At 40.3% G+C, this 111,815-nt stretch carries 88 protein-coding genes; 44 read left to right on the top strand and 44 right to left on the bottom strand.

Annotation, left to right across the window (positions count from 1 at the left end; genetic code table 11):
* A partial coding sequence (gene gtfA / locus AADY36_RS20805; RefSeq protein ID WP_342409648.1) for a sucrose phosphorylase occupies positions 1–1,258 on the top strand: 1,258 nt, incomplete at its 5' end.
* On the opposite strand, the gene AADY36_RS20800 is transcribed toward gtfA, so the two are convergent.
* Positions 1,255–2,286 (bottom strand): LacI family DNA-binding transcriptional regulator, encoded by a 1,032-nt coding sequence (locus AADY36_RS20800; protein ID WP_055021617.1) that lies wholly within the window; start codon positions 2,284–2,286, stop codon positions 1,255–1,257. The two genes, gtfA and AADY36_RS20800, sit on opposite strands and share 4 nt — an antisense overlap.
* Positions 2,287–2,415: 129 nt before the next feature.
* Between AADY36_RS20800 and AADY36_RS20795 the strand changes: the two genes are divergently transcribed.
* Positions 2,416–3,087: a YoaK family protein gene (locus tag AADY36_RS20795; protein ID WP_054562518.1), complete on the top strand. Its 672-nt coding sequence runs from the start codon at positions 2,416–2,418 to the stop codon at positions 3,085–3,087.
* Here the strand turns inward: AADY36_RS20795 and AADY36_RS20790 are convergent.
* Positions 3,077–3,985 (bottom strand): AraC family transcriptional regulator, encoded by a 909-nt coding sequence (locus AADY36_RS20790; protein ID WP_285221001.1) that lies wholly within the window; start codon positions 3,983–3,985, stop codon positions 3,077–3,079. The genes AADY36_RS20795 and AADY36_RS20790 overlap by 11 nt on opposite strands.
* Positions 3,986–4,162: 177 nt before the next feature.
* Here AADY36_RS20790 and exaC point away from each other — a divergent pair, with 177 nt between their 5' ends.
* The 3 genes from exaC (at position 4,163) to AADY36_RS20775 (ending at position 8,383) form a co-directional block, all read left to right on the top strand.
* Positions 4,163–5,683 (top strand): acetaldehyde dehydrogenase ExaC, encoded by a 1,521-nt coding sequence (gene exaC, locus AADY36_RS20785; protein WP_054554003.1) that lies wholly within the window; start codon positions 4,163–4,165, stop codon positions 5,681–5,683.
* A gap of 138 nt (positions 5,684–5,821) precedes the next feature.
* Positions 5,822–6,307 (top strand): arsinothricin resistance N-acetyltransferase ArsN1 family B, encoded by a 486-nt coding sequence (locus AADY36_RS20780; RefSeq protein WP_342409647.1) that lies wholly within the window; start codon positions 5,822–5,824, stop codon positions 6,305–6,307.
* Positions 6,308–6,898: 591 nt separating this feature from the next.
* The gene (locus tag AADY36_RS20775) at positions 6,899–8,383 is read left to right on the top strand and encodes a S41 family peptidase (RefSeq protein WP_342409646.1); all 1,485 of its coding nucleotides are present in this window, start codon (positions 6,899–6,901) and stop codon (positions 8,381–8,383) included.
* Positions 8,384–8,483: 100 nt separating this feature from the next.
* Here the strand turns inward: AADY36_RS20775 and AADY36_RS20770 are convergent, their stop codons facing one another.
* The 4 genes from AADY36_RS20770 to AADY36_RS20755 form a co-directional block, all read right to left on the bottom strand.
* A complete protein-coding gene (locus AADY36_RS20770; protein ID WP_054562515.1) occupies positions 8,484–8,945 on the bottom strand; it encodes a hypothetical protein in 462 nt (153 codons plus the stop codon).
* A 142-nt stretch (positions 8,946–9,087) separates the two neighbouring features.
* Complete coding sequence (locus tag AADY36_RS20765; protein ID WP_239963724.1) at positions 9,088–11,055, bottom strand: alkyl/aryl-sulfatase; 1,968 nt, start codon at positions 11,053–11,055, stop codon at positions 9,088–9,090.
* A gap of 87 nt (positions 11,056–11,142) precedes the next feature.
* The gene (locus AADY36_RS20760; protein WP_235575485.1) at positions 11,143–12,312 is read right to left on the bottom strand and encodes a BamA/TamA family outer membrane protein; all 1,170 of its coding nucleotides are present in this window, start codon (positions 12,310–12,312) and stop codon (positions 11,143–11,145) included.
* A 38-nt stretch (positions 12,313–12,350) separates the two neighbouring features.
* Positions 12,351–13,142 carry a hypothetical protein gene (locus AADY36_RS20755; protein WP_095209692.1) on the bottom strand — a complete coding sequence of 264 codons (792 nt, stop codon included), beginning with the start codon at positions 13,140–13,142 and terminating at the stop codon, positions 12,351–12,353.
* A gap of 386 nt (positions 13,143–13,528) precedes the next feature.
* Between AADY36_RS20755 and AADY36_RS20750 the strand changes: the two genes are divergently transcribed.
* Positions 13,529–15,025 carry an arylsulfatase gene (locus AADY36_RS20750; RefSeq protein WP_054562514.1) on the top strand — a complete coding sequence of 499 codons (1,497 nt, stop codon included), beginning with the start codon at positions 13,529–13,531 and terminating at the stop codon, positions 15,023–15,025.
* A 52-nt stretch (positions 15,026–15,077) separates the two neighbouring features.
* On the opposite strand, the gene AADY36_RS20745 is transcribed toward AADY36_RS20750, so the two are convergent.
* The 4 genes from AADY36_RS20745 to AADY36_RS20730 all read right to left on the bottom strand — a co-directional run bounded on the left by AADY36_RS20745 (position 15,078) and on the right by AADY36_RS20730 (position 21,073).
* Complete coding sequence (locus tag AADY36_RS20745) at positions 15,078–17,318, bottom strand: tetratricopeptide repeat protein (protein ID WP_342409662.1); 2,241 nt, start codon at positions 17,316–17,318, stop codon at positions 15,078–15,080.
* A 154-nt stretch (positions 17,319–17,472) separates the two neighbouring features.
* Complete coding sequence (locus tag AADY36_RS20740) at positions 17,473–18,699, bottom strand: threonine/serine ThrE exporter family protein (RefSeq protein WP_082401625.1); 1,227 nt, start codon at positions 18,697–18,699, stop codon at positions 17,473–17,475.
* 149 nt (positions 18,700–18,848) lie between these two features.
* A complete protein-coding gene (locus tag AADY36_RS20735) occupies positions 18,849–20,069 on the bottom strand; it encodes a glycosyltransferase (protein WP_054562512.1) in 1,221 nt (406 codons plus the stop codon).
* Positions 20,066–21,073 carry a LacI family DNA-binding transcriptional regulator gene (locus tag AADY36_RS20730; protein WP_342409645.1) on the bottom strand — a complete coding sequence of 336 codons (1,008 nt, stop codon included), beginning with the start codon at positions 21,071–21,073 and terminating at the stop codon, positions 20,066–20,068. Before AADY36_RS20730 ends, AADY36_RS20735 begins: the two co-directional genes overlap by 4 nt.
* 162 nt (positions 21,074–21,235) lie before the next feature.
* Between AADY36_RS20730 and AADY36_RS20725 the strand changes: the two genes are divergently transcribed.
* Positions 21,236–23,689 (top strand): S9 family peptidase, encoded by a 2,454-nt coding sequence (locus AADY36_RS20725; protein WP_342409644.1) that lies wholly within the window; start codon positions 21,236–21,238, stop codon positions 23,687–23,689.
* A gap of 142 nt (positions 23,690–23,831) precedes the next feature.
* Positions 23,832–24,929, top strand: a complete 1,098-nt coding sequence (locus AADY36_RS20720; protein WP_342409643.1) for a serine hydrolase domain-containing protein — start codon at positions 23,832–23,834, stop codon at positions 24,927–24,929.
* A gap of 24 nt (positions 24,930–24,953) precedes the next feature.
* Here the strand turns inward: AADY36_RS20720 and AADY36_RS20715 are convergent, their stop codons facing one another.
* A complete protein-coding gene (locus tag AADY36_RS20715) occupies positions 24,954–25,859 on the bottom strand; it encodes a LysR family transcriptional regulator (RefSeq protein WP_095209691.1) in 906 nt (301 codons plus the stop codon).
* 110 nt (positions 25,860–25,969) lie between these two features.
* On the opposite strand from AADY36_RS20715, the gene AADY36_RS20710 reads away from it, so the two are divergent.
* Together AADY36_RS20710 and AADY36_RS20705 are read left to right on the top strand one after the other, a co-directional pair.
* Positions 25,970–26,728: an SDR family NAD(P)-dependent oxidoreductase gene (locus AADY36_RS20710; RefSeq protein WP_342409642.1), complete on the top strand. Its 759-nt coding sequence runs from the start codon at positions 25,970–25,972 to the stop codon at positions 26,726–26,728.
* A 91-nt stretch (positions 26,729–26,819) separates the two neighbouring features.
* A complete protein-coding gene (locus AADY36_RS20705; protein WP_054562642.1) occupies positions 26,820–27,437 on the top strand; it encodes a LysE family translocator in 618 nt (205 codons plus the stop codon).
* A 58-nt stretch (positions 27,438–27,495) separates the two neighbouring features.
* Here the strand turns inward: AADY36_RS20705 and AADY36_RS20700 are convergent, their stop codons facing one another.
* Entirely contained in the window at positions 27,496–28,404 is a 909-nt protein-coding gene (locus tag AADY36_RS20700) for a LysR family transcriptional regulator (RefSeq protein ID WP_342409641.1), read from the bottom strand.
* A gap of 118 nt (positions 28,405–28,522) precedes the next feature.
* Between AADY36_RS20700 and AADY36_RS20695 the strand changes: the two genes are divergently transcribed.
* Positions 28,523–30,499, top strand: coding sequence for a ligand-gated channel protein (locus tag AADY36_RS20695; protein ID WP_342409640.1), 1,977 nt, complete (start codon positions 28,523–28,525; stop codon positions 30,497–30,499).
* Positions 30,500–30,574: 75 nt separating this feature from the next.
* Here the strand turns inward: AADY36_RS20695 and AADY36_RS20690 are convergent, their stop codons facing one another.
* The 3 genes from AADY36_RS20690 to AADY36_RS20680 are packed head-to-tail and all read right to left on the bottom strand — an operon-like array spanning position 30,575 to position 34,442.
* Positions 30,575–31,495: a sugar kinase gene (locus AADY36_RS20690; RefSeq protein WP_054562504.1), complete on the bottom strand. Its 921-nt coding sequence runs from the start codon at positions 31,493–31,495 to the stop codon at positions 30,575–30,577.
* The gene (locus tag AADY36_RS20685) at positions 31,495–32,982 is read right to left on the bottom strand and encodes a UxaA family hydrolase (RefSeq protein WP_342409639.1); all 1,488 of its coding nucleotides are present in this window, start codon (positions 32,980–32,982) and stop codon (positions 31,495–31,497) included. The genes AADY36_RS20690 and AADY36_RS20685 overlap by 1 nt, the downstream gene beginning before the upstream one ends.
* A 2-nt stretch (positions 32,983–32,984) precedes the next feature.
* Complete coding sequence (locus AADY36_RS20680; RefSeq protein ID WP_342409638.1) at positions 32,985–34,442, bottom strand: tagaturonate reductase; 1,458 nt, start codon at positions 34,440–34,442, stop codon at positions 32,985–32,987.
* A gap of 379 nt (positions 34,443–34,821) precedes the next feature.
* On the opposite strand from AADY36_RS20680, the gene AADY36_RS20675 reads away from it, so the two are divergent.
* From AADY36_RS20675 to AADY36_RS20660, 4 genes are all read left to right on the top strand, one after another.
* Positions 34,822–35,718, top strand: coding sequence for a TRAP transporter substrate-binding protein (locus AADY36_RS20675; RefSeq protein ID WP_095209690.1), 897 nt, complete (start codon positions 34,822–34,824; stop codon positions 35,716–35,718).
* Positions 35,715–36,200, top strand: coding sequence for a TRAP transporter small permease (locus AADY36_RS20670; protein WP_342409637.1), 486 nt, complete (start codon positions 35,715–35,717; stop codon positions 36,198–36,200). Before AADY36_RS20675 ends, AADY36_RS20670 begins: the two co-directional genes overlap by 4 nt.
* Positions 36,200–37,501 (top strand): TRAP transporter large permease, encoded by a 1,302-nt coding sequence (locus tag AADY36_RS20665; RefSeq protein ID WP_054562499.1) that lies wholly within the window; start codon positions 36,200–36,202, stop codon positions 37,499–37,501. The genes AADY36_RS20670 and AADY36_RS20665 overlap by 1 nt, the downstream gene beginning before the upstream one ends.
* An 88-nt stretch (positions 37,502–37,589) precedes the next feature.
* Complete coding sequence (locus tag AADY36_RS20660; RefSeq protein ID WP_054562498.1) at positions 37,590–38,606, top strand: LacI family DNA-binding transcriptional regulator; 1,017 nt, start codon at positions 37,590–37,592, stop codon at positions 38,604–38,606.
* Between the two features lie 35 nt (positions 38,607–38,641).
* Here the strand turns inward: AADY36_RS20660 and uxaC are convergent, their stop codons facing one another.
* A complete protein-coding gene (gene uxaC / locus AADY36_RS20655) occupies positions 38,642–40,084 on the bottom strand; it encodes a glucuronate isomerase (protein ID WP_342409636.1) in 1,443 nt (480 codons plus the stop codon).
* Between the two features lie 288 nt (positions 40,085–40,372).
* Positions 40,373–43,153 (bottom strand): TonB-dependent receptor, encoded by a 2,781-nt coding sequence (locus tag AADY36_RS20650; protein ID WP_342409635.1) that lies wholly within the window; start codon positions 43,151–43,153, stop codon positions 40,373–40,375.
* Between the two features lie 707 nt (positions 43,154–43,860).
* On the opposite strand from AADY36_RS20650, the gene AADY36_RS20645 reads away from it, so the two are divergent.
* Positions 43,861–46,815, top strand: coding sequence for a glycoside hydrolase family 2 protein (locus AADY36_RS20645; RefSeq protein WP_054562495.1), 2,955 nt, complete (start codon positions 43,861–43,863; stop codon positions 46,813–46,815).
* A gap of 218 nt (positions 46,816–47,033) precedes the next feature.
* Positions 47,034–49,214 (top strand): extracellular catalytic domain type 1 short-chain-length polyhydroxyalkanoate depolymerase, encoded by a 2,181-nt coding sequence (locus tag AADY36_RS20640; protein ID WP_342409634.1) that lies wholly within the window; start codon positions 47,034–47,036, stop codon positions 49,212–49,214.
* 46 nt (positions 49,215–49,260) lie between these two features.
* Here the strand turns inward: AADY36_RS20640 and AADY36_RS20635 are convergent, their stop codons facing one another.
* From AADY36_RS20635 to AADY36_RS20615, 5 genes are all read right to left on the bottom strand, one after another.
* Positions 49,261–51,339, bottom strand: a complete 2,079-nt coding sequence (locus tag AADY36_RS20635) for a TonB-dependent siderophore receptor (protein WP_342409633.1) — start codon at positions 51,337–51,339, stop codon at positions 49,261–49,263.
* A 236-nt stretch (positions 51,340–51,575) separates the two neighbouring features.
* A complete protein-coding gene (locus AADY36_RS20630) occupies positions 51,576–53,228 on the bottom strand; it encodes a hypothetical protein (protein WP_342409632.1) in 1,653 nt (550 codons plus the stop codon).
* A gap of 166 nt (positions 53,229–53,394) precedes the next feature.
* Positions 53,395–54,276, bottom strand: coding sequence for a DMT family transporter (locus AADY36_RS20625; protein WP_342409631.1), 882 nt, complete (start codon positions 54,274–54,276; stop codon positions 53,395–53,397).
* A gap of 150 nt (positions 54,277–54,426) precedes the next feature.
* Entirely contained in the window at positions 54,427–55,998 is a 1,572-nt protein-coding gene (locus tag AADY36_RS20620) for a PepSY-associated TM helix domain-containing protein (RefSeq protein WP_342409630.1), read from the bottom strand.
* The gene (locus AADY36_RS20615) at positions 55,995–56,285 is read right to left on the bottom strand and encodes a hypothetical protein (RefSeq protein WP_054562490.1); all 291 of its coding nucleotides are present in this window, start codon (positions 56,283–56,285) and stop codon (positions 55,995–55,997) included. The genes AADY36_RS20620 and AADY36_RS20615 overlap by 4 nt, the downstream gene beginning before the upstream one ends.
* A 444-nt stretch (positions 56,286–56,729) precedes the next feature.
* Between AADY36_RS20615 and AADY36_RS20610 the strand changes: the two genes are divergently transcribed.
* Positions 56,730–58,745 carry a TonB-dependent receptor gene (locus AADY36_RS20610; RefSeq protein WP_342409661.1) on the top strand — a complete coding sequence of 672 codons (2,016 nt, stop codon included), beginning with the start codon at positions 56,730–56,732 and terminating at the stop codon, positions 58,743–58,745.
* A gap of 32 nt (positions 58,746–58,777) precedes the next feature.
* On the opposite strand, the gene AADY36_RS20605 is transcribed toward AADY36_RS20610, so the two are convergent.
* The 8 genes from AADY36_RS20605 to AADY36_RS20570 all read right to left on the bottom strand — a co-directional run bounded on the left by AADY36_RS20605 (position 58,778) and on the right by AADY36_RS20570 (position 66,960).
* Positions 58,778–60,454, bottom strand: coding sequence for a methyl-accepting chemotaxis protein (locus AADY36_RS20605; protein WP_342409629.1), 1,677 nt, complete (start codon positions 60,452–60,454; stop codon positions 58,778–58,780).
* 160 nt (positions 60,455–60,614) lie between these two features.
* The gene (locus AADY36_RS20600; protein WP_054562488.1) at positions 60,615–61,601 is read right to left on the bottom strand and encodes a Gfo/Idh/MocA family protein; all 987 of its coding nucleotides are present in this window, start codon (positions 61,599–61,601) and stop codon (positions 60,615–60,617) included.
* Positions 61,602–61,603: 2 nt separating this feature from the next.
* On the bottom strand, positions 61,604–62,404 hold the full coding sequence (locus tag AADY36_RS20595; protein WP_054562487.1) for a class I SAM-dependent methyltransferase: 801 nt from the start codon (positions 62,402–62,404) through the stop codon (positions 61,604–61,606).
* A 4-nt stretch (positions 62,405–62,408) separates the two neighbouring features.
* On the bottom strand, positions 62,409–62,780 hold the full coding sequence (locus tag AADY36_RS20590) for a hypothetical protein (protein WP_054562486.1): 372 nt from the start codon (positions 62,778–62,780) through the stop codon (positions 62,409–62,411).
* Positions 62,781–62,834: 54 nt separating this feature from the next.
* Positions 62,835–63,254 (bottom strand): DUF3429 domain-containing protein, encoded by a 420-nt coding sequence (locus AADY36_RS20585; protein WP_054562485.1) that lies wholly within the window; start codon positions 63,252–63,254, stop codon positions 62,835–62,837.
* A gap of 363 nt (positions 63,255–63,617) precedes the next feature.
* A complete protein-coding gene (locus tag AADY36_RS20580) occupies positions 63,618–65,153 on the bottom strand; it encodes an AMP-binding protein (protein ID WP_342409628.1) in 1,536 nt (511 codons plus the stop codon).
* 9 nt (positions 65,154–65,162) lie between these two features.
* The gene (locus tag AADY36_RS20575) at positions 65,163–65,843 is read right to left on the bottom strand and encodes an SDR family NAD(P)-dependent oxidoreductase (RefSeq protein WP_342409627.1); all 681 of its coding nucleotides are present in this window, start codon (positions 65,841–65,843) and stop codon (positions 65,163–65,165) included.
* Positions 65,844–65,940: 97 nt separating this feature from the next.
* Positions 65,941–66,960 (bottom strand): AraC family transcriptional regulator, encoded by a 1,020-nt coding sequence (locus tag AADY36_RS20570; protein WP_054562482.1) that lies wholly within the window; start codon positions 66,958–66,960, stop codon positions 65,941–65,943.
* Between the two features lie 142 nt (positions 66,961–67,102).
* Here AADY36_RS20570 and AADY36_RS20565 point away from each other — a divergent pair, with 142 nt between their 5' ends.
* The 3 genes from AADY36_RS20565 to ahpF all read left to right on the top strand — a co-directional run bounded on the left by AADY36_RS20565 (position 67,103) and on the right by ahpF (position 70,120).
* A complete protein-coding gene (locus AADY36_RS20565) occupies positions 67,103–67,606 on the top strand; it encodes a 2,4'-dihydroxyacetophenone dioxygenase family protein (protein ID WP_054562481.1) in 504 nt (167 codons plus the stop codon).
* Positions 67,607–67,814: 208 nt separating this feature from the next.
* A complete protein-coding gene (gene ahpC / locus AADY36_RS20560) occupies positions 67,815–68,384 on the top strand; it encodes an alkyl hydroperoxide reductase subunit C (protein WP_054553958.1) in 570 nt (189 codons plus the stop codon).
* Between the two features lie 155 nt (positions 68,385–68,539).
* Entirely contained in the window at positions 68,540–70,120 is a 1,581-nt protein-coding gene (gene ahpF / locus AADY36_RS20555) for an alkyl hydroperoxide reductase subunit F (RefSeq protein WP_342409626.1), read from the top strand.
* Between the two features lie 84 nt (positions 70,121–70,204).
* Here ahpF and AADY36_RS20550 read toward each other — a convergent pair whose 3' ends face one another.
* The 11 genes from AADY36_RS20550 to AADY36_RS20500 all read right to left on the bottom strand — a co-directional run bounded on the left by AADY36_RS20550 (position 70,205) and on the right by AADY36_RS20500 (position 81,238).
* Positions 70,205–70,675, bottom strand: coding sequence for a DM13 domain-containing protein (locus tag AADY36_RS20550; protein ID WP_058584713.1), 471 nt, complete (start codon positions 70,673–70,675; stop codon positions 70,205–70,207).
* 2 nt (positions 70,676–70,677) lie between these two features.
* Positions 70,678–71,484, bottom strand: coding sequence for a substrate-binding periplasmic protein (locus AADY36_RS20545; protein ID WP_342409625.1), 807 nt, complete (start codon positions 71,482–71,484; stop codon positions 70,678–70,680).
* A 39-nt stretch (positions 71,485–71,523) separates the two neighbouring features.
* Positions 71,524–73,149, bottom strand: coding sequence for a methyl-accepting chemotaxis protein (locus AADY36_RS20540; RefSeq protein WP_055021433.1), 1,626 nt, complete (start codon positions 73,147–73,149; stop codon positions 71,524–71,526).
* Positions 73,150–73,348: 199 nt separating this feature from the next.
* On the bottom strand, positions 73,349–75,433 hold the full coding sequence (locus AADY36_RS20535; RefSeq protein ID WP_342409624.1) for a carbohydrate-binding family V/XII: 2,085 nt from the start codon (positions 75,431–75,433) through the stop codon (positions 73,349–73,351).
* A gap of 189 nt (positions 75,434–75,622) precedes the next feature.
* Positions 75,623–76,459, bottom strand: coding sequence for a patatin-like phospholipase family protein (locus AADY36_RS20530; RefSeq protein WP_054562475.1), 837 nt, complete (start codon positions 76,457–76,459; stop codon positions 75,623–75,625).
* 103 nt (positions 76,460–76,562) lie between these two features.
* Complete coding sequence (locus AADY36_RS20525) at positions 76,563–77,015, bottom strand: NfeD family protein (RefSeq protein WP_342409623.1); 453 nt, start codon at positions 77,013–77,015, stop codon at positions 76,563–76,565.
* An 8-nt stretch (positions 77,016–77,023) separates the two neighbouring features.
* Positions 77,024–77,977 carry an SPFH domain-containing protein gene (locus AADY36_RS20520; RefSeq protein ID WP_054562473.1) on the bottom strand — a complete coding sequence of 318 codons (954 nt, stop codon included), beginning with the start codon at positions 77,975–77,977 and terminating at the stop codon, positions 77,024–77,026.
* Between the two features lie 122 nt (positions 77,978–78,099).
* A complete protein-coding gene (locus AADY36_RS20515) occupies positions 78,100–79,005 on the bottom strand; it encodes a sensor domain-containing diguanylate cyclase (RefSeq protein ID WP_342409622.1) in 906 nt (301 codons plus the stop codon).
* 256 nt (positions 79,006–79,261) lie between these two features.
* On the bottom strand, positions 79,262–80,149 hold the full coding sequence (locus AADY36_RS20510) for a bile acid:sodium symporter family protein (RefSeq protein ID WP_082401604.1): 888 nt from the start codon (positions 80,147–80,149) through the stop codon (positions 79,262–79,264).
* A 9-nt stretch (positions 80,150–80,158) separates the two neighbouring features.
* A complete protein-coding gene (locus tag AADY36_RS20505) occupies positions 80,159–80,908 on the bottom strand; it encodes a class II aldolase/adducin family protein (RefSeq protein WP_251601646.1) in 750 nt (249 codons plus the stop codon).
* Between the two features lie 9 nt (positions 80,909–80,917).
* Complete coding sequence (locus AADY36_RS20500; protein WP_054562470.1) at positions 80,918–81,238, bottom strand: DUF962 domain-containing protein; 321 nt, start codon at positions 81,236–81,238, stop codon at positions 80,918–80,920.
* A 97-nt stretch (positions 81,239–81,335) separates the two neighbouring features.
* On the opposite strand from AADY36_RS20500, the gene AADY36_RS20495 reads away from it, so the two are divergent.
* From AADY36_RS20495 to AADY36_RS20480, 4 genes are all read left to right on the top strand, one after another.
* Positions 81,336–82,301, top strand: coding sequence for an AraC family transcriptional regulator (locus AADY36_RS20495; RefSeq protein WP_342409621.1), 966 nt, complete (start codon positions 81,336–81,338; stop codon positions 82,299–82,301).
* Between the two features lie 229 nt (positions 82,302–82,530).
* Positions 82,531–84,465: a methyl-accepting chemotaxis protein gene (locus tag AADY36_RS20490; RefSeq protein WP_285220971.1), complete on the top strand. Its 1,935-nt coding sequence runs from the start codon at positions 82,531–82,533 to the stop codon at positions 84,463–84,465.
* A 260-nt stretch (positions 84,466–84,725) separates the two neighbouring features.
* Entirely contained in the window at positions 84,726–85,619 is an 894-nt protein-coding gene (locus AADY36_RS20485; RefSeq protein ID WP_054562467.1) for a cation diffusion facilitator family transporter, read from the top strand.
* 63 nt (positions 85,620–85,682) lie between these two features.
* Positions 85,683–88,469: a response regulator gene (locus AADY36_RS20480; RefSeq protein ID WP_342409620.1), complete on the top strand. Its 2,787-nt coding sequence runs from the start codon at positions 85,683–85,685 to the stop codon at positions 88,467–88,469.
* Here AADY36_RS20480 and AADY36_RS20475 read toward each other — a convergent pair.
* Positions 88,444–92,895, bottom strand: a complete 4,452-nt coding sequence (locus tag AADY36_RS20475) for an EAL domain-containing protein (protein ID WP_342409619.1) — start codon at positions 92,893–92,895, stop codon at positions 88,444–88,446. The two genes, AADY36_RS20480 and AADY36_RS20475, sit on opposite strands and share 26 nt — an antisense overlap.
* Positions 92,896–93,148: 253 nt before the next feature.
* Here AADY36_RS20475 and AADY36_RS20470 point away from each other — a divergent pair, with 253 nt between their 5' ends.
* The 3 genes from AADY36_RS20470 to AADY36_RS20460 all read left to right on the top strand — a co-directional run bounded on the left by AADY36_RS20470 (position 93,149) and on the right by AADY36_RS20460 (position 95,745).
* Complete coding sequence (locus AADY36_RS20470) at positions 93,149–93,703, top strand: isochorismatase family protein (protein ID WP_342409618.1); 555 nt, start codon at positions 93,149–93,151, stop codon at positions 93,701–93,703.
* A 76-nt stretch (positions 93,704–93,779) separates the two neighbouring features.
* Positions 93,780–95,246, top strand: a complete 1,467-nt coding sequence (locus AADY36_RS20465) for a methyl-accepting chemotaxis protein (protein WP_055198787.1) — start codon at positions 93,780–93,782, stop codon at positions 95,244–95,246.
* A 13-nt stretch (positions 95,247–95,259) separates the two neighbouring features.
* Complete coding sequence (locus tag AADY36_RS20460) at positions 95,260–95,745, top strand: DUF6436 domain-containing protein (protein WP_055021445.1); 486 nt, start codon at positions 95,260–95,262, stop codon at positions 95,743–95,745.
* 53 nt (positions 95,746–95,798) lie between these two features.
* Here AADY36_RS20460 and AADY36_RS20455 read toward each other — a convergent pair whose 3' ends face one another.
* Positions 95,799–98,072, bottom strand: coding sequence for a CHRD domain-containing protein (locus tag AADY36_RS20455; protein WP_342409617.1), 2,274 nt, complete (start codon positions 98,070–98,072; stop codon positions 95,799–95,801).
* A 298-nt stretch (positions 98,073–98,370) separates the two neighbouring features.
* Here AADY36_RS20455 and AADY36_RS20450 point away from each other — a divergent pair, with 298 nt between their 5' ends.
* A complete protein-coding gene (locus AADY36_RS20450) occupies positions 98,371–98,787 on the top strand; it encodes a hypothetical protein (protein ID WP_058584730.1) in 417 nt (138 codons plus the stop codon).
* Positions 98,788–98,844: 57 nt separating this feature from the next.
* Here the strand turns inward: AADY36_RS20450 and AADY36_RS20445 are convergent, their stop codons facing one another.
* Positions 98,845–99,543: a hypothetical protein gene (locus AADY36_RS20445; protein WP_342409616.1), complete on the bottom strand. Its 699-nt coding sequence runs from the start codon at positions 99,541–99,543 to the stop codon at positions 98,845–98,847.
* A gap of 558 nt (positions 99,544–100,101) precedes the next feature.
* Between AADY36_RS20445 and AADY36_RS20440 the strand changes: the two genes are divergently transcribed.
* The 15 genes from AADY36_RS20440 (at position 100,102) to AADY36_RS20370 (ending at position 111,796) form a co-directional block, all read left to right on the top strand.
* Positions 100,102–100,698, top strand: coding sequence for a hypothetical protein (locus AADY36_RS20440; RefSeq protein WP_342409615.1), 597 nt, complete (start codon positions 100,102–100,104; stop codon positions 100,696–100,698).
* Positions 100,699–100,878: 180 nt separating this feature from the next.
* On the top strand, positions 100,879–101,304 hold the full coding sequence (locus tag AADY36_RS20435) for a hypothetical protein (protein WP_342409614.1): 426 nt from the start codon (positions 100,879–100,881) through the stop codon (positions 101,302–101,304).
* A gap of 195 nt (positions 101,305–101,499) precedes the next feature.
* Positions 101,500–101,838, top strand: coding sequence for a hypothetical protein (locus AADY36_RS20430; RefSeq protein WP_054562455.1), 339 nt, complete (start codon positions 101,500–101,502; stop codon positions 101,836–101,838).
* A 614-nt stretch (positions 101,839–102,452) separates the two neighbouring features.
* Positions 102,453–102,821, top strand: a complete 369-nt coding sequence (locus AADY36_RS20425) for a hypothetical protein (RefSeq protein WP_342409613.1) — start codon at positions 102,453–102,455, stop codon at positions 102,819–102,821.
* 403 nt (positions 102,822–103,224) lie between these two features.
* Positions 103,225–103,821 carry a hypothetical protein gene (locus AADY36_RS20420; RefSeq protein ID WP_342409612.1) on the top strand — a complete coding sequence of 199 codons (597 nt, stop codon included), beginning with the start codon at positions 103,225–103,227 and terminating at the stop codon, positions 103,819–103,821.
* Between the two features lie 207 nt (positions 103,822–104,028).
* Complete coding sequence (locus AADY36_RS20415) at positions 104,029–104,511, top strand: hypothetical protein (RefSeq protein WP_342409611.1); 483 nt, start codon at positions 104,029–104,031, stop codon at positions 104,509–104,511.
* A 366-nt stretch (positions 104,512–104,877) separates the two neighbouring features.
* Complete coding sequence (locus AADY36_RS20410; protein ID WP_342409610.1) at positions 104,878–105,783, top strand: hypothetical protein; 906 nt, start codon at positions 104,878–104,880, stop codon at positions 105,781–105,783.
* Positions 105,784–106,164: 381 nt separating this feature from the next.
* On the top strand, positions 106,165–107,085 hold the full coding sequence (locus AADY36_RS20405) for a hypothetical protein (RefSeq protein ID WP_342409609.1): 921 nt from the start codon (positions 106,165–106,167) through the stop codon (positions 107,083–107,085).
* Positions 107,086–107,428: 343 nt separating this feature from the next.
* Positions 107,429–107,767 carry a hypothetical protein gene (locus tag AADY36_RS20400; protein ID WP_054562455.1) on the top strand — a complete coding sequence of 113 codons (339 nt, stop codon included), beginning with the start codon at positions 107,429–107,431 and terminating at the stop codon, positions 107,765–107,767.
* A 613-nt stretch (positions 107,768–108,380) separates the two neighbouring features.
* Entirely contained in the window at positions 108,381–108,734 is a 354-nt protein-coding gene (locus AADY36_RS20395) for a hypothetical protein (RefSeq protein WP_342409608.1), read from the top strand.
* 376 nt (positions 108,735–109,110) lie between these two features.
* Positions 109,111–109,614, top strand: a complete 504-nt coding sequence (locus AADY36_RS20390) for a hypothetical protein (protein ID WP_342409607.1) — start codon at positions 109,111–109,113, stop codon at positions 109,612–109,614.
* A gap of 343 nt (positions 109,615–109,957) precedes the next feature.
* On the top strand, positions 109,958–110,203 hold the full coding sequence (locus AADY36_RS20385; protein ID WP_055021112.1) for a hypothetical protein: 246 nt from the start codon (positions 109,958–109,960) through the stop codon (positions 110,201–110,203).
* On the top strand, positions 110,200–111,039 hold the full coding sequence (locus tag AADY36_RS20380) for a hypothetical protein (RefSeq protein WP_342409606.1): 840 nt from the start codon (positions 110,200–110,202) through the stop codon (positions 111,037–111,039). Before AADY36_RS20385 ends, AADY36_RS20380 begins: the two co-directional genes overlap by 4 nt.
* A 70-nt stretch (positions 111,040–111,109) precedes the next feature.
* Positions 111,110–111,607: a CC0125/CC1285 family lipoprotein gene (locus AADY36_RS20375; protein ID WP_342409605.1), complete on the top strand. Its 498-nt coding sequence runs from the start codon at positions 111,110–111,112 to the stop codon at positions 111,605–111,607.
* Between the two features lie 27 nt (positions 111,608–111,634).
* Positions 111,635–111,796 carry a hypothetical protein gene (locus AADY36_RS20370; RefSeq protein WP_342409604.1) on the top strand — a complete coding sequence of 54 codons (162 nt, stop codon included), beginning with the start codon at positions 111,635–111,637 and terminating at the stop codon, positions 111,794–111,796.
* Positions 111,797–111,815: the final 19 nt, after the last annotated feature.

Here is a 111,815-nt window from a genome sequence, read left to right as displayed (position 1 = left end):
TAACGTGCTTGGTGCAAACTATGACCTTATGGCTGACTTAATTGTTAACCACGTTTCAGCACAATCTTTCCAATTTAAAGATGTACTCGCTAAAGGCAAGCAATCTGAATTTTGGGATTTATTTTTAACTAAAGACGATGTATTCCCAAATGGCATGTCTGAGGTTGAGCAACAAGCGATTTACCGTCCGCGTCCGGGTAGCTGCTTTACACCTATTGCGTGTGGTGATGGCCAAACCTATGATTTTTGGACCACATTTACCGATAACCAAATTGATATTAATGTGAAATCAACGGCGGGTATCGAGTATTTAAATACGGTGCTTGGCAAGTTTGCTGATAATAATGTCAATATTATTCGTTTAGATGCGGCAGGCTATGCGATTAAAGAAGCTGGCACAAACTGCTTTATGTTGGATGAAACTTTTGAGTATTTAAATAAGCTTTCGGCACAAGCTAATGAAGCGGGTATGGAAACCATTGCCGAGATCCACAGCCATTTCCAGACTCAGGTTGAAGTCGCAAAGCGTGTAAATATGGTTTATGACTTTGCTTTACCACCCCTTATTTTACACAGCTTGTTTAGCAATGATGCGCAAGCTTTACTGAATTGGCTAACCATTTCGCCGCGAAACTGTTTAACGGTACTTGATACCCATGATGGCATTGGCATCATTGACGCAGGCCCAATGGGTGATAAACCGGGTCTATTAAATGCAGCAGAAATTGATAACTTGGTTGAAACCATTCATGAAAAGAGTGAAGGGCAAAGCCGCCTAGCAACTGGTGCAGCAGCAAGTAATGTCGATTTATATCAAGTTAACTGCACATATTACAATGCATTGGGTGCAGATGACTTTGATTACTTATTAGCGCGTGCGATTCAGTTCTTCGCGCCAGGTATTCCACAAGTTTATTATGGTGGCCTATTCGCTTGTGAAAACGATATGGAATTATTGGCCCGCACCAATGTAGGTCGTGATATCAATCGCCCTTACTTAAATGCGCAAGACATTGATGCTGCGCTTGCTAAACCTGTGGTGAAAGGGTTGATTAAGCTGATTCAATTACGTAATGAGCATCCAGCATTTAACGGTGAGTTTATTGCGAAAGGTGAAGGCAGTGTGTGTCGTTTAAGCTGGCATGATGATACCAGCTCAATCGAGTTAAAAGTTGACTTCGCTAGCCGCGAAGTGATCATTGTTGATCACCGAGACGGCGAACAGAACATTGTTGATTTGGCTGACTTTTTAGCTTAACTACTTTGACCCAATTGCAGTTGATAGTCGATTTCGGCTGTTTGCTGCTCTTTCGATAGAAACAAGGTCGCAGCAATGCGGCCTTTTTCTTCGCTATTTTGATGGACAGTTGTGAGTTTTGGCACAAATCGTTGGCCTTCATCTATGCCATCAAAACCAACAATTCTGACATCTTCAGGAATTGATAAGCCCATTTTTAATGCTTCGCGCATGGCGGCAAGGGCGATTAAATCACTCATGCACAACAACACATTTGGTCTTGGTGTGCTGCTAAGCGCTTCTTTGGCGGCAATGCTGGCAAAGCGTTCACTGCTTTCTGGAATATTCCATGTTCTATCATCACCGAGGGTGATGCCAGCATCGCTGATTGCTTGGTGATAACCGCGCAGTCGTTGATGAGCAATCGACTGACCTGCTTCAAATTCATGATGTTCGTATACTCGGCATAATACGTCGTTATCGAGTAAGCGCAGGCCTAAAATAGCAACCCGATCATCATTTTTGTGCAGTGCATGTTTGGCAATATCAAAGCTGGCTTGTTGGTTGTTTACGTTTACTGAGGCATCGCGACCGATGTTAAAGTCAACCGTCACCACATGCTTAGCAACCTGTTTTAACTGTTCTACAAGTTGTTTATTACGAGGACGACCATAACAAATAAAGCCATCAACAAAATCGACCACGCTATTAAGGTTATCGTTGTTACCTGAAAATAATAAAAGATTAATGCCATTTTTTTCGAGCACCGCCGATACACCGCGCATAAAGCTGCTAGCAACCGGATCTGATACCATATATTCAACGCTGTCTGGCAATACTAAAGCAACAATATTAAAGGTGCCTCGGCGTAATGACTGCGCCGCCTTGTTTGGGCCAAAATAGCCGAGCTTTTTACAGGCCGCCAAAATTTCTTCGCGGCGTGCTTTCGATAATTGATCAGGACGATTAAAGGCATTTGATACGGTGGCATTTGAAACGCCTAACTCTTTGGCAATACTTTTTAGCGTCCAAGTTTTTGGCTTTGTCATTGTAGGTTCTTAATCGATTTACTTAATGGTAAATTACCATATAAAGAGTCGAAAAAAAGTGTTTTTAGTCATAAAAATAGGCGTACCATAAAAGAATGAGTACGAGTGTGAGAATAAGGCGAATAGTGAGTGATTTCTAAGTTACCAAAATGGGTTGAGATTGGCGCATTTATTTTGGCGCTGGTGGCTGGGTGTGTGAATGCGGTTGGTTTACTTAGCTTTGAACATCAAGCGGTATCGCATTTATCAGGAACTGCAACCTTGCTTGGCGCAGATCTCATGCATGGCAATAGCCTTGATGCTTTACATTTATTAGGTGTATTACTGTCATTTTTAGTTGGGTCTGGTATTGCTGGGTTCTTGCTGCATAGTTCAGCACTTAAACTAGGTCGTCATTACGACACGGCATTATTGATTGAAGCAGGGCTTTTACTGGGCGCACTTTGGTTATTGTTTAATGGCTCGGGTTACGGGCACTTTTTAGCCTCTGCGGCATGTGGTTTACAAAACGCCTTAGCAACAACTTACAGTGGTGCAATTGTTCGTACCACTCATGTAACGGGGATCTTCACTGATTTAGGTATTATGTTTGGTCGCGTTTTACGTGGCGAGGCACTTGATAAACGTAAGGCTAAACTGTTTGGCCTAATCATTTTAGGGTTTATTTTTGGCGGCTTAGCAGGGGCATGGTTATTTGCAAAAATGAGCTTTGCGGCGCTTTATGTGCCAAGTGCTATTTGTATTTTACTTGCCTTGACCTATCGTGTTTATTCTCATCGCAATCCAGAACTTAATGGTTAGCGATACTTTTAGGTGTTGCGCCAAAGGTTTGTTTAAACACTCGGCTAAAATGGCTTGGGTTATTAAAGCCTAATTGGTAACAAACTTGGCTAATCGCCTCCCCTTTTTCGAGCAGTTTATACGCTTTTTGTAAGCGTAATTGTTGTTGCCAAAGAGCGGGCGTAACACCAAAGGCTAACTTAAATTGCTGATAAAATTTACTGCGGCTCATACAGGCTATCTTACATAACACATCGATATCAATATTCTCAGCAAGATGCTGTTCTATATAACTTACTACATGGCTTAATGGGGTTGCGAGCTTGCCTTGCTTACAACTTGCTATCATTAAATCTCGGCTTTGCTGCTGTAACAGACGGGTTATGAGTTCATTGAGCGATAAATCAATTAAATAATCGCGGTGTTGCTCATTTTCACTAAATAGGGTGATCATGCGCTCAAGCAGTTGTTGAGTTTGCGGATTATGCTGGGCGTGCACTAACTTGGCTTGATATTGGAAAAAGTCATCCTGGGTAATTTGCTGGTTAAAATTTAGAGCATCAACTACTTGGCTTATTTTATCGGTACTGATTTCAATCGCTAAACAGGTTGTTGGTTGATTGAGAGATGCATTGGGAAAGTCGATTAGCACCCCTTGTTCTGGGGCAAGTACAAATGATTGGTTTGGTAAAAACTCTTCATGATAATCACTGTCGGCAACATGCATGATTTTTTTACCGCTGATCATGCCACAAAATAATAATTCAGTGGAATGTAAGGCCACTTTTTGGGCATCTAAATAGGTGTCGTAAATACTTAATTCGGCATGTTCGCCCGCAAAACTGACTTTATTTTCAATAAGCACATCAATACGTTGTCGTTTTTTATCTAAACTTCTGTTACTAACTGATGTGTTCATTGTTGCCTCGCTGTCGTCCTAAATTCTGGACAAATAGTCAAAAAGTCTGGACTAGGAATCAAGTGTGTTTTCAGTAACTGAGCTAACTTCAATTGTTAGCGGTTCATTAAACAATAACCTACCGCATAATTTAGTCAATGCTAAATAAAACACAACAATTTGAAGAGAGAACACATTATGATTTATGCAAATCCAGGTAGTGAAGGCGCAAAAGTTAACTTTAAAGCGCAGTATGAGAATTATATTGGTGGCCAATGGGTTGCCCCTGTAAAAGGAGAATACTTTGAAAACATTAGCCCAGTAAACGGTAAAGTGTTTTGTAAAGTACCTCGTTCATCAAAAGAAGATATCGAACTGGCACTTGATAAAGCCCACGATGCAAAAGCGGCATGGGGAACAACGTCAGTCACCGAGCGTAGCAATATCTTATTAAAAATTGCCGATCGTATTGAACAAAATCTAGAAATGCTGGCAGTGGCCGAAACCTGGGATAACGGTAAAGCAATTCGTGAAACACTTGCAGCAGACGTGCCATTAGCGGCTGATCATTTTCGCTATTTTGCAGGCTGTGTGCGCGCGCAAGAAGGCTCAATCGGTGAGATAGACGAAACCACCGTTGCTTATCATTTTCATGAGCCACTAGGTGTAGTAGGGCAAATTATTCCTTGGAACTTTCCATTGTTGATGGCTGCGTGGAAACTTGCGCCAGCCCTTGCTGCCGGTAACTGTATTGTTTTAAAACCAGCTGAACAAACGCCTACGTCTATATTAGTGCTGCTTGAGGTGATTGGTGACTTATTGCCTGCAGGTGTTCTAAATGTGGTAAACGGCTATGGTAAAGAAGCGGGCGAAGCGCTGGCAACCAGTACTCGAATTGCGAAGATTGCCTTTACAGGTTCAACGCCAGTGGGTTCACATATCTTAAAATGTGCTGCTGATAATATTATTCCTTCGACGGTCGAGCTAGGTGGTAAATCGCCAAATATCTTCTTCAACGATGTAATGGAAAAAGACGATGAATTTTTGAGTAAAGCGATTGAAGGAGCCGTACTTGCGTACTTCAACCAAGGTGAAGTGTGTACATGTCCATCGCGTTTATTTATTCAAGAAGATATTTACGAGCAATTTATTGAGCGTGTTCTTGCCCGAACTCTACAAATTAAACGGGGTAACCCACTTGATACTGAAACCATGGTGGGTGCTCAAGCATCACAAGCTCAGTTTGATAAGATCCTAAGCTACATCGAAATTGGTAAACAAGAAGGGGCCGAAGTGCTTGCGGGCGGCGAAGTCGAACAACTGTCTGATGAGTTTAACGGCGGTTACTACATTCAACCAACACTGTTAAAAGGCACTAACGACATGCGTGTGTTCCAAGAAGAGATTTTTGGGCCGGTAATTTCAATGTCGACTTTTAAAGATGAAGACGAAGCGTTAGCACTTGCTAATAGCTCTGAGTTTGGCTTAGGGGCAGGTGTGTGGAGTCGAAACATGAACCGTGCTTATCACTTTGGTCGTAAGATTGAAGCGGGCCGTGTTTGGACCAACTGCTATCATATGTACCCAGCACACGCTGCGTTTGGCGGTTATAAAAAGTCAGGCATAGGCCGCGAAACACATAAACTCGCCCTTGATCATTACCAACAAACTAAAAACCTATTAGTAAGTTACAGTGAGAATCCACTGGGCTTCTTTTAAAAGCAATTTCTTATTGTTGTCGAAACTACCCAAACGCCACATCTAGTGGCGTTTTTATTTTGCGTATATGTATTTCCAAACTTGCTTTTCTGTTATTAATTAACCAATTAATTAATGTTGAGTAAGGAATTTTCAATCATGATCAGAAATGTAAGGATTGAAGATAGTGATGCCATTGCTGCAATTTACAATCACTATGTTGTTAATAGTACGGTGACATTTGAAGTTGAGGCAATCACAGGTACTGAAATAGCCAAGCGAATACAGGCTAATCTTGATGCTGACTTACCTTGGTTGATTGCTGAAGCTGAAGGTAATGTCATTGGATATTGTTATGCAACACCTTGGAAAGCACGAAAAGCTTACCAACACTCAGTGGAAATCTCGGTTTATTTAGATGCTGATAGTCATACAAAGGGGATTGGCACCCAACTTTACGCCACTCTATTTACTCAGTTAAAAACGCAAAATGTACATGCTGTTATGGCAGGCATTGCATTACCTAATGAAGCAAGTATCGCCTTGCATGAGAAGCATAATATGCAAAAAGTCGCGCATTTTAAGCAAGTTGGTAAAAAGTTCGGGCAGTGGATTGATGTAGCGTATTGGCAAGTCATTTTATAACGGGCATAAAAAAGCCCGGCGAACACACAAGCCAGGCTTTTCGACAACAATTTGGTTGAGTCACCGCAAGTGCAGTGACTCGGAATAAAAAAGCTTAGAGAACACACAAACTAAGCTTTTGACAACAATGTGGTTGAGTTACCGCAAGTGCAGTAACTCGGAATAAAAAAGCTTAGAGAACACACAAACTAAGCTTTTGACAACAATGTGGTTGAGTTACCGCGTGTGCAGTAACTCAGAATAAAAAAGCTTAGAGAACACACAAGCTAAGCTTTTGACAACAATTTGGTTGAGTTACCGCGTGCGCAGTAACTCGGTATATAAAAAGCCCAGAGAACACACAAACTAGACTTTTTGTGACAACAATTCGGTTAGCGCAAACACTATCAATGGTGTGAAGCTGTTTAGCTTAAAAGCGCTGATGAGTTAACTTTAGAGTAATCCCTCTAAATCGACAAACGATTAAAATAAACCTGATAGATGAATTTTTTTAATCTATTCACATGTGAAGTCCTTTTTATTGCCATAACAATGCCTTAGTGATTAAATAGGGTGTTTTTTAAACATAATAATTATTTAAAATGGATTTTTATGAAACGCTTGACGCTTTACTTATCACTCACCTTTACAGCTCTAAACTTTAGCCCTTTTGGTGTGAATCTATGTCGCGCCGATGAGGGTCGTACAGTCACTCATTCTGAAATTAATTGGTCTGAACTTGCTATAAAAGATGTTGAAGCGGCTTATCGGTTATCGCTTATCAATCACCCTGGTATGCATGATGTACGTAATCCAGGCTTTGCTAAACAGCTTGAAAAAGCAAAGCAAGAAGGCTTAAAGCTGGCTGTAAAAGCGCATAGTTCACAAGGTTTTGCTGCGGCTATTGCACGTTTTAGAACTGTTCTACAAGATGGTCATGCAGGAGCGGTTGATACCCTACCTAGAGAACTAAAGCCACAAAGAAGTTGGCCGGGCTTTTCAACAGTTTGGCGGGGGGATGCGTTGCAAGTGTATTACAGTGAATTAGATACGGTTGCCAAAGGCGATAAGCTCGTAAGCTGTGATAATACAGCAATTAATACTTTGCTAGTTGAGCGTGTTTTTCGCTATTACGGCGAAGTAGAACAACCCGGTAGTTGGTGGAACCATGGCTGGCGACTAACGGTTGATGATGGAAACCCGTTTTTGTCGCCACTTGAAAGCTGCACGTTTGAAAAAGCTGACGGCTCTACTTACAGCTTAAAGTTAAACTGGCGTATTAGGCCTGATAGTGTCAAAGAAAAACTTAAAAATGCTTACAACGGCGATAAGTTACCAATCGAACTTAATTGGCCTTTAAAGGATATTGCTTGGATCAGTATGCCAACGTATGCACCCAATGAGCAGCAACAAGCAGATTACCAAACGATGCTGAGCGCCATTGAACAGCAACATGATAAGTTAATGCAAGCTAAAGCTGTGGTACTTGATCTTCGCCATAATCAAGGTGGCTCATCGATGTGGAGTGAGCAAATAGCCTCAGCACTTTGGGGCAGTGAACAATTTAAATATGGCCGCTATAAGTTACACAAAAATACCCAAGTGTGGTGGCGAACTTCTAAAGGTAATACTGACTATTTTGGCGATGTAGTCGCAAGCTATGATACGGCTAGCCCTTGGTATCAATGGTTAAAGACAACCCACGAAAGTATGCTGGCGGCTTATGATAAGGGTGAACAATTTTATGTCGAGGTAGCCTCAGCAGAGCAACAAGCAATGCCAAAAAACGCCAGTCAGTTTACTACACCCGTTTATGTGATTGTGCCAGGGCAATGTGCCAGCGCTTGTCTAGATGCACTGGATAGTTTTAAGCTGTTTGCAAACACACAATTAGTTGGTGCACCAAGTAGTACAGACTCTACCTACATGGAAGTGAGGCTCGAAACCTTACCTTCAGGCTTTGCTAAAGTGATTCTGCCGATAAAGGTCTATGTAAATAGACCACGTGAAAAAGGCTTTTATTATCAACCTGATATTAAATTCAATGAACTTGAATGGACAACTCAAGCGCTTGTTAAAATGATAGCTGAGTTGTAATTAAGCTGTATCTTTAGCTAAGCGTTTGGGAGACCCAGAGGGGAGTTGAAGTGTTGACCTTGCGGGAAGAAGAGCAACACTTTTTAAATTAAATAGTGTGTTAACAGGCTAATTCAGTCACAGGCTCTTCTGCTAACCAGTTAAGGGCCGCTGTTTTTGACTTAAATACATTCATTACCATGCCTGCTCGTTTATATAAATTGCAGTAGGTATCGCTAAGCAAACTACCGCCTTCAAGCCCTTCTTTTATCACTAAAGCTGTTTTGGCCGGTGCGATGCCTTTTCGTCGAAGCTCAACAAAATACACCATTAGTTTTTCAAGCGCCCCTGGTGTTGCCATGCATGAGTTTTCAAACTCAACCAATTCAAACCATTGACCATAATCAGCGCTGAGCTTGTTGATGTAATCTTTTTGCATAAAAGAGTGCGCGTCAATAATCTCTTCGTTGAAAGGCCCAGTAGCAGTCGTTAAAAGCACATGTTCACGTTGATAAAACTCGACAAGCCCATGGGGTTTAAAATCTTTGAATGGATAATGGTTGGTTGATACTTTTTTATGCATCCGTTCAATCCCTGAATATTTATTGAGCTATTGATAATAGCAGTGAAATAAATTAATTCAATCTTTAGGGTTTGGTTTTGATTTTATTCTAATTGTATTTCATTATAAAGAGGCACGGTCACGTGCCTTTTTATTGCATTTGCTAGGGGGTAACGATATTGAACCAGAAATTAAAATTGTCGAGCATGCCAAGAAAATCATCTAAAACTTTCTTGTCGCCAGATATTTCTAATTGACCAGAACTTAAAGCATCATCATAACTTATCTCTTTTAACTGAATGTTATTCATCGTTTTCATAGAGAGCGTGAGTGTGACATCTGCTGACTCTGCTTGTTTAGTCGTATAGTTTAAAACAGCATTTTCTACTGTAATGGTGTAATGTTTATTAATATCAGTAAAGTCAATATTGATACTTAATACTTTACCAGCCGCTTTATCAGCAATAAGTCTTACGGCTAGATAATCAAATAGCATATCTGGAGTCATCGCACGAATTGTATCAGGAGTTGCTGTTTGTGTGCCTCCAGTACTTGGCACTCCATTTCTAAGTTCGTACGCTCCTTGTAAATAGACTGAACGCCATGGCCCAGACTCTGCTTGATAACCTAATTGTTCGAGAGTATCAGCAAGTAACTCTTTAGATGCTTTGCTACTTGGGTTAGCGAATACTGCATGCTTCATAACTTCTGCAACCCAGCGGTAATCACCTTTATCAAATGACTTTTGAGCTTTTTTGAGAACAGCTTGCTCTCCACCCATAAACTCCATGTATTTTTGAGCAACAGCTTCTTGAGGAAGATTGTTGAGATCAGATGGATTGCCGTTATACCAGCCCATGTAGCGCTGATAAACAGCTCGACTATTATGGCGTAATGTGCCGTAGTAACCTCGAGTAGCCCAGTTATTTTCAAGCTCTGGAGGTAAAGTGATCATCTCAGAAATTTCCTCACCATTGTAACCTTGATTCATTAACCGTACGGATTGATCATGTGTGAACTTGTATATATCTCGTTGTTTCTTGAAGTAAGGCAGGATCCTTCCATTATCCCATAAAGGCCAATGGTGTGATTGAAATTTAACTGTTACTTTATCACCATAACGCTCAATAGTTTCATTTAAAAAACTTGACCACTTCAGAGCATCACGAACTTGAGCCCCCCGTAGTGTTAAAATGTTATGCATCGTATTTGTGGTATTTTCAGCCATCCATAAAGCGTTCCATTGAGGAAACCATGTATTCATTTCGGCTGGTGCTTCAGTTCCGGGCGTCATTTGGAATTCCATTTTCACACCATCAACAGTAACAACGTCACCTGTTTTACTAATTTCTTTGGTAGGTAATAGCAAGCCTGCAAGCCCTGTTGAAGTAGTCATTCCAAGACCTCCACTTAGGCCACCTCTGGGATCTCTTGGCAATAATGCGCCATACATAAATACAGCTCTACGACTCATTGCGTTACCTGCAATTACGTTCTCAGACACAGCATGTTCTGTAAAATGCTCTGGTGCAAGAATCTCGACCTTACCTTGTGCCACATCCTCCCGAGTTACAAGCCCTGGTGCTCCACCATAGTGGTCTATGTGACTATGACTATAGACGATGCCTGTTACAGGTCTTTTTCCTAATTCTTTATTAATTAGATCCAGTGCTGCTTTAGCTGTTTCAGGGGAGATTAGCGGATCAAAAACGATCCAGCCCTTTTTACCTTTAACAAAAGTGATATTTGAAAGGTCGTATCCTCGTACTTGGTAAATGTTTTTGGTTACTTCAAATAAACCATACTGCATCAAGAGTTGAGAGTTTCGCCATAGACTTGGGTTAACAGTATCTGGTGCTGCTTTATCAAGTTGTACAAATTTTTTATACTGCTCTAGATCCCAAACTACAGTGCCATCATCTGATTTTATAGTTAAGGTGTCGGGCTTTGTTATAAAGCCTCTTTGTGCATCTTTGAAGTCTTGAGTGTCATTAAAAGGCAGGCTTTTTAATACGTTAGCATTAGCTTGTTTAGTATATTCTGTGGCCGGTTTTGAGGCCGTATTAGCACTTAACTGCGATACAAAAACTAGTGTCAATACAGCAAAACCAAATTTTGCTATATTATTCATGATTATCCTTATAAAGTTATCGGCACTCTTAACACTAGAATAAAATGGGAACAAATCAAGGTGAGCTATTAAAAAAGTATTATAATCTTACCAAGTAGAACCCGCCTGAATGTAAATTGCGTTTTGTTCAGGGCCATGGGCTACATCTAAGCCAATACTAATTCCGTAATGTTCATCAATTAAATAGCGAAAGCCTGCACCTACAGTATCAATGGTTTCAGCTTTCGATAAGTCAGAAAAGTTATCGGCTGCCCAGCCCATACCAGTAAACACATTGAGCTTTATTTTGTGAGTGATTTTATAGCTCGCTTCTGCTTCGGTAACAAATACATCGAGACCTTGATAGCGAGTTGCAGACACACCGCGAAGGCTAATACTTGGCGGAATATAAACCGGTAAGCGCTTTTCACCACGGTTGTTAACTGAGTCATACTGCATGCGCAGGGCAAAGTTGAATTTATCGGTGTAACGCCAGTAATTTAAGGCGGTAAGCTTTAGACTGGTGTAATCAACCTTACTGCCAATAGCTTCATCATAATATAAATACTCAGCCTTGTAGTTAAAGCCTCGCTCAGGGTTTAGGGGGTTATCTCGGCTATCGTATTCTATTAATGGGCCAATACCTGACGTATTTACATCAAGTGAAAGGTGGTCTTTGATAATATCGTTTTCGAGCAGAAAATCTTCGATAGGGTTTTCGGCTAAGCTTATTTCTACCTTACGATAAATCTGTTTAAAGCCGTAAAAGAAGTTACTGTCGTCATAGCGCAACTTAAGGTTTTGAAACACCGCTGGGCCTTCAATATTCAACGACAATGGTGTGAGTAGCTTGATCTCGTCGAAGGTATAAAAATCAAGGTTTATACTCGCCCAGCCAACAATCCCTTGATAGCGAATACGGTCTTCATCCCAAAAGGTAATGTGGCCAACAGCACCGCCTTTGGTGCCATTTTTAGTGCCCATTAGGCCCACTAAACTAATGCTTTGTGGTAGGGTAGAGCCTTCTTTTTTCTTCTTTTTGGCCTTCTTTTCGTTGTCATGAAAAAAAAGGCCAACAACACCAAGCCCAGGCCCTACAGCTGGCTCTGTAATAAAAGTCGGTATGGGTAAAAATGAAATCGGTTCATCAACTTTTTGTTGTTGATTACTTAATTGCTGTTCTGCAGGTTTTATTGCATATTCATCGTAACTTGATGCAAAGCTTTGTGTGCTTAGCAAACTTGCTGTAAGCATATTTATTAGTACAACTTTTTTCACTTAATCCCTTACCTTGTTGTTTCTTGTTACTTCAAATTTTATAGCTGATAATTAAATTCGAGACGATGATCGCCATCCATAAAGTCAACGTTTTCATTCCAGTTTGCGAAATAGCGTAGATTCATACGCGGGTTAATTTGGTAACTTGCTGCAAATTCATGAGTCAAAATATGGCTTTGGTTTAGACCGTAGTAGTGATCTTTATAGTTATCGCTACCGCCGATAGTTGTTAGCCAAAATGGATTGTAGTTAAGCCAAATTTTATCGTTAATGGTTATTTTTGCGTACATACCGACTAAACCATAAGCACCCATAATGGAATAACCGCTGTCACGACTGCCGTCATCTTCTAGGGTATTTTCACCGAGTGATGCACCCACCCCAGCTAACGGGTAAAACGTAAAGCGCCCCATAGGTTTTAAAGCTTTTATAAAGCTATAAGAAACATCCATACTTTCGTCAGCGACAAGGTTGGCATTAAGGTTATAGTTAGCATCAATTTGCGTTGCGATTGTAGTGGTTAGGTCAACTGAGAAATTACGAAAGCGAAAAGAATCAATAGAATCTGTCGTTTTGCTGTCGCTTTCCCAGCCTAGCGCATCGCCATATATGCCTTTTACTTCAAAAACATTCATACCAGCAGTGGTTGCGATACCTGTATCGTATGCTTGGCCAACTTTAAAGTTGAGCCCTTTGTTTGTAACACCGACTCCTGCTTGTGTATAAACAGCCAGAGGATCTGACATATCCTGTACTTCTTTTTGCTCAGCCGCATGGCTTGAAGCAGCAATCATAAGTGCTAGTAAAGAGGGTAACCGAAGAGAAGTCATGTGTTTTCCTTACACAAAAGGTTGAATAATAAATGTTTAGTTTATTTAAGTTGAATTTAGATACTTTTGGCTTAATAAATATTCGACTTCAGCCTCTAAAGAGGCATCAATTTATTCCTTCCTAAAATAAAAATAGCATAAAAATAGTGACAAAGGCGAGCATAAAAAGCGAACAGGCCTCAGTAAATAAAACGTTGCTATCAAAAAGCACTTAAGTATTGTTTTACTATTGTTTTTCAGTTGTTTAATACAATTGTGTGATTTTTGTGTAAATTTGATTTAAATCGTTTTTGCCGTTTTTAGAGACTAGACTGGGTTGTTTTTTAATCTATACTAAAAGGTGCTTATCAAGAGCAAATGGTACTATTAATGAAAAGGGATGATTTATGAAAAAACTAATAGCGGCGGCTATTTGTGGTTTAGTTTCAACGGTAAGCTTAGCTGCAGATAAACCAAACGTATTAGCCATAATGGTTGATGACGTTGCGCCAATCTCACTCAGTGCATATTCGCATGGTATGACCTACCCAACCCCTAATATTGATCGCATTGCTAACGAAGGTGCATTGTTTACAGACCACTATGCACAACCTAGTTGTACAGCGGGTCGTGCTGCGTTTTTAATGGGGCAATTACCAATTCGAACAGGCCTAACAACGGTAGGCCAACCGGGTAACCCACTAGGTATTAAAGAAGCCGATCCTACCTTAGCTGAATTTTTAAAAGATCGCGGTTATATGACTGCGCAATTTGGTAAAAACCACTTAGGTGATTTAGATGAGCACTTACCAACAAAGCATGGCTTTGACGAATTTTACGGTAACTTGTACCACCTCAATGTATCTGAAGAGCCAGAACAAGCGGATTACCCAAAAGATCCTGAGTTTGTGAAAAAATTTGGCCCACGTGGTGTTATTGAATCTTACGCCAATGGAAAAATCATCGATACTGGCCCGCTTACTCGCAAACGTATGGAAACCTTTGACGAAGAAGTGTTAGAGCGCTCACTTAATTTTATGGAACGTGCAGTTAAAGCCAAAAAGCCATTCTTTATTTGGCATGCAACGAGCCGTATGCATGTTTACACTCACTTAAAACCAGAAAGCCGTCATTTAGCGACGGGCATTAGCTCTGAAGAAGACGTATTTGGTAGTGGTTTAATGGAGCATGATGGCCACGTAGGCAAATTGCTTGATAAACTTGATGAGCTAAAAATTGCTGATAACACCATAGTTATTTACACCAGTGATAATGGCCCTGAGCAATCAAGCTGGCCTGATGCGGGTACAACTGAGTTCCGCGGTGAAAAAATGACAACCTGGGAAGGGGGCGTGCGTGTGCCTTTCTTAGTTCGTTGGCCAAACAAAATACCTAAAGGCTTAAAGCTAAATGGTATTTCTTCACATGAAGATGTTTTCCCAACTGTTGCTGCTGCTCTAGGTGAAAAGAACTTACGAGAAAAACTTAAAAAGTCAGACAAAGTTTATATTGATGGTGAAAACAACCTAGCTTATTGGACAGGTAAGGCGGATAAGTCTGCACGTAATTATTTCTTCTATTACTATGAGTCTCAGCTTACAGCAGTTCGTTTTGGCCCATGGAAAATGCACTTTGCGACTAAACCAAATGGTTTATATTACGAAGACATGGTAACTCACAGCATGCCTAAACTATTTAACTTACGTAAAGATCCATTAGAGCACTATGATGGAGTAACAGGTTTCCACCAAATCATGCGTAAGAGCTGGTTGTTACAGCCAATCATTGCTAAGTTAAACGAACATGTACAATCTTTTGTAGAGTTCCCACCGCGTCAAGAGTCTGCATCTCTTAACGTGAATGAAGCAATCGAAAAAGCAAAATCACTAAACTATGGTCATTAATTATTAACCATAAGTTAAGTTGAAAAGGGCCTACTTGGCCCTTTTTTAATGATTAATGATTAATGCTATTCATCATTTCCAGCTGTTTCACAAACTGCTCAATTTGCTGGTTACCCGGTACCAGGCGGGCTAGGTTTCTGGCATAAAACAGCGCTTGGCTGTAATTCTCTTCTGCTACATACCACTGCGCCAAACTGTAGCTGATATCTGGGTTATTCGGTGTTAGGTTAAAAGCACGCTCAAGGGCTAATATTGCAGCTGGCATATTGCCTAAATCTTGTAATAGCAGGGCGTAGGTAAACTGATAGTTTGCATTTTCTTGTGCGAACTGCGCGGCTTTTTGTAAATGTGTAAGGGCTGTGTCTTTTTGTTTTGTGCGAATAAGGCTCATTGCCAGGGCATAATGAATATCGCCGCTTTGGGCGTTAACGTCTAAGCCTTGTTTTAAAATAGCTTGTGCTGCTTTTTCATCGCCTTGATTTCGGTATAAATCAGCCAAATTGACATAAGCGGGAGCAAAAATAGGCTCAATACTGATTGCTTGTAGGTAATGTGCTTTAGCTTGCGCGGGCTTTTGTAGTGTGAGCGCCAGATTACCTAAATTGGTATGGGAATAGCCACGCTCTGCTTGGTACTCTTGAATGCCTTTATACTCATCAAGGGCTGAATTTAAACGTTTGCTGTCTTGCTCGTTGAGCCCCGTAGGGAACGGTTGAATTAACATACCTGCAAGTGCTCTTGCTGCTTCGGCTCTGATAGGTAAATGCTCATCATCTAAAAGCGGGTTTAATAAGCGCCAGCGCTGGTTAATATCAAAAGGCATGGCCGCTTCAATGGCTGCTTGGCGTTTTAATGGCTCGCTGTCTTTTACTGAGCGAGCAATCGCAACGACAGCGTTGTTATCTGGGCTTGCAGCTAAACGGCTTAATGCTGAAGCGCGAATAATGTCAGGAAAGCCTTTATCTTGCACGATCTTGGTCAGCATGGTTGAGGCATTAGGTAAACGGTTATCGGCGGCATAAAACGCCTCAGAAAAATGCGCAGTGCCAAGGTGTTTTGAATTTGGATGCCAGTCTTTTATTTTGCTAACCGCCCACTGCGGCGTCTTGTCTTCATGGCAGCTATTACAGGCATTTGGAGCATTTGTTTTTAATGTTAAATCTGGGCGTGGTACCCGAAAGCTGTGGTCGCGCCTTGCATCAACTTGCATATAGGTGGTGGCAGGCATATGACAATCAACACATTGGCTACCAGTACTTGCCACTTTATGACCGTGATGTTTCGGCGTATCGAACACCTCTTGGCTGTGACATTGCGTACAAGTTTGATTCCCTGGAAGCTTTAATTTACCCGAATGAGGATTATGGCAGTTACTACAGGTAACCCCCGCGTTGTACATTTTACTTTGTAAAAATGAGCCCCATACATAGTCTTCATCCCACACTTGACCATCAACGTGATAAAGCTCAGGAGTGAGTAAAGAGCCTTGAAAGCGTTGTAAAAAACTATGTGGGTCCTTGCGGTCATCAAGTTGTGAGCGACGAGCATGACAGGTTGCACACATTTGCACTTGCTCGCTTTTTACCAGTGGCTGCACGCTTTGCATACTGCCATCAGCGTGTTGAGTAAACAGTGGGGTTTGCTTTTTAATATTATGGGTAAAGCCCTTATCGGCAATACTGCTATCGCCATCAGCCCATTTTAAATGAGCTTGTGTATCGCCATGGCACGCTTTACAGCTCACGTTAATGCTTGAATAAGTTGAATCAAAGCTATTCGTTTTAAGGTCAAATTGCTTTTTGAAATCTGTTGAATGGCAATCGGCACACATGTGATTCCAGTTTTGGCCTTTTTGAGACCAATGAAATAGGTCGTGTTTTTTCTGCTCAGGGTGCAGTACAAACCAGCGCTGACCGCCGTCTGCTTTACTGCGTGAGTCCCATGCAAATGGAAACAGCTGAATGTGGCCTTGACCCATATCAAACATGTATTGCTGCAATGGCTCATAGCCAAATGTATATAAAACGGGGTAGTCAGTGAGCTTGCCCTCAAGGTTTGGCATGCTTATAAATAGTTGTTGGTCTTGTTGATAAAAGCGCGCTTGCTGGCCTTGATAGTCGAGGGTTTGTTCGTTGAAATTACCAAGCACCGAAGCGGGAGTGGCTTGTTCCATAGCATGAAAATGATGGGATGTTTGCCAGTCTTCAACTTGGCTTTGATGACAGTTCACACACTGAGGTTCTGCAAATGCACTAAATGCGAAAAAGCTGCATAACAGCCAAGCCAATCTCATCACTGAATAAATCCTTTTTATTTTTACCACATGCACTTAGAGTTATATCAGTTTGTTATTGATAAGCAAAGTCAGGTAGGCAAACAGCAGCAATAAAATCAGGGATGTAAGGTGAAATAAAAACAAAAAGCCCGAGAAACTCGGGCTTAGTAAGTTATAAACTTTTTTTCGGTGGCAGCGCGACGTTAGCAAAGATAAGACCCGCTACTAATGACATGAAAATCAAAAATGTTTGCTGGCCAATATGGTCTGCATAAACGAAATCTTGGCCTTCAATAAGTGAGTTCAAGCCAATATAGGTTTTACTACCAGGTACCAATACGATCAGTCCTTGCATAGCTACAATAGAGGCTGGAGCATTGACAACGCGGTTAAACAAGTTACTAAAAACGCCCACGGCTAATGCGCCAACAAATGTGCCTAATGTGTAGTCTAGGTACATGGCTGAACCAATACTTGTGCCATACGCTATAAAGCCAGATGCAATAGACCAAACAGCATGCTTTAGCTTGGTTCTAAAAATCACGATTAGGCTGCTACATAGCATGAATATAGCTAGCCAAGCCGTCCATTTAGGTAAAGGCTCGGGTTGCACAAAGTCACTTTGGCCAAAAATAGCAAAACCAATACCAATACCAATAAAGGCGCCAAAATAGAGCTTAAACAGCAGCATGAATGAGTCCATCACCCGAGCCGTACCAGATACTAAATGTCTTGCCGCTAACTCTGCCAAACCTAGGGCTAACGCTAAGCCGGGTATAAACACAATGATGGCTGAAAGTACCACTAGCCGTATGTTAATTTGGGCATCAATATAGACACTAATAGCACAGGCTATAATCGCCGATACAATGGCTACTAATGGTTCAAGCATATGTGCAACACGTTTAGAGCGTGTTGACCAAAGTACAAATAAATACACCACTAAGGTAATAAGTGCTGACCAAAATACATCATTCCAGCTAGTACCCATCAACATGGCAAATGCACCACCTGAGGTTGCAAACGCAACGCCAGTCATAAATTTATTATATGGGTTTGGCATGGTGTAAATAATATCGAGCTGTTTATCGACTTCTTGTAGCGTCAGCTCACCATTAAGCATTTTGTTTACTAAGTCATCGGTATCTGCCAGCGAGCCTAAGTCATGATCGCCCGGATCTACACGCGCAACATGGGTGTACTCTTCTTCGTGCCCATCTGTCCAAATAACAAATGTCACTGATGTTGGCGACATAACAAAAGATGATTTCAAACCGAGGTAAGTCGCAACTTCCATTAAGTGCGCTTCTAGTCGGTATGCAGGTGTACCGTATTTATGAAGCATTTTGCCAAGCTTCACGATAAATTTTCGTTTTTCAGTAAACGTTGCGGTTTTCAAAGGCGTTTTGAACCAAAGGTTAAATTGTTCAGTTAAGGATAGACCAAAATTCAATAAGATATAGTCTAATAGCTAGGCTATATCGCTTAAATTGACCAGCGCGATTTTAGCGACAAAAGCCGCTATGTCTAGTGTTATTTACGGCAAAATTACTTATTTTTTGCTTCAATCCACTGCGCCATGTATTGGGTCGAACGCATGGTGTGATGTTTAAGCATTTGGCCGGTAAAATTTTGCTGTCTATGCTGCGCTAATGACTCACTAATGGCGGTGATTTTAGCGATTAACTGCGACTGAAGTTTTGATTTATCATAATATTTTTGCAATAACTGCTGGCCATTTTGCTGTGCCTGAGTAAATAACGCTTCATCTTGATAAAGTGCCACTGCTGCGTCTGCAAATTGCTGTGCATCTTCACAGATTGCGCCTGACCAAGGCTCATCTTGATGCATGCCTTCACTGCCAATAGGAGTTGTTACGCTCGGCGTTTGCATGATCATCGCTTCGAGTAACTTACCCTTAATACCAGCCCCAAAACGCAGTGGCGATAAACATACTCGGGCATCTTCCATCACTTGATAAGCATCATCAGCCCAGCCTTTGATCAAGAAGCCGGTTTTTGGATTGTTAAGCGCTGTAGCCTTAGGTGGTGGGTAAGAGCCATAAATGTGGAGTTCGGCATCGGGTAATTGTTTGCGGATCAGCGGCCAAATCTGTTGTAAGTACAGCACTGCATCCCAGTTTGGCGCATGACGAAAATTACCAATGGTCATAAAGTGTTTACGTTCTGAAAATGCTTTGGTGCTGGTGGGGATATGCTGTAAATCAACCAAAAATGGTAGGTGGTGAAGTAGGGCGTTATCGACTTTGAAAACGTCATTGAGTAGCTGCATCTCGTAATGCGAGATAATTAAGCTGATGTCTGAGCGTAAAATAGCGGCGATTTCTCGCTTGGCAATATCGCTGTGTAAATCACCATAGCTGAATTCTCTACCTGCTTTATGAGCGTCGTGACGGGCATTTCTTAGACACTGTAAATCTTCTGTATCGAGAACTTTAAGTGCATTAGGGCAGTATTTGTCGACTCGCCAACCAAACTGTTCTTCCATCATAAAGCGGTCAAACATCACAATATCAGGGTTATACGCTTGTACGTACTCATCAAAGCTAGAGCAGTTCAATGCAATGACCTGCGTGGTAATGCCATCTTCGCTGAGATCCACCATGTGTTCGGTTTTTTGCGCAGGGCTTGCAAATTCAACTTGCCAGTTCTCTGCGCGAAAGGCGCGCAGGAGTGACATCATGTGGGTGCCGGCTGCCGACGAATTAGGCTCAGGCCATACATAGCCGATCACTAACACTTTTTTCATTGACTTGAATCTCGTATTTTTAAGTTAACATCCACCAAGGTGCGAACGGGTGGTGTTGATTTATCTAATAGTTCTTTTAGCACCTGACAGGTGCGTTTACCGATTTCATCGGCATTAATGGCGATGGTTGAAAGAGATGGCAGCATTAAGCGCGAATCTTCTAGGTCATCAAAGCCAATAACTTTAATGTCTTTACCCGGCTCTAGGCCGTGTTGGCGCATAGCTTCAATCGCGCCGTAAGCAATCACATCATTAAAACAGACAATGGCTTTGGTATTTGGCGCTTTTTTTATAAGGGTATTAAATGCTTCTCGGCCACCTTGGCGGTTTGTCGGCGCCTGAATAACCGGTTTTTCGTCAGTGATATTAAATTGCTCAAGCGCAGCTAAAAAACCACTTAAACGTTCATGGTAATCAGATATTTCTGCCGTGCCACCTAAAAAGGCAATTTCTTCTATGCCTTGCGATAAAATATGGCTGGTCGAAATATGCGTGCCTTTTTTGTTATCAGGCAAAATACACGGCGCTGCTGAAAACGGAATTTCACGCATGATATTAATAACCGGAAAACCACTATTTATTAAATCATCTTGCCACTGTTGCTCAGTCCCCGGTGCCGGACACATAATAAACGCCGATACGTTGTATTCTTTTAGGGTTTTCACCACTTGAGTTTGCCTTTCGACACACTCCGCAATATTCACCAGCATTGGCAGCATGCCAAGCTCAAAGATGTGTTTTTCGAGGCCAACAGCAAGCTGAGCTGAATACGGGTTGGTTAAGTCGTTTATAACCAACGCGACTAGGTTTGAGCGCTTGCTGCGTAGTGCTGCAGCATCGCGGTTATACACATAGCCAAGCTTATCAATGGCAGCCAGTACTTTTTCTTTACTTTTTTTACTGACCTTATCACTGTTGGTAAGGACCAAAGACACCGTTGATTTTGAAACCTGTGCTTGTTCAGCAACATCCCAAATTGTGACTTTGCCTGTCGATTTTTTCATTTTTATTAGCAAAAAGTGGCGAATAGAGTGCTTTTATTTTAGCGTAATTTAGCTGTTTAAGTCACTGATTGGCTGCCAAAAGGGCCTAAACTCTTTATGAAATGCTGCAAACATGTTCTACTTGTTTACAGAATCGAAAATAAAAACGAAAAAGGAACGAACATGAAAGCATTTAAACTGCTTTTTGCGCTAGTTATTGGCGCAGCTGTTTGCACACCCAGTTTTGCTAATCAAGGTTATCAAACTCCATCGCCCGCACTGGCTGCTGTGGTTGATGCTAAGCTTGCACCGAGTAGTTATTTATCGAATGATGGCCAGTGGCTGGCGTTATTTGATAGAAAACGCATCGATACCTTACAAGACTTAGCCAAAGAAGAGTTGAAACTTGCGGGTATTAAGCTTAATCCTGCTAATTTTTCGCGCTCACGAGTGCGTAATAAATTCACATCTTTAGTGCTTAAGCATGTTGAAACCGGTTCTGAAATTGTTGTATCTGGTTTGCCAAACGGCATTTTACGTTCACCAAGTTGGTCAAGCGACAGTCAATACTTGGCGTTTGTGGTTGAACAAGCATCGAGTGCTAACTTATGGGTGTATAATGTAAGTACTAAGCAAGCCCGCCAGTTAAGTGATACACCACTAAATTCAGTGCTAACGCGCACGCCTTATACTTGGTTGCCAGATAGCAGCGCCATTGTAGCTAATGCAGCAGTTAATATTGGTAAAGCACGTATCAGCAACGACAGCTCGCAGATTGTGCCAGTTATTCAGCAAAGTAGTGGTGAAAAAGCGCCTGCGCGTACTTATCAAAACTTGTTAACTAGCCCATATGATGAAGCACAATTTAAGTTTTTTGCACAAAGCCAGCTGACTTATATTCCGCTTAGTGGTCAAGGCCAACCAATTGGTCAACCGGGCTTAATTAAATCGTTTTCGGTCTCACCTGATTCAACCAATATTTTGGTTGGCATGATTGATGAGCCTTTTTCTTATCAAGTGCCTTACAGCCGATTTGCTGCGACTTGGCAAATTTGGGGAATGCGTGGCTATACGCTAGCAGAGCTTGCGAAGCAGCCTTTAGCAGATAACATTCCACAAGGTTATGACAGTGTGCGTACTGGTCGCCGCGAATTTCAATGGCGAGCAGATCAAGGCGCTGAAGTCATTTGGGCAGAAGCACAAGACGGCGGTGATATGAAAACCGACGTTCCTCATCACGATTACCTTTATAGCCTAAGAGCACCTTTTAAACGTGATGCTAAGTTATTTGCTAAAGTTGAACGCCGTTTTGACTCAATAACTTGGGGCAACGGTAATGTTGCTCTGTTATCTGAATGGCGCTTTAGCGACCGACAAGTTCGCACATTTGTTATTCAACCACGTAATGCAGATAAAAACCGTGTGCTATTTTCCGAGCGCAGTTATAACGATGCCTACAAAAATCCAGGTTACCCAATTTATGAAAAAAATGATTTGGGCGCTGATGTATTAAAAGTCGTTGGCGGGCGTTATCTTTTCTTACGCGGTAATGGTGCATCTGAAAAGGGCAATATTCCGTTTTTAGACCGTTATGATGTAAAAACCAATACCACAACACGCATTTGGCAATCAGAAGCGCCATACTATGAGCGTGTGCGTGCAATGCTTGATGATGAAGGCGAGCGTTTAATTACGATTCGCGAATCTAAAACTGAGCAACCTAACTTTTTTATTCGTGATTTAGACGATAAAACCCTGACTCAACTTACGACTTTTGAGCACCCTTACCCAGAATTTAAAGGGGTGACTAAAGAGCTAATTCGATACAAGCGTGATGATGGTGTTGAGCTTAGTGGTACGCTTTATTTACCGCCGGGTTATGATTCAACTCAAGGCCCGTTACCGGTTCTAATGTGGGCTTATCCGCTTGAATATAAAGATAAAGCCGTTGCGTCACAAATGCGTGAGTCGCCGTATGAATTTACCTATATCGGTTATTGGGGGCCAATGCCTTATCTGGCAAAAGGTATTGCCGTATTTGACGATCCGAAAATGCCAATTGTGGGTGTTGATGGTAAAGAGCCAAACGACTTATTCCGTAAGCAGCTGGTGGCAAGTGCTAAGGCTGCAGTAGATGTACTTGTTGAAAAAGGGGTGGCAGATAAAGATAACTTTGCCATTGCAGGTCACTCTTATGGTGCCTTTATGGTGGCGAATTTATTAGCGCACAGCGACTTATTTAAAACCGGTATTGCCCGCAGTGGTGCATACAACCGCACCCTAACGCCATTTGGTTTCCAAGGTGAAGAACGTGATTTTTGGCAAGCACAAGATGTGTACGCGGCAATGTCACCGTTTTTCCACGCTGAGAAAATCAATGAGCCTATGCTGATGATCCACGGTCAAGAAGATCCAAACTCGGGTACATTCCCAATGCAAAGTGAGCGTATGTATGCTGCATTAAAAGGCTTAGGTAAAGAAGCCCGTTTAGTGATGTTACCTTATGAGGCGCATGGCTATCGCGCTCGTAAGAGCTTACTGCATGTACTTTGGGAGCAAGAGCAGTGGTTAGATAAATACTTACTAAGTGACGAAAAACCCGCAGAGCCAGTTGCCGCGGAAGGCGTTACTCAGTAATTTGTGAAATGGTTATATTAGGAATCCCCGCCCTTTTAGCGGGGATTTTTATATTGCCTACTTTTATATTTTTATTAAGTGATAAGCGGTTAGTCAATTAATTTAAGCCATTAAAGTGGCAGTTATAATTACAAGGATGCTCATGAATAAGTTTATAATTCTAATATTATTTTTAATATCGTCTTGCTCATTACATGCAAAACAAACCAAAAGTTTAGAATTTTCTAAAGTGCTAGATAAGGAGATCCCTTTAATTCTTGAAAAAAGCAAAGCGCGTGGTATTGCTATATCGATTGTTCAAGGGAATGAGGTGCTTGGTTCATATTCTTATGGCTATGCTGACGCTGAAAATAGAACCCCAATCACACACAAAACTTTATTCAATGTTGGCTCCATTTCTAAAGTGATTACAGCTTGGGGCGCAATGAAACTAGTTGAACAAGGTAAAGTTGAACTTGATAAACCAATTAATGATTACTTAAAAAGTTGGAAAATACCTAATTCTCAGTTTGATGCTAACAAGGTAACTTTACGCAATATTCTCTCTCATACTGCAGGGCTTTCATTAAGTGGGTACAATGGATGGGGCGCTGAAGATCCATTACCTACTCTTGTAGAGTCATTAGAAGGCGATAACACGGGTGATGGAGCCGTTAAAATTATTCATGAACCTGATACTAAATGGTCATATTCAGGTGGTGGTTACACGATAGTTCAGCTGTTAATTGAAGACCTGACTAATCAATCTTTCAGTAATTTTATGACTGAAAACGTTCTTCTACCCCTCGGAATGACAAATTCTTCGTTTGATATCAATAGTATTTCTCCGGCAAACCTGGCTAGTCCTTACGATGAGAATGGCAACAAAACAGCTATGGTGTATTTTACAGAAACTGCTGCCGCTGGCTTTATAACAACTGCAGATGATTTAGCTAAGTTTAATAAGGCAGTGCTAAAAAATGAGCAAGGTAATTATATTGGTTCAAATATTTTATCAAATCAGCTTATTGCAAATATGATTCAAGCTCAGCCTCACACAGAAGGGCGATGGAGTATGAGTTATGTCGTAGACTCTGAGAATAACAGTCTAGGTTTTGCAGGGTTTAATAGAGGCTGGACATCATTAACTCGCTCTGTGACAGATAAAAATATTGGTTACGTAATTTTAAACAATAGTAGCGTTGGTGGAGTGAATAATGAAATTGATCAACTTCTGCTATCTGTAATTAAAGGTAGTTAAACTGAAGCGCATATAGCAAGCATCTTAGCTCTGCGTAATCGGTTTTAGTTGCTCGCTTAACCAATCAATAAACACTCGGGTGCGCCTTGGTAAATGACGTCGATTTGGGTAGACGATATTCATAGGCATGGGCGGCAAATTATAGTCAGGTAAAACTTGGATAAGTTCACCACGACTAAGCTCGTCGAGAACACCATGACGTGGCACTTGAATAAGACCAAGCCCAGCTAAGCACGCTGCTTTATAGGCATCTGTATTGTTAACTGTAAGTTGTGATTTCATGGTGAGGGTTTGCCAATCGCCTTGTGTATCTTGGTATTCAAAGCCGGGGTCAAGTTGACCGAGTGTTTGGCTATAGCGAACAATGTAGTGCTTGGCTAAATCGCTAAGTTCTGTGATGTTGCCATAGCTTTTAATATAACCTGGGCTTACACAGTTAATCATCGGGCAGTGGCCAATTTTTTTCGCAATCAGCGATGAATCTTCTAAATTACCGACCCGCACTACACAATCAAAGCCTTCTTCAATTAGGTTAACTCGTCTGTCTGAACTACTCAGCTCAATCTCTAATTGCGGGTGTGCAGATAAAAAGCTGTCTAGATTCGGCAGCACTAAACGTCTGCTAATTGGCTGTGGCATATCTACTCTAAGACGCCCTGATAACGCTTCGTCTTTTTTATGAAATAGGGTTTGTAGTTCGTCTATATCAGCAAGCATATCTTTGCAGCGCTGATAAAAAACCGTGCCTTCGTTAGTAAGCGTAACTCGTCTTGTTGTGCGGTTTAGAAGCCGAGCACCTAACGTATCTTCGAGTTGTTTGACCAACTGCGAAACAGATGATTTAGGCATGCTCAGTGCAAGTGCTGCAGCCGAAAAGCTTTTTTGCTCTGCAACCTGAACAAAGGTTTTCATGGCATTCAGTTCATTCATGATTGTTTGTTATTTGCGAACAGTTAATTCAATTTTACATGGTTTATCTGAATTTGCAGTGTAAATATACTGGTTGCTCACAATTACTTCAAAGCAAAAGGGTAAACACGATGAGCAACAAAATTGCAGTGATCACAGGTGGTAATCGCGGATTAGGTAAAAATACAGTTTTAAGTTTGGCACGTAAAAACATTGATTGTGTATTTACTTACAGAAGCCATAAAGATGAAGCGCAGCAAGTTGTAGAGGAAGTAGCCGCACTGGGGGCAAAAGCCGTCGCCATTCAACTTGATGTGAGCGATATTTTAGGTTTTGCTGAATTTAAACAAACACTTGAAAGTACCTTAGCAACACAATGGCAAACGTCTCGATTTGATTATTTAATTAATAACGCAGGCCATGGCAGTGACAGTGCATTTGCTGATACCAGCGAAGCTATGTTTGATAATTTGATGAATGTACATGTAAAAGGTGTGTTTTTCTTAACGCAAGCATTGCATGAGATGATCAATGATGGCGGGCGTATTATTAACTTATCTTCTGGGCTGACACGCTTTGCATTACCAGGAAAAGCGGCCTACGCCACCATGAAAGGGGCCGTTGAGGTATTGACCAAATACATGGCAAAAGAACTTGCTGGTCGCAGTATTGCCGTGAATGTTGTTGCGCCGGGCGCTATTGCCACTGATTTTGGTGGCGGTGCTGTTCGTGATAATGAGCATGTTGCGCAATTAGTCAGTTCATTTACAGCCATGGGACGCGTTGGCCAAGCTGATGATATTGGTCCTATGATTGCGCAGCTACTTGGTGATGAAAACCGTTGGGTGACCGGGCAGCGCATTGAAGCATCGGGCGGTATGTTTTTATAAGCCTGTTAGCAATCGCGTGTTTGTTTGCTTATTTAAGTGAATGTGATTTAATCGCTTTCTCTTTTTAAGCAATAAACATGTGATTGCATTTATGCTCGATTTAGCTGTACTCGCGGTTTTTATTCCGACCTTTTTCTTTGTTTCTATTACACCTGGTATGTGTATGACGCTCGCCATGACGTTAGGAATGAGTGTAGGCGTTAGACGTACGCTGTGGATGATGGTCGGCGAAGTGTTAGGCGTTGCTACGGTAGCCATTGCTGCGGTGATAGGGGTTGCCAGTATTATGCTTAATTACCCTGAGTTATTTGCCTTTTTAAAATACTTAGGTGGTGCGTACTTAATTTACCTAGGGGTTAATATGTGGCGCGCTAAAACCAGCTTTAAACCTAACGATGATACACAGCAACAAATTGGTCGTGGGCAATTGTTTTCGCAGGGTTATATTACTGCCATTGCAAACCCAAAAGGGTGGGCATTTATGATTTCTTTACTCCCTCCGTTTATTAATGTTGATTTAGCGGTTGCTCCTCAGCTTGCGGTATTAGTGAGCATTATTATGCTGAGCGAATTTATCTGTATGTTGATTTACGCAACAGGCGGTAAAAGCTTAAGGCTGTTTTTGGATAAAGGCGATAATGTGAAGTGGTTAAACCGTATTGCTGGCGCGTTAATGATGTGTGTGGGCGTTTGGCTGGCGCTAGGCTAATACTAATTTGGATGATACCCATCCGAATACGGCAAATGGGTATTATCCTTGTAGCGTCTTAATCAACTAACTCAACTTGCTTAGACACATGGTTAAAGCACAGTTTTAACGTATCAATGGCAGTTTTTGTTTTTGCCGCTAAGCTGTCTCTGGCAGGTGTTACGGCATAGACAGTGTAATTTGGCATTGCCCATTCGGGTGCAATTTCAACCAGCTCTTTCGATTTTAATAAATGCCTGACTTCTGGCTCTGGTAGCACGCCATAGCCAACACCATCACACACTAATTTAATTAAGCTTTGCATATTATTTACGGTGATCTTCGCTTTTGGTAATGGCTTGCTTGCCAGCGTTGACGGGTTAAACGCATTACTGTCGGCGTTGCTGTGGGCGATACGGGCAAAGTTGCCAAGGTCTTCCCAACTTGCTTTATCGAGTTTGCTAATTGCATGGTCTTTATGAGCGCATAGCTTTAACGGCCAAGTAGCTAATTTACGAGCAACGAGGTTAGAGTCAGTTAATGGGCCAATCGCAATCGCTAGGTCAGCGCCGCATTTGATCATATCAATTGGCTCATCAGTCAAAATTAACTGAATACGTAAATCATCAAACTCGTTAATTAAGCGATCTAATGGCTCGCTTAATAGGCCGCCGCCAAACCCCACAGGCGCAACTAATTTGAGCTCGCCACTGGGCTTATTTTGTAATTGTTGCAATTGCGTACTGGCCTGATCCGCCAGTGCCAGTATTTTTAAACAGCTTTGATAATACAGATGGCCCGCCTCGGTTAACGTGAGTTCGCGTGGGCTGCGGTTAAATAGGCTCAATCCGATTTCTTGTTCTAATTGCTTAATGTGTTGACTGACAGCCGATGTGGTCATCGATAACTCTGCAGCTGCACTGCTCATGTTGCCTGTTTCAACAGTACGAGAAAATACACGTAATGTTTTTATCAGCTTGGAATTCATGGTTCAGGCCTTCTTAATTCAGTTTTAAGAAATCGTAAATTGTGAAAATTGGGACTTCTCATTAGTATGCAAACGCTAATTATTATCATTTATAAACAAAAAGTCACGGAGTATTATTATGACGAGGGTTGTTTCTTCTGTTTTACCACTCACCGCTGCTGTGTTAGCAGGTCTTTCCCATTTTGCATACGCTGATGACAAAAAACAAGACATGGAAGTAATCGTTGTATCAGCTTCTGGTTACGAGCAAATGCTAAAAGAGGCGCCAGCCAGTATCAGTGTTATTGACCGTGAGCAGCTTGAAAAGCGTTTTTACCGTGATCTAACCGATGCAATGACCGATGTTCCCGGTGTGGTTGTCACAGGTGGTGGCGACAGAAAAGATATCAGTCTGCGCGGGATGGCAAGTCAATATACTTTGATTTTAATTGACGGCCAGCGCCAAACCTCACGCGAAACTCGTCCAAACAGTGATGGCCCAGGTGTTGAGGGAGCATGGACTCCACCTATTTCAGCAATTGAGCGTATCGAGGTTATTCGCGGCCCTATGTCTTCACTATATGGCTCAGATGCAATTGGTGGTGTTATCAATATTATTACCCGCAAAACACCAGAAAAATGGTACGGTGAACTGCGTTTAGACAGCACGATTCAAGAATCAAGTGACTCGGGTAATATCAACCAAGGCAGTTTCTTTACTGCGGGTGGCTTAATTCCTGAGTTATTAGGTATGCAGTTATCTGGTCAGTTTTCAAAGCGTGACGAAGACGATTTTGAAGCAGGTTTTCGTGGTAAAGAGCAAAGCAATATCAAAGCTAAGTTTATCTTAACGCCCTCTGATAGCCATGAAATTATGCTTGAAGTAGGCTCTGCAAAACAAAAACTCGACGAAACATTAGGCAAAACAGTTGCTCCTTTAGCTGAAGGTGAAAGCTGTGGTCGACGTGGTTGCCCAGAGTCATCAACCACAGAGTACGACCAAGAAAGCTACTCACTAAGTCATAATGGTTTTTATGATTTTGGTTCATCACGCAGTTACTTAAAGTACGATAAATTCGATAATACCTCTCGCGAAATGTACGTCGAAAATACTGATGCGCAAACAAGCTGGACTTTACCTTTTACCAATCATAATGCTGCATTTGGGGCGTCATATTTAAAAGAAGAGCTGGACGATTACACCAGTAACCGCATTAGTGACTTAACGCATGTTGAGAACGAGCAGTGGTCAGTATTTGCAGAAGATGAGTGGGCAGCAACCAAGCAATTTAAACTCACTACCGGTCTTCGTTATGACCATGATGGCGATTTTTCAGGCCATTTCAGCCCGCGTTTATATGGTGTGTATACAGCGACTAAATCATTGACGGTGAAAGGCGGTATCTCAACAGGCTTTAGAGCACCGAATATTCGTCAATCTACCGCAGCTTGGGGGCAAGTGAGCCGAGGTGGTAATATTTACGGTAACCCAGATTTAAGCCCTGAAAAATCAGTAAACTACGAAATGGGTATTTACTATGATGCCAGCCGTGATTTATCGCTTTCAAGCACCGTATTTTACAACGAATTTGAAGATAAAATTACCCGTATTTCGTGCCCACTCACTCAGTGTACTGATGGGCCAAACCAGTTTGGTTCAATGCCAACGACCTATGTCAATGTGGATGAAGCCGTTACGCAAGGCTTTGAGTTATCAGTATCTTACGACATTACCAGTGAGCTTGATGTCAGTGCCAACTACACCTACACCGACTCTGAGCAAAAAACCGGTGAATACAAAGGCAGCCCACTTAACCAATTACCTAAGCATATTTTACAAACTTCCGTTAATTGGCGCCCGGTTGATAAGCTAGGTACGTGGCTGCGTGTTCATTACCGCGGCGAAGAAAGCCAGCCGACAACAGGCCCGTCGCAAGACAGCTTAATTGCGCCAGATTACACCTTGGCTGATATTGGTGGTAACTACGATTTAAGCCGCAGCATTAAGTTAGGATTTGGTGTTTATAATCTGTTTGATAAAGAAATCACTGAAGATGAATACGGATATGTTGAAGATGGTCGACGTTATTGGGTTTCTCTAGGCTTTAACTTTTAAATAATTATTAAGTTATTCGTATTTGCAGGTTTAACCACTAAGTTAATTGGTGGTTAAACCTTATTTTAGTAAAACTTAGGTTGTTATCTCAACGATAGCGCCGTAGTGCTGAATGACTTGCCCTGCAATATAATTTCCTTGTTTTGCGCATTTTTCAATAGCTTGATCCTGCAGCCAAGCCGACAAAAAACCAGCATTAAATGCATCTCCTGCCGCTGTTGTATCAATGACTTTATTAATTTTATTGGTAGGATAATGCGTTGCATTTTGCTGCTCTAAAGTACTGTATTGGCAACCATTTCCACCATCTTTAATTACAAGTTCTTTAACGCCTAATTCATGAAGCCACACTTTACAAGCTGAAATATCTTTGCAACTCCAAATCATTGCTTCATCATCAAACGTTACCAAAGCCAGGTCGGCTAATTGCGCCATCCGCTTATTAATATCCTGACAGTATTGCATCGAATGCCATAACGAAGGCCTGTGATTGCTATCATAAATTATTTTTACACCTGCGCGTTTTAAGTTTGTCAGCTCGTTAAGTAATGCATAGCAATCATCTGGGGGCAAAATTGCCAAACTAATGCCTGATAAATAAATAGCATCAAACTCAGTTAATTTATTGATGATATTATAAAATTTGGGCTGCTGAACAAGGTGCTTTGCTGCAGAATTATTGCGCCAATATTGAAAAGAACGCTCGCCATGTTGGTCTGTATGAATCATATAAAGGCCAGCGTGTCTTTGCTTATCTTTGAGAACAAAGTCGCAATTTATTTGATAATCCTGCCAACGAGCTATCATAGCTTGGCTTAATGCATCTTCACCCATGGCAGTTATATAACAGACATCGACTTTTTCGCCCGCTAATTTCTTTAGGTAAATTGCGGTATTCATGGTGTCACCACCAAAGTTTTGTTGCATGGCTGTGAACAGCTCGCCAGACAATTCCACCATACACTCTCCAATAATGGCGACTTTTTTAGCCTGCATTACAGAGTGACTCCTTTTTTCCAAATGGCGACTTCACGAATATCATTAACTTCGTTACAAGTTGGCTTACCATTTACTATCTCAACTAATAAATCGACAAATTCCTGATGCACTTCAGGCATGCTTTTACCGCTGACTAGCACACCGGCATCAAAGTCTATCCAGCGCGTTTTCTTATTTGCCAGCTCTGAGTTCGTAGCAATTTTTAAAGTCGGCACAAAGCCACCATAAGGCGTACCTCGACCGGTTGTGAATAGCACAATATGACAGCCTGCGGCGGCAAGTGCGCTGGTGGCAATGGGATCATTACCCGGTGCATTAAGTAAATTTAAACCAGCGACACTTAAGCGTTCACCATACTCAAGCACAGCCTGTACTTTGCTTGTGCCAGCCTTTTGTGTACAACCCAACGACTTATCTTCTAATGTACTAATTCCGCCTTTTTTATTGCCAGGAGAAGGGTTTTCGTAAATAGGTTGATTGTGTGCTTTGTAATAACCTTTAAAGTTATTAACCATGCTGACAAGTTGATTAAAGGTTTCTTCATCTTTACAGCGAGACATGAGTAATGTCTCTGCACCAAACATCTCGGGGACTTCCGTTAGGACTGTCGTGCCTCCTTGAGCAATTAAGTAATCAGAGAAGTAGCCAAGCATGGGGTTGGCTGTGATCCCAGATAGGCCATCACTGCCTCCACACTCAAGGCCAAATTTTACTTCACTGAGCTTGCCGGTTTCTCGCTTATCGTGTTTAACGACGCTGTAGATTTCTTCTAGTAGAGCTACGCCATCTTCAACTTCATCATCAGAGTGCTGTGAAATTAAAAACTTAATTCGTGATTCGTCTATTTCACCTAAACCCGCTTTAAACGCTGCTAATTGGTTATTTTCGCAACCTAGACCAACGATTAACGCGCCACCGGCATTAGGGTGTAAGGCCATATCTTGCAATAAAACTTTTGTGGTTGCTAAATCATCGCCTAACTGAGAGCAGCCAAATTGATGTGGAAATATGTGTACGCCATCAATTTCAAGTTCAGCATGGTTACGTAAAAACTCATCTTTCATTTGTTTGATCATGCCATTCACGCAGCCAACGGTTGGGATCAACCATATCTCGTTACGAATACCAATCTCACCATTGGCACGACGATAAATATTAACCTCAGGTGATGGCTCCTCGGGGGCTTGTGCAACGAACTCTGGCTGATATTGGTATGTTAATTCATCATGCAACGTTGTTTTGATGCAATGTGTGTGTACCCATGCGCCAGGATTAATATCTTCAAGTGCAAAACCAATTGGGGCGCCATATTTAATGACTCGCTCACCCTTAGCAATCGGCTTAAGCGCAACTTTATGACCCTTATCTATATCTTCTAACGTTGTAAAAGAAAAGCCTTCAAATTCGATTCTTTCATTTGCATTGATTGGCTGTAAGGCAATGGCCACATCATCAGTATTGTGAAGTCGTAATAGTCTGCTCATGGTTATGACTCCAATAAGTTAACAAGCGTTTGTTCAACTGAGCTTGATAGCATTAGATTTAATTGCTCAGTCACTTTATCTGTAAGGCCTGCAATTTCATTTAAGTCTTTATCCCAATGCCACTTAGCAGCTAACACAGAGCTTACTAGCTCATTGGTTGTTATTGATCCTTGCTGATGTTGTTGCCATTGCTCGTTGAATAAAGCCAACCACTTTGGATTGTCGGCTAATTCAATTTTGTCGTCATTTCGCTCGCCACGATAAAACAATATTTGCCCAGCTAAAGCTGTTGCGATGAGTAGTGGTACAGTTTTGTTGTCGCTAATATATTGCTCTAACTGAGGTAACAAGCGTGTTTTAAATTTAGTCATGCTATTTAATGAAATAGACATCAGTAGGTGACATATATAAGGGTTTCTGAAGCGGTTTAATACGTCATTCGCGAAAATCTGTAACTCTTCTTTAGGTAAGGATAGAGTAGGGATGATTTCATCAAATATCAGTTTAGTAACGTATTTTTCAAGCAGAGGTGAAGCGAGAGCCTCGCCAACCGAATCAATATTTGCCATATAGGCAAGTGGAACCATAGCAGTATGCGCACCGTTCAAAATAGCCACTTTTCGTTGTTTATAAGGAGCAATATCGTCAACAACCTTAATGTTTAAGTCACTGCCTTTAAGGTGTAATACATCAGCTAAATGCTGTGGTCCTTGGATCACAAATAAATGAAAGTATTCTGCTGTTACCATGAAGTTGTCGTAATAACCGCATTGTTGCTGTAAAGCTTGATGTTCATCGCGCGGAAAGCCCGTCACAATACGGTCAACGAGAGATGAACAAAAATGATTGTGCTCGTTAAGCCAGTTCACAAACTCGCTTGGTAAATCCCATAACTGACTGTACTGCAATACAATCTCTTTAAGCTTTTCGCCATTATAATCAATAAGTTCACAAGGAATTATGATCATGCCACTACTACTTGCACCATTGAAGTGCTTGAAGCGGTGAAATAACCATTGCGTTAGTTTTGCTGGAAATGCTTTTGCAGGTGTATCAGATAACTTGTCCTCGGGAATGTATTCAATGCCGGCTTCTGTCGTATTCGAAAAAATGACTTTAAGGTCGCTGTTCTCAGCAAGCTTTAAATAGTTATCAAACTCTTTGTAAACAGGGATTTCTTCGTTAACGCAACTGATAATACGCTGCTCAGAAACAGCTTTGTTTTGCTCATTGATACCACGAATAATACAGGTATATAAGCCATCCTGTGTATTAAGAAGCGGCAGCGAGTCGTAGTCGATGGGTCTGATGATAGCAACACCGGCATTTAAACCTGTTTGTTCGTTAAGCTTATCTATTTGCCAATCGACAAATGCACGTAAAAAATTGCCTTCTCCAAACTGCATTATACTCGTTGGATATTTGTTTTTATTAAAGTTTTTACGATTTAAAGTTTGCATTTTTGTGCCCGCTCTTAGCATTGTTACAGTGTATTGCAGAACATAGTAGTTAATTTTGCCACCGGTGGCAAATAAGATTTGACAATTTGCTACCGGTAGTCAAAACTGGCCTTTAACAAATAAGTAATACAATTAACGTTTGTTTATAGCTTTCCATTTAAAACTCACAAAATTTTTTAAATGGATACGCAGGTCATAGCTTGGATTGCCGTGTACCTTAATGAAATATAAAGGATTATATAAGACAACATGAACACACAACTGAACACACAAAGAAGACACAACAATGCATAAAATTCTTCTGAGCACGCTATTTCTCTGCTGCTGTTTATTTTTTATCAGTGCTTGCAGTGACGACAACAAGGTTATTCGCCTAACAATGGCGCATACATTAGATACCCGTCATGTTACCCATCAAGCCATGGAGTATATGGCAGAGCGTTTAGCTTATTACTCTGATAATCAAATGGAAATTGTGATTTATCCCGCAGCACAATTAGGCACGGAAAGAGAGTTAATAGAGCTATTACAAATCGGTAGTTTGTCGATGACAAAAGTATCGTCAAGCCCACTTGAAGGCTTTGTGCCTCAAATGAAAGTATTTGGAGTGCCTTATTTATTTAACGATAGTGAGCACTTTTGGAAAGTACTTAATAGTCAGCTTGGGCAAAAATTGCTTGATGACCTAGCTGTAGCTCGCCTTAAAGGGCTTGGCTATTATGATGCGGGTAGTCGCAGCTTTTACACAACAGATGCAGCTATTAGAACGCCCGATGACTTAATAGGTAGCAAAATTAGAGTTGTAACTAGCCCAATGGCTATTGCTACTGTGCAGTCTTTAGGTGGCGCTGCCACTCCCATTGCGTGGGGTGAACTTTATTCTGCCCTGCAACAAGGTGTTGTCGATGGTGCAGAAAATAACCCGCCTAGCTATTACCTATCTCGTCATTATGAAATTGCGAAGTACTACACCCTAGATGAACACACTTTTGTGCCTGACATCGTAGTTGCTAGTCAAAAGGTTTGGCAGCAATTAACGACTCAGCAGCAACACTGGCTGAAGTTGGCAATGCAAGATTCTGTTACCTATCAACGTAGTTTGTGGCAATCAGCATCTGATCAGGCATTACAGGCCGTTGTTGATGCGGGTGTTGAGGTTATTTACCCAGATAAACAAGTGTTTCAAGAGAAAGTAGCCCCTTTTCATGCCTCATTTAAAGGCACGCCTATCGCCGCACAAATTGCGGCAATAAAAGCGATGCAGGAGGCGTTATGAAAGAGTTTAATGCGAAAATAAATCAGCTCATTGAATGGGTATTAATTGTTGCGATGTTTGCCATTGTTGCAGTCGTTAGTTGGCAGGTGTTCTCACGCTTTATTTTGCGGTCCCCTAACTCTTACACTGAAGAACTTGCTCGTTTTTTACTTATGTGGATTGGCGTTTTAGGTGCTTCGTATGCCTATCGTACCCGAGCACACTTAGGGCTTGATCTTTTCTATCAAAAGATGATTCCAACGATACGTCGTAAGTGTTCATTTTTAATTGAGTTTTCAGTACTGATTACCGCGCTCAGCCTATTAGTTTATGGAGGCGGTATGTTGATGAACTTAAGCTTTTCATTAGATCAACGTTCAGCTGCTCTTGGGATCAATATGGGGTTTATTTACGCTGCTTTGCCAATTAGTGGCGTACTCATCACATTCAATTGCATTGAAAATATCATTTATTTTTTTAGACAAACACAGGAGCAAGAATAATGGAAATGACAGCCATCTTGTTGCTTGTTTGTTTTTTCACACTGCTGCTAATCAATGTGCCGATATCGATTAGTATTGCTCTGTCGACGTTGTTAGCGCTGGTTTTACACATGGATTTTACCCCAGCGGCAACGACAATTGCGCAGCAAATGATAGGGGGAATAGACAGCTTTGCACTACTGGCCATTCCGTTTTTTATTTTATCGGGTCTGATCATGGGGCAGGGGGGCATAGCTAGGCGTTTAATTGAATCTGCTATGGCTATGGTCGGTTTTTTACCGGGCGGATTAGCGCTGGTCAATGTGATGTCTTGTATGATGTTTGGCGCAATTTCTGGTTCTGCAGTGGCGGCCACATCGGCGATAGGCAGCTTTATGGTGCCAGAAATGAAAAAGCACGGTTATAGTGAAAATTTCGCCGCCGCAGTTACGGCCAGCGCAGCAACCACGGGTATGCTAATACCGCCAAGTAACATCTTAATTATTTATGCTATAGCAAGTGGCGGAGTGTCGATCGCGGCACTGTTTGTTGCTGGGTATTTACCAGGTATTTTACTGGGATTAACACTGATGTTGGTTTGTGCCATCTATTCTTTAAAAAACAACTACCCCGTAGCAGCACGTTTACCACTTGCTTTGGTTTTAGAAAAAGTGATTGCAGCCATCCCTAGTTTGCTACTCATCATAATCGTTATTGGCGGTATCATAGGAGGTGTATTCACAGCCACAGAAGCAGGGGCTGTCGCTGTATTATATGCACTGGTTTTAGCTGTTTTTGTGTATAAAGAATTATCGCTAGATGAGTTACCTAAACTACTGCTAAAAGCTTGTGAAACAACGGCAATCGTGATGCTTATTATTGCCGCTTCTAGTGCGATGTCGTGGGTTTTATCTTATTCACACATTCCGCAAATAGTGAGTCAATTTTTCTTAACCTTAAGTGATAACCCATTACTGATTTTGTTATTAATCAATCTCATTTTGATATTAGTGGGTGCCTTTATCGATATGACACCTGCAGTGCTTATATTTACTCCGATCTTTTTGCCCGTTGCAGCACAGTTTGGCATGTCACCGGTGCAATTTGGGGTAATGATAGTGCTTAATTTATCAATCGGTTTGGTATCGCCGCCGGTTGGTAGTGTATTGTTTGTCAGCTGCGCAGTAGCAAAAACTTCGCTTCATAAAATCATTAAGCCAATGCTGCCTTTGTATTGTGTGATGTTTATGGTGCTTATGTTGGTGACCTATTTACCTGCCATAAGTGAGTTTTTACCTCGCTTACTAGGGTTGATTGATTAATAAAAACAATTGCTTTGCTAGAGTTAACAGCTTTTATGGATAAAAGCTTGGTGCTACTATAGCTAAGTTAGTTATTTCGGGATCTTCTATGTCAGTGACAATTAATGATATTGCCCGCTTATCGGGGGTATCAAAACGTACCGTTTCTCGTGTAATAAATAGCTCACCTGCGGTAGGTGAAGCAACACGTGAAAAAGTGCTTGAGATAATAAAGCAAACAGGCTTCTCGCCAGATAAGCAAGCCAGAGGTTTAGCCTCAAGCCGTTCGTATTTGTTAGGGCTAATTTATGATAACCCTGATGCACTCTATATTGATGAAGTGCAACGAGGTGCATTGAGTGTCTGTGCTGAATTAGGCTACGAGTTAGTAGTACACCCAGGTTCTGCAAAACGCGAAGATTTTGTTGATGACTGCTTACGTTTTATCGCTCGTTCAAAATTAGATGGCGTCATTATCTTGCCTCCGGTATCAGAAAACAAAGAGCTCGCTGCAGCTTTAAGAGATGTTGATTGTCCATACGTAAGGCTTGCATCAGTTGATTTGGATGACGCTGATAATATTGTTGTATCTGACGAGCGTGCAGCAATGCGTGATATGGCAGACCATTTAGTCGAATTAGGCCATCAGGACATTGGCTTTATTTCTGGCCCACAAAATTATCGTTCATCAATAGAGCGTTTAGCTGGCTTTTTAGCTGAATTGCAGGTTTATGATGTAAATTTACCCTCAGAATATATTGTTGAAGGCAAAAATAGTTACGACAGTGGTTTAGAGTGCGCTAGGGAGTTGTTAAGCAAACAACCTAGGCCAACAGCAATCGTTGCTAATAATGATGAGATGGCTGCAGCTGTGCTCCGTGTGGCTAACAACCAAGGTATTAAAGTGCCGGAACAGTTATCGGTCGCGGGGTTCGATGACAATATTCTTGCATCTCGGATCATTCCATCGCTGACAACAATACGCCGACCTGTATTTAATATGGCATGCTTAGCCGTACAAAAGTTGATTAATCGCTCTCGTGGTAATCAAGACAAACTACCTATGCCAAAAACAGTAACGCCACATTTGGTGACACGCGAATCAACATCTCGAGTTCCTGAATAAGCACGACATTATGTCAATAATGCCGTGCTAGATTTTTATAAGTTATACGCCTTTTTAACCAACCCATAAGTCAGTTGATAAGCAAGCTGGTGGGCTGTTTCAATCGTTATTTGATGATTTGTAACAAGCTCTGCTAAGTAGCGGCAATCAACTCGACGTGCTACATCATGCTTTGCTGGAATCGATAGAAAAGCTCGCGTGTCATCATTAAAACCGACGGTATTATAGAAACCTGCGGTTTCAGTTGTTTGCTGACGAAAACGCAGCATACCTGCAGGGCTATCATGAAACCACCATGCCGGACCTAGTTTTAAACTAGGGTAATGACCAGCAAGCGGTGCCAGCTCACGACTGTAAGTCGTTTCATCTAGGGTAAATAAAATGATTTTTAACTTTGGATGATTACCATATTTACTTAAAAGAGGCTTAAGCGCATTAACATACTCGGTTTGGCTTGGAATATCTGCGCCTTTATCACGTCCAAATTGATTGAAAATTGGCTGGTTATGATTACGATGTGCACCAGGATGAATTTGCATCACAAGGCCATCTTCAATACTCATACCTGCCAGCTCCGTTAGCATTTGGCCACGAAATAGTTCTTGCTCTTGTTCTGTTGCGTTACCTGTGCGGCATTTTTTAAATAATGCTTCACATTCAGATAGTGATAAATCAGCAGTAATCGCACTTGGGTGACCATGGTCGGTTGCAGTTGCTCGACCTTCCTTTTTAAAGTAAGCGCGACGAATGCGAACTGCTTCTAAATAACCTTGCCAAGTACTGGTATCTTGATCTGTTAACTCACCAAGCTTAGCGAGATTGTCAGTAAAGTCTTCTCGGCTCGCATCCACAACATCATCAGGCCTAAATGTGGTTATAACTCGTTTGGCCATAGCTGTATCAGCCATTTCTTTATGGTGTTCAAGTGAATCTAATGCACCTTCAGTAGTTGCTATGAGCTCAATGTTAAAGCGGTCCATTAATGCTTGCGGTTTATAAGCATCTGTTGCAAGTTCAGCGGTGATTTTATCGTAGTATTGTTGTGCGTTTTCAGAGTTAAGTTTTTCTTTAAAACCAAATACATCACAAAAAACGGCATCTAACCAGTAGCCACTTGGGGTACCTGCAAATAGGTAATAGTTATCCGCAAAAATCTGCCAAGCTTTTTTTGGATCTGCATTTTTTGATCGTGTTAAATCGCCATCGATACCATGCTCAGGAATACCAAGCTCGTTTAAATCAATACCTTGGCTGTAAAGCATTCTAAATACATAGTGATCTGGTTTTATAAAGAGTTCAGTGGCGTTACCAAAGTTAGGGTTTTTATTAAACCACTTTGGGTCTGTATGGCCATGTGGGCTGACTATTGGAAGATCTTTTATTTCTTCATAAAGTTCTCGGGCAACACTAACAATTGCCGGGTCACTCGAAAATAGCCTATCAGGGTGAAGTGAAAGCGGCTGTGATTTAATTGACATAAGGTTCCTCAAAATCTTTCGTTGCCAGCGGTGGCAAAATTTAAATATGTAATGACTAAACTTAATTAGCAGTGAGTAACTTAGGCACGTTAGTTGTTTTTTAATGGCCTAAGGCTGTTATTTATGCAATCAACTTTAGCAAACATTGCCACCGGTGGCAATGTTGTTACGCGTAGATAAATCTAGTCTATCTAAAATGAAAAAAGCACTGACCCTAAGGGTACAGTGCTTTATTTTCTAACTTGATGGGGAAATCAAATAAACCTTCCTTGGTTTTGCTAAACTTAGTTAGAAGCTATAGCGGAACCCTAAGCCGAATGTACGACTATAAATAGAGGCTGAGTCGTTTAGAACAGTTGGTAGTTCGTAGTATTGACGATAAACCTCATCTGTAAGGTTTGTCGCATCAAATGTCACAACTAAGTCTTCAGTGACATCGTAACTTACTTGGAAGTCTAAACTTTGTTCTGGTCGACGATAAACACCTCGTGGATGTGCGAAACGACCTGAGCCATAGCGATTTAAGAATGAGTCACGCCAAACGTAAGAGAGGCGAGTGCTGAAATTTTCTCGTTCATAAATTAATACACCGCTGTAAGAGGTATCTGAAACACCAAATACGCTTCTGTTTGTGTATCCTGTTAACTCACCTTCGTTGCTAAAGATTGGAATGTCTTGATCCGAATCTAAGAAGGTACCACTTGCTTGAAGGCCAATGCCATCTAACCACTGTGGAACAGATTCAGGGAAGTAAACTAAGCCAACTTCAACGCCTTTCAGAACACCATTGGAGGTGTTGCCAGGTTGAGAAAGTATATAATCTTCCATCTCACCGGTTTCTGGGTTTGGAAATTGAGCTTGGCGTAATGAATCAAAAACAAACCCTTCAATATCTCTGTAGAAGTAGGTCGCATACGCTGAGCTACCTTCATTAAAGTAGTATTCTAGTGAGAAGTCATAGTTAGTAGATTCAACTGGGCGTAGGCTTTGATTACCACCGCTTGCGTTGCCGTAGCCAACATTTGTAGTGTCTGGACGTAAATTAATAAAACTATTTAATTGGCCAAACTCTGGGCGGCGTAAGGTTTGTGTATAAGCAAAACGAGTAATTAAATTATCGCTTAAATGATAGCGTAGCGTTAAATTAGGTAAGAACTTTGCGCTACTATTTCGGCCAGTACTCTGTACTATGCCACCAACTTCTCCATCCCAGTGGTAAAAGTCCATGTCAGCGCCTGCGTAGGTATAGCGAAGACCAATATCACCGTCTAATCGATTACCAAAAAGTTGTGTTTCAAATTGGCTTTGCACATATGCAGCCCATGAAGTTTGGTCGATATCGAAGTTCTTTTGTAGCGTCATTCGACGCTCGCCATCGGCGCTATCGTAGAAATTAAACGTATCACGATACTCTGCACGGTTTTGCCATAAGTTTTTTGCATTAAAGGCAACCCATGATCTCGGCAAATCACTTTTCCCATCAAAGAAATCACTATTTACGTAGTGCGCTTCTGAGCCTAGAGATGCTAATGGAATAGGGTTAAATCGATTAGAATCACGACTACTGCTATCAGCTGTACGTTTATCATAACGAACACCTGCTTTAGCTTTTGTAAAGATACCCCAGTCAACATAGAAGTCGAGGTCAAGCGTGAATGTTAAGCCATCACCATTATCCTCACCGCCGTTATCGAACATGGTACTGGTGGTCCATAAGCTTGGATCGGTTAAATCAAGTGGGGTACCAAACTCTTCATCGTAAACAGTCCATGCCATGATGCCGTCTTCATGATTGAAGTCTGCCATGACAAATGGAAAACGAGTATTTGCCTGCATAGCAACAAACTCACGTTCATATTTACTTGTTTGATAGACCAACTCAGATTTTAGTGTCGCATCTTCAGATAGCGCCCATTTACCACCTAATGCAAACATGTAGCTATCAGTTTGGCTCTTAGAAAAGTCGCCGCTGGTAAATGCACCTGAGTCACCCCAAGCACGAGATTTGATGACATTTGTGCCTTCAAACAACACTGGTTGTGTCACGGTTTCTACCCGTGAAGAATCTGCGTATGAGAATAATAGGTGGTTATTACTTTCGTTGCGGTAGCCATTGTAAAATGCTTCGAAAATATACTCTGATGTATCATTTGGTGCCCATTGAAATGACAGGTTTACTGCTGGGCGTTCACGTTTACCAGTTAGATCTGACTGATTTAGTGCGTCACGACTTAGATAGTACTCAACCTCACTGTCAGTTGCAGGGTCATACATGGTTGCCCCTGGCGTTCTGTCCATACCGTGCTCAAGGCCAGTTGGCCATGGGTAAATACGATTTAAGTTATCAGCTCTAAATGGCACGAAACCACCTGGCGCACTATTTTCATCTCGGTAGCTGGTGCTAGCAAATGAAAGGTTAATTAATGCGCCTACATCACCAACAGATGACTCCCAACGATTGCTGGCAAGCACACTTACGATAGGATCGGTTTCTTCAGATTGGTCTTGATAAACGCCACGGGCATTGACCACAACCTTTGAGCCTTCAAAATTAAATGGACGTTGGGTGCGAACATTAAGCTGACCCGCAATACCGCTCGCTAATTGGCTGGCATTTCGTGTTTTGTAGACTTCTACACTTTCAAGAAGTGCCGCAGGTATGTCTGCAACAGCAAGTTGACGCCCTGCTGCGGTGAACATTTCTCGGCCATTAATTGTAGTTGTAACATCGGTTAAGCCACGGATTGTAACAGTATTTACTTCACCCGATGCGCGGTCTGTTACCTGTACACCTGTTACACGTTGCAGAGCCTCAACAAGGTTATTATCAGGAAACTTACCAATATCTTCGGCAACAATCGCATCAACAACCTGAATTGATTGGCGCTTGATATTAACGGCTTTATTTAAGCTGCTTCGGATCCCAACAACTTCAATTATTTCAAGGGAATCATTGTTGTCATTTGCTTGAGCGTTTTGTGTTTGCTCTGCAGCCTCATCTGCTGCATAAACACATTGCCCAAAAAGGGCCATACAAATTGTGCTGGCTAATGTCGTTTTCTTAAACATTTAAAATAACCTCCAAAATTATTTTAATGCGAATCAATAACAGAAGTTATTTGATTCAGTGTTAAATCAGCATCATTAGAAAAACCTCTAATGTTCGACAAGGTGCTGATATCGTGTGTTTTTTTATTAAGTGTATTTTTCCTGCAATTTTGCCACCGGTGGCATTTTTAGCCAAATAGTTGCACCGCAAGTAAGCATGCCAGGCTTGTTGTGTTGTCTTCATCCCCCTAACCACGCTCCTAAATTTTATAACACAGAAAATTTAGATGTTTAAGTATTATTATATTCTTTTTAATATTTTGTTACATGTTTCTGCTTATTTTCTAAAATAAGTTGTTTTTTATCAGGTGTTTATTTTTTCGGTGGAATTTCGAAAAAAGAGCATGAGAATGTAGTTACATAGCAATTCGTATTATTTTTATGCTTCATAAAGAGAGGGTTCAGTTGTAGTGCAAGGTTTGATTTCTTTTTGGTGCAAGACAAAAAACAAATGACATAATTGTTAATTTATTTATTAAAATTAATGCAGTAGGTCGTTTTTTAGCGTCAAATATGATGAGTAAAACACGCGAACAAGGTGGATGAAACCTCAAAATGCTACCGGTGGCAATTGTATTATGATATGTATATACTTAATGGTAATATTAGCTTGTGTAGACTAAAAATTTTCTAAAAACATTATAATTTCAACAGTTAGAGGAACACATATGAGGAAGGATTATTTTGGCCGGCTTGAAAAAAAGCTAAGGTTAATAAGCAAACCAGCATGGTTTGAAACCAGTATATTAAGAAATGCGTTTATCGCTTGCTTGAGCTTCTTGGTTGTAGCCTGTAATAGTCAGCAAAGTGTTGACATTCAGCCTAATGATGACGCTAAAACAGACATAATGATGTTAAGTGGGACTGGCAGTGATGATGCGGTGAAATGGGACTTTTACTGTAGTGAAGGGCAAAACTGTGGTCAATGGAGCAAAATAGATGTTCCTTCTAACTGGGAGCAACAAGGCTTCGGTAACTATGATTACGGCTACATCCCAGATAAACATAGCGAACAAGGTATTTATCGTCGTGATTTTAGCCTACCTGCTGATTGGTCTGGTCGCAAAATTGAAATTGTTTTTGATGGTGTGATGACAGATGCCACTGTGTTTGTGAACCAACAACAAGTGGGGCCAACCCACCAAGGTGGTTTTTATCGATTCAGCTATGACATAACGCCATTTTTAAAAAGTGGTGAAGCTAATGAGCTAAAGGTTGTGGTAGATAAAGTTTCGGCTAACAAAAGTATTGAAGCAGCAGAACGCGCAGCAGACTATTGGGTGTTCGGTGGTATCTATCGTCAAGTCTTTTTACAGTCTTTGCCACAATCTCATATTGACTGGGTTTCATTAGATGCAAAAGCGTCTGGTGAATTTAAAATGGATGTTTATCTCGAAGGACTTGATAAATCAAATGCTTCTGCTGTTGAAGCACAAATTTTAGATTTAGATGGCAACCCAGTAAGTGAAACGTTTAATGCCAAACTTGATGGTAACAAAGTGCATTTAGCCACTAATGTTGACTCTCCTGAGCTTTGGAGTGCCGAGACGCCTAATTTATATCAAGTACGTATTGATTTAAAAGAAGGCTCTAAAACTCTACATAGTTTCGATAAAACCTTTGGCTTTAGAACTTTTGAATTACGCCCACATGACGGCTTATATTTAAATGGCGAAAAAATTATCCTTAAAGGGGTTAACCGTCACAGCTTCCGTCCAGCAACTGGACGTACTATGACTAAACAAGCCAGCATCGATGACATTAAGACGATGAAAAGCATGAACATGAATGCTGTTAGAATGTCGCATTACCCACCCGATGTGCACTTTTTAGAAGCGGCAGATCGTCTTGGTATTTATGTTATTAATGAGTTAGGCACATGGCAAAAGCCAGTTATTGATACGCCATCAGCGAGACGCCTAGTTGCTCAGCTTGTTAAACGCGACCAAGCACACCCAAGTATTTTATTCTGGGCGAACGGTAATGAAGGCGGTTTTAATACCGATGTTGATGATGATTATCACCTTTATGACATTCAAAACCGTCCAATTCTTCATCCTTGGGAGTTGTTCCGTAATATCGATACTGATCATTACCCAACTTACTCGGAACTAGTAGCTAAAAAAGCCCGTAATGAAGTATTTTTCCCAACCGAGTTCTTACATGGCTTGTATGATGGTGGCCATGGTGCAGGTTTGAGAGATTTTTGGGACTTCATGATGTCAACTCCTGTTGGTGCCGGTGGTTTCCTATGGGTGTTTGCTGATGAGGGTGTTGAGCGTACAGATCAAAATGGCCGTGTTGATACCGACTTTAACCATGCGCCAGATGGTATTGTTGGACCTTATGGTGAAAAAGAAGCGAGCTTTTTTACAATTAAAGAAATTTGGTCACCAATCCAAGTTGAAAACTTAAAGAATGGCCAGTTACTTGCCGGTTCTTTTGACGGTCAGTTGCAAGTTAAAAACCTGTATGACTTTGTTGATCTATCAACTATGTCGCTCGAATGGCGTTTATATCAGCCAGTGACAGCGTTTTCTGATAAAAAGCAGCTTGTAGCGAGCAATAAAGCCACACTCCCTGCTATTAAGCCAGACTCGACAGGAACAGTACAATTGAACTTACCTGACAATTGGCAGCAAAATGGGTGGTTAGAGGTTGAATTTTTTGACCAGCAGCAGAATTCAATTTGGACAGATGCTTGGCCTATCCAGAGTGCGGCTAAACTTGCAAAATTAACTCAAGAGCAATTTGAAAATCAGGCATCAGCAACTAAACCAGCTCAAATTGTTAGTCAAAACGAATCTGAGTTAGCGGTTAAGGCTGCTGATAGAACAATTATTTTTGATGCAACAACAGGTCTATTAAAGTCATACAGTAAGCAAGGTCAAACTGCGGCGTTGACAAATGGTCCTAGGTTACTTCGTTCTGATAACTCACTAAATAAAGGGGTTTATAATGGTATTGGTTCATGGCTAACTCATGATCCAAATGCTGAGAAAGAAGCGCAACAAGATAAAAAACCGACAGAATTAAAGTCTGAAATTATTGCTAATGATTTAGTGATTGAAGTGATGAACCCGCCAGCAGGCATTACAAAGCTAACTTGGACTGTTCACCCTGAAGGTCATTTATCAATGGATGTTGATTACTGGCTTGACGGTGAATACATCCTTCATGGCGTTGGTTTTAATTATCCGAAAAAAGCAATTGAGCATAAACGTTGGTTAGGTGATGGCCCTTACCGTGTATGGGCTAACCGCTTAGAGGGCGTAAACTACTCTGTTTGGGAAAATGATTATAATGAAGGCGTTGCTGGCGAGCGCTGGGAATTACCTGAATTTAAAGGGTACTTCTCGGATGTTCAGTGGCTTACATTAAGCTCTCAGCAAAGTGAAATCACTTTCTCTACTGCAACTCCGGAACTATATGCGCGAATTATGCAGCCTGATGATGGTGAGCGTCCTGATAATACATTAGCACTTAAATATGATGAAGAAATTAGCTTCTTACACAGAATTAGTGCAATAGGGTCTAAGTTCCACGCTGCTCATCACCTTGGCCCACAAGGTCGACCTGTGGCAGAAAGAGGAATAAACAATATCAAGCTAACGATATACTAATTTACAAAGAGTTACTCGTTTTAGTAAAAGCGCTGCAGAAACCTGCAGCGCTTTTTTGTTTTAATCCACTAAAGTGCATTAATAAAAAGTGATTGTTTAGGGTTAAGGTTTCTTATGGATGTAGCACTATAGTTATAGGTCGCTTTTTAAATAGTTCTACTACATTGAGTTAGTCATCAACTGACAGACAACAATGATAACGACTATAAAGGCGATATATGCAAAAAGTAACACAATTATGTAAACGAAAATCAGCGTCGTTTACTCCGCTCGCAGTGCTCTGTGCTGCTATTTTCTCGCAGCCAAGTTTTGCAGGGAGTTGGCAGCAAAATGTCAGCATTGGCGGTTTTAATAATGTTCATATTTACACTCCTGATACGCAATCAAGCATAGGCAATGGCCATTCTTTGATGCTGGTACTGCATGGCTGCGTGCAACCCATTAATAACTACTTAACTGCTAACCTTGAAGATGCAGCCGAAGCCCATGGCATGGTAATAGCCGTTCCTGATGCTATGAATAAAGCAGGCTATAGCTGCTGGTCATATTGGCAAGGAGCAATCAATCGCAGCTCTGGCGATTATAAAAATCTGGTTAATTTAGCCAATACATTGAGCGCTGATGCAACGCGTAATATTGACCCTAAACAAGTGTATATTGCAGGCTTATCATCTGGAGCCGCAATGGCTGCACAAACGGCTTGTGTAGCGCCTGATGTATTTGCTGGGGTTGCACCAAGCGCTGGGCCAACCATCGGCACAAGTTCAAGTGGGGCAATTTCGACCTGTGAAACAGTGTCTGAAAACACCTTTGTATCCCGCTGTGAAAGCTATGCTGGCAGTTATAAAGATCATTTTGCCACACAAATAGCGGTGATTGGTCATGGTACTGCCGATACCACAGTGAATACCTGTTACAACCAGCAAAACGCAGATGGCTTTGCTGCCCTTTATGGGGTTAATCAACTTTCAGGCACAACGACAATAAGTGATGATGCAACGCGTAACGCTGAGCAGTCACTTTGGCAAGAGAATCGGGTTGCTATGCTGTGGTTTAATAATTTGGATCATTCGTGGTCGGGCGGGCAAGGTGCGTCTGGCGATTATGTGGCGGCAAACAGTATTAATTTTGCAACCTATCTCGGTGGGTACTTTGCGGCTAATAATAAACGAGTTGATCGTAATGCAGGCCCTGAAATTAGTAATTTAACTGCCACAGACAGTAATAATCAGCTCACCATTACAGGCAGTGCAGTCGACCCAGAAGGCAGTGTAACCAATGTTGATATTAACGTGTATAGCCTAGTCAGTGGCGCGGCAAGCTTAATTGAGTCACTGAACGTGCAAGTCGATGCGAATAATACCTTTAGCGGGGTGACAAGTGCACTCAGCGATGGACTTTATGAAGTGCGTGTCAGTGCCACAGATAATGAAGCGAAACAAGGTGATGAAGCTAATCTTACGGTACGCGTTGGACCAGAGCCTGCAGCTACAGCACCACTACTGAGTGATACTGCGGCTAGTGTAAACGGGCAGTGCGCTACAGTGACGGGAACGGTGATTGATAATAATCAAAACTTAAGTACTGTAGTGGTCAGTTTTAGCAATGGTGATGTGACAGCTACAGTGAATGGGCTTGAGTATTTTGCTGAGCAATGCAATCTAGCTGGCGGCAATAATAGCGCAGTGATCACCGCAACAGATGATACCGCGCTGACATCAACAGATAGCATTAGTTTTGTCATCGATGCTGGCGTGACAGGCGATTACAATCTTCATATCAACGAAGGCCATATTAGTTGGGGCGAAGGTTATTCTGCCTGTTATTTAGCGTTTGGAACCGCTGCCTTTACAATGCGCGAGTATTCAGCGGGTACAAATCAATGTCAGTGGATTGCTGATGATGATTCAAGTTGTGCAGGGCCATTACAAGCATGCAAAACCACCACTGAACCGACTAATGACGCAGACAACGACGGTGTGCTCGACGGCGCAGATAATTGCCCGAATGTAGCGAATGCTGATCAAGCTGATAACGATAATGACGGGATTGGTAATGTGTGTGACAGCACTCCTGATGGTGAAACGAGTGACTCTGACAGCGATGGTGTTAGTGATAGCCTAGATAACTGCCCGCTGGTGGCCAATAGTGATCAACTGGATAGTGATGCAGATGGTGTGGGTGATGCGTGTGACTCAACACCGAATGGTGATTACCAATGCAGCGAAACTACTTCAAGCAACTATGCACATGTGCAAGCAAATCGCGCAACCACGAATGGTTCTTACGCTTATGCGGTGGGTTCAGGTGATAACCTAGGTCTTTATAACACTTTTTATACCAGTACCTTAGCGCAAACTAGTGCTGGGTATTATGAATTAGGTAATTGCCCTAATTAATAGATGTGTGTCGCCCATTCGGGCGACACTTTTTTCTAAACAGCGTTTAGAACTTATAAGTCAGAGTTAGGCTACCGTTTGTTGGCGCGCCATAATAACCCACAGTTTGTAAGCTATTGATGTATTGCTCATCAGTAATATTATTAACGTTTGCCTGTACTGCAACTTGGTCATTAATATTCCAACGCGCGAAGGCGTTTAGCAGCGCGTAACTACCTTGCTTAACATTGTAATCAGTGCTTTCGATTTTAGATTGCCAACGGCCATTTAAACCAACAACCACTGCATCTGTTAATGCATAGTCTACTGTTACACCAACAACATCGCGAGGTGCCCATTTATTGGTGTCATCACCATTTTCATCTGTTACATCAATATGCGTATAAGATGCGACGATATTCATAGCGTCGGTGATTTTACCTGTGACTTCAAATTCATAGCCTTCTGATTCAATAGACACGCCTTCATAGTAATAAATGCCATCTTCTGTCAGGCCTGCGTATTGCGCAAAGTTATCTTGCTCAGCAGTAAAATAAGCAAATGTTGTCATTAGGGCATCATCAAACCAAGAAGCCTTAACACCGGTTTCAAAGTTAGTGCCTTTGGTAGGTGCTAAGTATTGGCCGTTGTAATCAGCTTGCTCTTGTGGCTGATAAATATCTGAGTAACTAGCATATAAGTTTAAATCATCGTTTAACTTATAGGTAAAACCGATATATGGGCTAGTTTCGCTCTCATCATTATCGATAGATGCACCGGCATTCATACCTGAGCGTTCAAATTCAATAGCGTTAAAACCAACCACAGTAAATAATTTATCCGTAATATTTAACTGAGCAGAGCCAAAGTAACGGGTTAGCTTTTGTTCAATATCTGAATACAGAACCGGCGTTAACCATTCAGGTTCTGGGATCGCATCTAAATCGTACGGGAACGCAGGCGTTGGTCCGGCCGCTGGTGTATTTGCAAAATCAAACGGGTGCTGATACATCACATCATCACTTTTTGCATGGCTTACCCCAAAGCTCGCTTGGTGCTCTTTACCAAACAATTCAAAGGCACCAAATGCTTTGATTTCAAATAAATCAGCATCGATTTCACTATCATAACGACCAGGAGAACCATTTAGGCCAAGGTTAGTATCTTTATCAATAGTGCCATATGCATAAAAAAGTTTATCTTGCTCTTCAAAACCGCGGAAGTTGTAGCTCGCTTGAAGCTGCCATGCGTTTGCAAAAACATAGTTGTATTCAACAAATGCAGAGGTGTTAATGGTGTCCCACATTGTCCACTCTTGGGTGGTTGTGTCGCTGACATCCCATTTAGCTTGCGTGCCATCTGTGTAGTTATAAACAAGGCCGCCCCAAGTATTGCCATCGGTATCTGCATCTTGATATGAATAACCAATAGTAACCGTTGAGTTATCTGTAAGCTGACCATCTACCACCGCAGAGAAAAACTCGCGGTTGTTCTCAAGGCCATCTAGGTATGACTCTTTATCTTCTGCAGCAGCCACAAAACGAGCAGCCCAACTACCTGATTCAGTTAGTAAAAGAGAATAGTCAGCTTGTAAACGTTTAAAATCCCATGAACCAACAGAGACGCCGATCTCGCCGCCGTTTTCGTTTTTAGGGCGTTTGCGCACATAGTTAAGCGTACCCGATGCATTACCTACACCAGTGAGTAAGCCATTGGCACCACGAATAACTTCAATTTTTTCGTAGCCGTATGCTTCCATTGCGCCGGTAACGATACCCCAGTCATTCGGTAAGCCAACGCCATCGATTTGTGTATTCTTAATTTCAAAACCACGTGATGTGTAGTTGGTACGGTTAGTTTCCCATTCTTCAACATTGATACCAGGTGCTAAGCGTAAAGCATCATTAATGTTAAAAGCGGAATAATTCTTTAGTTGCTCAGCAGAGATCACACTAATTGATTGCGGCGTTTCATCAATTTCTAGTGCTAAACCTGTCGCGCCTTCACTAATACGGTTTTGTCGAATACCTACAATTTCGATTTTTTCGAGGTTAGCTTCTACGTCAGTTGTTTGTTCTGCAAAACTGATTTGAGGGTAAAGTGCACAAAGAATAGCGGTTGCAACAGGCAACTGAGTGAATTTCATTTTTATCTCCGCGTGTTATTAGCAAATTTTTATAGGATTATTGTTTTTAATAAGGAAACAATCGGCGGGTAAGTTATCACAACTGATAATAATTATCATCACCATTCATCGCAAAGGTGATATGTTAATACAAATAAATGTAACTAATTATGTCAAAGAGTTCTGTGTATATGAAAAGGCGAGTTTACTAATTGGGTATGAAAAAGGCGCCCTGAGGCGCCTAGATTTAGGAGTATTTATTTTCTGCGGATACTAAAGTTATCTGGACCTTTGGTTGTAATAGATTGAGCAAGGCTCACTTCCTCTATATCCATTACTTGTACCTGTTCTTTAGCATGAACCACTTCAGAATCTAAAGACTTATCTTCTTGTAAGAAATAGAAGTGCTCACCAATTTGAGCTCCCTCATGGTTAATACCGGCTTGATACAAGCTATATTGTTTGTTACCTGCGCGAGTCTCAAGAGTACCGGTCGTACCTGAGCCAGGAAGAATCGCAAAGTAAGCAACACGTTCATTACGGTGGCCTTCATTTAAAGTATCTTGTTCAAAAAATGCGGCACTAAAACCTGCATTATTTAAGCCTGCAACGCGCGTATAAACTGTATGAGGGCCATTAAAAGTTTGTGTTTGCAAGAATATATGTGGTTTTGCTGTAAATGCTTCGCTAAATTCTACCGCTTTATAAGCTTTAGTATCGTTTAAAATAAAGCTGCCAATTTCAACGATAGTGCCATCGCTCATTGTGTAGCGACCTTCGTCCATTGTTAAGAAGTCAAACGACTCAATATTAGGGTGACCTTGGCCGTCTTGCAGATATTGCCACTCTTGGAAAGATACAGAATATCCCGCTGGTGATACGTCAGTTAAACGGTTTGTACCACCGTGTTTACCATTAAATGTTGGCGCAGAGGTAAATACAGCTGGTGCGGTAAATTCTTGATCACCAAAGTCATAACTTTTCCAGTTGCTATCTAGCTGTTTAATCACTGCTTCTGAATAGTAAGGGATTTGTTCACTCGGTAATGAGCAGCTAGGCTCTACATCACATGCTACAGCATTTTGCGTATTGGTCGTTAAGTCGTTAATGCGAACTGGTAGTGTTGCTACAAGGCAGGTTTCGCCTGAGTACGGATCTAAACGGTAAAGCTTAGATTCGTTTTTATCGCCATGGTCATTGATGACAGAGCGGCTGATCACAAGGTCGCCATTGTTATTAACTGTCGCACCGCCTACCGCGATTAGCTCATGTTTTGAAAGCTCGGTAGCCGCAAAGCTTGTGCGGTCAATACTGTAAACTGAGGTTGTGGTTATTAGCAAAAGCTCGCCATTTTTAACGACTAAATCAGCGCGGCTTAAGCCATCAATGTCGCTAAAATCTGCAAGTACATTTGCTTCGCCAGTGTTTTTATCAATGCTGTATAGCTTGGTAAAACTAACTGCAAGTAGTGAATCAGAGCTTGCATCATAGGTCATACCAATTACAGATTTAGTAGTACCAACCACAACATGTTCACCTGTTGCATGATCTAAATAGGCTAAGCGACTATATTTGAATTTATCGGCACGAATAGGTAGGTGTGAATACTCCTCATCACTGACATCAAGGTGACTAACATCAACTTTGTACTGTAGCGGAATAGGTGAAGAAGTATAATAAGTACGATTTGTTGAAGCATCATAGGCAATCGCTGCAGAGCTAAACTGAGCGATTGAATGTGCCGTAGCCGACTTGTTTTGCTCGTCAAGGCTAAATACAACACCGGTTTCACCACGGCCAGAGTTCATTGCAAAGATTTCGCCCTGACAGCTAGCTGCAACAGCATTTGATGTAGCTAATGCACTTGCAACTGCAAGGCTTGAAAGTAACAAGTTAGTTTTTATCGACATAAGTAAATCCCACTATTAGGTTTATTCCGACACAAAGAGATAAGACCACTTTGTATTAATAGTGAGCATTATAGTGAGAACCCTCACTTTACGAATGCCGATAAAAGCTGTTTTTGAGTCTAAAATTTAGTCTTTAAGTATTAAAAAAAGCATTTAAAATGTTAAATCAGCTGTTTTTCTGACTTTTCTGATCTTCTGAATTACTCGACATCGAGCTGCCAACGGACGCGGTTATTACTAGTAAAATAGCTAACCATTGCCACACGCTTAAAAACTCACCTAGGATTATAAAGCCAGCTAATGCTGCAATCGCTGGCTCTAAACTCATCATAATGCTAAAGCCTTGCGCTGGCATATTACGTAGTGCCATCATTTCTAAGGTATAGGGTAGTGCACTTGACATGACTGCCACTAAAATACCGAGCGGTAATACTTCCCAACTCAATAGTGCAGCGCCTTGAGAAGCTGCGCCGTAAGGCACAAGTACAATCGCGGCGACGCTCATACCCATGGCAACGGTCATTCCGCCTGAGCCTTGGTTTCCAGTCTTTTTGCCAAACAATATATAAAACGCCCAACACGCTCCCGCCGCAAGGGCTAAAATAACACCTACAGGGTCAAGGCTGTCTTCGCCTTTCATATCTGGGAGCAATAAAATTATGCCAGCAATGGCGCAGGCTACCCAAAACAGGTCGCGTTTTTTACGTGACGAAAGAAGAGCAACCGCAAGGGGGCCAGTAAACTCTAGTGCTACACCTATCCCTAAAGGAATACGTTCAATCGCGTAATAAAACAGAATATTCATGCCTCCTAAACTCAAGCCATAAACGATGATCGGCATACGTTGCCCAATAGGCGGAAATGCGCGCCAAGGTTTAAACACAAGGCACAAAATAGCTGCTGAAAAGCCTAAGCGCAGTGCTGTGGTGCCTTCAGGGCCAATTAAAGGGAATAATTGCTTTGCAACAGAGGCTCCAGATTGAATGGTAACCATTGCGAGGAGCACGCAAATAACAGCAATAAAAAACGGTGGAATGGTGCGCTGCATCACTGTCCTTATGAAAGTTAATAGCTCAAGTTTGCGGCGATTCTACTGATGTTTTATTGGAGAAGAAATGTTTTTCGTTAAACGGACACAGATTTTCGATAAAGCAAAATTATGGGTATCAAATTGCTTTGATACCCATACTCAGAATGCTTAAGCTCGACTTGCTTGTTCAAAGGCTGGCATGATGTTTTGCGTGGTCTGTTTTTGTTGCTGGCGTTTGCCCATTTTAAAGAAAATAGCAGCAAATACAGCAGCGACAATGTCGACCATATAACTTGAGTAAAAGAGAGTGTTAACGTCACTTGAGGCAAGTTTTAAAAGTGTAGATAACACCATTAACGCACATAGGCTCGCTAGTATGTAAAAACCAGCAATGGTTGCCTTTTGTACAGGGTTTAAGAAGCTATATATCACAAAAACAAAAAAAGCTGCGTAATAACTGTATAGGGTTGCGTAGTTTGTGTTGCTCACAAGAGTAGGTAGCCATTTTGCAGCAAGGAGTGTGAAAGCGACAGCTATCATAGACCCTAAACAAATACCAATAGTGAGCCTAGCCATAAACAAGGTACTGCGTTTATTGGGATCTTTTTTAAAGCGTTTATCTATCCATAATAAGTTACCTGAATAGAATAAGAAGGCGCCTAGTAACCCCATAATAAAGTAGCCCCAACGACCCCAATCTCCACCATAGGTACCAAAATGGAGTGAGAAAATACTGGCAACCATGTTACCCCACACCGCATCTTCGCCTTGCGGGTAGCTTGAGTTAACCACTTCTAGCGTGTATGGGTTCATAAATAAGTAATCGGTATCCGGGCCACGTACTACCGCATTATTGTTACTCATCATAAACACCGCAGAAGGTGATGCTGAATTTAAATTACTATAGCGAATGTGGATTGGCTCATAGCCGGGGGCATAGCTTTTCGCTGCGAGTAATTGCTCATCAATACGTGGTAATTTCTCAATATGAAAACTTTGCGCGGCAGGTGTAGGGCGCTGAAACAATGGCTTACCATCATAAAATTGCGCTAAACCACCATAAATAAAATCATGAAACGCAAACACTACCACAGTAAATGCAATGACTAAGTGAAATGGTAAACTGGCGATACCGATAAGGTTATGGCTATCGAGCCAGAATCGACTAGGCCCTTTTTCTTTACGCAGTGCAAAAAAGGTTTTAACTAATGTCGGCAGTAAAATAATTACCCCAGAGACCAAAGCTAAAAAGTACAAAACACAGGCAATGCCAAGAATATAAACACCAGATTGGTCATGGCCAATTTCGCCTATAAAGCCTGCTGTACGGTGTAAATAATCAATTAAATCGGCAAGTTCGTTTTCGGTTTGTGCGCTGACGTTTAATGTGCCATCAGCATTTAGGTGTGCGAAGTTAAGTTGTTTATCAAGCTCCATGCCTCGGGCATTGCCTTTGATATACCACGAAAGAGGTGCATCTTGGGTATGTAAATCAAGGTTAAAGCCTTTGGCAAGTTGCTCGCCTCGCTCATTAATCGCAGTATCTACCAGCGTTTGGTAGTCATAATTAGAGCTGGTGATTTTAGGAGCTTGAATAGGTGCTGCCCATTGCTGGATTTCATGCTTGAACATGGTCAAACTGCCCGCATAAAAACCAATAAACAGCACTAAACCTGCAATGATGCCTGTCCATGTGTGTACACCTTGATAGGTGCGAAGAATATCCGATCTTACTTTCATGATGCACTCCTTAGCATAAAAAACACCCCATAAAGCAGCACAGTTAAGCTGCCAAGCACAAGCCACGCTTGTTTTGCTGAGTTGAATAAATAACTAAAACTAAAAATGGTTAGCCAAACAGGCGTGATCATCCACATGTTAAATTGCACTTTATCGCGAGCATCAATGCCTCCTGGGCCATACCAAGCAAAAAAAGCAACGAAAATAAATGAGAGTGCCAGCCCTAAAAATACACCTGCTAGGGTTTTTCCTAACCAAGTCGGCTGGCGTTTAGATGAGCTTGTCATGAATTATCCTTTTCTTTGCAGCAGGCTAGTAAAAGGGATCAGCATCAACATTAGCATGATGCTAAAGATGATGAAGAACACGGTTGCCGTGGTTGAAAACTGTTGAAGGGCAAGTATTAGTGCGCAAACGGTTAACGTAATTGAAAGTAATCGCCATTGTTTTTTGATTGGTTTTTTTAAGAATCGCTGCTGCTTTCTGGTGCAGTAGAAAATACTGACAGCGAAAACGACAAGCAGGGTAACGGTAAAAATGAGCATAAGATTATAGTTGTAGTTGATGTTAAATCTTATTGTAAATGATAACTAAACTCAATTGCAATATTATTAAGCTTGTGTTAATTTCCTAGCGCTTTTCTATCAAACTTAATTTGTTTAATTCTAATAATCTCTTACGGGGAAAGGACATTGGCTACTGCATTTAAACTTAATTCACTCACCAAAGTTATGCTTGCATCATTACTTGTTACGCAAGGCTCAGCATGGGCTGACGACGACCAAAGCAGTCGAAAATCCATGGATACCATTGTTGTTACAGGTGAAAAAACAGAGAAGTCACTTAAAGAGACCATGTCGTCAGTGGCGGTTGTTGATAAGTCTTTACTAGAAAACGGCCAACTTGCTTCGATATCTGAAGCACTGTCAGAAATGGCGAACGTCGTTGTGTTAACGGGCTCGGTGCCAGATATGCGAGGCGTATCAGGTAATGGTGGTGCAACGGGTTTTAACTCATTTAGTGGTGGCTCAAAGGCTCGTGTTTCAACCTTGATTGATGGTGTTAGCCAACCGTTTGTAGCCGATTTAACCGGTGATACGGGGCTGTGGGATGTAGAGCAAATTGAAGTTTACCGAGGGCCGCAATCAACCAGTAATGGTCGTAACAGTATTGCGGGTGCTGTCTACATGACAACCAAAGCACCTACTCAAGAATTTGAAGGGGCAGTGCGCGTCGGTTATCGCAACCAAGATAGCTACCTAGATACTGCCGCAGTGGTATCAGGGGCGTTAGTTGAAGATGTATTAGCATTTCGGTTATCAACTCAGTATGTTGATGGCGAAACGTTTTCGAATCCACCGGTATACGAAACGAATCCAACTGATCGTGAATTAAACAAGTTAAATACCAGCAGCACACGCGCTAAATTACTTTACACACCAAATGAAGATCTTGCTGTACAGCTAACTTATTCAACTTACAGTGAAGAAGGTAATTCGGGTCGCAAATACTTTTTAGCGGATGAGCCATTTGATTATGAGCCGCTTTATCAACGTATTATGGATACTGAATCTGATACCACGCAAGTGAATGTTGATTACAAAATTAACGATGATTTCTCGTTAGATGTTTTAGTTGCTTACATGGATTACAAATGGGGCTTTGAGGCATACGAGCCACTTGAAAGCGCAGAATCTGACGTATCAATGGATGAGAGTAATATCACTGTAGATTCCAAACTTAACTTTGGTTTAAGCAATGATTTTTACTCAGGCTTTGTTGGTCTTGCTTACTTTGATCGTGACCAAGACTTTGAAAGTGTGGGAGCAACCAACTATTACGGCGACGATAGCAGTAAATCGACCGCTGTTTATGGTGAAACAAGCTTTAACCTAAGCCGCGAATTAACATTAACAGCGGGTCTGCGTATTGAGCGTGAAGAACAATTACGTAATTTCAATATGGCATTTCGTGGTGATATGCTCGTTGAGCAACTTGATAATTCACACACACTACGTTTACCAAAGCTTGCGATTCAATATGATATTAGTGACGAAACGACTTTATTTGCCAGTGCACGTCGTGGCTACAACGCGGGTGGTGGCGCACTCGATTTTACCGCTGAAGATTATTACTATTACGACGAAGAAACCGTTAATACCTATGAAGTAGGTTCGCGCAGCGTTTTAAATAATGGCGACATGAATATTAGTGCTAATGTGTTTTACAATAACTTCAACGGTTATCAAGCGCTAAGCTCTGAGCGTAAAATCACTAATATTGAAGATGCTCATAGCTATGGTTTAGAAGTAGAAGCCTACAGCATGCTGGGCGATCAGTGGCAGTTACATGGCGGTTTCGGTTTATTGAAAACTAAAATTGATGAATCATCAGCCTTTCCTGATGCCGTAGGCAATGATTTAAACTCTGCACCGGAGTTAACGGCAAGTTTAGGTCTGTCGCATTGGTTTACCGATAGTTTAAAAGTGAATTTAAGTGCCAATTATGTTGATGAATTTTATGGTGACTTAACAAACACAGAAGAGCGTGTTGCGGGTGATTACACTATTACGCGTTTATCGATAACTTATGATACTGAACAATGGTTGATAAGTGCCTTCATCAACAACGCCTTAGATGAAGAAGCATATACCTCACAAGAACCTGTCAGTGGTCGTTACCCACAAGGCTATGTGGCAGTGGTTAACCCGCAAACTATCGGTGCATCTGTTACTTATCGATTTTAAACTAATCGCTAGTCGCTGAGCTGGATCAGCGACTAGCTTAATTTAAAGCGATTAATTTGCCCGTTTAAGTTATTCGCCAAGTTAGCCAGCTTACTCGATGAGTCCGAAATGCTTTGCGTTTGTTGCTGCGACTTTCGACTGGTATCTTGTACTTCGTTTAAGCGCTGGGCGATTTCTTCGGTCACTTGAGATTGCTGCTCAGATGCAGAAGCTATGGTCATATTGGCATCAGAAATGGCTTTTGCTTGTACGCTAATTTCATCGAGCATAAGGCCCACTTTTTCTGAGTTTATCACCGCTTCTTTAATTTGATTATCGCTAGAGCGTATCCTCTGCGTTACAGCATTGGTTGCAGATTGCAATGAGTCAATTTTATCTTGGATCTCAAGAGTAGAGCTTTGTGTGCGACTAGCTAAAGTTCTTACCTCATCAGCTACAACGGCAAAACCTCGGCCTTGTTCACCTGCTCTTGCAGCTTCGATTGCGGCATTGAGTGCCAATAAATTAGTTTGTTCGGCTATATTACTGATAACACTTAAAATAACCGTGACTTCATTTACTGATGCTTCTAATTGGTTAAGGTCTGTTAGTGATTTGGTGAGTGTATCGGCCACTGACTCAACAGAGCTAACTCCTTGTTGTACAACCTGTAGACCTTCTTGGGTTTTCTGATTAGCTGCGGTGGCACTGCTTGCCGCTTCTGCACAGTTTTGAGAGACTTCTTTAACGGCCGTTGAGTTTTCATAGACTGAGCTTGAAATCACCTCAATCGCTTGGCTTTGAATATCATTTAGCGTTTTAGCTTGCTGTGAAATTTCATCTAGGCTTTTTGCTGCCACTTGCGCTTGCTCTGATTGATCATGTATTTCTTTAAGTAGCTGAGATAGCTTATCAACCATAATATTAAAGCTGCTCGCAAGCTGGCCTATTTCGTCATCAGCTTTGTGATCAATATAACAAGATAAATCACCTTCAGAGATACGCTTTGCTTCATCAATTAAGGCATGAGTTGCTTTAATCACTTTTTTCTCTAATTGCCAGTAACACACTATCAAGGTAGCAATAATTGTCAGGACTAAAGCTGTGCTAATTAAACTTAGAGTGACCACACGGTCGTGATTGCTTTTAACATCCGCAGCACTTTTTTCCTCGATTGAACTTAAAAATGCTTTTACGGGTTGCTGAATTTTCTCAACTTCGGCCATGTAAGCATCGTTGGTTAAAAGCGTAATAGCTTGTACCCATCTTTTGTGCTCGCTTGTGGTTAAGTTATTTGTATCACGGCCAAGTAAATCATTGACTAAGCTAAACGCTCTTTCTTCTGTTTCAACTAGTTTGAGTGATAAGTCGTTGGATTTTTGCAAGAGAGCTAAATCATCAGCAGCCACATTAAAGGCCTTTAAACGCTGCACATAGCTTTTCTTTTCGCCATTTAGCCAAGCTGCTTTACCTTGAATTTGGTTAACAAGCTCTTGGTATTCTTCTTTATAGCGGTTTTCTAAGGTTACAACATGTTGACGAGCAAGTTCTGTAAGGTGAATCGAATTTGAAGATGAAAACTTAGCAAGGTGACTTAGCTCATAGCGCTGTTGAGCCGACTCCATACTTTCATCTTGGCCTGATTGCAAAAATAGAATAATGAGGAGTAGACCTGCTGCAAGGGTAATAGTTGCTGCAAAAACGGATCTGAGTAAAAAGCGAATAGTCAAAATATTACCCTTCTCATTGAAAGTAAATATTATTAACCATAGTACAAAAATCTAATTTCAATAAAAATTACAAGTAAGTTAATTAGAGGTCGTCATTTAAGCTTGTATGAAGGGGGCTAAAAATAACAAGGGCAGTGTCAACTGCCCTTGAATATTAAATTTATTGGTCGGCGGGGTACACAACGCCAAGTTGGCTTCGCGCCTCATCGAGCACTGCCATAACTTGTTTTGACAGTGTATGAGTATTAACTGATGACTCAATTTGTCCGGCATTCGCTGCTTGAATAAAGTGGTTTACTTCATGGCGCATAAAGTGTTCATCAAATGGCTCAGAGAGTTCTTCAACCGTGCCATCGTTACCGATATATTGCATACGCTTTAATAAAGAGACTGCTTCGATACGAATACGGCCTTTTTCACCTTGGATCTCAGTAAAATTATCGCCTTGCGAGATTTTCGAATAGCTGATCACCGCTTGCTTATCTGCGTAATTTAATAATACATCGCCAGCGCCATCAACGCCGGTCTCAAGTAACACGCCGCTGGCTTTTACACTCTGAGGCGCGCCCCATAATCCGAGCAAAATATACAGCGGATAGATACCTAAATCGACTAATGCACCGTTAGCAAATTCTGGCAAGAAAGTATTTGGTCGCTCGCCATTTTTATATTTATCGTAACGTGATGAGTACTGACTATATTGACCAATATATTTGCGGGGTGTGCCAATCTTTGCAATTGCATTTTTTAAGCGTGCGAAGTTTGGTAAATGGGTGGTCATCATCGCTTCCATGTATAAGCGTTGATGTGTTTTGGCCGCCTGAATGATGGCCTCTAGTTCTTTACTATTAGCAGCCGAAGGCTTTTCACCTAAAACATGTTTACCGGCTTTTAAACACATTACAGCATAGTCTTTGTGTAAGCTATTTGGCGCAGCAATGTAGACGGCATCGACTAATGGGTCTTCGCATACTTGCTCAATATTGGTAAACACCTTAGCCTTTTGAGCATCGTGCTTTGCAAGGAAAGCCTCGCCTGTTTGCTGCTCTCGAGAGCACACACCATATAAGGAGAATTGTTCAATTTGTTTAGCTGCACTCAGTAGTGTATCGCTTATAAAATTGGTACCTACAATCACAAAGTTCATGGTTACTCCTCGTTGTTTTGTGCAAGCCATGCTTGCCAATCCTGTTCAAACTTTTCCATTTGTTTATGTTTTTTGCTTAACAAATGTTTGTCTTCATCTTCTTGTGCCATATAAGGGCCTACTCGGCATAATGCACAGTGTTTATCACCTAAATAAGCGGGTAAAGTCAGCTTTTCAGTAATGCTATTGTCAGTTTTTTCGCTAAATACATAGGTAATGCCACTGGTGTCTTTAACGTGTTTATCGCGATCAACATTGCGAATTTTATAGCCTGGGAATAAATTAATATCGAATGGCATTTGCCCTAGATATTGGCAAGTCAGCCCTTGATTTAAGCTGCCTTCAATATTCCATTCGCGGTATGGTTTTACATCTTTAGAGGTGATGTAGCAGAGCATCGGGCCGTTTTTATCTAATGCGAACTGGCTTGCGTAGTCTAGGTAGCGATGCAACAAAGCACGGTTTAAAACATTCATACCACCTTGTTGGGTATGTGCTTTAAATGCAGCTTCACCTTTAAACGCTGGTATAAGTGGAAATTGAAAAATAACCACATCGAAATAGGCGCCATCTAAGCGCTGCCACGAGTCTGGCTTTGTGACATCAAACTCGGTGAGTGTTTCAATGTTAAGTTGTTGCAAGACGCTAAGTGCATTGTCGGCATATTTTTGTTCTATGGTGTTTGCATCATCATAAGTTGAAGCAACAAGCTTGGCAGGTTTTATATAACGAGCAACAGAGTGTGAAAATGATAAATCACCATCGCCAACCGTTAATATGCGCCAACTAGGGTCTAAAAACATGTTGCTATTTGCCTTGTGCTGGCGTTGTTTCTTGCGCGATTTCAGGGCAAAGGGCTAAGCGAGTTTTAAGCCCTTCAATGGCTATTTGCTTAAAGATTAAGTTAAAACTAATCAATACGGCAATAACGATATGAATAGGACCATGGGTAAAACCCGCGTCTGTGTCAAAAAGCATTAAGCCGAATAACAAGAACATGGTAGCTAAAAATATTTCAATCAACTGATTAGAATATAGCTTTAAATTGCCTTGGTTTTTATGATCTTTTTTAATGTGAATCGCACAAAAAAACGGGATCACTTTTATTTTAAAGTGAGCGTTTTTTTCTACGTAATTTTCGCCAAGGTGGTCTAGTTTAGCGCGCAGTTGATCTATCATAGCAAGTCCTTAAAAAACTGAGCCGCGGATGTTACCGCAAACGCAAGAAAAGGGCTACTCAGGATAGATATTCATGCCAATTACAAATATGTGGCATACAAACACCACTGACGTTAAAACAAAACGCATTTTTTGATAATCAACGTGATAGGTTTGCCACTGCGGTGAGCTTTTTTCAAATAACAGCACTAACCAAAAACTTGCTGCGAGCCAAGCCAGTGTCCAAGTTGCTGGTAAAAAGCTTAAAAAGCCAATCGGTAAGATAGGAATAATCGCTTTTATAGCATCAGCATGCGTTTGCTGTCCTGCATGCCATAAATTGCCAGCCATAAAGGCTAAAATAGCGATGCTATAAAAAGTGAAAAAGTCTAAATTGACGGCATTACTTCCTGCAATAAGTGGCCAACCTACGCAGCCTAAAAATGGTAGTAAACCTAAGTAACCAAGTTGAATGTGATTAATAAACTTTTCCATAATGACCTTTAAACCGCTTAAATTAAAAAGCAAATAGGGCGTGTTGACCTTTGTAGATTGAAATTTGTTCACTCTAGGGGCGATTTAATCGCGGCGCGAGATTTGTAACCTAGTGGGCTAAGTAAAAACCGAGCAACAAAGAGTTAATCGCCCCTAGGAAGAACCCGAAGGGCAGCGCGTGTTTGGCATTGATGCTGCGTTATCGCCTATTTATGTGGAACAACCACACTACATAGGCTCTGCCTTGCCTAAATACCAAACACACTGCTGCAAAATTAATCATAAAAGGTTAACACGCCCTAACGGCATGCTTTTATCTTTTAACTATTTTATACCAGTTAGGCGGCTAAAACGATCGCTTTATTATTGGCGTAACTCTCGACGTAGAATTTTGCCAACCGTCGATTTAGGCAATTGTTCCATAAAAATGATTGATTTAGGCACTTTATAAGCACTTAAGTTTTCGCGGCAATAGTCACTCACCTGTTGCTCATCAATCTGCTCTTTTAAAGTAATGTAGGCACAGACACGCTCACCGGTTTTTTCATCTTTTGCACCAATAACAGCTGCTTCGCAGATAGCTGGGTGCTGACAAAGTACGTTTTCAACTTCGTTAGGGTACACGTTAAAGCCAGAAACAATAATCATGTCTTTTAAACGGTCTACAATTTTGTAATTACCACTTGGTAGTTTTAGACCCACATCACCGGTTTTGAAAAAACCTCGCTTCATACATTTGTCGGTTTCATCTTGGCGTTGCCAATAACCCATCATCACCTGCGGGCCTTTAACAACAATTTCGCCAGACTCACCGTCAGCAACAGGCTCGTCGTTTTCATCCCAAATTTCCACAGTGGTGTTTGAGAGTGGGCGGCCAATACTACCAATTTCTTCTTTTTTAAAGTCGTTTAAGGTTGCAACAGGCGAGGTTTCTGATAAGCCATAGCCTTCTGTAATTGTACAACCTGTGGTGGTCATCCACGCATCAGCTGCAGCATGTGTTAAAGCTGCGCCCCCTGAGACGGTCATTTTTAAGTTTGAAAAATTCAGTGCCCTGAACCCTGGGTGCATACACAAGCCAATAAATAAGGTGTTAATCCCTGAAAAGTAATTAATCTCAAATGGTTCGATTTGCTTAACTAACGCATCTAAATCACGAGGATTTGGGATCAGTACGTTAAATTGCCCCATGGCAAATAGGCCAACCATATTCACTGTAAAGGCGTAAATATGATAAAGCGGAAGCGGGCAAATACCCGTTTCTTGACCGGGCTTTAAAATATCGTCAAAGCGCTCATTCATTTGCTCGGCATTGGCTAAAATGTTGCCATGACTAAGCATCGCAGCTTTGGCAACCCCTGTGGTACCGCCGGTGTATTGTAAAACAGCAATATCGTCACGACTTGCTTGATGAGCATCAAGAGGGGCGAGTCTTTCACCTTGGCGAATGAGTTCGTTTAACGAAAATTGACCCTCTTGCAATGTTGGCTCAGCAACAGCCGCTGCAACAATAACGGTATTGATCGAGGTATCATTGATAACCGTTGCTAATTTATCGGCAAGAGCATCAAGAATAACAATGGCTTTCACATCTGCATCATTAAACTGGTGTAGCATTTCACGAGCAGTATAAAGCGGGTTGGTATTGACTACGATTAAACCAGCACGAATTGCTGCATAGGTAACGACAGGGTAATCAACAACATTAGGTAGTTGAATGGCTATTCTGTCTCCAGCAACAAGACCACTTTGTTGTTGAAACCACTGTGCCAAATAGCGAGACTGTTGTTCAACTTGGGCATAGCTGAGTGTTTTACCTGCACTGTTATAGGCAGGAAGGTCGGCATAAGTCTGACAAGTATGCTCTATTAATTGCGTGAGGTTATCATGTGTGTTCATGGGGATTCCTTAGCGTGTTGTTCTTATTAATTGTTGTTTAATGAGGCGATCCATCACAGAACCCATTATCCAATTCGGTAAGTAACGACTCATGATATAGGTTAGTTTAGATTGTAAGCCTAGGATCACCATTAATTTTTGTTTATCCAAGCTGCGCAAAATGTGTTGTGCAGTATTGGCTGGGTTTGTTATGGCTTTAGATGTTTTGCTTGCGCAAATTAAGCTGATTTTTATGTTATTTGGCTTAAATTTCTTGCGTAGCTTTTTGGCTAAAATCAAAGCGTTTGGCTCTGGCGTAAATTTAGTTGCATCAATAAGGGGGGATGTAATTACTAGGTGGCCGTTCATGCTTAAGTGTGGCGTTATTAGTGTTGCAAAGTGCTGACAAGCAATACTATTTTCTTTACTTAGTTGCACATTGGTAATGCAGCTAAAAATGGCTAAATCTGGTTTGCCTATCGCTGCGATTGCATTATTTACTTGAGTTTGCAGCGTTTCAGTATCGCAGATATGCGTAGCAAAAAACTCAATGTATTGGTAATCATCAGCAAGAACACTTAACGATTGTTTTGTTTGTTCGTTGAAATGTAAATCGAATAACGCAACATCGTCACCACGGCTAATATATTGCTTTGCCAATTCGAACCCAATGCCACTGTTGGCACCGGTAATAAACACTCTTCTTAACATTGCACGACCACTAATTAGCGAAACTAGCTAGTCAATATATATAAATTGTTAACAGAAAACTTAGCTTTAAACGACCCGTTTTTAACTTTTTACGCCATTAACTCGAGTGTGTCTTACGATAATCTTTTGGTGGAATGCCATACCAGCGCTTAAAAGCGCGAGTAAACTCGCTGTAATTAGAAAAGCTTAAGATATCTGAGATGTTCGATAAACTGAGGCTAGATTCTGTTAAATATTGGTGTGCTAGATTACAGCGTACATCATCGACTAATTCACGAAAGGTTGTGTCATGCTTTGTTAAGTGACGCTGCAAGCTACGAGCACTCATTGATAATTTTTCGGCTATGAGGTTTACGCCAAACTCTTCGTGGAGTAAGTATTGCTTGATCAGTACTTCAACATGATCTGCAATGTTTTCACGTTTTGTGTCTTGAAGCTGCCCAAGCTGCTGGCTAAGTATAGAAAACAATTGCTTATCTGAGTTCTTAATAGGGAGTTTTAGGTATTTTCTCTCAAATACAATTGCGGTTTGTGCACAGTTAAATACTGGAATTTGGCCTAGCGCTTGGCGATAAACACTTTGGTTGTCATCGCAGCTATGGGGCAGCTCCAAACGAGACAACTTTATTTGATCATCGGTTAACTGCTTTAACAAATTGACCCCAACGCTTAAGGCTAAGTCAGCAGCATGGTAAACACTCACCTTTAAGCTAGTGCGAACTAAAAAAGATAGCTTTATATAGTCTTGGTCTACTTCAAGGAGTAAATCAGCACTATTTTGATGTACATGATAGTACTTAGTTAAGTTCTTTAGTGCCATTTCAAGGGTGTCGCAATTACCCATCAAATAACCAAGAGATCCTAAGATATTTAAGCTTTGCCACCGCCCTAACTCTAGCCCGAAATAGGGCAGGTTTAATTCTTTCGCGGTGAGTTCTAAAAGCTGAATGAGTTGCTGATACTGCACAAAGTTATTGGCATCTTGTAATTGTTTTCTGTCTAAACCAACGCGCGATAATAGTGCGTCAGGGTTCACCAATTTACTTTCGATCAGTTCAATATAGCCGTGTAGAGCAGATACTCTAATAAGATCAGGTGCTTGTGTTAAACGGGGCATAGTGTGCTCTTTTTTAGTGCGCTGGCGTAAAAAGTAAAAAAAATTGCGTGAAAAGTAAAGTAATACAAGTCATTAAAGTTTAACAATGTATTAACTGGAGCAATGAGTCGTTTTACAAATACTTAGAAAAGAGGGCACACACATGGCATTACCAGATATTATTAATCATCAAGATTTCTTACTGACTATTCATACAAATGATGAAAAGCTGATTAAAAACGCCTTACCAGGGGTACACATTTATCCACTCATGCTGGATTCAGAGAATGGGGTATGGGTATTACGTGTTTTATTTGAGCCAGGTACGGTTTTGCCAAAGCACTTTCATACTGGTGTTGTACATTTATATACCTTGGCGGGCAGCTGGCACTACACAGAATACCCAGACGATTTACAAGTGGCTGGTAGCTATTTGTTTGAGCCAGGCGGTTCGATTCATCAATTTCAAGTACCAGCAGACAACACTGAAGTGACCGATACCTTTATGGTTGTTATGGGGTCTAACATTAACTTTGACCCAGATGGTAACTATATGAACATTATGGATGCAGGTTGGATTGAGCAAGTGATGTTAGCAGCTGCAAAAGAGCAAGGAATTGAGCCTAACTACATTAAACCAAAGAGTTTATACGGTTTTAGTAAGTAATTTTGTTCCCTGAAGTGAAAGCCCTTTGTTACATAAGTAATTGAGGGCTTTGTAGTTTTTGGTATTTCCATTCTTTCAATCTAAAAAACAAATCGATTTAATCTAAACAATCAATTTTATTTTGATCGCTCAGACCTCTATTGTATTAATCAAGCAGACGCAAGGCTGCGTTAATTAAACATTTTTAAATACATCAATGAGGAATACTATGAGCACTTCATTAATTAACACAAAACTACAACCATTCAATGCAACAGCTTACCACAACGGTGACTTTGTAGAACTAACAGAAAAAGACGTGCTAGGTAAGTGGTCAATCTTCTTCTTCTACCCAGCAGATTTCACTTTCGTATGTCCTACAGAGCTAGGTGATGTTGCTGATTACTACGAGCAACTTCAAGAAATGGGCGTTGAAGTTTACTCAGTATCTACTGACACACACTTCACTCACAAAGCATGGCACGATACGTCTGACACAATTGGTAAAATCAAATTCCCAATGATTGGTGACCCGACAGGTCGTATTACTCGTAACTTCGGTGTGATGATTGAAGACGAAGGCCTTGCTCTTCGCGGTACATTCGTAATGAACCCTGAAGGCGAAATCAAAGTAATCGAAACTCACGATTTAGGTATCGGCCGTAGCGCGAAAGAGTTAGTACGTAAAGTACAAGCTGCACAGTACATTGCTAACCACGACGGTGAAGTATGTCCTGCATCATGGCAGCCAGGTGAAGAGACACTTGCTCCTTCACTAGACCTAGTTGGCAAAATCTAATTTGCCACTGCATTAAACGATAGCAAAGCTTGGCTTTGCTATCTCAATGCAACCCTAATTGCCCATCACAACTCACATTAAGCACATTAGCGGGTGGTGGGCAGTTATATTTAAAATTTTTCTAGATTATTTATTCTGAACTCAAGGGCTAAGCCATGTTAGATACGAATATCAAAAACCAATTAACAAGCCACTTTGCTTCTATTACCAGCCCTGTTGAGCTGCTTATCGCCTTGGATGACAGCAATAAATCAACAGAACTTAAAAACTTAGCAAACGATTTAGCTTCGTTAAGTGACAAATTCTCGGTGCGAGATAACCCTAGCCAAGATGTGCGTCGTCCATCTATGGTGGTATCTTCACCTATTAACAATACGCAAATCACATTTGCGGGTGTGCCTATGGGCCACGAATTCACAAGTTTGATCCTTGCTCTACTGCATTCAGGCGGTCATCCAAGTAAGGCATCAGAGACTGAAATTGAACAAATTAAATCATTACCAGGGCCGCTTAACTTTGAAGTGTATATTTCATTAAGTTGTCAAACATGTCCGCAAGTAGTGCAAGCACTTAACTTGATGGCGGCACACAATGAAAATATTACGGCTACTATGATTGATGGCGCCTTGTTCCAAGACGAAGTGAACGAGCGTAATGTGTTAGCAGTACCGGCTGTGTACTTAAACGGTGAGTTATTCAGCCAAGGCGCTGTAAACCTGACTGATATCTTAAATAAAGTAGATACAAAAGCGGCTGCACGCCAAGCCGAAGCACTGAACGATAAAGAGCTATTCGATGTACTTGTTGTTGGTGGTGGCCCAGCAGGGGCTTCTGCGGCAATTTATTCAGCACGTAAAGGCTTAAATACGGGTGTGGTTGCAGAGCGTTTTGGTGGTCAGGTATCAGACACATTAGCAATTGAAAACTTTATATCAGTTAAAGCGACCGAAGGTCCTAAATTGGTTGCACAACTTGAAGAGCACGTAAAAGAATACGACGTTGATGTTATGCAAAACCAACGTGCGGCATCGCTTACTAAGCAAGATAATTATCAAATCACGCTAGAAAATGGCGCGGTTTTAAATGCTAAATCAGTGGTATTAGCAACCGGTGCACGCTGGCGTGAAATGAATGTGCCAGGGGAGAAAGAGTATCGCGGTCATGGCGTTGCTTACTGTCCACACTGTGATGGTCCGTTATTTAAAGGCAAAGCAGTAGCAGTAATCGGCGGTGGTAACTCAGGTATTGAAGCTGCAATTGACCTTGCAAACATTGTTGAGCATGTCACCGTTCTTGAATTTGCTGATACTTTACGTGCTGACGAAGTACTTATTCGTAAAGCAAATAGCTTAAACAACATTACTATTATCAAAAACGCGCAAACGACCGAAGTTGTTGGTGATGGTAAACGAGTAACAGGCTTAAGCTATATTGACCGCATCTCTGGCGATGAAAAATCACTTGAGCTTGCAGGTATCTTTGTGCAAATCGGCTTGGTGCCAAACACTGAATGGTTAAAAGATTCAGCGTTATCACTGACTCGCTTTGGCGAAATCGAAATTGATAGCAAAGGTGCAACATCATTACCGGGTGTTTACGCGGCAGGTGATGCAACAACAACGCCGTTTAAGCAAATCATTATTGCTATGGGCAGTGGTGCAACGGCAAGCTTAGGTGCATTTGATTACTTAATTCGCCACAGCGATGAAACTCAAAGCACAGAAGATGCAGCTTAATGACTCTTGATTAGGCAGCTCACACCCATAGCTGCCGCTTTAAAGCCGCCCTCTCCAAAGGCGGCTTTGTTTTTATTAATACAGCTATTGATACTGCGCTGCAGTAATAAACTCCTCAAAACTTTCACACCAAATAACTACTGTATTGTAATCACTGACATCGATACCTTGTGGTACAACTAATTTAAAGCCATTGAACGAACGCACTCCTGCAACACGCTGCATTGTGCCTTTTTGTGCTAAGAAATCGGCTTCGTTATCAATAAAGTTTCGCGATAGATAAAGTTGATAGTCAGGCCCAGGTGATAACGTGCCCTGCATAGAAATAGCATCATTCGTTAGATACACCTTGCCATCACCATAATGTAAGCGATCTGAGCCTTTGAGGTCGGGCTTAAACGTTGCACTAAACTGCGATCGACCTTGGTGCTGCTTCAAAATAGCAATATCGGGTGCTGGTTGTTCAGTTAAAATAGGTAAACTGTACACTCCAGCTATAAAACCCGCAGCAAAAATCGCCAATGTCATAATGATAATTAGCAGCGCTTTTAGCATGCTTACTCCTTATTTTTTAGCGTTATGATGTGACGTTGCTTTAAAGAAAATTGTTTTTCAACATCACCAAAGTATTGCAAATAGAGCTTCTCAAGTTCACCTGATTGATGCAATTTTTGCATACCTTGTTCTAGTATATCTCTAATGTGTTGATTCTCTTTGCTTAAGTAAAAGTAATAGTCGCTGGAATATTGCAACATAATGTTTGGCGCAATGACAAAATTGAACTGTTTTAGTCTATCCAGTTCGGTGCCAATTGCCAGTACTGAGCGTGGAAAGTATTCACCGAGCCCTGTTTCAAGGGCTTTTATCATCCCTGGGTAATCAAGCTCGCCATTAACTGTTAAACCATTGTTTTTCAGCACGGTATAATCTGACCAACTTTGTTGTTGCAGGCCAACTAAGGGGGTTAATTCAGCAAGGCTTTTAATATTGCTAAACTTTTCTTGGTCTTCATGACGGATAATAAGCAAACGCTTGCCGTGTAACCCTTTATAGAGTGGGATTGTCGTTCTGACTAATGAATCAAGCTGCTTATGAGGTAAAGAAAGCCACGCTAAGGTTATCGTTTTATTATGGCTGAGCTGTTCGATAATTCTTTTATCGTTCATAGGTTTAACGTTATAAAGCAGCACAACATCCACATCCATTGCGGCAAAACTTTTGTTGAGAATATCGTGAATATACTGGTTTTTTACCGCATCGGTATAGCTGGGTTTAGCAAGCTGAATAACGATTTGTTCATGAGCTAAGGCCTGTAGACTCAACAGAGCAAACGTCATTTGTAATATCAGTATTGCTCTGTTCATTATTTCGAGTCTCTGCTTTTTGAGCGCAGTTTTAAACGACTATACTTTGAAAACATGCACCTGCTGTTGTAAACGCGAAGCCAATGAAGCCAATTCTTGGCTGGCTTGCGCATTTTGTTGCGAACTTTCGCTAACCAGTGAAATGCTACTACTAAATTCATTAATATTACAACTTAGTTCGTTTGCAACAGTGGTTTGCTCATCCGTTGCGGTGGATACTTGGTTGTTCATATCGGCAATAAGTGTCATTTCTTGAGTAATTTCAGTCAGTAATTGTGATGAGCGCTCTGCGTATTCAACACTTTGTTTAGCACTTTCGTCGGCATTACCCATGGCGGTAACGGCTTGCTGCGCCATTGTTTGTAGTTTACTGATCATTTCGTTAATACTGGCTGTGGCTTTTTGCGTGTTGTGTGCAAGCTGCCTTACTTCATCGGCTACTACTGCGAAACCGCGACCCGACTCACCAGCGCGTGCTGCTTCAATGGCCGCATTTAAAGCGAGTAAATTGGTTTGTTCTGCAACGCCTTGGATCATCATCACCACTTGATTGATATCTGTTGATTGTGTATTTAACTCATTGATTAATTTTGTATTCGCATTAACGATATGTGATAGACGGTTTATTGCGTCGATATTTTCTTGCACAGACTGCTGACCCTGTTTAGCAGTTTTATCAGTGTGAGTGGCTTTTTCTGATGTTGATAATGCATTTGCGGCCACTTGCTCTATGGCACTGCTCATCTGTGTAATGGCAGTGGCAATCATTGCTGATTGATGTTCTTGCTCTGTGGCTGTGCTTGCAACTTGGTCGCTAATTGAGTTCATTTGCTCAGCAGCAGATGAAAGGGTGAGTGTTGCACTGGTTACATCATTTACAAGTGCATGAATACGCTCCATCATGGCATTAAAGTGATGTGCTGCTTGGGCTATTTCGTCATTACCATGGGTTGTTGCACGTAGACGTAAGTCGGCATTTTCTGAGATAGAGCCTATCGTTTCACTAAGCGATAACAATGGGTTATGGATAGAGCGGTATATAATAAAGGCAATAGCCAATAATAAAATTATTAATATAGTGATAGAGGCTGTCATTGCAATACTGACTTGAGCAAAATCTTTATCTGCGGCGTTTTTAAACTTGTTAGCCTCATTGATTTGTAAGTTTATTAGCCCTTGATAGCTTTCACTGAGAGGGTCAAACACATCGTAAAGATTTTTTACGAATACCTCGTTAGGTACTGCTTTAAGTTGGTCACTTTTTACTTGGTTTAAAAATGTGCTTAGTTCGCTTTCTACTACAGCGAGATTCTTTTCCACGATATTAACTAAGCGCTGCTCTTCTGTGGTTAGCTTGGTCCCTAAGTAGCTTTTCCATTTGCTATCAGCAACATTTTTTGCATTTTCAACGGCGGCTAGAAAGTCAGTTTTTGAAATTTGCTCAGCGCGGTATTTATGGAATAGATCAACAATGCTAACTGCGTAATTGTCCGATACTGTTTTTATCTGCTCAAGGGGGATGACTCTATCGTCATACAAACTGTCGATGCCTTTTACCATGCCCGACATAATAGACATTGTAAAAATAGAGGTGATCACAAAAACTGTAACCGGTAACAAAGCCAAGACGGCTAATCGCGTACGAACGGTGTAGTTATTTAACATGAGCGTGCAAATTTTTGTAAGGACTTAGTATTAAAACTAATAGAGAAATAGTTTTAAGCAAGTTTTTGCAATTGTTTTGCTGGCTTTTTCTTAAGAGACATATCTATTACGACTTAAAGGTAGCGACAGAGGGCGATACCTTTGGTTAAGATAACAAAGCCAGTATTTACACTGGCTTTGTTTTGTTCCTGTTTTTACATTAATGGCCGCGATTAGGCATTTGTCTTTGTGTATTACGGCGCATTTGTTGACGCTGCATACCTTGCTGACGTGCTCTATTTGCCCTATTTAATTGCTGCATACGATTTTGTTGCCTATTTTGAGTGTGCTGGCGTTGCTGTAATGTTTGCTTCGCTTTACTTTTATCTATGCTTTGCAATTTATTTTGCACTTGTTGGCGGTCAATATTTTGTGCCCGATCTTTGATTTGTTGCTGTTTATCGGTAGGTAATGTTTGCCATTTACCCTCAACACGTTGTTGCCATTTATCGCCATCACGCTTGAGCACGTTACCTTTTTGATCCGCAAACACGTTGTTTGCTTTATCGTGTTGGCTGATGGCTGTTTTTAAATCGCGTTTCACTTGCTGCTTTGAAGCAAGACGAGATTTACTCTGATCGCGTTTATAAATATTATGCCTTGGTTGCTTATTATGGTGGCCAGGTTTATGACCGACATTAATTTTGTTACCAATATTGATATTGCCATTATTAATAATAACTGGGCCGCGGTAACCACCGCCATACCAGCCATTACAGCAATGATAAGGTCGATAATGGGTTGGCCATCCAACATTCCAATTCATACCTAGATTTAAAAATCCATTGCTCCAACTTAAGCCAAACGACCAACCCGTCCAGTTGTTATAGCCAATATTAAAACCCCAAGTCGGTGGGCGAGGGTAATAGTAGCCACCGCCCCAATATGGCGGGTAATACCAACCCGTTCCATACACTGGCACACCATAATAAGGGTATGACCACATGTAACCTGGGTAATAACCAACATACACCACCTCAGGAGTTGACTCGTAAATATCAACATAAGTGACATTGTAAACGGGGGAACTTGGAGGAATTTTTGCGATGTCATCTTTTGGAATGCTATCAGCAACAAGCCAAGGGCCTTGTGCGGAGTCTGCCTTAAACCACACTGCATTATCGACTGCATAATATTTGCCTTTAATTTGCAGCACTTGTGCATCGGTATTAATGGCATAAGAAACTTGCGTGCCCGGGATCCGTTCAAATTTAGGTTTACCATCATAATACACAGTTAAACTTGTGTCTTTACGGCTGATAGCCGCTGTTTGCGGCACTTTTGCATCTAATATTGCTTCGTCAGCTTCTCCAGTGCCAGCAACTGAAACTCTGAGGCCCCCTAAATCTGATTCAGGTGGAATATTGGCAAAGCTTTCTGGTAGTTCGTCGCCACGTACAAAGGTCCATGGGCCTGTTTGTTGTTTTGCGCGATACCAGCGTCCAGATAACAAGACATACATGTTATTCGTTTGCATTTCACGTAGCCACGGGGTTTCAGTGTTAAACACATACATGAGCTCGCCACCGGTTAAGCTTTTCCATTTAGCTGCGCCATCAGTTGCAATAAGTTCGGTGGGTTTAGTTGTAACAACAATGGCTGGTGGCGCACTTAGATCTGAGCTTTCGGTATCTTTAGGAAGCATTTTTACAAGTTCAGCCGGTGGCGACTGAGTATAGTCATAAGGCCCTTTGGCTTGTTTTGCCTGATACCAAAATTGCCCATCGGTGAGATAACATAGTTTGCTTTTGCTATCTTTAATCACTGTCATGGCAGTGTTTAAAGCGCGCTCATATTGGCTGTTTTCAATTTTACTAAACTTAGGTTCACCATCAAAACTCAATAATACCGACAGTTGCTCTGTGAAAATAATCGTTGGAGGGTCGGTTTTTAACTGCGTTAAACTTTGTTCTGCTGCTTCTGCACTTTCAAGGCTGGCGGTGAGTTGCGAAAGCGAGGTTTCGAATTGACTGGTTTTTATTGCTTCATTAACGACAGCAGTAAATTTTTGTTCGCCTGCATCTTTTGACTCAGGCCAGCGTACATCGGTGACAGTCATATTGCGAACGGTGACGGTATCGTTTTCGCGATCAGTATCTAATTTAGCTCTAAACCAAAATACGCCAAACACTGCGTCATTGCCAGAAACCGAAAATGACATTGCTGCACGGGCTGTTAAAGTATTACCGTTTAGTTTCTCGGGTTGTGGCTGGTAAACAATGAGTGTGCCTTGTGATGTTTGCACTTGTTGAGGCCATTCAATAGCTTGGCTAAAAAATGAAAAAAAACATAGAAAAGAGAGTATTAAAAGCCTGATGGCAGTAATAAAAGGTAGGGGGAGTTTCATGGTCAATCCTTGGCTAACATAACTCTTTAAAGTATAGCCAATGACATCGAAAACGCTTAAAAATTGTTCCTATTTTAAAGCGTTAGCTTAGGCAACTTGAGTTAAAAAATGTGAGCCCGCATTTAAGCCCATTTCATAACCCGCACTGAGTTTTTCAAATGATTTAGTTGTTCGACCAACAGCAAAGTTGGGTGGCGGTGCAATAATATTAATTTTACAATCGCTTGGTGGGTTGGTAATAAAATCAATGCTTTGATTGTAATTTTCTGCGCGTCTTAAGGTGGCTTCTGCTAATGCAGGGGTGTTTTTATAAAGACGTTTAACGAACCAAGGCGCTTTTGAAGGCTTTTTCTTATAGCCAAGAGGCTGAGATAAAATAACGGTGATTTCTTTATTACCCATCTCGTATGCTTTACGAATAGGAATAGAATCTGCCACGCCACCATCAGTAAGTTGCAAATTGTCGATAACAGGAAATTCTCGATAAGCAATCGGCAGCGCACATGAGGCTTTTAATTGCTGTTCAAGATGAACCGCATTTGCTTTTAAGTACTCTGCCTGTCCAGTTTGTATATTGGTTGTGACTATATAAAATTCACTGGCTTGTTTTTCGAAGGTGTCGAGATCTAGACGAATATCACGGATGGTTTCTTGCCACAGCCAGTCTAAATCAAACAGATGGCCACCTTTAATAAATCGAACAAAATCAATAAATTCTGGTCGGCAAGAGTAATCGGTGATCACTGCATGGTTACGTTTGTATTGGGCGCACAAATAAGCTGCAATGTTAGTGGCTCCGGCAGAAACACCATAACATTGATTAAAAGGTTGGTAATTAGCTTGAATAAAAGCATCCAGTACGCCAGTGGCAAAAATGCCACGCATTGCACCACCTTCTACAACGAGTGCCTTATTATTGTTCATTTTCGCAACCTTGCTTGTAACCGTGAGTGCTTCTAACCATAGCAAACACGGTTACAAAACTAAATAGAGTTTTGGCTCTAAATGAGGTTTAACTATTGCTGAGTTATACCGTCTCTACCCAAAGTACGCCAACTTGTTTGTCGGTTACTTTTACTGTGCTACCAGCAGCAATGGGAGACTGACTTTTTAATTGCCATGTAATACCCGAATACTGATGTGTGGTTAACCCTTTATCATCAACATCGGCATTAACGACAAAGGTAAGCTCAGCAAAATCGCTATGTATCGGCTTAGTATCGGTTTTATCCTGCATGCGTTTGAGAGGTTTCCAAAGCACGAGAGCAAAACCAAGAGTAAACACGATATTGCTCCAAAGCGCGGTAGTGTAACTCGTATCAAGTAGACCTATATTCATTAGTAAGCCACTGGCAAATAAAGATAAGCCTAAAAACAGTAATACATAGGTACTCATACCCAGTACTGCAACTTCAACAATTAGCGCGATAACACCTATAATCATCAGTGCTTCGGCTAAATGGGTATCTAAAAATGCCATTAGCTCACCTAACTTTGTTGCTTTTTATTCAAAGAGTTAATAATAGACATACCTTGAGCTACAAGCGAGCTTGCGTCAGTACCACTTTCAGGAAGTAATACCACAGATGATTCACGAGCAATGGCTTCTTTAGCGGCAATGGCTTTAGTAGCTAGGTCGAGTTGAATTGCTTTTTGGCCTTGCTCTGTATCGGCGGCTTCACCTACTTTACGTAGTGCATCTGCTTGTGCTTCAGCAACGGCGATAATCGCTTTCGCTTCACCTTCAGCGCGTAAAATTTGCTCGGCTTTTTCAGCTTCGGCAGCAAGGACTTGGGCTTGCTTTTTACCTTCTGCCACATTGATGGCAGATTGACGGTCACCTTCAGACTCTAAAATTTGCGCACGTTTTACACGCTCAGCTTTCATTTGTGCTTCCATGGCTTCCATTACAGAATTAGGTGGCACAATATCTTTAATTTCGTAACGTAAAACCTGAATACCCCAAGGCTCAGATGCTTGGTTAATCGCGGTAACTATGTTGGTGTTTAACATGTCGCGCTCTTCAAAGGTTTTATCTAGTTCCATTTTACCAAGTTCAGAACGCATCGTTGTTTGCGATAGCTGAGTAACCGCAAATACATAGTCATCAACACCATACGTAGCTTTATACGGGTCAAGCACGCGGAAATACAGCACACCATCGACGATAAGCGAGATGTTATCTTTGGTGATAGCAGACTGCGAAGGCACATCTTGCGCTTGTTCTTTTAAGCTGCGGTCAGCGGCAATACGGTCGATAAATGGCACAATAAAGTTTAAGCCGGCTTCTTTGGTCGAATGGTATTTACCAAAACGCTCGATTAACCAGGCACGATTTTGCGGCACAAATTTAACGCTACTTTTTAGTAGCACTAAAACAAAAATTAGAAGAAAGACTTCTACATTTAACAACAGGTCTAAAATGCTAGAAACGGGGTCCATGTACTTTCCTTAATACAATTAATATTATTTTTCACTGCTCAGATTACCACCACAAAGCAAAGCACGCTATTGATTTGTAATCGTTACCTATTTAAGTGCAGTTTTATTCTTTATGCCTTGTATTAATAATTCAGTGCATGTTTTATCAAATACATATGTTGATCTGCTTGTGCGACAATTTCATCGGCTGTTTTTTGTGTACCTAAAAACATGGTGACGCCGACACTGGCTGAGCCCTTATAGTTAAGATCTTGGTGAATAAACTCAACTTCGATGGCTGTTTGCAGTTTATCGGCAATGCGATAGGCATTTTGTTTGGCTGTTTGCTCATTTCGGCTTAGCCCTTCAAGTAATACAACAAACTCATCGCCACCAATGCGGGCTAAACAGTCTTTTTCGCGCACAACTGTTTTCATTCTTTGTGCAATCTCAACAAGATAAGCGTCGCCGGTATTGTGGCCATATTGATCGTTTAATTTTTTAAACTTATTAAGGTCGATAAATATTACTGCACCATAGTTTTGGTCGCGCTTGCTCATTTGTAACGCAAGCGATAAGCGAATATAAAAAAAGCGGCGGTTTAAAAGTTCAGTTAGCGGGTCGGTGGAGGCAGCGTAGAGGAGTTGTTCTTCAAGGTGTTTTCGTTCGGTAATGTCTGTTGCAATACCTAAAATGCCGATGACTTTGTTGGGCTCTGTGTCGCAAATAATAGGGGTTTTCACTTCCCAGAAAATATATTGGTGTCCGTCGGGAAAGGTAAGCTCAACTTCTTCACGGGTACGCTCACCGCTGAGCACCCGCTTGTCTATTTTTGCTAGCTTTTTTACGTCAGGAATTGGGAAAAAGTCCACATCACTTTTATGTTGTAATTCTTGCTCAGAGCAAGCAAATAAACCCAAGGTAAGCTTATTAGCATAAACGTAATGCCCGAGCTCATTTTTTATGTAAACGTATGCGGGTACGTTATCAAGCGCAAACTTTAATTCAGCAACATGAACGGGCAATTTAGAGTTATTAAGTTCGGCCACAATATGTCCCTATATAACAAGCCATAAATTGATAGTGAACGAAAATATCTTATTAAACAAGACTGACCACAGAGCAAAAATTATAACTAATGATTTAGGTATAGTTATGAAAAATAAATAAAAAATTAATAGTTAGGATGGGTGATGAACTTTGTTATTAGGTGTATTTTAGACTCGTTTGGTTATCTCAAATTTTAACTATTTTTTATTACTGTGTGATTAAAAACTTCCTTGTTTTTAGTCATCACTTTGGCTTTTATGCTTTGTTGAGAATGGCAAGGTGTTTTGTATGATGCGCGCTAAATAAGCGACAAAAAATATAACCCGTTACAAACATTGATAAGCTATAGGTTGCTCCAGGAATTGCCATGGCGGCATTATTGATTAAGGTACTCGCAATTAAAATGGCAAGGGTGCCATTTTGTAGCCCAACTTCAACCGCAATGCTCATTTGTTGCTTGTGATCTAAGCCCGATATTTTTGCAAAAAACAGCCCTAGTAACAGCGTGCTGAGGTTTAATGTCAGCGTTGCAATGCCACTGGTCGCAAAAAAGCTCAGCATTTGGTCAGCATTTTTATGAATAATGCTAAGCACTATCACAATTAAGAATACACTCGAAAAACGACGTATAAAGGGTTCTATTTTCAAGCTCAAATGGGGTTTAAAGTGATTAAATACCATTCCTAAACAAACAGGAAGTACCGTTATCATCAGCATTTGCACTATGGTTTTAATCACTGGCAAAGCGAATTCGTGGCCCGGCACACTCAATGTATGCATGGCAAAATGCATAATCAGTGGCAAGGTAAACGGTGAGATAAATGTTGCTAGCGTTGTTAGACTTATTGAAAGCGCAACATCCCCTTTGAATAAATAGGTATAAAGGTTTGAGGTCACACCACCCGGGCAGCAAGCCACTAAAATCAGGCCAATAGCGAGCTCAGGGGATAGGGTAAAACTCATTGCTAATAAAAACGCAACGCTTGGCAATAAAAGTAGTTGGCAGCTTAAGCCTATTGAAAGTGCTTTGGGGCTAATAAATAATGCCCTAAAGTCTTGCTTTTTAAGCCCTAACCCCATGCCAAACATGATGATAAATAGTGCTAAAGGCAGCACTATTTTAGTCATGATATCAATTTGCATGATATATCCTTATTGATCGTAACCCGGACTTTTATTGTCGAGTAAGCGCAGTAAGGCAGGCCAAGCAATTGCGCCACCCAGTCCCTTAGTAGCAACTTCAGTTTGCCCTTTGATACCCTCAATAATCGCGCTAGGTACTTGTACGAGTTGCTCGGTATTTTGTGAAGTACGAGTTTGTACAGCGCATGCAGCTTCAAAAACATACATAAACAAAAATGCATCAGCGACCGTTTTACCCACAGTTAATAGGCCATGATTACGTAGCATTAGAAAGTTATTAGAACCTAGGTCATTCACTAAACGGTCTTGCTCTGCAGGATTAAGGGCAATGCCCTCGTAGTCGTGATAACCCAAACCTGAGTGCACAACAACAGCTTGCTGAGAGATGGGCAATAAGCCGTCTTTGTTAGCAGACACCGCCGTGCCATTGAGTGAGTGGGTGTGAATAACGCAATGGGCATCATCACGTGCCATATGAATACAGCTATGGATATTAAACCCCGCAGGATTAACAGGGTATTCACTGTCATGCAGCTTATTACATTGTTGATCTACTTTGATAAGACTTGATGCGGTAATTTCGTGAAACATCATGCCATACGGGTTTATCAAAAATTCGTTGTCTGTGCCGGGAACGCGCATTGAAATATGGGTAAAAATTAAATCATCCCAGCCATATAAAGCAACTAGGCGATACGCGGCAGCGAGCTCAACACGGGCTTGCCATTCTTGCTCTGATACTGTGTGTTTCATCGTCATGGTGTTTTCCTAAAATGGTACTTTGCGAATAATAATGTCTTTAAACATGACCCAATCACCAATAAAGCTATAAAAAGGGTGTGTAAAAGTTGCGGGGCGATTTTTTTCAAAAAAGAAATGACCAACCCAAGCAAAGCCATAGCCCACAACTGGGCATAAAATTAGCCAGCTATATTGCTGCTGATAAATAGCGGCAAACAAAATAGCCAAAACAATCCAACTGCCAATGAAATGTAAGCGTCGACAGACTTTATTTTTGTGTTCTTGTAAGTAATAGGGGTAAAACTCTTTAAAGCTCGCGAACTCGCGTTTACTTGCTACAGTGCCCATATTGTTGTCTCCGTTGTTAATTACAGGTTAACAATAGGCTTTTATTCTTTTATTTACTTGATAATATAGGTCATTAAATTGTTTATTTAGGACGCGCATGAGAACCTTATCAAGCTGGTGGCTTCGTGCTATGGCTGAGTCGTTTAAGTGGCAGGGTTTACCAATTAATGAATTGTTTGCAGCGGCAAATATTCCTTTAGCAGAATTAAGTAGCCAAACAGCCCGATACCCACAAGCCAGTGTCAGTATGCTTTGGAAGCAGGCGCAAGCCATGTTACCAAACACCCATTTAGGTCTTTATGTTGGCAGTAACATGAATGTACGCGCTATTCCGGTGGTAGGCATGGCGATTATTCAGTCAACACAGTTATTGAGTGCTTTTCGGCTGATATTGCGTTATCAAAAATTGATGGGCGATACACATAATGTGTCGCTTATCGATCATGGAAGTGAGTATGAACTTCGCTTTAACTTTAGTGATGGTGAGCGTGATATGTCACTGCTAAGCTACGAAGCGCCCATGGCGTTTTGTGTAAAAATAGCGCGCACTGTAAAGGGAAAAGATTGGCACCCAACGCGAATTTGCTTGCAGCGTAAAGAGCCACACAGTGAGATTAATGCGCACTTTAATTGCAAAATTGAATACGGCTCAACGACCCACAGCCTGTTTTTTAGCGAAAATACCGATAGTGAACCTGTGTTATCAAGCCAGATTAAACTAGTGACGCAAACGAATGTGACGCAGGTATTGAGAATTTTGCTTGAGGAGCATTTAATTCAAGGCCAAACCACCAGTAAAGCAATGGCAAAAGCACTTAATATGAGTGAAAAAACGCTGCAGCGCCGTCTTGCAAAAGAGGGCACAAGTTTTAGTAAAGAATTAGCAAGTTTAAGACAGCAAAAAAGTGTTTCGTTGTTAAACGAAACAGATCTTTCAGTTACTGAGATAGCCTTTTTATGTGGCTACTCTGAAATTAGTGCATTTCATCATGCATTTCATCGCTGGTATGGCATGTCGCCAAAAACCTACAAGCAAAAAATGGCAATAATAGCAGAGTCATAATAAGCACGGTTTTATTCAGTGAGGTGTTTGTATCTAGCGTTTTAACTAGTAAAAAGGTACAAGTTGGCGTTTGTTCCTATTCTGTTTGAGTTTGATAATTATTAGTAAAAAAACAACAGTAAAAGCTTAAATAGCAATTGCTTAACACAGACTTGTTACCTAAAATTATTGATAGGACGCAAGGATGATCTAAAACCAAAACTCCACCATTAAGTATGAGGCTTGCTGAATGCGAAATCTATCGCTGCGCACTATTTTTATTAGTTTTGTGTTAATTGCATTGTTTGTTGTCACTGTGGTTAGCGCCTTAATCAATACCAGCCAATTCTCTCGGCTTTATTACCAACAAACAGAAAAGCAATTATTGCCTGACGCTGTGGGTAAAGTTGCTGCCGAAATTGACGCTCAAATGCGTTACCCCATCTCTGTGTCACAGTCTTTAGCTGAAAACCAAATTCTGCATACGTGGATGAACGAAGGTGAGAAAAGCTCGCCAATTCATCAACGTGTGATGGCGTACTTTGCTGACTTACAAAGAAAAAGTGGTGCGTCATCGGTGTTTTGGGTAAGCAAAAACTCAATGAGTTATTACACACAAGACGGCTTTTTCAAATCAATCTCACAAAGTGAGCCAAGAGACAGTTGGTTTTTTGACTTTATTAGCTCAGATAAACGCCAAGCGCTCGCTTTAGATGTAAGTGAGCAGGGCGGACACCTCACTTTATACGTTAACACCTTGGTTGAAATTGCAGGGCAACGCCTTGGTGTTGCAGGGCTTGGTTATGATATTTCAGATATTTCTAGCATTGTTACGTCGCGTAAAATTGGTGAGCAAGGGTATTTATTCTTAATTGATGAGAGCAAGCGAATTATTGCACACGCAAATGATGCTTATATTGGTAAACAAGTCACAAGCGTCGCTTCATTAAGCGCATTACAAAGCTTTTTGAGCAGTAAACATACTGGCTTTACTCTATCGCAAGTCGAGCTAGCAGATGAAGATGTTTATGCTGGGGTTATGCCAATCGAAGGCACTGGCCTTACTCTTGTGGCGGTTCAGCCTAAGCAAGAGATATCAAGCGCGATTAATACAGTCGTTTGGATGTCGATTATCGTAAGTGTCGTGCTTGCAGGTATATTTTTAGTGTTAACACTTTATTTTGCGAATTGGCTAAGTAAGAAAATACGCAGTGTGGGCGACGAACTACTGGGTATGGCAGGCCACGGCGGTGACTTAACAAAACGTTTAGATGACAGTGTTGATAATGAACTGGGGCATCTTGCTAAAGGCTTTAATGCCATCATAGGTAAAGTAGCTGAGTTGGTAGATGAAATCAGTGTCACCGAGCAAGCGATGCGAGAGGGGATTGACGACCTTGCGAGCTTTGCCAACAAAACCTTTGTTGCTACCGAAGATCAGCGCGCGCAAACCGATCAAGTTGCCACAGCTATTACAGAAATGGGGCAAACTATTAATGAGGTGTCTGATATTGCTCATCGTACAGCAAGCGACACGGAAGAAGCGGTACGAGAAACCGTGCAAACCAATCAAAGTATGGCTGCCACAGCACAAACCATGAATGAGCTGAATGATATTTTGATCACGGTTGATAAAAGTATCGGTGAGTTTGCTAATCAAGCAGCTGAGATCAACTCGGTTGTTGAAGTGATCAATGCAATTTCAGAGCAAACTAACTTATTGGCACTCAATGCGGCAATTGAAGCAGCAAGGGCGGGTGAGCAAGGCCGTGGCTTTGCGGTCGTTGCTGATGAAGTACGCTCACTTGCACAGCGTACGCAAACATCGACTTCTGAAATTAGAGAACAGATTTCGCGTTTACAAAGCTCATCATTGCAATCACAGGAAGCAATTGCCGAAGGCACGCAAAGTAGCCAAAAGGTCACTGAGCTTACGCACGTTGCAGTGTCTGCACTTCAGTCTATTCAGCAGAAGTTTGAAATTATTAGCCAAGGCAACCACCAAGTTGCTGCTGCGACAGAAGAGCAGGGCACGGTGGTTGAGCATATCAATCAGTCGGCTCATGATATTTCAGACAGTGCAATGCAAATACATGATAACGCTGAGCAACAACAGCGTGGCACGCAAAGCTTGTTATCGCGTGCTCAGCACCTTAAAGATTTAGTCAGTCAGTTTAAAGTTTAATAGCCTGCTTTTTAAATCTGCTTCGAGTAAAAGGCGTTAACAACATGTGTTGTTAACGCCTTACTGTTTTTTAGCTTACAAGTGAGTGTTTTAGTTTACTTGTTTGCTGCTAATTCCTTTCTTATTAGTAACACATCGTGCAAAAAACTTTCAAAAAGGGACTATTAACTAAGTTTTTAGTGCGTTTAAGTGCGCTGCGTATTACAATTGAGACTTTATATCATTACCGCATTTCCAGCTGATAGGTATTTCACTTCTTCATGACAGATATTACAACACACCAAGCATCTAGACGCCGCTTGTTGATTGCCTTAGCCATAACGTGCTCGTTTATGGTGATACAGGTTATTGGCGCCTATTATTCGAATTCGCTTGCTGTACTTGCTGATGCTGGGCATTTGTTTGTTCATAACAGTTCTTTATTCATCGCGCTTATTGCCTCAAGCATGGCGATATATTTCGCGAAAAACTTTAATGATGGCTACCAGCGAGCAGAGCTCACGGGTGGCTTGATCAATGGCATCTTATATTTAAGCATTAGCTTAATTATTCTTTATGAAGGAGGTGAACGTTACTTCCATCATAGCGATGGTCATGATTTACAAATTAATAGCTATTTAATGTCGGTCATTTCAGCTATTGGTTTTTTGTTTCATGGTGCTGCAGCATGGGTGCTATACAAAGGGCGCAAAGCAAGCATTAATGTGTATGCGGTGTTTTTACACTCGTTTTTTGATTTAATTTCAACGGTTTCAACCTTCTTCGCTGGTATTTTAATCCACCTAACTGGCTGGGCCGAAATTGATATTATTTCGAGTATGTTGATTGCTACCTTTGTCTTGTTTACTGGGGTTAAAGTGATCATTCGTTGTATTCAAGGCTTACTTGAAAATAGAAGTAAGCTGCCGAATGTAGCTGATATTGAACAAAGTATCGCTTCGGTTGAACATGTACAAAATGTTCATAATGTCACGGTAATGCGCCAAGACAAAGACATTATTGTTGGCGCGCACGTTGTTTTAAAACAGCATTGTACCGTTGAAAAGCATGACGAAGCATGTCGCTTAAAGGTCGAAAAACTATTGCAATCGCGCTTTAAAATTGGAAAAAGTGTGCTGCAAATAGAGAGTCATGAATGCCACCATGTTAATTAAAGTGGCAAAAAGTTTAATTTTCTTTTAATTTAAAGGTATCACTATGAAGTTAGGATACCTTTTTTGCTTCAAAATAAGCCTTCATATTTCAACTTTTTAGCCGCAGTACTGCTTGGTTGTATTGCGGGAGTTGTTAATTTATTACCAATTTGGTTTTTAGATAGCTCAGAATTTCTGCTTGGTCAGTTTTTTGTGATCTTAAGCTTGCTGCTACTTGGTTGGCGGTTTGCAATAATCACCTTTATTTTAAGTACAGGGTTTATTTTTTACCGCTGGGGGCATGCGTGGCCGTCCATAGTATTTGCACTTGAGCTTATTTGCTTACAGGTATACTGCTTATCAAAAGCGCGGCCGGTATTTTTACGAGGCATGCTATTTTGGCTAGTGATAGGCCTGCCACTACTTTGGAGTTTTGGCCATTTCTTTTTAGGTTTACCAATTCTAACGATTGCTATTGCACTTGCTAAGTACTGCTTAAATGCGGCAATTTACTTATCTGTTATTGATTTACTGAGCTTCTTCTTTAGCCGTTATTCGTGGCATAAACATTATTCGTCGCTCTATAAAATACTTAACTATGTTGTTACTTTACTGGTTGTGCTGGTAGTCATATTAACCTCTGTAGTACTAACCAATAACCATTATGCGCGCATTGAGTATGAGATAAATTCGCAGTTAAAAGAAAAAGCCAAAGAAATCGCACGCACCATTGATGCTCACCTTGATCATAATAAAAAAGGGGTGGTACTCACTGCCAGAAGCATTGCCAACGGTGTCCCTCGTCAAATTGCTCTTGAAAATATGGCAAACCTATACCCTGATTTTAGAACACAGATAATTGCTGATGCTCTTGCTGATGTCACTCATTTTTATCCACAATCGTTAGCGATTAGTTTGCAGCAGTCAAACATTCGCGCCAATGTGGCAGATAGAGATTACTTTATAAATGCACCTAATAATGAGCTTGGTTATATCTCTACAATATTTAAAGGTCGTGGTTTTGGTTCTTTACCTATAGTTGCAGTATCAGCACCGATTTATATTGAAGATACCTTTACTGGCGTCGTTGAAGGCTCACTGATGTTTGATTATTTTGCAGGCCTCAGGCCCAGTCTATTTAGTCATCAAGGCGAGTTGTTGATTTTAGATGCCAGCAACAAAGTGGTATTTAGCACATTAGATGACTTTACAGAGCTACAACAATTAACAGATGAAGAAATAGATTTGTTTGCAGACGAAGCACGCTTTAAAATGTTTGATGCTGAGAACGAACAGCAGTTTTACGCCAGAGAAGCTCGCTCAACAGAGCATAACTGGATTGTAATGACCATGCTCAATCGCAAACATGCCAATAATGTTGCGGTGAGTGCATGGGGTCAGTCTTTGGTGATGATATTGTTTATTATTTTATTAACCAGTGTGTTTATCACGCAATTGAGTCGCTGGTTAATTGCTCCTATCGAAAAGTTAGCTGAACAAATCGACAAATTTGAACCTGAGCGGGCAATCACAGATACCGACTTACCACAAACTTGGCTAGAAGTGAGTCGTTTGCAGTCGCAGTTTTCGAGTTTAGCTAATAAGCTAGCGCTTAATTTTAATCGCTTGCATCAAGCGAATCACGAAAACGAAGTGTTGAATAACAAACTGACCGATTTTAATGCCCAGCTCGAGCAACAAGTTAATGATAAAACGAATGAGCTAGTCGAAGCTGTTCGCTTAGCGAATCAAGCCAACCGTACTAAGTCGCAATTTTTAGCGAACATGAGCCATGAAATCCGCACCCCGCTCAATGGTATTTTAGGCATGACTCAACTGCTATTAGAAAACCCTAAACTACCCGAAACTGAGCGTGATGAGCTGGCGATGATCCATCAAAGTGCTAATAACTTATTGTTGATTTTAAATGATATTTTAGATTTCTCGAAAATTGAAGCGGGCGCTCTTAAACTTGAAGACCGTGTTGTTGAAATTAAAGCCTTACTGGCACAATTAGCCAAAGTTTTTAGTAGCACCAGTGTCAAATCTGGCGTTAAATTTAACTTGAGCATTGCAGACAACATACCTGAGTATATCCGCCTAGATCCACTGAGGTTTAGCCAAGTAATCAATAACATTTTGAGTAACGCGGGTAAATTTACTGAGTCTGGTGAAATAAACATGCAATGCCAAATGGTTAATGGTGCACTAGCAATAAAAATTCGCGATACAGGTATAGGTATTTCTGCAGATCAGCAGGCTAAATTGTTTACAGAGTTTACCCAAGCCGATATATCGACCACCCGAAAATATGGTGGTACTGGGCTCGGGCTCACCATTAGTAAACGAATTATAGAGTTGATGGATGGAGAGCTCTCTTTAGTGAGCCAAGAAGGTGAGGGCAGTGAATTTACTATTATTGTGCCAGTGATGGTAAGCGATGCAGAAGCAACTGCAGAACAAAGTACAGACAAGCCAATACTTAGTGGCATAAATGTATTAATTGTTGAAGATAACCCTGTAAATCAAATCGTGCTGCAAAAAATGATGCAAGACACCCAGTGTACTATCAAAAAGGCAAACGATGGCTTACAGGCACTTGAAGAGCTTAAAAGTTTTAAGGCAGATATTATATTGATGGACTGCCAAATGCCCCACATGGATGGCTATCAATGTACACAAGCAATTAAACAGAACCCTGCGCTGTATGGCGAAGCTATCATTATTGCTATTACGGCGAATGCCTTTGAAGAGGACCAAAAGCGCTGCCTTGTAGCTGGCATGGATGACTTCATCTCGAAGCCCATTAATAAAGATGAGCTTTATCGCTGCTTAAATAAATGGTTTAAAGCGCGTTTAGTCGATCAATGATTGCCTGAATCGTGCTTTCTGCAATTAGATCATCGGCCAACATGGGTTTTGCGAAGTAGTACCCTTGTAAATCTTCGCAGCCCATCTCTGTTAAGAAGCTGATTTGCTCACTTGTCTCAACTCCTTCAGCAATACAATATAAGCCTAAGTTCGATGACAACGCATGGATAGTTTTAATAATCGATTCATTACTTTTATCTTGGCCGATATTACGCACGAAGCTTTGGTCTATTTTGATCACATCAATCGGGAATTGACTTAGGTAAGTTAGTGACGAGTAACCTGTGCCAAAGTCATCAAGTAATAGTTTGAAGCCGGCATTTTTAAGTTTTTGCAGCTGCTTAGAAGCTTTCTCTTTATCTTCTAATAGTGTGTTTTCTGTAATCTCAAGGCGTAGCTGAACAGGCTTAACCATGTGATTATTCAAAATAAGTAATAAGCGTTCAGTTAAGTTTGATTTTAAAATATGCGTTGGCGACAAGTTTAATGATAAATAAAACTGTGGGTTAGCACGTAGCATTGGCAGCAGCTCTGTTAATGCTCTATCAAGTGCTTGCTCAGTCAACGCATCGATTAGACCTATCTCTTCAGCAATAGGAATGAATTCGGCAGGTGATACAAAACCTTGCTCGTTCTTCCAGCGCATTAAAAGCTCAACGCCGTTTATTTTTTTAGTTTTAGCATTAACAATAGGCTGATAGTTATTAAATAACTCATCGTCTTTAAACGCATCTTTCAAGGCATTTTCAAGTAACAGCTTTTTGGTCAGCTGGTTATTCATCTGCTCTGTGAAATATTTAAAATTGTTACGGCCAGATTGCTTAGCATGCATCATGGCTATATCTGAATTTTTAATTAAATCATCTGCTGTTTTCGCATCAAATGGGTAAAGAGCGACACCAACACTTGCTGAAATGTTGATTGAAAAGTCGTCAATTATAACCTTGCTTGCCAGTTCTTCAGTGAGTTTTTTAACGAGATCACTGAGTGTTTGTGGTGAGTGAAGGTCTTTAATAAGAACCAAAAACTCATCACCACTTTGACGGCCTATTACGGCGTTTTCGGGTAACATTAGGCTTACTCTTTGCGTGATATCGCAAAGTAATTGGTCGCCGACAGCGTGCCCGAATGAATCATTTACTGGTTTAAATTTATCTAAATCAATAAATAATAATGCAGCTAGTTTATTGTATTTTTTGGCGTTATTTATACAGTTGCTAATTTTTGTATACATTAAAGAGCGGTTAGGCAGGCCCGTTAACGGGTCATAATTTGCTAAATAACGCAAATCGTCTTCAGCGCGTTTTTGCTCTGTTAAGTCTGAAATTACAATTACATAATGACTAATTGATTGGTTTTCCTTGGCTACAGCCGTGACACTAATATGAACTGGGTGTGCAGGGCTTTTTAGCGTGCGAATAACAGCTTCTGTTTTCCAGTTTTGCTTGGGTTTAAGTGTTTTTAATACGTCTATATATTCAAGGTATTTTGCACGGCCTATGGCTGCAATAAAGTCGCGACTAGTAAGCTCTGCAACATTGTTTGGCGTGGCGAATGCTTCACCAAAACTGGCATTAGCAGAAAATGGTTTGAGTTGATTGTCTAAAATTAGCAACCAGTCGTTTATTTGCCCAAATGCTTCGCCGAGGACACTGGCTTGCTGGGCATTAGCGCGTTGCTCTGTAATATTGGTATAAATACCGGTTATTTTTAATGGGCGGTTTTTTTCATCGGTTGCAATAGTACGACCAATGTCTTCGTACCAAAGCCAGTTACCATTTTTATGTTTTAAACGGTAAGTGGTATTCCATTGTTGGTTATTTGTTTGCTTACAAAATAGTTGCCACTGGCTAGTTACATTATTGCGATCGTGCGGGTGCACTAAGCTCACAAACTTGTTGAGGCTTATACCATCTTTATACTCGGCATAGCCCAGTTCAGCAGAAAAGCGGGTCGTTCTTAAAAACTGTTCTACTAGGTTAATCTCCCAAACACCACTTTTAGTACTACTTAAAGCGAGTTCGGTTTGTTGTTGTGATTTTACAGCTTCTGCATGAGCACGGCCGATCATTTGCTGGCGAGCACGGTATTGCCAAAATAGGAAAAACAAAACAGCTAAAACAATAATGACATAACTTGCTTTTGCAGCAGGGGATGACCAAGGTGCATGTGCAACATTAAATCTTAGTTGTCTAGACGCTGATATTGCATCGCTTAACTCGATAGACGACGACACTGATAACACATAATCACCAGGCGATAATTTGGTGAAAAAGACCTCATTGGTTGTTAACTTGTCGTATTGCAGTGAGGTTGGCCCATCAAGGGTCACTCGATACGATGTTTTATCTTTATTAATGGTATCAAAGTTAGAAAAGGTGACTGCTAAGCCCATATCATCATAAGTGATCTGCAGAGGCGTATTTACATATTTATATGGATGGTAGTTAAGCTCTCGCGAAAGCAAAGATACATTGGTAATTTCGGTATTTATATTACCAGCCTCTACAGGCGACGATAAAAAGTCCTCTGGTGAAAGTAAAAGTACGCCTCGGGTACTACCAAATGCAAGTTGTCCGTTATGTAAGGTGGTGTCGGCATCAATGTTGAATTCATTAACGGCTAAACCATCGCGAATAAAGTAACGGTCAAGTTCTAAGGAGCTTAAATCAAGGCGGTAAAGACCATTTTGAGTACCTAACCATAAAAAGCCAAAACGATCTATTTGCAATGCAAAAACAGATTTAGCTTTTAAGCCAGATTGTATATTAATACGATGTTTAACTTCATAAGTTTTAGCATCGATGCCAATAAGCCCTTCGTCAGCTGAGCCAAGCCACAGGGTGTTGTTATAATCCATCACCCAGTCATCAATGGTAGTGAACGCTAATGGGTTATAATTTTCTGTTTGGTATATCAGTGTTAACTTTTGAGTCTGCTCATTGTAGCGGTACAATTTGCCAGACATACTCAGTACGTATTCGTCGGGGTGGTCTGGCAATGGCTTTAAAAAAGCATGGGCATTAACAAGGTCAACTTGTTCTTTCAATCCTTTAATGGTGGTTAGTTCGCCTGTTTTACCATTGTACTTATAAAAATTTTGGTCATCTAAAAATGCAAATTGATCATTACCCATAGCACGAAAGCCCCAGTTAGGGCCGTAATTTATGAGGTGCATGGTCTCAGCATTGCCTTTTATAGGCACTAATTTGCCTGTCTGTTTATCAAACAAGGCAAGACCTATGTATTTCATTAGCCACAGATAACGGTTGCTGTCATCAATGTTAGCTTCAGTAATACCATAAATACCATGCTCACCATGAAAGGCTTTTTCATCGTTACTAACTAAGTAGGGTGTAATATCTTTAGTAAGTTGGTTGTACTTCATTAGGCCATTATCTGTACCTATCCAAACGGTATCATTTTGATCTTGTAATACCGACCAGACATTATTATTGAAGCGAGCTTGGTTATTTTTTAATTCAATGTGTTTAAAACGTCTTGCTAGTGTTGACCATGTGAAAACGCCTTGTGAGCGGGATGCAAGCCACAGCAAGCCAGTTTTATCAATCATTACATCTTGAATTGAATTGTCAGACATTAAAAACTTACTTTGTTCAAAGTTTAAGATGAACTCAACTGACATGGTTTGGCGATTAAATTCGAACAATCCTTTTTCTGTGACGATATATTCACCGAATGAGCTAACAGAATAATCCCAAATATTTAAGTTAGGGATTAACAGCCTTATCTTATCAAATGCCAGTAAACGGTTAGCGTTAAAAGGGATATCAAACATGCCCTCTACAGTGCCTACAAATAAGCCGAGCTGCGCATCGACCCTTAAAAATTTTACGTTTTTATTATCTTCGGTGACCTGAGATTTATCGGTTAGCGGAATATGCGAGATATGATCATCTGCAAGGTTTTTTGAAAAAAGCCCATTTGATGTGCCGATATATAAAAAGTTGTCGTGCAGGGTGAGTGCCCGAACAATATGTTCTTCTTTATTGATAGAAAACTCATGCAAAAACTTTTTTGATTGCTTGTTGTATGAATAAACGTGCTGGGCAATAGCGAAGTAAAAAAAGTGATCGTCTTCAGTGATTGCTAAAATAGGCGAAAAGAAAACATCTTCAGGGTCTAGTTTGCCAGAATAGATTTTTTCAACTTTTAGCGTTTTTGGGTCTATTAGAAAAGCACCTGAAAACTCAGTGCTGACGAAAATGTTTCCGTCGTCAGTTTTATGCATTGCGGTAATTTGTCGCTGATCAAGAATATACTCCCCAGCAAAAGGCGCTACCTGATAACCATCATACCTATTTAAGCCTTGGTAGGTACCAATCCAGATAAAGCCTAAATCGTCTTGCACGATTTTAGTTACACTGCCTTGCGTAAGTCCTTCATCGGTTGAAATACGCTGCATTTGCAAAGCATAGTTTTGTGCCAACGCTGAAGAGGAGAGCGTGAAGAACAGCAAACTGAAAATCAAAAGAAAAAGTTTAGGCACTGACTGATTAACCCTAAATTATTATTTGCGCATAATTTTTAACAAAATATAGCACAATTATGACCGTAATTAATGGTTCTGAAAAGAAAAAATAGTAATAAGGTCTACTTGGTGCTGAAACTGAAACCTATGCTATAACTAGTTCAATTATCAGCAATTTGAGAACGTGATGCGCCATTCATTTATCAGCCAAAAAAGTAATGCCTTGTTATTAATTATTGACCTTCAGGCAGGGCTTGAACCGGTAATTAACGACTTTGGCTTAGCTGTTAATCAGACCGAAAAGTTAATAAAAGCAGCTAAAGCTTTAGATATTCCCTATTTATTTACCGAACAAAATCCAACCAAGTTAGGTAAAAGTAGTGAACAGCTCTTACCTTTTATAACTGGCACTAACTGCTATCACAAAATACATTTTAGCGCATGCCAAGAGGTTCAATTTAACAACCTATTGGCTGGCTCTAACCGTAAGCAAATAGTGGTAACGGGTACAGAGTCGCATGTGTGTGTACTGCAAACATGTTTAGACTTAATTGCCAATGGTTACCAAGTGTTTGTAGTGGAAGATGCCATTGCATCACGCAACGAAAAACACAAAGAGTTGGCTGTTAAGCAGCTATCGGCAGCAGGTGCTATTATTACTTGTACAGAAAGTGTGATATTTCAATGGCTAGAAAAAGCAGGGACCGATCAATTTAGGGCATTATTGCAATTTATAAAGTGAACCATGATGCTCATCAAACCGTATTGGCTCGATTAATTGTATTTTTGTAAATTATTTAATGATTAAGGCTTTATCTATGACGAGTGTGCGCCGCCTTTTTACTTATTTGTTCCTTTTATTGTTTGTTGAATCTTTAGTTTTAGGTTTTATCTATTCGACCCTAATTACAGGTGTGGTAACCGGTTTGTTATTGCTATCTTTACCGCTTTGGATGCTCCATCAATATCCAACGAGCAAATTAACAGCCCATGTTGTGGCTGCCGGTTGCATGATGTTTTCGTTTTTACACATCCAACAAAGCTACGGCCTCATTGAAGTTCACTTTGAAATATTTATTTTAATGGCCGTGTTGATCATGTTTGTTGAATGGCGCGTGTTTATTACTGCACTTGCTTTTGTGGCAGTTCACCATTTGAGCTTTTACTTTTTACAGATAAACGAAGTCGGTTTATACGTTTTTGACCCAGATCGATTGTATTTTAGCACCGTACTTATCCATGCCGTGTATGCCATTGTTGAAGCGATTGTAGCTGGCTACATTGCAAAAACCCTTCATCGTGAACGTAGTTCTGGCTTATCGTTAAGCACAACTACAGAGCAGATAATGGCCGACGAAAACAGCATTAATATTAGTTTAAGAGCGGATGATAGCCACAGTGAAGCCGTGGCGGGTTTTAACCGCTTACTAGGTTTTGTATCGAGCGTGATTGGTGATGTTCAAAGCCAAAGTAGTGTTTTAAAAAACCAGTCTAAACAATTACTTGAAGTACACGACGAATTGCATGAGCAAGCACTTCATCGTGAGCAGTTATCGACGGATATCGCGCAGTCAGGTGAACGAGTCGCCGAAGGCTTCGCTCATGTGGAACAAGAGAGTAATGAACTACAAACACAGTTTGAGCAGCTCCATTTAAGTGCCACAGAGGCATTAAATGAAGTGGCGAATACAGACAGCAAAACGGCTGAGCTTGCTAATAACCTTCAAGAAGCAGATCAAAACATAGGCCAACTAGTGAGTGCATGTTCGCATATCTCAGAATTACTCAATGAAATTTCGTCAATTGCTGAACAAACGAATTTACTTGCGCTTAACGCTGCAATTGAAGCTGCGCGTGCAGGTGAACAAGGCCGCGGCTTTGCGGTAGTGGCTGATGAAGTTAGAAACTTGGCAACACGCAGTAAAAACACGACGGATAAAATAACCAATACGCTTGAAAGTTTGATGCAAAACAGCGCCTCATCAACTAAGTCGATGCAGGGTAGTGTTGCGCTTATAGAGCAGTTATCTGCAATTAGTTCGCAGATGAAACTGCAAATTACCGAGATGACAGAGCAGGTGAATGTTGCTGCAAGTAGCTCACAGTCGGTTGCTCATGTAGTGCAAAATCAAGCGGGTAATACGCGTGCTATTGCCGATAATTCACAGGCCTTAATTGCTAACCAAGCTAACGACAACTTGATGATTGAAAAACTCACCGATCGCGTACAGTTAATTGATGTAAGTATCGATGTGCTGGAGCAAGGTATTGCTAAATTCAAATAGCAAATGGCTGATAATGGCAACTCTGGTTTGGGTTGCCTCTGTGGCATTAGCCTTGGTGTTTGCTTATTCTCAACAAGCAAGCACCTTTGATCCAGATAAAAAGCTAGCCACAACAAATTGGTTACCTGCTTTTCAACAAAGTATGGGGCTTGACATCAACAATGCCGATACCTTGTACATTATTGATGAAAATACCTGTGTATGCTCAGAGCGCTCACAACCGCACATAATAAGCCTTAGCAGCTATGCTTCAGAGCAAGGTATTAAAGTAGTAAAACTTAAACCAACATCTGCGGTTGCTGCAATATTACCCGCTCAACCTGCCGCAGTACTTGTTTCAGAAAATCAACAGCTTGTGTATGCAGGGCCATTATCAAAAGGACTCGCCTGTTCAAGTCAGAATGGCTTTGTTGAGTTAGTAATCGCAAACTTACGTGCGGGTTTTAATAGCCAGTTTATTAACTCAGATGCTGAGGGGTGCTATTGTGAGATTAATTGAGCGAGGAAAGTAACGAAAAGAGGCCAAAAATATTGGCCTCTGACTCTATAAAGTTATTGAATTTGGCCTCGTATCTCACCGCTTGGATTTGCAGGTGTATGAATGTTTACATAATGACCGCCTGAAGCTAAAACTGAAAAGATATCGGCATCTATCATTAAACCTGTGCTGCTCATCCAGCGATTCATGTCATCACTGTCTTGTACAAGAGGAGCTAACACAGGGCCATTTTCACCGGCTACACCGGTATGAATATGGGCTGCAGTTGCATCGCTTACACCCGATGTTAGTACTTGCAGTTCAACACTGTAATCATTGGTATTCACTAGCGCATAACCATCACCAGATGCATCCGTTGTGACCGCGGGTACTTCTTGTTCACCACTTAGCGGAAAGGTTACAAACACATAGTTGTCGGTAAGGATTTGACCACGTAGTTCACCACTTGGGTTAGCTGGAGTATGCACATTAACGTAATGACCACCTGATGCGAGTACTGCAAAAATATCTGCATTAATCATGGTGTTTTCAGGTGTTTGCCATAAGTTCATGTTATCGCTTGATTGTTCTAACGCGGCAAGTACGTCGCCATTGGTGCCAATACGACCCGTATGAATATGAGCTGCAGTGGCGTCACTCACACCTTCGGTTAACGCTCTTAATTCTAAATGGTAATTATCCATGTTAACTAAGGCATAACCACTACCTGATGCCATCGTATCAACGGCTGGAACTTCTTGCATACCACTAAGTGGGAAAGTAACGAGTTGATAGTTATCTGTTAGGATCTGACCTCTAATTTCACCACCCGTGTTAGCAGGTGTATGCACGTTAACGTAATGACCACCTGATGCAAGTACCTCAAATATCTCTGCGTTGATCATGGTATTTGCTGGTGTCATCCACATGCCTGCGTCAGTTGTTGACTGCTCAAGTGCAACGAGTACGTCGCCATTCGTGCCAATTCGGCCAGTGTGAATGTGTGCACCTGTCGCATCATCAACACCCATTGTGTTTACTAATAGCTCTAAGGCATAGTTATCCATGTTGATTAATGCATAACCTTCACCACTTGCATCAGATTCGACAGCAGGAACTTCTTGATCACCGCTTAGTTTAAAGCTCGTAAAGCCATAGTTACTGGTTAGGATTTGCCCGCGAAGCTCGCCGCCAGCATTAGCAGGTGTATGAACATTGACATAGTGACCACCAGAAGCCAGCACTGCAAAAATATCCGCATTGATTTGCGTGTTGCTTGGTGTCATCCAGACATTACTGTCGTCCATTGATTGTTCAAGAGCTACTAATACATCACCATTAGTACCGATACGACCTGTATGAATATGCGCAGCACTTGCATCGTCTAAGCCTGATGTTACAACAGTAAGCTCTACGCTGTAGTCTGTTGTATCAACAAGGGCATAACCATCACCATCAGCCATGGTGCTGACCATAGGCACTTCTTGATCACCACTTAAGTCAAAGGTCGCAACTGCATAGTTGTCTGTTAAGATTTGGCCGCGAATTTCGCCACCGGCAAGTTCAGGCGTATGAACATTAACATAGTGACCGCCGTCTAGAAGTACTGCCAGAGTGTCGCTGTCTATCATGGTATCTTCTGGTACAACCCAGTCAGTCATGACTTCGTCGTCTTGTTCTAAAGTCACGAATACATCACCATTTGAGCCTAATTTTCCTGTATGGATGTGAGCTGCTGTAGCGTCATCAACACCCATAGTCACCGCACGAAGCCGTAATTCTGTCGTTGCGCTATCATAAGATGCATAGCCATAACCCATTGCGTCACTGTCGTTCATAGGCACTTGCTGATCGCCATTTAAAACAAACGTGATGATGCTCGTTGTATCAGGCACAATTTGCGCACGAAGTTCGCCGTTTGCATATTGTTCGGTATGAAGGTTAATGTACCAATCGCCATCCATTAAATCAGCAATTAGGGTTTCATCAAGGTCGGTTATTGCGACTTCATACATACCATCGGTAGTGGCCTCAAATGCAAAAGCAACATCACCATTAGCGCCTAAATCGCCGTCGTGTATGTGTGCTGCGCTAAAGCCTTCGACTGAGTTTGCATCAAGTGTTGCACGAAATTGCATTAAACTTTCGTCAAGCTCTACCGTTGCAGTCGCTGTTTGCATTGAGTCATTCATTGGCACTTCTTGTTTGCCACTTAAAGTTACAGAATAGGTTTTACTTGGAGTGAATTCTTGAACTGGGGGAGGGGTAACAACTTCGGTATTATCGTCATCATCATCGCTACACGCGGTGAGAAAAAGTAAGCTGCTAGCCAGGAGTATGTATTTCATCGTTCTTCCTTATATCTTTGTAAGTTCGGACGTTACGACGTGTCCATTTCAATAAGGCTTACGGCAGGTGTTTAAAAAGAGATCACAAAAGGTTATTTAAAAGTTAAAAACTGGTTCTTTAGTATTGGTTTGTTGAAAGGGGGGATTAATAGTTAAAGTTTAATATCGCTAACTTTAAAGGAACATACATGCTTAGCAACATAAAAAGTTTTGGGTGGTAAATGGGTACGGATTGTGCATCTATTTTGTTTTCAAAAGGTTTAAAGCTAAACGTCAAAAAATTAACGATAGGAAAACTATGCAGCTAACTTCGTACACATCCTCATTCCTAAAAGAGCCATTATTAGATCAGCAAAATAAAAATGAGCTAAACCCAGAAAGTGAAAAAGCAACAAACCTTCAAGGCTCTAAACAACAAGAAGCGGGCGTTGATTCTGATCCACAAGCAGAAGCTCAATCAAAGACATCACAAACACAGCAAGAGCTAGTAGTAAAAATAAAGGAATTACAAAATAAGATTAATAGTTTAAAAAGCAACAAAGACCTAGCTCCAGAACAACGAGAAAGTGAGTTACTAGAGCTTAATAAACAACTTGATGAAGAAATAAATGCAGTCCAGCTTGCCGTAAAAAGTAATGTTTCTACGATGATAAACTCTTTGTTTGCTCCTACTTCTAGTAATCATTCTGGTATGCTGTTTAACAATAAAGCCTAAGTTTAAGGCAAAGCGCTTGTTCGCAGTTACTTTGCCAATTGAATATTTATAAGTCCGCTAAATCACATATTTTGTAAGTGAGTAGATGAGAGTACATATAAAGGTAAATAGGAAGAACCATTTTATGTGAACTGTTATTGGTGACCCGCGTTTGGCTGTTCTGATCATAGTGACTGGGTAATCATACTCAACAAGTGTCTTGAAGAGCTCAGGATGTTCTAAGCTCCAGTCATTTAAAGGAATTGAATCACCATAGCGAGTTTTAAAAATAACAGAAAATAGATAAGCACGCCTAGGTTGTGGATCGTTAATATCGTAGCCGCTTTTGGTGCGTGTAAAATTCCATACGGCCTCAACATTAAGTAAATCTTCTCTTTTAAGTGTTCGTGCTTTTCTGTCATCGAATAAAAGTGCAGGCAGGTAAACCTGTTCTTGGTTTATTTTAATTTCGCACAAGGGAGATTCATGGATGAAATAACGCTTATTGGCGATAAACATTTGAACTAAAAAGTAACTGAGATATGTAATGATCACAGCGGCAATTGCACCTGCACCGGATTGTGTTTTCCAAACAAGGTGGCAAGCAATGATGAATATAGCACCAGTGATTAATTTTGCTTTGAATTTCTGCGCTTTAGGTAAAGGGACTGCGCATCTCAAGATAGGTATTTCAGTTTGCACTTTCGTTTTTATGAAAGTCTGAAAAAAGATTGAGTTAAAGTTATCACGGGTTAATTTAAAAGTAGGCGCTTCCATGTGTCCTCGATTACTGATTTAGTGTTGGGCGTAAAATAGCAAATGCAGTGCTTTACTATCAACTAAAACACCAGATTGTGTTTAAGTTTGGTTGGAGCATAACTTGCTTTTTATTGGTATAGTAAGTTACTGATAAATATGTAAATGTGAACTGGTGAAATGATAGATTATTTTCTTATTATTTTGATGGTACTTTCGGCTGTTTTATTTTTGTTTGTAATGGTTTCGTTTATCTTAGCTCCAAAATTCGCAAAAAAAGAGCTTTTCATAAACTACTACGGCGGAACAGGTGCAATTTATCATGGTTTTAAGCTGTTCAAAGTTGAATCCTATCGGGAAGACAAAGTGTGGGTTTGTAAAGCCATTAAATACTCATCTATAGCAATTGTAGTAATGTTTTTCATTATGGTTTTTTTAATAAAATTGAATGGAGTTCAACAGAGCTAGGAGTCGGTTCTTGTTTTCCTTTCGTGGATTATGGTTAAGCACTATGCCAAAAAACGTAACAGTTTTTTTCTGAGCTAATCGTAGAGTTTCAAATTAAATGGTGGAGATACTATGAGGTATTTAATTTTTATCCTTTTATTCCAAAGCGGCATTTCCATGGCGTTACAGCCTATATCTGAATATTGTGAAGACTCTTATCTGTCAAGCCGAATCGGAGGTGATATTTTTGCAGCAAACAAATGCCTAGTATATGGTTACACTGCTGAGGATATGACTTTCTTTAAGAATAGAAACACAAGTATTGAATTCGATGATATTAAACCTTCAATAGAAGAGTTTATCAATATTGTCAATTCTGAAGTAGATTCATTTTTAGATAAACAAAAAGCTTTTGATGAATACACTGGAGTGATAGATAGTTTCTCAGTGCCTCTATTTTCGAGCTATGATGAATTCGAAGATGCTAAAGCTTCATTAGTATTTTCGATTAGCTATACAACAAGTTGCAGCATATCACTTTTGGATTACAGAGGAGGCGATAAATTTTTGGTTGGGTATAAACTTAATCGAATGACTGATGAAGGTAAGTATACCTATAACTATCTTATTATAGTTCTCTCAGTAGAAGCAAAAATAAATAAAGCGGATAGTGATGGTTTAATAGATGCTTTTTGTCATAATGATTTAAGTTTTAAAAATAAAGAATAATGGTAAGTAGCTTTTATCTACCAAAAGAGGTCGAGCTACATTTTCCTTCTAAATTATAATACCCACTTCAGTTCAGTCTTTAGTTGAGGTAAATATGAAAGAGCTTTAGCTATGTAGGCTGGCCGTTGTATTGATAGTCCATAATCTCGATTTTGTTTTTCAAATTTAATGAGTGTTTTTATGAAAGTCTTTGGAAAACTATTTTTAGTTATCTTTATTGTATTAACTTTATTCTGGTACATAACAAAAGGTGCTGGTGTATTTATCAAAAATCAGTTTGAGCCTTTTTATTTTCACTTTGATACAGAATTTAGTTCAATAAGAACACAGGAAGGTGTTGCCCACTCTGAGTACACTTATGATCAAGGTTTTAAATCAGTATTGATTGGCGCCGGAGATGAATTTGAAAGTGGTACTTTATTTTTTGACGGTGGACTTTTAATTATAGAAGTCAGTCTTTTTAAAAAGTTTTTGGGTTTTTCTGATTATTGCCTTATTTCAGCAAAGTTTAGAGGTGAGAAGGTATTAGTTTTGAAGACGAGCGCTGAATATGCCGGTGCTGAATTTGGAGGGAAAGTCGATTATAAGTGTAATTTTGATAAGTAAAGAGACATGGTTATCTCTACCATCAACATAAAAAATGTACACCAAAATTTGAGAATAAGGTTAAGCTTTACTTTCCCTAACTGAATTATGAAAACCATTTAAATTAAGCTATTAGTTGAGAGCAAAGTAAAAGTCCTGCCCTCATATGTGCATATCGCACACTTGCACAATTAATAAAGGAATATAGGTAATTCAATGGAGCAATCTTCAAATAACAAAGCGTTAGCTTGCTTTATTTTGTATGGTGCGCCCCTTGTACTTTTAGCTAAACATGGCTGGCAATTAGGTATTTTGATGTGCTTATTGTTTCTGGGGAGCTATAGCCTTTTGCCCCACATTAAAAATATTCGTAGTAATGTCAGAACATTAGATAAGCATGTTTTTGTATCGTATATTGTTGTAATTGCTTTATTTGCAGCAGTTGATATGTTTTCTAAACCTCATTACTGGAAAACTATTATCATTTTGATACTTGGGTTTCTTTCATTAGTACAATTGAAAAAGTTGCAACAATATTTTTTAGAAATGGGATGAATATGCATACTAAGAGGGGTTAGTCTTACAGTTTTACAAATTTTGATGAGCAAGTTACTTTTTATTTATTAGTGACAGTCAGGGCCTAAAACTTACTCTAGGTTTAAAGCACTATTTTCATATAAACCAATAGGGTCAGGTCTTTCTTTTTGCCTTTAAGCTAGTCCAATGTTGTTTATAAGCAATGGTTTAATAGAAGTTCTCAACGTGTAGGGCATTTTGTGATGGGAAAGCACAAACTCCAAAATGGATTTAAATCGACAAAATGTTACTCCAATTTGGCAAATCTAAAGCAACATCAAGGCGTAAGTTAGCGGTAATTGTCGAGCAAAGAAAAGAGTTGGGTGATTATTTCAATTACACTATTCAAGCGTGAGTCTGGTAGTGGCAAAAAGCAAGACCTGACCCCATGATCACGTAATATCACAGAGCGGTAGAGATTGGTATATACAGTGTTTATGCATATCAGACTACCCAAAAAGTTACTTATCACTATCAATATAACAGCAATAGTGGTAGATGGTCTTGTACTATATATATTTAGGAGATGGCAAATGTTAAGGTTCCTTTTTCTTTGTTTTTTATTTTTTAGTTTTAGTTCACAAAGCAAAGTAGTGTTCACTAATATATATTCTTTGCTAGGAAACTCTGACAAATATTTAAATAAGGAAGTCAAATTTTCTGGCTATCTTGTGAAGAATACTGGCGGGATTTATGAGTTATATCCCTCAAAGTCAGATAGTGAGTTTTTTCTCAAAGATAGATATTTAGATGTCATCACCTTCTATGATGGAGTCAATTTACTTGATGCTTGCGTGCAAAGCTATGTGTTTATAAAAGCTAGATTTACTTTTCATAAAGATAATTCTGAAAGACGAGTCTTAGATAAGGTCTCTTTTGTTCATAAATATGATGAAAACGAAAAGTACACTAAGTTTAGTCCTTGCTATATAAAAAATAAAAAAGTAAGCGTTGAGAGCTAGAATCAAACAGGGTCAGGTCTTTCTTTTGTCTTTTAGTTAGTCCAATGTTGTTTATAAGCAATGGTTTAATATAAGTTCTCAACGTGTAGGGCATTTTGTGATGGGAAAGCACAAACTCCAAAATGGATTTAAATCGACAAAATGTTACTCCAATTTGGCAAATCTAAAGCAACATCAAGGCGTAAGTTAGCGGTAATTGTCGAGCAAAGAAAAGAGTTGGGTGATTATTTCAAGCTGCACAATTCAAGCATGGAGTATGGTAGTGGCAAAAAGCAAGACCTGACCCCATGTGTGTAGGTTCTTGTTTTCTCTTTCGTGGATTATGGTTAAGCACTATGCCAAGCAACGTAATAGCTTTTTTCTGAGCTAATCGAAGAGGCTCAAGTTAAATGGTGGAGATACTATGAGGTATTTAATTTTTATCCTTTTATTCCAAAGTGGCATTTGCATGGCGTTACAGCCTATATCTGAATATTGTGAAGACACTAACTTGTTAAGCAGTTTTGCTGGTGATACCTTTGCAGCAACAAATTGCTTGGCTTATGGGTTTAATGCGGAGAATGCGTTCTTTTCTAAAGTTATTAATACAAGTATTAGATTTGAAAAAATTAAGCCTGCAATTGATACATTTGTCAAAATTGTCAATACCGATGGAGGGGCATCCTTTGACAAACAAGAAGGTTTTTATAAGTACGTTGGGGAAATAGATAGTTTCTCAGTGCCTCTATTTGCGAGCTATGATGAATTCGAAGATGCTAAAGCTTCATTAGTATTTTCGATTAACTACACAACTAGTTGTAACATATCAGTGTTAGATTACAGTGGAGGTGATAAATTTATGATTGGATATAAACTAAATCGAATGACTGATGAAGGTAAATACAACTATGATTATTTGCATATAGAGCTCCCTAAAGAAGCAAAAATAAATAAAGCGGATAGTGATGGTTTAATAGATGCTTTTTGTCATAATGATTTAAGTTTTAAAAATAAAGAATAATGGTAAGTAGCTTTTATCTATCAAAAGAGGTCGAGCTACATTTTCCTTCTAAATTATAATACCCACTTCAGTTCAGTCTTTAATTTAGGTAAAAAAAGAAAGACCTGAACCCATTTTGTGTTCGTTCGATATCGGCTCGGGGAAAAGAAACTAGCATGGTTCATACGGCAACTTCGGCCCATAGATTAGCCATAGGAGATTTAGTTAATGTATGAACTTTATTTTCAGTCCGATTTTATGGGAACCAAAATTGGTTTTTACTTAACACTTGTTTGTTCTGTTCTACTAATATTGTGCTGCCCGAAGATAAAATACTGGTACGAAAATAAACTACAGTTTGAAAAGAAAGTTAACTTCTGGTTTGGCTTCTTATTTGTATTTGGCTTTTTTGTAATGCAGTCACTGTCATTTTATGGCCTAGTATTAAAATCTAATGGCATAGATTCTGGAAATTATTCTACAGTTGAAGGAGCTATTGAAGATATTCAAATTGTTGAAAGAAATAGTAGAGAAGAGGCTTTTACTGTTGATGGAGTACGCTTTAAGTACAATGATTACGGAACAGAAAACACCTTTTTTGCGAATAGAAAGCATGATTCAGATACAATCCAAGAGGGGCAAGTTGTAAAAATTGCTTACCTTAGAGAAGGAAATGAAAACCTGATTTTTGAGTTGAGTGTCAAAAAGTAGTGTTTTAGGATGCAAACTAATAGAGTCAGGTCTTTCTTTTTACCTTTTAACTAGTCCAAAGTTGTATATAAGCAATGGTTTAATAAAAGTTCTCAACGTGTTGGGCATTTTACGATGGGCAATCACAAGCTCCAGAATGGATTGAAATCGAGAAAGTGTTACTTCAATTTGACAAATCTAAAGTGATAGCAAGGCTAAAGTGCGCGCTATTTGTCGAGCAAGAAAAAAGTTGGGTGATTATTTTCAATTACACTATTCGCGTGTTAGTAAGATTGTTGCAAAAAGCAAGACCTGACCCCTAGGTGCTTGTGACCCCTAGATGCTTGCTGACACTGCTACAATCTCAATGACCCCAGTTGGTAAATAATGGACAAAATATTAGAAAAGTTTTTACGAAAACGTAATCAAGCAATTAATAATCCAAGAAAATATAAAGATATTTATTTGAATAACATTGAAGAATTATATTTTTTTATTGAGTATGGGCATACTCAACGTGGTACTTTAAAAAATGAAATATCACCAATCTCTGATTGGGAGATGTTAGATTCAGAATTGTCAATTCCATGTAATTATTATGAAATGGATGCACAAGCTAGTTTTGTAGAGAAACGTAAGCTAGATTGTGATAGGTTAGCAGTTTTTTTAATGTATGGTTATTATAGAAACATAATAACGTATTCTCAGAAAAAACGTTTTTTACTTCGTTTTTCTCGCGAACCTGTTGGTTTAGTTTCGCCTACTAGCGTATTCCATCTCAGCGTTGCTGTAATATTATACAACAATGATTATGCCGGTCATTTTTATAAGCTTTTTCAAGCGGGTTACATGAAGCATTGGGTTAATAGATCAAAAAGTCACATTGGTGATTTTATTATCTTGCTGTTTGATAAGGTAAAAGGTGGCAATATCCTAAAACCAATCGTAGATGACTTTGCTTACCAAGCTATTTTAGATAACTGGGATAGCACTGACTTAACTGAAGTTACGGCTTTTCTAAATCAGTTATGTGATGATCAAGTCGCTCAAGTTGCATCACCACCGAGTAAGATGTTTTTTGAGTTCGATAATATGAACTGGCAATTTACACCTTATGCTGCACTTATGCTGCTAACGCTAAGAGCACAACATGGCCTTGAGAACCCTGATTTTGAGCACCCTGGTTTTGGCAATGTGACTTCTTTGCTATTAACGCAGCCTGTAGCCCCTAAAAAAGATGAGGTGCTTGAACAGCTTGTAGTCAAGTTACATGAGCAAGGCTTTGATGAATAAGCGTTACTAGCGTAGTGTGTGATGAGACTTTATAAATCTACTAAATCTAAAAAGGGTCAGGTCTTTCTTTTTGCCTTTAATCTAGTCCAATATTGTTTATAAGCAATGGTCTAATAGAAGTTCTCAACGTGTAGGGCATTTTACGATGGGCAAGCACAAACTCCAGAATGGATTTAAATCGGCAAAGTGTTACCCCTATTTAGCAAATCTAAAGCGATAGCAAGCCGAAAATTTGCGCTATTTGTCGAGCAAGGAAAATAATTGGGAGATTATTTTCAATTACACTATTCTCGTGTTAGTAAGATTGTTGCAAAAGTAAAGACCTGACCCCTAGATGCTTGCTGACACTGCTACAATCTCAATGACTCCAGCAGGTAAATAATGGACAAAATATTAGAAAAATTTTTACGAAAGCGTAAGCTGGCGATAAAAAATCCTGAAAAGTATAGAAAGGTTTATATAAATAATACAAAAGAGCTTAATTTTTATATTGAGCAAGGAAAAACGAAAAACGGTGTTCCTATAAATGAAAAATTACCATTTTTTAACTGGGAGGTATTAAATACGGAACTGTTAATTCCATGTGATTATTATGAGATGGATGCACAAGCTAGTTTTGTAGATGATAATTTACTAGATTTAGGTAAATTAAATATATGTTTAAGTTATGGATATTACATGCTTACAATACAAAGCTATAAGTTCAAGCGCTTTAGATATCGCTTTAGTCGTGAACCTTTAAGGTTGGTATCACCAACATCGGTATTTCAGCTAAGTATTGCAGTGATATTGAATAATAATGAATATGCTCGCCAAATTTATACGTTATTTCAAGCAGGTTACATGAAGCTCTGGGTGAATAGATCAAAAAGTCATATTGGTGATTTTATTATCTTGCTGTTTGATAGGGCCAAAGGTGACAATAACCTAAAACCGATCGTAGATGATTTTGCTTACCAATCTATTATAGATAACTGGGATAGTACAGACTTAACAAAAGTTACCTCTTATCTAAATCAGTTATGTGACGATCAAGTCGCTCAGGTTGCATCACCACCGAGTAAGATGTTTTTTGAGTTCGATAATATGAACTGGCAATTTACACCTTATGCTGCACTTATGCTGCTAACGCTAAGAGCACAACATGGCCTTGAAAACCCTGGTTTTGAGCACCCTGGTTTTGGGAATGTTACTTCTTTACTATTAACGCAGCCTGTAGCCCCTGAAAAAGATGACCTGCTTGAACAGCTTGTAGTCAAATTACATGAGCAAGGCTTTGATGAAAAAGCGTTACTAGCATAGCATCTAAAAAGTGTCACTAAAATGGTCAGGTCTTTCTTTTTGCCTTTTAGCTAGTCCAATGTCATATATAAGCAATGTTTAATAAAAGTCATCAAAATGCTGAGCATTTTGTGATGGGCAAGCACAAACTCCAGAATGGATTTAAATCGGCAAAGTGTTACTTCAATTTGACAAATCTAAAGTGATAGCAAGGCTAAAGTGCGCGCTATTTGTTGAGTAAAGAAAAGAGTTGGGTGATTATTTTCAATTACACTATTCGCGTGAAAGTAAGATAGTGGCAAAAGGAAAGACCTGACCCCGTGGTTCGCACTTGCATAATTAATAAAGGAATATAGGTAATTCAATGGAGCAATCTTCAAATAACAAAGCGTTAGCTTGCTTTATTTTGTATGGTGCACCCCTTGTACTTTTAGCTAAACATGGCTGGCAATTAGGTATTTTGATGTGCTTATTGTTTCTGGGGAGCTATAGCCTTTTGCCCCACATTAAAAATATTCGTAGTAATGTCAGAACATTAGATAAGCATGTTTTTGTATCGTATATTGTTGTAATTGCTTTATTTGCAGCAGTTGATATGTTTTCTAAACCTCATTACTGGAAAACTATTATCATTTTGATACTTGGGTTTCTTTCATTAGTACAATTGAAAAAGTTGCAACAATATTTTTTAGAAATGGGATGAATATGCATACTAAGAGGGGTTAGTCTTACAGTTTTACAAATTTTGATGAGCAAGTTACTTTTTATTTATTAGTGACAGTCAGGGCCTAAAACTTACTCTAGGTTTAAAGCACTATTTTCATATAAACCAATAGGGTCAGGTCTTTCTTTTTGCCTTTTAGCTAGTCGAATGTCATATATAAGCAATGTTTAATAAAAGTCATCAAAATGCTGAGCATTTTGTGATGGGAAAGCACAAACTCCAGAATGGATTTAAATCGGCAAAGTGTTACCCCTATTTGGAAAATCTAAAGCAACATCAAGGCGTAAGTTAGCGGTAATTGTCGAGCAAAGAAAAGAATTGGATGATTATTTCAATTACACTATTCAAGCGTGAGTCTGGTAGTGGCAAAAAGCAAGACCTGACCCCATGATCACGTAATATCACAGAGCGGTAGAGATTGGTATATACAGTGTTTATGCATATCAGACTACCCAAAAAGTTACTTATCAATATCAATAAAACAGCAATAGTGGAAGGTGTTCTTGTACTATATATATTCAGGAGATGGTAAATGTTAAGGTTCCTTTTTCTTTGTTTTTTATTTTTTAGTTTTAGTTTACAAAGCAAAGTAGTGTTCACTAATATATATTCTTTGCTAGGAAGCTCTGACAAATATTTAAATAAGGAAGTCAATTTTTCTGGCTATCTTGTGAAGAATACTGGTGGGATTTATGAGTTATATCCCTCAAAGTCAGATAGTGAATTTTTTCTCAAAGATAGATATTTAGATGTCATCACCTTCAATGATGGAGTCAATTTACTTGATGCTTGCGTGCAAAGCTATGTGTTTATAGAAGCTAGATTTACTTTTCATAAAGATAATTCTGAAAGACGAGTCTTAGATAAGGTCTCTTTTGTTCAAAAATATGATGAAAACGAAAAGTACACTAAGTTTAGTCCTTGCTATATAAAAAATAAAAAGTAAGCGTTGAGAGCTAGAATCAAACAGGGTCAGGTCTTTCTTTTTGCCTTTTAGCTAGTCCAATGTTGTTTATAAGCAATGGTTTAATAAAAGTTATCAACGTTTTGGGCATTTTACGATGGGCAATCACAAGCTCCAGAATGGATTGAAATCGAGAAAGTGTTACCCCTATTTGGAAAATCTAAAGCAACATCAAGGCGTAAGTTAGCTGTAATTGTCGAGCAAAGAAAAGAGTTGGGTGATTATTTTCAATTACACTATTCAAAATTGAGTCGGGTAGTGGCAAAAAGCAAGACCTGATCCCTATGGTTCTTATATGAATTTTATAAAGTTAGTATTCTATATCATAATGTCAAAGCGAGCCTTTATAGTTATAGGTATGACTATTGGGACTATTATTTATTTTTTTACAGGAAGTTATGTATATTCAATAAGTGGTGGTCTTTTGTTGTACATATTTTTTTATTGGAATTTTTTTGGTCCTGTAAGCCTTGCTGTTAAAAGAAGTATTGTAAGGTTAAAGAAAAGGGAACTTGCTATTGATACCTATAGTATATTTTTTTCGAATGAAGTGAAAGACTTTGGTATTTTGAAAGAAAATTGGTTTCATGGTTATGGTTATATTGACCATTTTACACGTCTTTATAAGACTCAAGTGGTAGAAAAAGGTATTGCATTTTACCCGATGACTATTCCTTATTTCCATGTATATATTATACCTTGGAGCACTATTAAAACCGTTGGTCAAAACAGGGATTTCTGTGTAGAGAGTAAAGTAAACCCTGAAGAAACTCTTGAAATCAGATTTAAAGGTAATGAAAGAATTTTTTTACCAATAAGTTCAGATATGCTTAAGGTGATAAATGAAAGTTTAAGTAAATAAACAGTATTGGCGCCTCGGCCTTCTTTCTCAATAAAAAGCTATCAAATGCGCTGTTAATCCCAGTAGAACTGCACATTTGCTAACAGCAGACTGTGCAATTTATGTCGGTGCTACTACCTAGTGCCGCTGGCTCAAATAGCTAGCTCTGCTGTTTTTAAGTGACACAGTTTACTTGATTTGTATGAACACGGTACTTGTTTCAGTTGCCCTTAATGAAGTGTATTTACGTGGCGGGTGTTTGTTATTAATTAAATGAATCGAGACAGAATTTGTTGTTTGAGTGTTTTTAAGCTCGTTGGTAGAGTCGGTTGAAATAAAAGGTTTATGAGCTCACGATTTCTGAATGGAAAATGAAGTTTTAAAATCGATTAATACCAATGGTGCTAGTTGGTATAACCGCACAACAGACCATATTGATGATTTAGCACGAAGAAGCATTAAAGGTAGCAGCGGAAATGAAGTTCCATTAGCTAACAGAACTTTAGACGTTCGGGTACAACCCGGGGGCCTTGCTGCTACAGGAATACTTAAAGAGTACGCAAGTGATGCAGGTATCAAAATAGTGATTAAGGAGTACACAGGTCAATGAGTTTATATTTAAATATCAACTTTTTGCCCCAGAGCTTTCCCAAAGCGTTAGCGCTTTGGGAGTTGGCTGATTTAAGCAACGGCCTCATTCAGCATGAGCAGTTAACTAAGTTAGTTAATATCAACAAAGGCACAACCATAAAAGTTGAAAACTTTATTAAAAGCAAAGCAAAAGATATAAAAAAATCTGATATTTTTTCAATTACGCATCCGAGCCCAGATATAAATATACAGGGAACGCATTATATAAAATTTGGACACCTTTCAGATTGGCGCATAGATCAGTTAATCATCAAGGGCTTTGATAACTTAATTCGAGCCCGCGACACTTGGTGGAAGCCATTGTTAAATCATCCTAATTTCTTAATGGCGCGTTTGATGGATCAAGATTATAACACGAAACAAAATGATGATTCAGTATGGGGTTATGAGTTAAGCGGTTGGTCTCATGAACATTTACCTAAAATAGGTAATGGGCTGCCACCGCCATTAGATGAAACAATTATTGATACCCGAGTAAACCCAGGTCATTGGCGATTTAAACACGGTTATATAGAAGGGGTAGCCGCGCAAATGTGGCTAGGGGATGCATTTTTTAAAGCGGTTAATCTTGAAAAGTCTGCTTTAAACGGTGTGCCTTGGTTAGAAGTGAATGAATTAGCTAATGGCGTAGTGCATTTAAAGGCGTATGACACAGAGTTCAATAGTGATCAAGGTGAACAACGAGAGCTACAAATTAAGTTACGTAAACTGTTATTTAGTCACTCAACCTATACAGATGATGCTGATTTTACATTGCTGCAAGAGTTTAACCCTGTTAGTGGCATACAAGAGTGATTTATTTAACGTTTTGTATACGTCGGGATATGTGACCAAAGTTAGGAAACTAAGGGGCAGTATTTAGTATATGATACGATTATTTCATTGCTTAACCCTTGGTTTAGTGATTCATTCTAGCTTGCTTTTAACAGGCTGTAATACAGTTTCATATCAACCTGATGGCCTTCGTGGTGGTTATAGCGATAAAGTGTTGGCTAATGGTGAGTACCGCGTTACGTACCAAGGCAATGGCGATATAAGTTCAACTCAAGCCCTTGATTTTGCAATGTTGCGAGCAAGCGTAATTGCCATGAGTAATCAAGCGGAATTTGCTATTGCTAACGAGATACTGCTTACAATAGAAACTGTAAAAATAGACTTAAATTTACCTTACATTTATAAACCCACGGCGAGGTTAACTTTATCGCTCAAGAATGATGAAGATTTAGCTGCTGTTTTAGTTTCATGTGATTTCATTGCGTATTATGTAACGATAAAAAACCAGAGTCGTGACTTTGCCTTTAAACCGAGTGAGTGTATCTCGAGGTTAAAGACTAAATATAAATTATCAGATAAATATATTTAAGTTTAAGAAGTTTTTAACTTGTAAATAGTGGTTTTAATAGAAAAGGATATTTTAATAAAAAATTTATTATTATGTTTAGCGCTTTTATTAACTGTATGCTCAGTAGAAGCAAAAATAAATAAAGCGGATAGTGATGGTTTAATAGATGCTTTTTGTCATAATGATTTAAGTTTTAAAAATAAAGAATAATGGTAAGTAGCTTTTATCT

This window comes from Pseudoalteromonas sp. D15MCD-2 (genome assembly GCF_038562745.1).
Classification (GTDB): domain Bacteria; phylum Pseudomonadota; class Gammaproteobacteria; order Enterobacterales; family Alteromonadaceae; genus Pseudoalteromonas.
This window is presented reverse-complemented; position numbering and strand designations above follow the sequence as displayed.

Bases quoted from the DNA above. Each gene is read 5' to 3' on its own strand.
- AADY36_RS20800 (WP_055021617.1), bottom strand. From the start codon at position 2,286: ATGACAAAGCCAAAAACTTGGACGCTAAAAAGTATTGCCAAAGAGTTA.
- AADY36_RS20790 (WP_285221001.1), bottom strand. From the start codon at position 3,985: ATGAACACATCAGTTAGTAACAGAAGTTTAGATAAAAAACGACAACGT.
- exaC (WP_054554003.1), top strand. From the start codon at position 4,163: ATGATTTATGCAAATCCAGGTAGTGAAGGCGCAAAAGTTAACTTTAAA.
- AADY36_RS20780 (WP_342409647.1), top strand. From the start codon at position 5,822: ATGATCAGAAATGTAAGGATTGAAGATAGTGATGCCATTGCTGCAATT.
- AADY36_RS20775 (WP_342409646.1), top strand. From the start codon at position 6,899: ATGAAACGCTTGACGCTTTACTTATCACTCACCTTTACAGCTCTAAAC.
- AADY36_RS20770 (WP_054562515.1), bottom strand. From the start codon at position 8,945: ATGCATAAAAAAGTATCAACCAACCATTATCCATTCAAAGATTTTAAA.
- AADY36_RS20765 (WP_239963724.1), bottom strand. From the start codon at position 11,055: ATGAATAATATAGCAAAATTTGGTTTTGCTGTATTGACACTAGTTTTT.
- AADY36_RS20755 (WP_095209692.1), bottom strand. From the start codon at position 13,142: ATGACTTCTCTTCGGTTACCCTCTTTACTAGCACTTATGATTGCTGCT.
- AADY36_RS20750 (WP_054562514.1), top strand. From the start codon at position 13,529: ATGAAAAAACTAATAGCGGCGGCTATTTGTGGTTTAGTTTCAACGGTA.
- AADY36_RS20745 (WP_342409662.1), bottom strand. From the start codon at position 17,318: ATGAGATTGGCTTGGCTGTTATGCAGCTTTTTCGCATTTAGTGCATTT.
- AADY36_RS20735 (WP_054562512.1), bottom strand. From the start codon at position 20,069: ATGAAAAAAGTGTTAGTGATCGGCTATGTATGGCCTGAGCCTAATTCG.
- AADY36_RS20730 (WP_342409645.1), bottom strand. From the start codon at position 21,073: ATGAAAAAATCGACAGGCAAAGTCACAATTTGGGATGTTGCTGAACAA.
- AADY36_RS20725 (WP_342409644.1), top strand. From the start codon at position 21,236: ATGAAAGCATTTAAACTGCTTTTTGCGCTAGTTATTGGCGCAGCTGTT.
- AADY36_RS20720 (WP_342409643.1), top strand. From the start codon at position 23,832: ATGAATAAGTTTATAATTCTAATATTATTTTTAATATCGTCTTGCTCA.
- AADY36_RS20715 (WP_095209691.1), bottom strand. From the start codon at position 25,859: ATGAATGAACTGAATGCCATGAAAACCTTTGTTCAGGTTGCAGAGCAA.
- AADY36_RS20710 (WP_342409642.1), top strand. From the start codon at position 25,970: ATGAGCAACAAAATTGCAGTGATCACAGGTGGTAATCGCGGATTAGGT.
- AADY36_RS20705 (WP_054562642.1), top strand. From the start codon at position 26,820: ATGCTCGATTTAGCTGTACTCGCGGTTTTTATTCCGACCTTTTTCTTT.
- AADY36_RS20700 (WP_342409641.1), bottom strand. From the start codon at position 28,404: ATGAATTCCAAGCTGATAAAAACATTACGTGTATTTTCTCGTACTGTT.
- AADY36_RS20695 (WP_342409640.1), top strand. From the start codon at position 28,523: ATGACGAGGGTTGTTTCTTCTGTTTTACCACTCACCGCTGCTGTGTTA.
- AADY36_RS20690 (WP_054562504.1), bottom strand. From the start codon at position 31,495: ATGCAGGCTAAAAAAGTCGCCATTATTGGAGAGTGTATGGTGGAATTG.
- AADY36_RS20685 (WP_342409639.1), bottom strand. From the start codon at position 32,982: ATGAGCAGACTATTACGACTTCACAATACTGATGATGTGGCCATTGCC.
- AADY36_RS20680 (WP_342409638.1), bottom strand. From the start codon at position 34,442: ATGCAAACTTTAAATCGTAAAAACTTTAATAAAAACAAATATCCAACG.
- AADY36_RS20675 (WP_095209690.1), top strand. From the start codon at position 34,822: ATGGCGCATACATTAGATACCCGTCATGTTACCCATCAAGCCATGGAG.
- AADY36_RS20670 (WP_342409637.1), top strand. From the start codon at position 35,715: ATGAAAGAGTTTAATGCGAAAATAAATCAGCTCATTGAATGGGTATTA.
- AADY36_RS20665 (WP_054562499.1), top strand. From the start codon at position 36,200: ATGGAAATGACAGCCATCTTGTTGCTTGTTTGTTTTTTCACACTGCTG.
- AADY36_RS20660 (WP_054562498.1), top strand. From the start codon at position 37,590: ATGTCAGTGACAATTAATGATATTGCCCGCTTATCGGGGGTATCAAAA.
- uxaC (WP_342409636.1), bottom strand. From the start codon at position 40,084: ATGTCAATTAAATCACAGCCGCTTTCACTTCACCCTGATAGGCTATTT.
- AADY36_RS20650 (WP_342409635.1), bottom strand. From the start codon at position 43,153: ATGTTTAAGAAAACGACATTAGCCAGCACAATTTGTATGGCCCTTTTT.
- AADY36_RS20645 (WP_054562495.1), top strand. From the start codon at position 43,861: ATGAGGAAGGATTATTTTGGCCGGCTTGAAAAAAAGCTAAGGTTAATA.
- AADY36_RS20640 (WP_342409634.1), top strand. From the start codon at position 47,034: ATGCAAAAAGTAACACAATTATGTAAACGAAAATCAGCGTCGTTTACT.
- AADY36_RS20635 (WP_342409633.1), bottom strand. From the start codon at position 51,339: ATGAAATTCACTCAGTTGCCTGTTGCAACCGCTATTCTTTGTGCACTT.
- AADY36_RS20630 (WP_342409632.1), bottom strand. From the start codon at position 53,228: ATGTCGATAAAAACTAACTTGTTACTTTCAAGCCTTGCAGTTGCAAGT.
- AADY36_RS20625 (WP_342409631.1), bottom strand. From the start codon at position 54,276: ATGCAGCGCACCATTCCACCGTTTTTTATTGCTGTTATTTGCGTGCTC.
- AADY36_RS20620 (WP_342409630.1), bottom strand. From the start codon at position 55,998: ATGAAAGTAAGATCGGATATTCTTCGCACCTATCAAGGTGTACACACA.
- AADY36_RS20615 (WP_054562490.1), bottom strand. From the start codon at position 56,285: ATGACAAGCTCATCTAAACGCCAGCCGACTTGGTTAGGAAAAACCCTA.
- AADY36_RS20610 (WP_342409661.1), top strand. From the start codon at position 56,730: ATGCTTGCATCATTACTTGTTACGCAAGGCTCAGCATGGGCTGACGAC.
- AADY36_RS20600 (WP_054562488.1), bottom strand. From the start codon at position 61,601: ATGAACTTTGTGATTGTAGGTACCAATTTTATAAGCGATACACTACTG.
- AADY36_RS20595 (WP_054562487.1), bottom strand. From the start codon at position 62,404: ATGTTTTTAGACCCTAGTTGGCGCATATTAACGGTTGGCGATGGTGAT.
- AADY36_RS20590 (WP_054562486.1), bottom strand. From the start codon at position 62,780: ATGATAGATCAACTGCGCGCTAAACTAGACCACCTTGGCGAAAATTAC.
- AADY36_RS20585 (WP_054562485.1), bottom strand. From the start codon at position 63,254: ATGGAAAAGTTTATTAATCACATTCAACTTGGTTACTTAGGTTTACTA.
- AADY36_RS20580 (WP_342409628.1), bottom strand. From the start codon at position 65,153: ATGAACACACATGATAACCTCACGCAATTAATAGAGCATACTTGTCAG.
- AADY36_RS20575 (WP_342409627.1), bottom strand. From the start codon at position 65,843: ATGTTAAGAAGAGTGTTTATTACCGGTGCCAACAGTGGCATTGGGTTC.
- AADY36_RS20570 (WP_054562482.1), bottom strand. From the start codon at position 66,960: ATGCCCCGTTTAACACAAGCACCTGATCTTATTAGAGTATCTGCTCTA.
- AADY36_RS20565 (WP_054562481.1), top strand. From the start codon at position 67,103: ATGGCATTACCAGATATTATTAATCATCAAGATTTCTTACTGACTATT.
- ahpC (WP_054553958.1), top strand. From the start codon at position 67,815: ATGAGCACTTCATTAATTAACACAAAACTACAACCATTCAATGCAACA.
- ahpF (WP_342409626.1), top strand. From the start codon at position 68,540: ATGTTAGATACGAATATCAAAAACCAATTAACAAGCCACTTTGCTTCT.
- AADY36_RS20550 (WP_058584713.1), bottom strand. From the start codon at position 70,675: ATGCTAAAAGCGCTGCTAATTATCATTATGACATTGGCGATTTTTGCT.
- AADY36_RS20545 (WP_342409625.1), bottom strand. From the start codon at position 71,484: ATGAACAGAGCAATACTGATATTACAAATGACGTTTGCTCTGTTGAGT.
- AADY36_RS20540 (WP_055021433.1), bottom strand. From the start codon at position 73,149: ATGTTAAATAACTACACCGTTCGTACGCGATTAGCCGTCTTGGCTTTG.
- AADY36_RS20530 (WP_054562475.1), bottom strand. From the start codon at position 76,459: ATGAACAATAATAAGGCACTCGTTGTAGAAGGTGGTGCAATGCGTGGC.
- AADY36_RS20525 (WP_342409623.1), bottom strand. From the start codon at position 77,015: ATGGCATTTTTAGATACCCATTTAGCCGAAGCACTGATGATTATAGGT.
- AADY36_RS20520 (WP_054562473.1), bottom strand. From the start codon at position 77,977: ATGGACCCCGTTTCTAGCATTTTAGACCTGTTGTTAAATGTAGAAGTC.
- AADY36_RS20510 (WP_082401604.1), bottom strand. From the start codon at position 80,149: ATGCAAATTGATATCATGACTAAAATAGTGCTGCCTTTAGCACTATTT.
- AADY36_RS20505 (WP_251601646.1), bottom strand. From the start codon at position 80,908: ATGACGATGAAACACACAGTATCAGAGCAAGAATGGCAAGCCCGTGTT.
- AADY36_RS20500 (WP_054562470.1), bottom strand. From the start codon at position 81,238: ATGGGCACTGTAGCAAGTAAACGCGAGTTCGCGAGCTTTAAAGAGTTT.
- AADY36_RS20495 (WP_342409621.1), top strand. From the start codon at position 81,336: ATGAGAACCTTATCAAGCTGGTGGCTTCGTGCTATGGCTGAGTCGTTT.
- AADY36_RS20490 (WP_285220971.1), top strand. From the start codon at position 82,531: ATGCGAAATCTATCGCTGCGCACTATTTTTATTAGTTTTGTGTTAATT.
- AADY36_RS20485 (WP_054562467.1), top strand. From the start codon at position 84,726: ATGACAGATATTACAACACACCAAGCATCTAGACGCCGCTTGTTGATT.
- AADY36_RS20475 (WP_342409619.1), bottom strand. From the start codon at position 92,895: ATGCAGCGTATTTCAACCGATGAAGGACTTACGCAAGGCAGTGTAACT.
- AADY36_RS20470 (WP_342409618.1), top strand. From the start codon at position 93,149: ATGCGCCATTCATTTATCAGCCAAAAAAGTAATGCCTTGTTATTAATT.
- AADY36_RS20465 (WP_055198787.1), top strand. From the start codon at position 93,780: ATGACGAGTGTGCGCCGCCTTTTTACTTATTTGTTCCTTTTATTGTTT.
- AADY36_RS20460 (WP_055021445.1), top strand. From the start codon at position 95,260: ATGGCAACTCTGGTTTGGGTTGCCTCTGTGGCATTAGCCTTGGTGTTT.
- AADY36_RS20455 (WP_342409617.1), bottom strand. From the start codon at position 98,072: ATGAAATACATACTCCTGGCTAGCAGCTTACTTTTTCTCACCGCGTGT.
- AADY36_RS20450 (WP_058584730.1), top strand. From the start codon at position 98,371: ATGCAGCTAACTTCGTACACATCCTCATTCCTAAAAGAGCCATTATTA.
- AADY36_RS20445 (WP_342409616.1), bottom strand. From the start codon at position 99,543: ATGGAAGCGCCTACTTTTAAATTAACCCGTGATAACTTTAACTCAATC.
- AADY36_RS20440 (WP_342409615.1), top strand. From the start codon at position 100,102: ATGAGGTATTTAATTTTTATCCTTTTATTCCAAAGCGGCATTTCCATG.
- AADY36_RS20435 (WP_342409614.1), top strand. From the start codon at position 100,879: ATGAAAGTCTTTGGAAAACTATTTTTAGTTATCTTTATTGTATTAACT.
- AADY36_RS20430 (WP_054562455.1), top strand. From the start codon at position 101,500: ATGGAGCAATCTTCAAATAACAAAGCGTTAGCTTGCTTTATTTTGTAT.
- AADY36_RS20420 (WP_342409612.1), top strand. From the start codon at position 103,225: ATGAGGTATTTAATTTTTATCCTTTTATTCCAAAGTGGCATTTGCATG.
- AADY36_RS20415 (WP_342409611.1), top strand. From the start codon at position 104,029: ATGTATGAACTTTATTTTCAGTCCGATTTTATGGGAACCAAAATTGGT.
- AADY36_RS20410 (WP_342409610.1), top strand. From the start codon at position 104,878: ATGGACAAAATATTAGAAAAGTTTTTACGAAAACGTAATCAAGCAATT.
- AADY36_RS20405 (WP_342409609.1), top strand. From the start codon at position 106,165: ATGGACAAAATATTAGAAAAATTTTTACGAAAGCGTAAGCTGGCGATA.
- AADY36_RS20400 (WP_054562455.1), top strand. From the start codon at position 107,429: ATGGAGCAATCTTCAAATAACAAAGCGTTAGCTTGCTTTATTTTGTAT.
- AADY36_RS20390 (WP_342409607.1), top strand. From the start codon at position 109,111: ATGACTATTGGGACTATTATTTATTTTTTTACAGGAAGTTATGTATAT.
- AADY36_RS20385 (WP_055021112.1), top strand. From the start codon at position 109,958: ATGGAAAATGAAGTTTTAAAATCGATTAATACCAATGGTGCTAGTTGG.
- AADY36_RS20380 (WP_342409606.1), top strand. From the start codon at position 110,200: ATGAGTTTATATTTAAATATCAACTTTTTGCCCCAGAGCTTTCCCAAA.
- AADY36_RS20375 (WP_342409605.1), top strand. From the start codon at position 111,110: ATGATACGATTATTTCATTGCTTAACCCTTGGTTTAGTGATTCATTCT.